This window comes from Photorhabdus cinerea, from assembly GCF_011189575.1.
GTDB classification, from domain to species: Bacteria; Pseudomonadota; Gammaproteobacteria; order Enterobacterales; family Enterobacteriaceae; genus Photorhabdus; species Photorhabdus cinerea.
Window position 1 is genome coordinate 1 of the sequence record NZ_PUJW01000012.1, and the last position, 115343, is coordinate 115343.

At 41.7% G+C, this 115343-nt stretch carries 109 protein-coding genes and 3 pseudogenes; 57 read left to right on the forward strand and 55 right to left on the reverse strand.

Annotated features, from left to right (window positions below; translation table 11 throughout):
• Positions 1-123: 123 nt before the first annotated feature.
• The 4 genes and pseudogenes from C5469_RS12725 to C5469_RS12740 all read left to right on the forward strand — a co-directional run.
• A complete protein-coding gene (locus C5469_RS12725; RefSeq protein ID WP_207629003.1) occupies positions 124-369 on the forward strand; it encodes a hypothetical protein in 246 nt (81 codons plus the stop codon).
• A 191-nt stretch (positions 370-560) separates the two neighbouring features.
• The gene (locus C5469_RS12730) at positions 561-1232 is read left to right on the forward strand and encodes a DedA family protein (protein ID WP_166307082.1); all 672 of its coding nucleotides are present in this window, start codon (positions 561-563) and stop codon (positions 1230-1232) included.
• 271 nt (positions 1233-1503) lie between these two features.
• Positions 1504-2376, forward strand: a complete 873-nt coding sequence (gene dkgA / locus C5469_RS12735) for a 2,5-didehydrogluconate reductase DkgA (protein ID WP_166307085.1) — start codon at positions 1504-1506, stop codon at positions 2374-2376.
• Between the two features lie 243 nt (positions 2377-2619).
• Positions 2620-2922, forward strand: a pseudogene (locus C5469_RS12740) (IS4/Tn5 family transposase DNA-binding protein); the annotation flags it as partial.
• 92 nt (positions 2923-3014) lie between these two features.
• Here C5469_RS12740 and C5469_RS12745 read toward each other — a convergent pair.
• From C5469_RS12745 to mlaF, 10 genes and pseudogenes are all read right to left on the reverse strand, one after another.
• Positions 3015-3308, reverse strand: a complete 294-nt coding sequence (locus C5469_RS12745) for a type II toxin-antitoxin system RelE/ParE family toxin (RefSeq protein ID WP_166307088.1) — start codon at positions 3306-3308, stop codon at positions 3015-3017.
• A gap of 2 nt (positions 3309-3310) precedes the next feature.
• Positions 3311-3580, reverse strand: coding sequence for a type II toxin-antitoxin system Phd/YefM family antitoxin (locus C5469_RS12750; RefSeq protein ID WP_166307091.1), 270 nt, complete (start codon positions 3578-3580; stop codon positions 3311-3313).
• A 238-nt stretch (positions 3581-3818) separates the two neighbouring features.
• A pseudogene (locus C5469_RS12755) lies at positions 3819-4201 on the reverse strand (ISKra4 family transposase); the annotation flags it as partial.
• Between the two features lie 66 nt (positions 4202-4267).
• Entirely contained in the window at positions 4268-5533 is a 1266-nt protein-coding gene (murA, locus tag C5469_RS12760) for a UDP-N-acetylglucosamine 1-carboxyvinyltransferase (RefSeq protein ID WP_166307094.1), read from the reverse strand.
• A gap of 51 nt (positions 5534-5584) precedes the next feature.
• Positions 5585-5839: a BolA family iron metabolism protein IbaG gene (ibaG, locus tag C5469_RS12765; RefSeq protein WP_166307097.1), complete on the reverse strand. Its 255-nt coding sequence runs from the start codon at positions 5837-5839 to the stop codon at positions 5585-5587.
• Positions 5840-5984: 145 nt separating this feature from the next.
• A complete protein-coding gene (gene mlaB / locus C5469_RS12770; protein ID WP_166307100.1) occupies positions 5985-6281 on the reverse strand; it encodes a lipid asymmetry maintenance protein MlaB in 297 nt (98 codons plus the stop codon).
• 1 nt (position 6282) lies between these two features.
• Positions 6283-6915, reverse strand: coding sequence for a phospholipid-binding protein MlaC (mlaC, locus tag C5469_RS12775; RefSeq protein ID WP_166307103.1), 633 nt, complete (start codon positions 6913-6915; stop codon positions 6283-6285).
• Positions 6916-6948: 33 nt separating this feature from the next.
• Entirely contained in the window at positions 6949-7455 is a 507-nt protein-coding gene (gene mlaD, locus C5469_RS12780; protein ID WP_166307106.1) for an outer membrane lipid asymmetry maintenance protein MlaD, read from the reverse strand.
• Between the two features lie 4 nt (positions 7456-7459).
• A complete protein-coding gene (gene mlaE / locus C5469_RS12785) occupies positions 7460-8242 on the reverse strand; it encodes a lipid asymmetry maintenance ABC transporter permease subunit MlaE (protein WP_166307458.1) in 783 nt (260 codons plus the stop codon).
• Between the two features lie 10 nt (positions 8243-8252).
• Positions 8253-9056 (reverse strand): phospholipid ABC transporter ATP-binding protein MlaF, encoded by an 804-nt coding sequence (gene mlaF / locus C5469_RS12790; RefSeq protein WP_166307109.1) that lies wholly within the window; start codon positions 9054-9056, stop codon positions 8253-8255.
• 230 nt (positions 9057-9286) lie between these two features.
• Between mlaF and C5469_RS12795 the strand changes: the two genes are divergently transcribed.
• The 13 genes from C5469_RS12795 (at position 9287) to C5469_RS12855 (ending at position 19734) form a co-directional block, all read left to right on the forward strand.
• Positions 9287-10261: a calcium/sodium antiporter gene (locus C5469_RS12795; RefSeq protein WP_166307112.1), complete on the forward strand. Its 975-nt coding sequence runs from the start codon at positions 9287-9289 to the stop codon at positions 10259-10261.
• 23 nt (positions 10262-10284) lie between these two features.
• On the forward strand, positions 10285-11253 hold the full coding sequence (kdsD, locus tag C5469_RS12800; protein ID WP_166307115.1) for an arabinose-5-phosphate isomerase KdsD: 969 nt from the start codon (positions 10285-10287) through the stop codon (positions 11251-11253).
• 17 nt (positions 11254-11270) lie between these two features.
• Positions 11271-11834: a 3-deoxy-manno-octulosonate-8-phosphatase KdsC gene (gene kdsC / locus C5469_RS12805; RefSeq protein WP_166307118.1), complete on the forward strand. Its 564-nt coding sequence runs from the start codon at positions 11271-11273 to the stop codon at positions 11832-11834.
• A 17-nt stretch (positions 11835-11851) separates the two neighbouring features.
• On the forward strand, positions 11852-12430 hold the full coding sequence (gene lptC, locus C5469_RS12810) for an LPS export ABC transporter periplasmic protein LptC (RefSeq protein WP_166307121.1): 579 nt from the start codon (positions 11852-11854) through the stop codon (positions 12428-12430).
• Positions 12411-12944: a lipopolysaccharide ABC transporter substrate-binding protein LptA gene (gene lptA, locus C5469_RS12815; RefSeq protein ID WP_166307124.1), complete on the forward strand. Its 534-nt coding sequence runs from the start codon at positions 12411-12413 to the stop codon at positions 12942-12944. Before lptC ends, lptA begins: the two co-directional genes overlap by 20 nt.
• A 9-nt stretch (positions 12945-12953) precedes the next feature.
• The gene (lptB, locus tag C5469_RS12820; RefSeq protein WP_166307169.1) at positions 12954-13679 is read left to right on the forward strand and encodes an LPS export ABC transporter ATP-binding protein; all 726 of its coding nucleotides are present in this window, start codon (positions 12954-12956) and stop codon (positions 13677-13679) included.
• 27 nt (positions 13680-13706) lie between these two features.
• The gene (rpoN, locus tag C5469_RS12825; protein WP_166307172.1) at positions 13707-15146 is read left to right on the forward strand and encodes an RNA polymerase factor sigma-54; all 1440 of its coding nucleotides are present in this window, start codon (positions 13707-13709) and stop codon (positions 15144-15146) included.
• 23 nt (positions 15147-15169) lie between these two features.
• The gene (hpf, locus tag C5469_RS12830; protein WP_166307175.1) at positions 15170-15457 is read left to right on the forward strand and encodes a ribosome hibernation promoting factor; all 288 of its coding nucleotides are present in this window, start codon (positions 15170-15172) and stop codon (positions 15455-15457) included.
• Between the two features lie 143 nt (positions 15458-15600).
• The gene (gene ptsN / locus C5469_RS12835; RefSeq protein WP_166307178.1) at positions 15601-16068 is read left to right on the forward strand and encodes a PTS IIA-like nitrogen regulatory protein PtsN; all 468 of its coding nucleotides are present in this window, start codon (positions 15601-15603) and stop codon (positions 16066-16068) included.
• A gap of 75 nt (positions 16069-16143) precedes the next feature.
• Entirely contained in the window at positions 16144-16995 is an 852-nt protein-coding gene (rapZ, locus tag C5469_RS12840) for an RNase adapter RapZ (protein ID WP_166307181.1), read from the forward strand.
• Positions 16995-17267 carry a PTS phosphocarrier protein NPr gene (npr, locus tag C5469_RS12845; protein ID WP_166307184.1) on the forward strand — a complete coding sequence of 91 codons (273 nt, stop codon included), beginning with the start codon at positions 16995-16997 and terminating at the stop codon, positions 17265-17267. The genes rapZ and npr overlap by 1 nt, the downstream gene beginning before the upstream one ends.
• Before the next feature lie 189 nt (positions 17268-17456).
• Positions 17457-17867: a nucleoside diphosphate kinase regulator gene (gene rnk / locus C5469_RS12850; protein ID WP_021323558.1), complete on the forward strand. Its 411-nt coding sequence runs from the start codon at positions 17457-17459 to the stop codon at positions 17865-17867.
• Positions 17868-18192: 325 nt separating this feature from the next.
• Positions 18193-19734 (forward strand): phosphoethanolamine transferase, encoded by a 1542-nt coding sequence (locus C5469_RS12855; RefSeq protein ID WP_166307187.1) that lies wholly within the window; start codon positions 18193-18195, stop codon positions 19732-19734.
• Between the two features lie 56 nt (positions 19735-19790).
• Here C5469_RS12855 and C5469_RS24255 read toward each other — a convergent pair whose 3' ends face one another.
• A complete protein-coding gene (locus C5469_RS24255; protein ID WP_166307076.1) occupies positions 19791-20321 on the reverse strand; it encodes a hypothetical protein in 531 nt (176 codons plus the stop codon).
• Positions 20322-20360: 39 nt separating this feature from the next.
• On the opposite strand from C5469_RS24255, the pseudogene C5469_RS12865 reads away from it, so the two are divergent.
• Positions 20361-21178: pseudogene (locus C5469_RS12865) on the forward strand (ISAs1 family transposase).
• Here C5469_RS12865 and C5469_RS12870 read toward each other — a convergent pair.
• Positions 21112-21312: a hypothetical protein gene (locus C5469_RS12870; RefSeq protein WP_166307079.1), complete on the reverse strand. Its 201-nt coding sequence runs from the start codon at positions 21310-21312 to the stop codon at positions 21112-21114. The pseudogene C5469_RS12865 and the gene C5469_RS12870 sit on opposite strands and share 67 nt — an antisense overlap.
• A 226-nt stretch (positions 21313-21538) precedes the next feature.
• Between C5469_RS12870 and C5469_RS12875 the strand changes: the two genes are divergently transcribed.
• Positions 21539-21745 (forward strand): ParD-like family protein, encoded by a 207-nt coding sequence (locus tag C5469_RS12875; RefSeq protein WP_166307190.1) that lies wholly within the window; start codon positions 21539-21541, stop codon positions 21743-21745.
• Complete coding sequence (gene map, locus C5469_RS12880; RefSeq protein WP_166307461.1) at positions 21738-22514, forward strand: type I methionyl aminopeptidase; 777 nt, start codon at positions 21738-21740, stop codon at positions 22512-22514. The genes C5469_RS12875 and map overlap by 8 nt, the downstream gene beginning before the upstream one ends.
• Before the next feature lie 46 nt (positions 22515-22560).
• Here map and pmbA read toward each other — a convergent pair whose 3' ends face one another.
• On the reverse strand, positions 22561-23901 hold the full coding sequence (gene pmbA, locus C5469_RS12885) for a metalloprotease PmbA (protein WP_166307193.1): 1341 nt from the start codon (positions 23899-23901) through the stop codon (positions 22561-22563).
• Between the two features lie 200 nt (positions 23902-24101).
• Between pmbA and yjgA the strand changes: the two genes are divergently transcribed.
• Positions 24102-24641 (forward strand): ribosome biogenesis factor YjgA, encoded by a 540-nt coding sequence (gene yjgA, locus C5469_RS12890; RefSeq protein ID WP_166307196.1) that lies wholly within the window; start codon positions 24102-24104, stop codon positions 24639-24641.
• Between the two features lie 21 nt (positions 24642-24662).
• Here yjgA and C5469_RS12895 read toward each other — a convergent pair whose 3' ends face one another.
• The 10 genes from C5469_RS12895 to mreB form a co-directional block, all read right to left on the reverse strand.
• Positions 24663-24941 carry a barstar family protein gene (locus tag C5469_RS12895; protein ID WP_166307199.1) on the reverse strand — a complete coding sequence of 93 codons (279 nt, stop codon included), beginning with the start codon at positions 24939-24941 and terminating at the stop codon, positions 24663-24665.
• Between the two features lie 4 nt (positions 24942-24945).
• Positions 24946-25425, reverse strand: a complete 480-nt coding sequence (locus tag C5469_RS12900; RefSeq protein ID WP_166307202.1) for a ribonuclease domain-containing protein — start codon at positions 25423-25425, stop codon at positions 24946-24948.
• A 44-nt stretch (positions 25426-25469) separates the two neighbouring features.
• Complete coding sequence (gene tldD / locus C5469_RS12905) at positions 25470-26915, reverse strand: metalloprotease TldD (protein WP_166307205.1); 1446 nt, start codon at positions 26913-26915, stop codon at positions 25470-25472.
• Between the two features lie 12 nt (positions 26916-26927).
• Positions 26928-27779 carry a deaminated glutathione amidase gene (gene nit1 / locus C5469_RS12910; protein WP_166307208.1) on the reverse strand — a complete coding sequence of 284 codons (852 nt, stop codon included), beginning with the start codon at positions 27777-27779 and terminating at the stop codon, positions 26928-26930.
• Positions 27776-31582: an AsmA2 domain-containing protein YhdP gene (gene yhdP, locus C5469_RS12915; protein WP_166307211.1), complete on the reverse strand. Its 3807-nt coding sequence runs from the start codon at positions 31580-31582 to the stop codon at positions 27776-27778. Before yhdP ends, nit1 begins: the two co-directional genes overlap by 4 nt.
• Positions 31583-31632: 50 nt before the next feature.
• Positions 31633-33102 carry a ribonuclease G gene (rng, locus tag C5469_RS12920; protein WP_166307214.1) on the reverse strand — a complete coding sequence of 490 codons (1470 nt, stop codon included), beginning with the start codon at positions 33100-33102 and terminating at the stop codon, positions 31633-31635.
• Positions 33099-33686: a Maf family protein gene (locus C5469_RS12925; protein WP_166307217.1), complete on the reverse strand. Its 588-nt coding sequence runs from the start codon at positions 33684-33686 to the stop codon at positions 33099-33101. Before C5469_RS12925 ends, rng begins: the two co-directional genes overlap by 4 nt.
• 305 nt (positions 33687-33991) lie before the next feature.
• On the reverse strand, positions 33992-34480 hold the full coding sequence (gene mreD / locus C5469_RS12930) for a rod shape-determining protein MreD (RefSeq protein WP_166307220.1): 489 nt from the start codon (positions 34478-34480) through the stop codon (positions 33992-33994).
• Entirely contained in the window at positions 34480-35514 is a 1035-nt protein-coding gene (gene mreC, locus C5469_RS12935) for a rod shape-determining protein MreC (protein WP_166307464.1), read from the reverse strand. The genes mreD and mreC overlap by 1 nt, the downstream gene beginning before the upstream one ends.
• 109 nt (positions 35515-35623) lie before the next feature.
• Entirely contained in the window at positions 35624-36667 is a 1044-nt protein-coding gene (gene mreB, locus C5469_RS12940; protein WP_036768430.1) for a rod shape-determining protein MreB, read from the reverse strand.
• A 33-nt stretch (positions 36668-36700) separates the two neighbouring features.
• Between mreB and C5469_RS24055 the strand changes: the two genes are divergently transcribed.
• From C5469_RS24055 to accC, 5 genes are all read left to right on the forward strand, one after another.
• Positions 36701-36823, forward strand: a complete 123-nt coding sequence (locus C5469_RS24055) for a hypothetical protein (protein ID WP_278249762.1) — start codon at positions 36701-36703, stop codon at positions 36821-36823.
• Between the two features lie 472 nt (positions 36824-37295).
• Entirely contained in the window at positions 37296-38273 is a 978-nt protein-coding gene (gene acuI, locus C5469_RS12945) for an acrylyl-CoA reductase (NADPH) (RefSeq protein ID WP_166307223.1), read from the forward strand.
• A gap of 210 nt (positions 38274-38483) precedes the next feature.
• The gene (gene aroQ, locus C5469_RS12950) at positions 38484-38936 is read left to right on the forward strand and encodes a type II 3-dehydroquinate dehydratase (protein WP_166307226.1); all 453 of its coding nucleotides are present in this window, start codon (positions 38484-38486) and stop codon (positions 38934-38936) included.
• A 29-nt stretch (positions 38937-38965) separates the two neighbouring features.
• On the forward strand, positions 38966-39436 hold the full coding sequence (accB, locus tag C5469_RS12955) for an acetyl-CoA carboxylase biotin carboxyl carrier protein (RefSeq protein WP_166307229.1): 471 nt from the start codon (positions 38966-38968) through the stop codon (positions 39434-39436).
• 12 nt (positions 39437-39448) lie between these two features.
• Positions 39449-40798 (forward strand): acetyl-CoA carboxylase biotin carboxylase subunit, encoded by a 1350-nt coding sequence (accC, locus tag C5469_RS12960; RefSeq protein ID WP_166307232.1) that lies wholly within the window; start codon positions 39449-39451, stop codon positions 40796-40798.
• A gap of 86 nt (positions 40799-40884) precedes the next feature.
• Here the strand turns inward: accC and lhgO are convergent, their stop codons facing one another.
• A complete protein-coding gene (gene lhgO, locus C5469_RS12965; RefSeq protein WP_166307235.1) occupies positions 40885-42072 on the reverse strand; it encodes an L-2-hydroxyglutarate oxidase in 1188 nt (395 codons plus the stop codon).
• 370 nt (positions 42073-42442) lie between these two features.
• Between lhgO and C5469_RS12970 the strand changes: the two genes are divergently transcribed.
• From C5469_RS12970 to fis, 5 genes are all read left to right on the forward strand, one after another.
• Positions 42443-42685 (forward strand): YhdT family protein, encoded by a 243-nt coding sequence (locus C5469_RS12970; protein ID WP_166307238.1) that lies wholly within the window; start codon positions 42443-42445, stop codon positions 42683-42685.
• Entirely contained in the window at positions 42675-44120 is a 1446-nt protein-coding gene (panF, locus tag C5469_RS12975) for a sodium/pantothenate symporter (RefSeq protein WP_166307241.1), read from the forward strand. The genes C5469_RS12970 and panF overlap by 11 nt, the downstream gene beginning before the upstream one ends.
• 39 nt (positions 44121-44159) lie before the next feature.
• Positions 44160-45050 (forward strand): 50S ribosomal protein L11 methyltransferase, encoded by an 891-nt coding sequence (gene prmA / locus C5469_RS12980; RefSeq protein WP_166307244.1) that lies wholly within the window; start codon positions 44160-44162, stop codon positions 45048-45050.
• Between the two features lie 284 nt (positions 45051-45334).
• A complete protein-coding gene (gene dusB / locus C5469_RS12985) occupies positions 45335-46300 on the forward strand; it encodes a tRNA dihydrouridine synthase DusB (RefSeq protein WP_166307467.1) in 966 nt (321 codons plus the stop codon).
• Between the two features lie 25 nt (positions 46301-46325).
• Positions 46326-46622, forward strand: coding sequence for a DNA-binding transcriptional regulator Fis (fis, locus tag C5469_RS12990; protein ID WP_010847912.1), 297 nt, complete (start codon positions 46326-46328; stop codon positions 46620-46622).
• A 162-nt stretch (positions 46623-46784) separates the two neighbouring features.
• Here fis and C5469_RS12995 read toward each other — a convergent pair whose 3' ends face one another.
• The gene (locus C5469_RS12995; protein ID WP_166307247.1) at positions 46785-47948 is read right to left on the reverse strand and encodes an MFS transporter; all 1164 of its coding nucleotides are present in this window, start codon (positions 47946-47948) and stop codon (positions 46785-46787) included.
• Between the two features lie 103 nt (positions 47949-48051).
• Between C5469_RS12995 and C5469_RS13000 the strand changes: the two genes are divergently transcribed.
• The gene (locus C5469_RS13000; RefSeq protein WP_166307250.1) at positions 48052-48831 is read left to right on the forward strand and encodes an AraC family transcriptional regulator; all 780 of its coding nucleotides are present in this window, start codon (positions 48052-48054) and stop codon (positions 48829-48831) included.
• Between the two features lie 140 nt (positions 48832-48971).
• Here the strand turns inward: C5469_RS13000 and C5469_RS13005 are convergent, their stop codons facing one another.
• The 7 genes from C5469_RS13005 to C5469_RS13035 all read right to left on the reverse strand — a co-directional run bounded on the left by C5469_RS13005 (position 48972) and on the right by C5469_RS13035 (position 56522).
• Positions 48972-50231 carry an insecticidal delta-endotoxin Cry8Ea1 family protein gene (locus C5469_RS13005; RefSeq protein ID WP_166307253.1) on the reverse strand — a complete coding sequence of 420 codons (1260 nt, stop codon included), beginning with the start codon at positions 50229-50231 and terminating at the stop codon, positions 48972-48974.
• Between the two features lie 29 nt (positions 50232-50260).
• Positions 50261-50662 (reverse strand): hypothetical protein, encoded by a 402-nt coding sequence (locus tag C5469_RS13010; protein WP_166307256.1) that lies wholly within the window; start codon positions 50660-50662, stop codon positions 50261-50263.
• A gap of 1001 nt (positions 50663-51663) precedes the next feature.
• Positions 51664-52365: a high-affinity branched-chain amino acid ABC transporter ATP-binding protein LivF gene (gene livF, locus C5469_RS13015; RefSeq protein WP_166307259.1), complete on the reverse strand. Its 702-nt coding sequence runs from the start codon at positions 52363-52365 to the stop codon at positions 51664-51666.
• 2 nt (positions 52366-52367) lie between these two features.
• Positions 52368-53141, reverse strand: coding sequence for a high-affinity branched-chain amino acid ABC transporter ATP-binding protein LivG (livG, locus tag C5469_RS13020; RefSeq protein ID WP_166307262.1), 774 nt, complete (start codon positions 53139-53141; stop codon positions 52368-52370).
• Positions 53138-54424 (reverse strand): high-affinity branched-chain amino acid ABC transporter permease LivM, encoded by a 1287-nt coding sequence (locus tag C5469_RS13025; RefSeq protein WP_166307265.1) that lies wholly within the window; start codon positions 54422-54424, stop codon positions 53138-53140. The genes livG and C5469_RS13025 overlap by 4 nt, the downstream gene beginning before the upstream one ends.
• A complete protein-coding gene (gene livH / locus C5469_RS13030; protein WP_166307268.1) occupies positions 54421-55347 on the reverse strand; it encodes a high-affinity branched-chain amino acid ABC transporter permease LivH in 927 nt (308 codons plus the stop codon). Before livH ends, C5469_RS13025 begins: the two co-directional genes overlap by 4 nt.
• A gap of 62 nt (positions 55348-55409) precedes the next feature.
• Positions 55410-56522 (reverse strand): branched-chain amino acid ABC transporter substrate-binding protein, encoded by a 1113-nt coding sequence (locus C5469_RS13035; RefSeq protein ID WP_166307271.1) that lies wholly within the window; start codon positions 56520-56522, stop codon positions 55410-55412.
• 389 nt (positions 56523-56911) lie between these two features.
• On the opposite strand from C5469_RS13035, the gene panM reads away from it, so the two are divergent.
• A complete protein-coding gene (gene panM, locus C5469_RS13040) occupies positions 56912-57310 on the forward strand; it encodes an aspartate 1-decarboxylase autocleavage activator PanM (protein WP_166307274.1) in 399 nt (132 codons plus the stop codon).
• Here the strand turns inward: panM and C5469_RS13045 are convergent.
• The 5 genes from C5469_RS13045 to ftsY all read right to left on the reverse strand — a co-directional run bounded on the left by C5469_RS13045 (position 57298) and on the right by ftsY (position 62830).
• Positions 57298-58437 (reverse strand): glycerate kinase, encoded by a 1140-nt coding sequence (locus tag C5469_RS13045; RefSeq protein WP_166307277.1) that lies wholly within the window; start codon positions 58435-58437, stop codon positions 57298-57300. The genes panM and C5469_RS13045 overlap by 13 nt on opposite strands.
• 100 nt (positions 58438-58537) lie before the next feature.
• On the reverse strand, positions 58538-59395 hold the full coding sequence (gene rpoH / locus C5469_RS13050; RefSeq protein WP_036768456.1) for an RNA polymerase sigma factor RpoH: 858 nt from the start codon (positions 59393-59395) through the stop codon (positions 58538-58540).
• 260 nt (positions 59396-59655) lie between these two features.
• The gene (gene ftsX, locus C5469_RS13055) at positions 59656-60630 is read right to left on the reverse strand and encodes a permease-like cell division protein FtsX (RefSeq protein ID WP_166307280.1); all 975 of its coding nucleotides are present in this window, start codon (positions 60628-60630) and stop codon (positions 59656-59658) included.
• Entirely contained in the window at positions 60623-61288 is a 666-nt protein-coding gene (gene ftsE / locus C5469_RS13060) for a cell division ATP-binding protein FtsE (RefSeq protein ID WP_054477112.1), read from the reverse strand. The genes ftsX and ftsE overlap by 8 nt, the downstream gene beginning before the upstream one ends.
• 6 nt (positions 61289-61294) lie before the next feature.
• The gene (gene ftsY / locus C5469_RS13065) at positions 61295-62830 is read right to left on the reverse strand and encodes a signal recognition particle-docking protein FtsY (protein ID WP_166307283.1); all 1536 of its coding nucleotides are present in this window, start codon (positions 62828-62830) and stop codon (positions 61295-61297) included.
• A 237-nt stretch (positions 62831-63067) separates the two neighbouring features.
• Between ftsY and rsmD the strand changes: the two genes are divergently transcribed.
• Both rsmD and C5469_RS13075 read left to right on the forward strand, forming a co-directional pair.
• A complete protein-coding gene (rsmD, locus tag C5469_RS13070; RefSeq protein ID WP_166307286.1) occupies positions 63068-63652 on the forward strand; it encodes a 16S rRNA (guanine(966)-N(2))-methyltransferase in 585 nt (194 codons plus the stop codon).
• A gap of 20 nt (positions 63653-63672) precedes the next feature.
• Positions 63673-63936 carry a DUF1145 family protein gene (locus C5469_RS13075; protein ID WP_166307289.1) on the forward strand — a complete coding sequence of 88 codons (264 nt, stop codon included), beginning with the start codon at positions 63673-63675 and terminating at the stop codon, positions 63934-63936.
• A 217-nt stretch (positions 63937-64153) separates the two neighbouring features.
• Here the strand turns inward: C5469_RS13075 and C5469_RS13080 are convergent, their stop codons facing one another.
• From C5469_RS13080 to C5469_RS13090, 3 genes are all read right to left on the reverse strand, one after another.
• Positions 64154-65077, reverse strand: a complete 924-nt coding sequence (locus C5469_RS13080; RefSeq protein ID WP_241582068.1) for an IS5 family transposase — start codon at positions 65075-65077, stop codon at positions 64154-64156.
• Between the two features lie 62 nt (positions 65078-65139).
• Entirely contained in the window at positions 65140-66315 is a 1176-nt protein-coding gene (locus tag C5469_RS13085; RefSeq protein WP_166307292.1) for an MFS transporter, read from the reverse strand.
• The gene (locus tag C5469_RS13090; protein WP_166307295.1) at positions 66294-67349 is read right to left on the reverse strand and encodes a HesA/MoeB/ThiF family protein; all 1056 of its coding nucleotides are present in this window, start codon (positions 67347-67349) and stop codon (positions 66294-66296) included. The genes C5469_RS13085 and C5469_RS13090 overlap by 22 nt, the downstream gene beginning before the upstream one ends.
• 425 nt (positions 67350-67774) lie before the next feature.
• On the opposite strand from C5469_RS13090, the gene C5469_RS13095 reads away from it, so the two are divergent.
• Entirely contained in the window at positions 67775-70045 is a 2271-nt protein-coding gene (locus C5469_RS13095) for a zinc/cadmium/mercury/lead-transporting ATPase (protein WP_166307298.1), read from the forward strand.
• Between the two features lie 165 nt (positions 70046-70210).
• On the opposite strand, the gene tusA is transcribed toward C5469_RS13095, so the two are convergent.
• On the reverse strand, positions 70211-70459 hold the full coding sequence (gene tusA / locus C5469_RS13100; protein WP_065823487.1) for a sulfurtransferase TusA: 249 nt from the start codon (positions 70457-70459) through the stop codon (positions 70211-70213).
• A 186-nt stretch (positions 70460-70645) separates the two neighbouring features.
• Here tusA and C5469_RS13105 point away from each other — a divergent pair, with 186 nt between their 5' ends.
• Both C5469_RS13105 and C5469_RS13110 read left to right on the forward strand, forming a co-directional pair.
• Positions 70646-71314: a 7-cyano-7-deazaguanine/7-aminomethyl-7-deazaguanine transporter gene (locus tag C5469_RS13105; RefSeq protein ID WP_166307301.1), complete on the forward strand. Its 669-nt coding sequence runs from the start codon at positions 70646-70648 to the stop codon at positions 71312-71314.
• Positions 71315-71560: 246 nt separating this feature from the next.
• Positions 71561-72661: a glycerol dehydrogenase gene (locus tag C5469_RS13110; RefSeq protein ID WP_166307304.1), complete on the forward strand. Its 1101-nt coding sequence runs from the start codon at positions 71561-71563 to the stop codon at positions 72659-72661.
• Positions 72662-72758: 97 nt separating this feature from the next.
• Here C5469_RS13110 and C5469_RS13115 read toward each other — a convergent pair whose 3' ends face one another.
• Both C5469_RS13115 and C5469_RS13120 read right to left on the reverse strand, forming a co-directional pair.
• A complete protein-coding gene (locus C5469_RS13115; RefSeq protein WP_166307307.1) occupies positions 72759-73190 on the reverse strand; it encodes a DUF29 domain-containing protein in 432 nt (143 codons plus the stop codon).
• Between the two features lie 138 nt (positions 73191-73328).
• A complete protein-coding gene (locus C5469_RS13120; RefSeq protein WP_166307310.1) occupies positions 73329-73760 on the reverse strand; it encodes a DUF29 domain-containing protein in 432 nt (143 codons plus the stop codon).
• Between the two features lie 504 nt (positions 73761-74264).
• Here C5469_RS13120 and glpT point away from each other — a divergent pair.
• Both glpT and glpQ read left to right on the forward strand, forming a co-directional pair.
• The gene (gene glpT / locus C5469_RS13125; protein WP_166307313.1) at positions 74265-75617 is read left to right on the forward strand and encodes a glycerol-3-phosphate transporter; all 1353 of its coding nucleotides are present in this window, start codon (positions 74265-74267) and stop codon (positions 75615-75617) included.
• Between the two features lie 140 nt (positions 75618-75757).
• Positions 75758-76828: a glycerophosphodiester phosphodiesterase gene (glpQ, locus tag C5469_RS13130; protein ID WP_166307316.1), complete on the forward strand. Its 1071-nt coding sequence runs from the start codon at positions 75758-75760 to the stop codon at positions 76826-76828.
• Between the two features lie 41 nt (positions 76829-76869).
• Here the strand turns inward: glpQ and epmA are convergent, their stop codons facing one another.
• The 4 genes from epmA to C5469_RS13150 form a co-directional block, all read right to left on the reverse strand.
• The gene (gene epmA, locus C5469_RS13135; protein WP_166307319.1) at positions 76870-77847 is read right to left on the reverse strand and encodes an elongation factor P--(R)-beta-lysine ligase; all 978 of its coding nucleotides are present in this window, start codon (positions 77845-77847) and stop codon (positions 76870-76872) included.
• Between the two features lie 123 nt (positions 77848-77970).
• Positions 77971-78384 carry a fascin domain-containing protein gene (locus C5469_RS13140; protein WP_166307322.1) on the reverse strand — a complete coding sequence of 138 codons (414 nt, stop codon included), beginning with the start codon at positions 78382-78384 and terminating at the stop codon, positions 77971-77973.
• Positions 78385-78891: 507 nt separating this feature from the next.
• Positions 78892-79311, reverse strand: a complete 420-nt coding sequence (locus tag C5469_RS13145; RefSeq protein WP_166307325.1) for a fascin domain-containing protein — start codon at positions 79309-79311, stop codon at positions 78892-78894.
• A 436-nt stretch (positions 79312-79747) separates the two neighbouring features.
• Positions 79748-80161: a fascin domain-containing protein gene (locus C5469_RS13150; RefSeq protein ID WP_166307328.1), complete on the reverse strand. Its 414-nt coding sequence runs from the start codon at positions 80159-80161 to the stop codon at positions 79748-79750.
• A 772-nt stretch (positions 80162-80933) separates the two neighbouring features.
• Between C5469_RS13150 and frdA the strand changes: the two genes are divergently transcribed.
• From frdA to frdD, 4 genes are read left to right on the forward strand one after another with little or no spacing between them, the layout of a single operon-like run.
• Positions 80934-82730 (forward strand): fumarate reductase (quinol) flavoprotein subunit, encoded by a 1797-nt coding sequence (gene frdA, locus C5469_RS13155; protein ID WP_166307331.1) that lies wholly within the window; start codon positions 80934-80936, stop codon positions 82728-82730.
• Positions 82723-83457, forward strand: coding sequence for a succinate dehydrogenase/fumarate reductase iron-sulfur subunit (locus C5469_RS13160; RefSeq protein ID WP_166307334.1), 735 nt, complete (start codon positions 82723-82725; stop codon positions 83455-83457). The genes frdA and C5469_RS13160 overlap by 8 nt, the downstream gene beginning before the upstream one ends.
• Positions 83458-83473: 16 nt before the next feature.
• Positions 83474-83866, forward strand: a complete 393-nt coding sequence (frdC, locus tag C5469_RS13165; RefSeq protein WP_166307337.1) for a fumarate reductase subunit FrdC — start codon at positions 83474-83476, stop codon at positions 83864-83866.
• A gap of 16 nt (positions 83867-83882) precedes the next feature.
• The gene (gene frdD / locus C5469_RS13170; RefSeq protein WP_166307340.1) at positions 83883-84236 is read left to right on the forward strand and encodes a fumarate reductase subunit FrdD; all 354 of its coding nucleotides are present in this window, start codon (positions 83883-83885) and stop codon (positions 84234-84236) included.
• A 1357-nt stretch (positions 84237-85593) separates the two neighbouring features.
• On the opposite strand, the gene cas6e is transcribed toward frdD, so the two are convergent.
• From cas6e to C5469_RS13205, 7 genes are all read right to left on the reverse strand, one after another.
• A complete protein-coding gene (gene cas6e, locus C5469_RS13175) occupies positions 85594-86268 on the reverse strand; it encodes a type I-E CRISPR-associated protein Cas6/Cse3/CasE (RefSeq protein WP_166307343.1) in 675 nt (224 codons plus the stop codon).
• Positions 86255-87001: a type I-E CRISPR-associated protein Cas5/CasD gene (gene cas5e, locus C5469_RS13180; protein ID WP_166307346.1), complete on the reverse strand. Its 747-nt coding sequence runs from the start codon at positions 86999-87001 to the stop codon at positions 86255-86257. Before cas5e ends, cas6e begins: the two co-directional genes overlap by 14 nt.
• Positions 87002-87013: 12 nt before the next feature.
• Positions 87014-88048 (reverse strand): type I-E CRISPR-associated protein Cas7/Cse4/CasC, encoded by a 1035-nt coding sequence (gene cas7e, locus C5469_RS13185; protein WP_166307349.1) that lies wholly within the window; start codon positions 88046-88048, stop codon positions 87014-87016.
• Between the two features lie 20 nt (positions 88049-88068).
• Entirely contained in the window at positions 88069-88650 is a 582-nt protein-coding gene (gene casB, locus C5469_RS13190) for a type I-E CRISPR-associated protein Cse2/CasB (protein ID WP_166307352.1), read from the reverse strand.
• Entirely contained in the window at positions 88650-90254 is a 1605-nt protein-coding gene (gene casA / locus C5469_RS13195; protein ID WP_166307355.1) for a type I-E CRISPR-associated protein Cse1/CasA, read from the reverse strand. Before casA ends, casB begins: the two co-directional genes overlap by 1 nt.
• Positions 90255-90268: 14 nt before the next feature.
• Positions 90269-92986 carry a CRISPR-associated helicase Cas3' gene (gene cas3 / locus C5469_RS13200; RefSeq protein ID WP_166307358.1) on the reverse strand — a complete coding sequence of 906 codons (2718 nt, stop codon included), beginning with the start codon at positions 92984-92986 and terminating at the stop codon, positions 90269-90271.
• 528 nt (positions 92987-93514) lie between these two features.
• On the reverse strand, positions 93515-94870 hold the full coding sequence (locus tag C5469_RS13205) for a Fic family protein (RefSeq protein WP_166307360.1): 1356 nt from the start codon (positions 94868-94870) through the stop codon (positions 93515-93517).
• 449 nt (positions 94871-95319) lie between these two features.
• On the opposite strand from C5469_RS13205, the gene C5469_RS13210 reads away from it, so the two are divergent.
• The 3 genes from C5469_RS13210 to C5469_RS13220 all read left to right on the forward strand — a co-directional run bounded on the left by C5469_RS13210 (position 95320) and on the right by C5469_RS13220 (position 99477).
• Entirely contained in the window at positions 95320-95823 is a 504-nt protein-coding gene (locus C5469_RS13210) for a sigma-70 family RNA polymerase sigma factor (protein ID WP_166307363.1), read from the forward strand.
• A 9-nt stretch (positions 95824-95832) separates the two neighbouring features.
• A complete protein-coding gene (locus tag C5469_RS13215; RefSeq protein ID WP_166307366.1) occupies positions 95833-96813 on the forward strand; it encodes a FecR domain-containing protein in 981 nt (326 codons plus the stop codon).
• A gap of 84 nt (positions 96814-96897) precedes the next feature.
• On the forward strand, positions 96898-99477 hold the full coding sequence (locus C5469_RS13220; RefSeq protein WP_166307369.1) for a TonB-dependent receptor: 2580 nt from the start codon (positions 96898-96900) through the stop codon (positions 99475-99477).
• Between the two features lie 179 nt (positions 99478-99656).
• On the opposite strand, the gene fucA is transcribed toward C5469_RS13220, so the two are convergent.
• Positions 99657-100304 carry an L-fuculose-phosphate aldolase gene (gene fucA, locus C5469_RS13225; protein WP_166307372.1) on the reverse strand — a complete coding sequence of 216 codons (648 nt, stop codon included), beginning with the start codon at positions 100302-100304 and terminating at the stop codon, positions 99657-99659.
• 431 nt (positions 100305-100735) lie between these two features.
• Here fucA and fucP point away from each other — a divergent pair, with 431 nt between their 5' ends.
• From fucP to miaE, 10 genes are all read left to right on the forward strand, one after another.
• On the forward strand, positions 100736-102046 hold the full coding sequence (gene fucP, locus C5469_RS13230; protein ID WP_166307375.1) for an L-fucose:H+ symporter permease: 1311 nt from the start codon (positions 100736-100738) through the stop codon (positions 102044-102046).
• 38 nt (positions 102047-102084) lie between these two features.
• A complete protein-coding gene (gene fucI / locus C5469_RS13235) occupies positions 102085-103863 on the forward strand; it encodes an L-fucose isomerase (RefSeq protein WP_166307378.1) in 1779 nt (592 codons plus the stop codon).
• A 50-nt stretch (positions 103864-103913) separates the two neighbouring features.
• Positions 103914-105359: an L-fuculokinase gene (gene fucK, locus C5469_RS13240; protein ID WP_166307381.1), complete on the forward strand. Its 1446-nt coding sequence runs from the start codon at positions 103914-103916 to the stop codon at positions 105357-105359.
• Between the two features lie 212 nt (positions 105360-105571).
• The gene (fucR, locus tag C5469_RS13245; protein WP_166307384.1) at positions 105572-106273 is read left to right on the forward strand and encodes an L-fucose operon activator; all 702 of its coding nucleotides are present in this window, start codon (positions 105572-105574) and stop codon (positions 106271-106273) included.
• 420 nt (positions 106274-106693) lie between these two features.
• Complete coding sequence (locus C5469_RS13250) at positions 106694-106852, forward strand: hypothetical protein (protein WP_166307387.1); 159 nt, start codon at positions 106694-106696, stop codon at positions 106850-106852.
• Between the two features lie 362 nt (positions 106853-107214).
• A complete protein-coding gene (locus tag C5469_RS13255; protein ID WP_166307390.1) occupies positions 107215-108324 on the forward strand; it encodes a PLL family lectin in 1110 nt (369 codons plus the stop codon).
• 531 nt (positions 108325-108855) lie between these two features.
• Positions 108856-109971: a PLL family lectin gene (locus tag C5469_RS13260; RefSeq protein ID WP_166307393.1), complete on the forward strand. Its 1116-nt coding sequence runs from the start codon at positions 108856-108858 to the stop codon at positions 109969-109971.
• A gap of 1117 nt (positions 109972-111088) precedes the next feature.
• The gene (locus C5469_RS13265; protein WP_166307473.1) at positions 111089-111541 is read left to right on the forward strand and encodes a type II toxin-antitoxin system PemK/MazF family toxin; all 453 of its coding nucleotides are present in this window, start codon (positions 111089-111091) and stop codon (positions 111539-111541) included.
• 410 nt (positions 111542-111951) lie between these two features.
• Positions 111952-114507: a DNA mismatch repair protein MutS gene (gene mutS, locus C5469_RS13270; protein ID WP_166307396.1), complete on the forward strand. Its 2556-nt coding sequence runs from the start codon at positions 111952-111954 to the stop codon at positions 114505-114507.
• 4 nt (positions 114508-114511) lie between these two features.
• Positions 114512-115273 (forward strand): tRNA isopentenyl-2-thiomethyl-A-37 hydroxylase MiaE, encoded by a 762-nt coding sequence (miaE, locus tag C5469_RS13275; protein WP_166307399.1) that lies wholly within the window; start codon positions 114512-114514, stop codon positions 115271-115273.
• The last annotated feature ends 70 nt before the right edge of the window (positions 115274-115343 follow it).

Consider the following 115343-nt stretch of genomic DNA (forward strand, 5'->3'; position numbering starts at 1 on the left):
ACCACTGGAAGTGGTGAAACAATACATTCAACATCAGCGTGGCTGATGATTCTACGGGCTTTTCAAGCCCGTCCAAATTCCCCTCCCGCCTGATGTCGGCGGGAGTACCCTTTGGAGGTAAAGATGGACTATCGTATTAATGACTATCCGGCAAAGCTAGCCAATATACTGACACATTTACCTGAAATCATTAAAGGTGATGCTTTTCGTAATGAAATGACGCGTTTTATCCCTCATGATGTGCAGGAACGTACGCTGCACAAAGAAAAGTTTTTTATATTTTTAACGACTGAAATTACTGGCCTGCTACAACAAGTACAAAATGTATTAAACCGCAGCTTAACATCCGAGAACGAATTCAATATGTAGATAAGCTAATTATTTTTATATTTATGTGCAGATAAATTTTCATGTTGTTCTGGGTTCTTGTCAAAGCTGTCGTGGTAAACCAATAAAACCATTAATCAAGGATCAAGCAAGCCATGGTTAAGATTTTACGGTAAACTGACTTTATATATGCAAATGAAATAAATTTACTGATAACAGTCACAGGATCAGCAATGGAAGTACTAAACGAGATCATGCAGGCATTATGGCAGCATGATTTTTCCAAACTTGCCAACCCCGATATTCTCTGGATTATCTATGGCATTCTGTTTGTAACACTGGTTCTGGAAAATGGCTTATTACCCGCAGCTTTTTTACCCGGTGATACATTATTAATCCTTACCGGTGCGTTGATTGCCAAAGGCGTGATGTGCTTTATCCCAACCGTTTTTATACTGACAACCGCAGCAAGTATCGGTTGCTGGCTCGGCTATCTTCAAGGGCGATGGCTTGGTGATACTAAACGGGTTAAAGGTTGGTTAGCACAACTTCCCATTCAGTACCGACAACGGGCTAACGGGCTATTTTTCAAACATGGTTTGGCTGCTCTGCTGCTTGGCCGTTTTTTAGCTTTTGTCCGGACTCTGTTGCCTACACTTGCAGGTATATCTGGCCTCAACAGTAAACGCTTTCAAATTTTCAATTGGCTAAGTGCCTTATTATGGGTTATTACCGTGGTTGGTTTCGGCTATCTTCTCAATCAGATCCCGTTTATTAAAAATCATCAGGATCTAGTAATGACCATTCTGGTGATTTTACCTATCGTGCTGTTGTTAAGTGGCTTGGGTGCATCTCTGCTGATGTATTGGCACCACCGAAGAGCCTCTACGGTAAAACGTAAATAAAAGTCATCATGGTTTACAAACCGCAACAGGGTTTTTATCCTTAAACCCAGAGTCAGAAAGCTTGCGAACCAACAGCATGTGGACTTCAGCTCAGTTATCGAATGATGTTTCTGTGTTGATGCTCCACAATATCAATACATGGTTTAGATCACGCCACTTGTATTACTTTCTTCAACTATTCTGAATATCAACTTAATATCAACCATCATTATTTATAACGATACATTTTAGCTGATATTTTAACTGTCTATCTTTTTTATAGGAGGTAGTAATGGATAATCAACCTATCATCAGACTTGCTGACGGAAACCATATGCCACAATTGGGACTGGGTTCATGGGCTGCAGATAACCAGCAGGTAGTTACAGCAATTCACGCCGCCCTGGATGTAGGTTATCGAGCAATTGACACCGCCGCTATTTACAATAATGAGAAAGGGGTAGGTAAGGCACTGCAAGAAACAGACATTCCCCGCGAAGATATCTTTGTCACAACCAAACTGTGGAATGACAGACATAATGATGTCCGCGCTGCGCTAGCAGAAAGTTTAGAAAAATTGCAACTGGATTATGTCGACCTTTATCTCATTCACTGGCCTGCACCACCGCAAGATCAATATGTCGGTGCCTGGCAGCAATTGATTGAATTACAAAAAGAGGGACTTATCCGCAGCATCGGTGTTTCTAATTTCCAGCCTGAGCACATCCAGCGGCTGATCAATGAAACTGGTGTTCATCCTGTTATTAATCAGATTGAGCTACATCCGATGTTCCAGCAGCGTCAACTTCATGCCTGGAATGCCACACATCATATCGTTACCGAATCCTGGAGTCCTTTGGCACAAGGTGGTGAAAACGTATTTGATAATCAACTGGTTCAGCATCTGGCACAAAAGTATGGTAAAACACCGGCTCAGATCGTTCTCCGCTGGCACATTGATAACGGTATGATTGTGATCCCAAAATCAGCTACGCTCTCAAGAATTAAAGAGAACTTTGAGATATTCAATTTCAAATTGGAAAAAGAAGATCTGACCGCTATGACTACTCTGGATATAGGCAAACGTCTGGGACCAACCCCCGAAACATTCGTTGATTTCAGTGAATTCAGTTACCTCCTTGATGATATTGATCCAAATAGCTAGTACCAAAATTTGCACTCGTAATAAGAGATATTGATCTTTTGCGACACCCTCGCATTGGGCGAGGGTTTACGGCGGATTTTGCTAAGACCACAGTGCTTCCTGTTTCCAATTTTGACACCCTCTTCGTCCTGAAGAACCTGTCTTTCATACACAAATCCCCCGATAAAAAATCGAGGGATTTTTTTTGAATTTTTCCCCACCTTGCTGATCTCAATAATAAATATTTCATTGAGGTACGGTAAAATGTTTCAAACTAACGCAGATCAATGGGCTTATGAGACTTTCTCTCGAGCAAACCTAGGCGAAAAACGTCTAATCAAATTCACAGCATCTTTAGCCAATCATATAGGGCAATCTATTATGCAATCACTCAAAACGCCTGCGGATATTGAAACCGCTTATCGATTTACGCGCAACGCGGCGGCAATTTCAGAGGCCGGATTTGCAACTATTGCTAAGCAAGCCAAATCCTATGACTGTTTGCTTGCATTGGAAGATACGACCTCACTGGATTTTACTCATCGGACGGTCAGGGATGAAGTGGGTTAACACCACATCAAGAAAAATTTGGAAAAGAGGGTTGTGAGCTTGGCTTTTATCGCGAATTAAATAAAGTGTCCCACGTTTTATGCTCTCCATTATAGATGGTTATGTGGATCTTGCGTCTGATGCAACACCGCCAACACTTCAATACCAGTCGGAACTTCCCGGTAGTAAATAATGTGGCTCTCTACTGGGAAACTCAGCACACCAAAATAAAGATCCTCACTGCGATCACGACCGGGGGATGGGTGACGATCAAGAATTTCCGTCATAGTCACACGCAACGAAGTTGCATAAGCTTCCGCGACATTCGCCCCCCATCGGCGCATAGAATAGAGTTTTATTGCACGAATATGCTCTCTGGCTTTCTTAGTAAACCGGACACTCATCCCTAAGCCTTACCCTCAAGTTCATCAACCGTCAACGGTGCAAATACATCATCAATACTATGCAATTCGCCACGATCAGCTTGTGCAATAGATTCAGCCAGAACGGCTTTTAAATTCTGTAACTTGAGCTGTGCGAACTGATCATACTCTTCAGGAGAGATAACCACGGCCACACGCTTACCATGCTTACTAATTTCCACAGGCTCACGCTGAACTTTCATAAGCAGATCACCAAACTGGTTCTTAGCTAGTTGTGCGGGAATAATTTTCATACATCACCTACCGTCCAAAATGGCTTGAATAGCTATTATAGCCAAAAGTGCATAGAGCTACCAGTAATCAAAATAGCCAACCGCCAACCAACTGGTCGAGTAGCCCGAGAGGATCTCACTCACAGGCTTTCACGCAACCGGACGTGAAGTAGAGGTAGAGCAGCAGCGAGTTCTACAGTGCGCCGGTCAAAGTTGTACTGATATGGAGAATTAGGAGAGCATAAAATCTGTGGGGCACTTATGCTGCAATAGCTTCGGTCAAATAGCGATCCGTTTCTTCACATAATTTTATTCCCGGATACCAATGTTCAAATCGGGTTTTCAAATCATCATTGATTACCGCTGTTCGTGTCTGGAGTAAGTAATGCGCACCTTGTTGGCTCCATTGCATTTGCTGCTTTTTCACCAACGTTTAACGATGACTTCATTGATCGTCGATTCAACAAATGAAGAAGAAATCGGCTCGCCATATCAATACATTTCACCATAATTTGGGATCATCATGCTGTTATTTTCAATATAGGTATACATATCATCTATATGTTTTAACAGAGATTTGTTGTTTTCATAATGCGATATGTCGTCATCACATATCAAGGCACAATTATCCAGGTATTCTAACTGAATAAAGTGCCCCACGGTTTTTTTATGCTCTCGTTTTACGACGAACCGGATAAGAAAACAAAATTACTTTTCCGTTGATTTCACTCGTTCAATGTTTGCACCAAGTCCGCGCAGCTTATCTTCGATATGTTCATAACCCCGGTCAATATGATAGATACGGTCAACAACAGTCACCCCCTCAGCAATACAACCCGCCAGAACCAGGCTTGCCGATGCGCGTAAATCAGTCGCCATTACCTGGGCACCGGAAAGCTTTTTAACACCGTGACAAAGCACCGTATTGCTTTCAATTTCAGCATGAGCTCCCATACGAATTAATTCAGGAATATGCATGAAACGGTTTTCGAAAATAGTTTCGGTGATCATGCCAGCACCTTCAGCAACCAAATTTAGCAAGCTAAACTGTGCCTGCATATCGGTCGGAAAACCGGGATGTGGTGCAGTACGCAATGTCACCGCTTTAGGTCGTTTACCGTGCATATCAAGACTTATCCAATCCTTGCCAATCTCAATATCAGCACCCGCTTCTCGCAGTTTTGCCAATACTGCATCCAACGTATCAGGCTTAGCATGACGGCAAACAACCTTACCTCCAGATATCGCAGCTGCAATAAGGAATGTACCTGTCTCAATACGGTCCGGTAATACACGATATACACCACCGCCAAGACGCTCTACACCTTCAATGATGATATGGTCAGTGCCTGCGCCAGTAATTTTCGCACCCAAGGTATTGAGAAAATTAGCTGTATCCTCAATTTCAGGTTCACGTGCTGCATTTTCAATAACGGTTGTCCCTTCCGCCAACGTTGCCGCAGTCATAATAGTCACTGTCGCCCCAACGCTGACTTTATCCATCACAATGCAGGCACCTTTCAAACGCCCATTAACGGAAGCCTTAACATAACCCTCCTCCAAAACGATCTCAGCACCTAACTGTTCCAGGCCACTGATATGCAGATCAACCGGACGTGCGCCAATAGCACAACCTCCTGGCAAAGAGACTTGCCCTTGACCAAAACGCGCCACCAAAGGACCCAATGCCCAAATAGATGCACGCATAGTTTTCACCAAATCGTAAGGCGCACAATATTGATTCATACTACGAGCATCCACAAATACAGAACCATTACGTTCAACTTTGGTTCCAAGGCGATTCAACAACTTAATAGTGGTGTCAATATCTTTCAGTTCTGGAACATTTTGCAATTCAACGGGCTCTTCAGCCAACAACGCGGCGAACAGGATTGGCAGTGCAGCATTTTTTGCCCCGGAAATAGAAACCTCACCCGACAAGCGAGTTGGTCCTTTCACACGAAATTTATCCATCTGTGACTACTCTCTTTATATAATTTGCCGTTCGCAGCGAGGCAAACAGCGTTAAAAACCGTTGAGCTTGCGATCTCTTTTCCAGTCATCCGGTGTATAAGCTTTGATTGACAGGGCATGAATACGATTATCAGCTATGTATTCCATCAAAGGCGCATAAACAGCTTGTTGCTGTTTTACCCGGCTCATACCAGCAAACATTTCACTAACAACAATAACTTGGAAATGGCTGCCATCTCCGCTAACAATGACTTCATCTAGTGCTAATTTGTCCATCAGCACTTGTTTAATCTCATTAGTATCCATAATTACTCAATTCTGTAGTTAGAAATAATAGATAGACAGTCATCTATCCTAATAGAATCCGACTTACTCTTAAACATGAAAACGCCCTTGTAACATTTCTGCTTACAAGGGCGCTGATTATACAGATAATTACTGAGAATATCGGCTAGCCATCAATGATAATTTCCTGCAAATCGTAAAGCATAATCAGGGTACTAAGCCGTTCACTAATGCCAGAAAAGAGCAATTCAGTCCCTTCCTCTTTTTGCATATGATGTTTAAAACGGACTAAAAGAGCTAACCCAGTAGAATCCACATGCTCAAGCTGTGACACATTGATACCGTTGATATCGGTCAATAACTTTTCCTTTTGCTGCCAAAGAGGAAGCAAGCTGTCACGATCCAAAATACCTTTGAGAATCAATGTCTGTCCTGCTTTTTCCCAGCTCAGACTTTCATTCATCTCACTTTTTCTCTTCCAGAGTGATTGGCTGACGAGCGCTAATTTCAAGCTGCTTAGTTAAACCATCTATACCTTGTTGACGCAAGATAGAAGCCCATTCACTCTGCTTGGTTGTAATCATACTGATACCTTCAGCAATCATATCATATGCCTGCCAGTGACCCGTTTTGCTGTTTTTACGCCACTGAAAATCAAGGCGGATAGGAGGACGGCCATTCGGATCAAGGATAGTGACACGAATAGCAATAATATTGTTATCTCCCAACGGCTTCTCAGGGTCAATCTGATAAATTTGATCATGATACATTGCCAGAGCCTGCCCATAAGCCTGCTCAAGATAAGATTCAAATGCGGTAAAATAAGCCTCGCGTTGTGCTGGCGTCGTATCTTTATAATAGCTCCCCAGAACCAATGCCCCTGCGTATTTGATGTGGACATAAGGCAGTAATTCTTCTTTCACCACTTGGCGCAAGTAATCTGGATTTTGACGAATTTGTGACTGACTGTTTTTCAAACGAGTAAAAGTCTTTTCTGCCGCATCCTGCATCAACTTATAAGGATTCGTCTGATCAACGGCTGCACTCGCTAATGGCGCAATAATCAACAACGCCACCATTAATAATCTCTTCAACATAATTAGTTCCTCTTAATGATATTCAGTTGCTGGCTATGGTGTCGGAGTGTGCTCTGCCCCACTCTGGGCATTATCGCCGCTCTTATATAAGAATTGACCGATAAGATCTTCAAGTACCACTGCTGATTTGGTATCTTGTACGCGATCACCCTCTTTCAGAATCCCAGTATCCATATCTGGATCTTCAAACCCTACATTCAAAGCAATATATTGTTCACCTAACAAACCAGAAGTACGGATAGAAAGAGAACTCGTATCAGGGATACGGTTATATTGCTTCATAATATCCAGTGCCACTTGCGGCGTATAAGTTTTTTCATCAAGAGAAATACTTGCAACACGGCCAACCACCACACCACCAATTTTTATCGGTGAGCGCACTTTCAGACCACCAATATTGTCAAAAGTTGCGTATAAGCGGTAAGTTGGCTGGTTACCTACCGATTTAATGTCTGCTACTTTAAGACATAAAAAGACAATTGCAGCCAGTGCAATCAAGATAAAAAATCCAACCCAAATTTCACTTTTCTTGCTTTGCATTGAATTAGTTCCCAAACATGAGTGCTGTCAGCACAAAATCTAAACCTAAAACTGCTAACGACGCATGAACCACCGTTCTGGTCGTTGCGCGGCTTATCCCTTCTGAGGTAGGGATCGCATCATAACCATTAAATAAAGCAATCCAAGTCACAGTAATGGCGAAAACAACACTTTTAATAAAACAGTTAAGTAAATCTTTTTGCCACTCTATAGCAGACTGCATTGAAGACCAGAAGAAACCACTGTCGATCCCCTTCCAGTCAACACCAACCATCGCACCTCCCCAGATGCCTACAGCCACAAAAATCAAGGACAATAGCGGCATACTGATAAACCCAGCCCAAAAACGTGGGGCTATCACACGCCGCAATGGATCTATCGCCATCATCTCCAAACTGGAAATTTGTTCCGTGGCTTTCATCAAACCTATTTCAGCGGTCAGGGCTGACCCTGCACGACCTGCAAACAACAGGGCCGTCACAACCGGCCCCAATTCACGCAACAGAGATATCGCCACCATCATACCAAGACTGGCTTCTGCACTGTATGTTGTCAGTACCAGATATCCCTGTAGGCCGAGCACCATGCCAATAAACAACCCTGAAACCACGATAATTAATAATGACTGAACGCCCACACTGAAAAGTTGTTGTCGCAGCAATGACCATTGTCTGGCAGGTTCTGGTCTGCCAATTATCGCGCTAAAAAGCATAAAACCTGCGCGACCAAAAGAGGCAAATACCTCAATAGCCCGCCTGCCAAGTGCCGCCAGCGCCTGTGTTAACATTAACATCCCATTATCCTAATAACTCAGTTTTATAATCCCCTGCCGGAAACCGGAAAGGTACCGGCCCATCAGCAATACCATCAAGAAATTGCCGTACCCGCTGATCAGAATTAATCTGTAACTGTTGAGCCGTACCCTCAGCAATAATCTGCTGTTCAGCAATAATATAAGCATAATCTGCAATGCTCAGAACTTCCGGCACATCATGGGAAACAACTACACAGGTGACGCCAAGCGCTTTATTCAGTTCATCAATTAGTTTCACCAAAACCCCCATGGTAATCGGGTCCTGACCAACAAAAGGCTCATCAAACATAATCAAATCAGGATCAAGGGCAATAGCACGAGCTAAAGCAGCACGTCTTGCCATACCACCGGAAAGTTCAGAAGGCATCAGATTTACAGCGCCGCGTAACCCAACAGCTTCCAGTTTCATCATCACGGTAGTATGGATGATCTCTTCAGGCAGAGTCGTATGTTCACGTAGAGGAAAAGCGACGTTATCAAAAACATTTAGATCTGTGAATAATGCCCCTGACTGAAACAACATACTCATCTTCTTACGGGCAGCATATAAACGAGGACGGGACAAAGCAGGAATATTATCCCCATCAAACCAGATTTCTCCCCGATCAGGGCGCAATTGACCACCAATCAACCGTAATAGTGTTGTTTTCCCTATTCCAGAGGGCCCCATAATTGCAGTGATTTTTCCTCTGGGCACAGCCAGATTAATATCAGCAAAAATCGAACGGTTACCACGGGTAAAATACATACCTCGGATCTCGATGAGATTTGCTGTTTGTTGACTCATTATGAATAGCCCTTAACGGTTAATAAACTGGCTCTATAATTTGATTTACATATTAATCACATATACTACAAAAAAATTGGAGAGTTTTCGCCACTAAAGTTGTGACAAATTTTACTTTTCTACCCGCCACCGTCAGAATGTACCCCATCTAACTGAACAAACAATTCTTTGTTTAAAAAATCAACCAACGTTAACATTAAATCCGGAATATACCTTACAAGGGCGGCTTCATGTTTCTAACCTTTTTACTCTTAATTGCAGGGTTGATTTTACTGGTATATGGTTCCGATAGATTAGTATATGGTGCTGCAATTTTTGCTCGTACACTGGGCCTGCCCCCATTTATTATTGGTATGACGATAGTCGGCATTGGAACTTCTCTGCCAGAATTAATGGTTTCAGTTACTGCCATGCTGGATGGTCAACCTGATATAGCGATTGGTAATGTCATTGGTTCCAACATTACCAACCTGTTACTGATAACCGGTGCCGCTGCACTTATTCGTCCAATGGAAGTAAAATCAGATATTCTGCGGCAGGAGCTGCCTCTGATGCTGTTGATCACCGCTTTCTGTGGTTATTTGATAAGTGATAATTACCTTAGCCGGATGGATGGACTGGTATTATTGATTTCTGCTATAGCGTGTATTTTACTGATGATAAAAATGGCTACACTGCCACACCGTGCTGAAACTGATATTTACACTCAAGAGCAAACTTCCGAATTACCAATAGAAGGCAATAAGCATATTGCCTTGCTATGGATACTATTAGGACTCATTATTTTGCCTATGGCGACCCGAATGGTGATTGACAATGCAACTGTTATTGCTCGTATTTACAGCATTAGTGAATTAGTTATCGGACTTACGGTACTTGCCGTCGGTACCAGCCTACCAGAATTAGCAACCTCTATTGCAGCAGCATTCAAAGGGGAAGATGATATTGCATTCGGGAATATTATCAGCTCGAATATATTCAATATATCAATTGTTCTGGGTCTTCCCGCATTACTCTCACCAGCAACTATTTCCCCTGAATCTTTCCATCGTGATTTTTGGGTAATGATGATAGCCAGCATAATATTTACTGCATTTTGTCTGGGTCGTAAACACCGGTTAAACCGGGTGAAAGGTGTCCTGTTATTAAGCTGTTTTATTGCTTATTTTGTCGTACTGTTTATTTCCAATTACAGCATTGAATAAACACAAGTGAGTAGGAAAAAGAAATGCCTAGATTTGATTTTCAACAAGCGGGTAAGAAAGTATTACACATAGAACGTGATGGGTTAGCAGAACTCGAACAATACATAAATGAAGATTTCACGCGTACCTGTGAACTGATGTTCAACTGCGAAGGTAAGATTATTATCATGGGGATGGGTAAATCCGGCCATATCGGATGTAAAATCGCCGCAACTTTCGCTAGTACCGGCACACCATCCTTTTTTGTTCATCCTGGAGAAGCCAGCCACGGTGATCTCGGTATGGTTACCCCTAAAGATATTGTTCTGGCAATTTCAAACTCTGGTGAATCCAATGAAATTCTGTCACTTATCCCTGCACTAAAACGCCAAAAAATTCCTCTTATCTGTATGACTAACAATCCCAACAGCAATATGGGAAAAGCCGCAGACATCCATCTATGTATCAAAGTCCCACAAGAAGCCTGTCCGCTAGGCTTGGCTCCAACGACTAGCACCACTGCAACATTGGTGATGGGAGATGCTTTAGCTGTCGCATTGCTTCAGGCTCGTGGCTTTACCGCTGAAGATTTCGCACTATCACATCCTGGTGGCACACTTGGACGCAAACTTCTACTATTGGTAAGTGATTTAATGAATACCGGCGATGATATCCCAAGAATTAACCGTGATTCTTCCTTACGTGAAGCACTAGTTGAAATTACCCGCAAAAAATTGGGTATGACAGTCATTTGTGATGAAAATATGTATATTGATGGTATTTTTACCGATGGTGACTTGCGCCGCGTTTTTGATATGGGAATTGATTTGTACAACGTCAAAATTTCAGATGTTATGACAGCAGGTGGTGTCCGTATAAAACCTAATGCCCTTGCAGTTGATGCATTAAACTTAATGCAATCACGCCATATCACTTCTCTACTGGTTACAGAGGGAAATAAATTGCTGGGTGTATTACATATGCATGACCTTTTACAAGCCGGTGTGGTTTAACCTGTGAGAACGCTTTAATGAGCCAATTAGTTTATCTGGACACTTGTTATGGTCCAGTAAATAAAGACATTGTTGAAAAAGCCAGTAAAATCCGCCTGCTGATTTGTGACGTTGATGGTGTCATGTCAGATGGCCTGGTATATATGGGAAACAATGGTGAAGAATTAAAAGCGTTTAATGTTCGTGACGGTTACGGGATTCGCTGCTTAATTACTTCAGGAATTGAAGTCGCTATTATCACCGGTCGTAAGGCTAAATTGCTGGAAGATCGAGCAAACACGCTAGGCATTACACATCTTTACCAGGGACAGAGTGATAAGGCTTTGGCGTATAGAGAACTGTTAGATAAACTGGGATTAAAACCAGAACAGGTTGCTTACATCGGTGATGATTTGATTGACTGGTCGGTCATGAAACAAGTGGGTTTATCTGTCGCTGTAGCAGATGCACATCCATTGCTATTACCAAAAGCACATTATGTCACCCAAATTGCAGGTGGTCGCGGTGCAGTAAGAGAACTTTGTGATTTGGTGCTTTTCGCTCAGAATAAGCTGGAAGATGCCAAAGGATTATCAATATAGGTTGAAGTGAAACAAGAATGGGTAAAATCAAATCCTGGTTGGCTATAATACTAGCACTAATCACCGTGGCTCTAATCGGCTGGAACTTATCTGATTCAGACGAGACTGAACCGTCTTCTGCCGCAGATAACAACCAGCCGACATATCAAAGTCAGGAAACCATAACCTTTGTTTATGATCCTACTGGTAAGCTGACATATAAACTGGTCTCTGATGATGTCCAGAATTATGCTGAGCCAAAAATCACCTGGTTTACCAAACCAGTATTAATTACATATGATTCAAATGCCATTGCTACATGGACAGTACGTTCTAACAAAGCAAAACTGACTGATGACAAAATGCTCTATCTTTACGGAGATGTGCAGGTTGACAGCCTGACTGATACGTCACAATTACAACGTATTACGACAGAGAATGCTGTCGTCAACCTGGTAACCCAGGATGTCTCATCCGATGATCAGGTCACACTCGTCGGTATAGGGCTGAAATCCGTAGGAATGAAAATGCGTGGCAATCTGCGGAACAAAACCACTGAACTGATTGAAAAGGTTAACACCTACTATGAAATCCAACATGAACAACAGAATCCGTAATGCTTTTATTGCCAGTGCTATTTTTATGGTCAGCCTTCCCGCATTAGCACTAAAAGATGACACCCAGAAACCAATTTATATTGATTCTGACAAGCAATCCCTTGACATGACAGGAAACACTGCCACATTTACAGAAAATGTGATCGTTAAACAGGGCTCTATTGATATCCACGCCGACAAAGTCGTTGTGACCCGCCCAAATGGTGATTCTAAAAAAATGATTGTTGAGGCATTCGGTAATCCTGTAACTTTCTATCAGTTACAGGACAACGGCAAACCAATCAAAGGCCGCGGTGCCAAAATGCGCTACGAAATGGATAAAGAGCTGGTTACACTGACTGGCAACGCCTATCTGGAACAGTTGGACAGCAATATAAAAGGCGACCGGATCACCTATTTGGTGCCAACCCAGCAAATGGAAGCATTCAGTGACAAAGGTAAACGAGTGACAACCGTCCTGTTACCTTCTCAGTTACAGGAAGAAAGCCCTGGGGCTAATAACAAGAGTAAGTAACGATAATATATGGCAACACTAAACGCAGAAAACCTGGCAAAAGCTTATAAAGGCCGTAAGGTCGTTGAAAATGTCAGCCTGAACGTGAACTCCGGTGAAATTGTTGGCCTGCTTGGACCCAACGGTGCGGGGAAAACCACAACTTTCTATATGGTCGTGGGGATTGTTTCACGGGATACCGGAACCATTACCATTGATAATGAAGATATCAGCTTATTGCCACTTCACGAACGGGCACGCCGTGGTATTGGTTATTTACCTCAGGAAGCTTCAATTTTCCGCCGTCTGAGCGTCTTCGACAATCTGATGGCCGTATTGGAAATCCGCAAGGATCTAACTCAGGAACAGCGGAAAGAACGTGCCGAAGAGCTAATGGAAGAGTTCCATATCAGCCATCTGCGTGACAACCTTGGTCAATCACTATCCGGCGGTGAACGTCGCCGTGTAGAAATTGCCCGTGCGCTAGCAGCTAATCCTAAATTTATTTTACTGGATGAGCCCTTTGCAGGCGTAGATCCCATCTCAGTCATCGATATCAAAAAGATCATTCAGCATTTGAGAGATTATGGACTAGGCGTTCTTATCACAGACCATAACGTCCGTGAAACGTTAGATGTATGTGAGCGTGCTTATATTGTTAGCCAGGGGCATCTAATTGCTCATTGTACACCTAATGACATCCTTAGTAATGAACAGGTGAAGCGCGTTTACTTAGGCGAAGGTTTCCGGCTCTAATTCAGCCAGGAGAATTGAAATAATTCTATGAAGCAAAGTTTGCAACTCAGGCTTAGTCAGCAACTGGCTATGACACCACAGCTTCAACAAGCCATTCGTTTGTTGCAACTTTCTACGCTTGAGCTGCAACAGGAAATACAACAAGCGTTAGAAATGAACCCTTTGCTTGAACAGGATGAAGAGTACCAGGAAATCGGCAGTCAGGAATCTCCTGATAACGAAACTGAAGCTATGGATACGCTTGATGCCCTGCAACAAAAGGATATGCCAGACGAGCTACCACTAGATGCAAGCTGGGATGAGATTTACACAGCCGGAACGCCTTCTGGTACACGTAATGACTATAGTGCTGATGAATTACCACTTTACCAAGGCGAGACAACTCAAACCCTACAAGACTATTTGATGTGGCAAGCAGAGCTGACCCCATTCACGGAAACAGATGCAGCCATTGCCACATCAATTATTGACGCCATAGATGATACAGGTTATCTCACTGTGCCACTGGAAGATATTCTTGCCAGTATTGGTGACGATCAACTCACTCTGGCAGAAGTAGAAGCCGTGCTAAAACGGGTACAGCATTTTGATCCTATAGGTATCGCAGCCCGTGATCTAAAAGATTGTCTTCTGATCCAGCTATCAATGTTCCCACCAGAAACACCTTATCTGCAAGAAACAAAATTGATCGTCTGCGAACATCTGGAGTTGCTGGGTCATCGGGATTTCCGTAATTTAATCCGCCTTAGTCGCCTGAAAGAAGATACACTGAAAGAAGTAATAAATTTAATTCAGTCACTTGAACCAAGACCTGGCCTGGCGGTAAATACGGGTGAATCGCAGTATGTCATTCCTGATGTGTTGGTTCGAAAAGAAAGTGGACACTGGCAAGTAGAACTGAACGCAGATAGCACTCCTCGTTTACGCATCAATCAGCATTATGCAGAACTTGGACAACATACACGCAATGAAAGTGATTGCCAGTTTATCCGCAATAACTTGCAGGAAGCGAAGTGGCTTATCAAAAGTCTGGAAAGCCGAAATGACACCCTACTAAAAGTTACGCGTTGCATTGTAGAGCAGCAACAGGAATTTTTCGAACATGGCGAAGAACATATGAAACCTATGGTTCTGGCAGACATTGCCTTCCAGGTTGATATGCATGAATCTACCATTTCCAGGGTGACTACCCAGAAATTCCTGCATAGCCCGCGTGGTATTTTTGAATTGAAGTATTTTTTCTCCAGCCATGTTAATACAGAAAGTGGGGGCGAAGCCTCTTCAACTGCAATACGGGCTTTGGTGAAAAAACTGGTAGCAGCGGAGAACCCCGCCAAACCATTAAGTGACAGCAAACTGACGAGCATGCTGACCAACCAAGGCATCGTAGTTGCCCGACGGACTGTCGCAAAATATCGAGAGTCGTTATCCATTCCGCCATCAAACCAACGTAAGCGTCTGGTTTGAAATGAACAGAGAAGGAAGACAATATGCAACTCAAAATAACTGGCCACAATATTGAAATTACTGATGCATTACGCGACATTATCACTGCAAAATGCAGCAAGCTGGATCAATATTTCGACAGGATCAACCTGACTCAGGTAATCCTCCGGGTGGAAAAGGTGCAACAAATCGCTGAGGCTACTATACATATTAACGGAGGTGAGTTGCACGCATCCTCAGAACATGAGGATATGTATGCAGCAATTGATGGACTAGTCGACAAACTAGCTCGTCAGCTAACCAAACATAAAGACAAACTCAGACAACATTAACAACCCTTTTAACGAAAGCTGTAGTTTTTAACAAAGGCTACAGTAACAACAGCGGAGTTTTGCTGTAAAACAGTGCAAAAATACCGGATGCCACAGATAACCTCTGGTATTCGGTATCAATAGGCACCTAAGCGAATAAAAAAATGAATAACCAAGCAGATTTACTATTAAGCTCAGTCCTTTCCCTCGAATGTACACGCAATAATGTACATTGTTCGAGCAAAAAACGAGCTTTAGAGATTATCAGTGAGCTGGCATCTAAGCAGCTCAAATTACCAGAGAATATCGTATTCGAAGCAATATTGACCAGAGAAAAAGTGGGCACTACTGGAATTGGTAGTGGTATTGCTATCCCTCACGGTAAGCTGGATGAAAATAGCTCAGATAAAGCTGTTGGGGTTTTCCTTAATCTGGAACAACCTATTGCTTTTGATGCTATTGATAATCAACCAGTTGATTTGCTGTTTGCTTTACTGGTTCCAAACGATCAATGCCAGACACACTTACATACATTGTCATTGATTGCCAAACGTCTTGCAGATAAAAATTTCTGCCGTCGTTTAAGATCAGCACAAAGTGATGAAGAACTTTACGCAATTATCACTGAATAGCTGTTGCAATGAATGGAAAGCAACAGATAACAGTGGCTCATAACAACCACTGAGAAATTTAAGGGGAGTCGCCTCATGGTGCTGATGATAGTCAGTGGCCGTTCCGGTTCAGGTAAATCCGTTGCCTTGCGCGCGCTGGAAGATATGGGTTTTTATTGTGTGGATAACTTGCCGGTAGTATTGCTGCCGGAATTAGCAGATACGCTGGCTAACCGCGATATTTCTGCTGCTGTCAGTATTGACGTAAGAAACATGCCGGAATCACCAGAAATTTTCGAAGAAGCACTGACTAAACTACCAACCAGTTTCTCACCACAATTACTGTTTCTTGACGCTGACCGTAATACGTTAATCCGCCGTTACAGCGATACCCGCCGCCTGCATCCATTATCAAGCAAAAATCTCTCTCTGGAAAGTGCGATTGATCAAGAAAGCGATCTGCTGGAACCTCTTCGTTCAAGAGCTGATCTCATTATCGATACTTCGGAAATGTCAGTCCATGAACTGGCTGAGATGTTAAGGACTCGCCTGCTAGGCAAACGAGAACGCGAGCTGACAATGGTTTTTGAATCTTTCGGCTTTAAGCATGGTATCCCAATTGATGCTGACTATGTTTTTGACGTACGTTTCCTGCCAAATCCACACTGGGACCCGAAACTACGGCCAATGACAGGTCTTGATCGTCCCGTAGCCGCTTTCCTTGACCGCCATACTGAAGTGCATAATTTCATCTATCAAACCCGCAGTTATCTTGAACTGTGGCTACCCATGCTTGAAACGAATAACCGCAGCTATCTGACTGTTGCTATTGGTTGCACTGGTGGTAAACACCGTTCTGTTTATGTAGCAGAACAGTTGGCTGATTATTTCCGTTCTCGTGGCAAAAACGTACAGTCACGCCACCGTACTCTCGAAAAGCGAAAATAATGACCGTCAAGCAGAAGCTTGAAATCAAAAATCGGTTGGGAATGCATGCCCGGCCAGCAATGAAACTGTATGACCTGGTACAGCTTTTTAAATCTCACGTTATCTTACGCAATGATAGCCATGTTGAAGCTGAAGCCAGCAGTGTGATTGCCATGCTGATGCTGGATTCAGAAAAAGGCAGCTATATTGAAGTTGAAGCCAACGGTCCAGATGAAGAGCAAGCTCTTGCAGCTATCATTGATCTATTTAATTCGGGATTTGACGAAGAATAACATCACCTACTCACCAGGGCCTTATCATGCTTTTCACCGTTTTTCATTAGCAACACAAAACAGTTCGTGATCATGATCTCTTTCTTTTCGAGTAAGAACAGCCTACTATCAGGTTAATTATTTTAAATAACACCCCCCTCCTTACGGTGCGGGGTGTTATTTTGTGTTGGAATCCATTTGGAGTGTGGTATGACTAAACCAGCAATTATTATCAACGAATTAGACGCGGAACGTTTAGACTCCCTGTTGGAACAACCGGCGTTTGCAGATACTAGTATCGCTGATGCTTTGAATGAGGAGCTGGATCGTGCAGAGATTGTACCGCCAGCAGAAATTCCATCAGACGTTGTGACTATGAACAGCCGGGTTCGTTTCCTTGATCTAACAAGCAGTGAAGAGCGGGTACGAACTTTAGTTTATCCAGCATCACTGCAAGACAGTTCAGACCAGCTTTCTGTCATGGCTCCTCTGGGTGCTGCATTATTGGGTCTTCGTATTGGCGATGAAATCAGTTGGAAATTGCCAAATGGCGAAGAAACCCGGGTCAAAGTATTAGAATTACTTTACCAACCAGAAGCTGCCGGTGAGCTACACCGTTAATTCAGTCTGCCCATTTAAATCATGGCTGATCACAATGATTGAATCTGAGTATCTCTTATTAACCAGCGATACTCATTTCTGGCAACAGAGCAGGATTCTGCTTTGTATAAAAATCAATCGCTATACAGATATTGATAATTTCGCATATCCAATATGATTTTATTGATAGGTTTTGATATCTTTTTTGTATTTTTATTGAGCATACAAAGAGTTATTTTCACCCAAAATAACCATATTAAAAATGTGAGATCTAGCCCTATTGTGGAGATAGAGTGCAAAAGAAGGTACAATAATGCACACTTTATTTTTCATAAAACGAAATAACATGAAATTAATTGATCGTAGATATTATAAATATATTTTAGCTATAGTTATTGGATTAGGTTTAACTTATCTATTGAACCCTTTCATCTTTCAAAAAGATTCTAGCATACCTCACTTATCAACTTTTTCACTGTTATTATCGATTTTCCTTTTAATTAAGGAGAAAAACAAGATCCTAAACAGTATTGGAGGTATACTCCTTTTCTTTCTTCTCATCCAAATAAATTATTCTCTTGTTTTTGGCGAAAGAATATCAGTATCAGTTCTTGATTCATTTGTTGAGACGAATAAAAAAGAATCATTATCTATGGTCAGTCATTTATTTTTCATAATGTTATTTCCAGCAATAATGGTAACAATAGCTTTATTTTACTTAATAACTAAGAAGACAGGAAACATTCATTATCACGTATCATTTAAAGCATTACCTATATTTATTTTTTCTACTACATTTTTCCTTAGTGCTTCTACTATAGATAAGCAATTATTATCAGACATTAAAGAGGATGACAAAACAGTTGGACGATTTATAAGAGACAGATATCCCGCTGTAATTGGGGACCTTGCTTATTTGTATATTTCCAGAAATTCAAATGATAAGTATGCAGATATAAATGAAATAAATAAATTCAACGATTCAATAATAGGCAAGAAAAATAATGATATTGACACTATTATTTTTATAATTGGTGAATCATCATTATCAACTCATTATAGTGCATATGGATATGAGTTAAATACGACACCAAACATGAATAATATATTTTCTTCTAACGGAGGCTGTATAATTGATAACGCACATTCTAGCGCTCCAATAACAAGAAACTCTATCTCTATGTCTCTTGCATTTCATACACCTGAAAGCGAAGAAAACTTATTTAAAAATAAATCAATAATAGAAATGGCTAAATCAAACGGCTATAAGACTTATTGGTTGGGTTCGCAAGAGCTGGATGGGCTTCACTCATCCAAATACGGATTTATCGCAAAAAAATCCGATATAATAAAATTAACAAACTATAAAGATGACAACCTAAGCTCTCTATTACATAACGTTCTTTCAGATAAAGAAGAAAAAAGATTCATCGTAATTCATTTACATGGTAGCCATATGCCTTATAAGAATTACGATAACGATGATAAGTTAGCATTACCTAATGCTGATAAATATGACTTAACTATCCACTATACAGATAGAATCATAAAGAATATATATGATGTCATTAACAAAAAGAACATCAATTATTCACTGATATATACTTCCGATCATGGGGAAATAATTAATAAAGGACATGGTTATCAAAAAGGTAGAGAGCAATATCTCGTGCCTTTCATGTACAAATCAAATAATCACCAATATAACTGTCAATTTATAGAGTCATTCAAAAATAAAGATGGCTATTTAAGTGGGTTAATGAATAAGTATATATTATCAGAACTCATAGGCTACAATATTGAACTATCAATCCTTAACAAGGAAAAAAACAATGACTGGGTGTTAACAGCAGATGAATCTATTTTACCGTTTTCACAGATAGAATGAGATAAGATTACGACCACTTATTTAGTGTGGTCGTAAGCTATATTTTTTTGTATTTCCTATTTTGACAATATCACTTGGTTCATTATTTGTGCCCCATCCTGCCATCTCAATGTCGAAGGTGGTATAAATTCAATTCTACCCCACCAATTCCCAGGCCATTGAGTGGAAAAGACTCTTTGATTAACAGGTACTTCTAATGGCAACCATTGACCAGAGGTGGTTCTGATATAGACTAAACAACCCGCTATACTTTCTGTGCACACCATATCGCCCCGGTCTTGTACTCTGCCATTCCAAACGACTATTTCTTGAGTTCTGCGAGTACCAGCATCTTTTTGTAGATACCTACCATCAGACTCGCCTCTGGTATAACACTCTCCCCTCACTGCATAGTTCCCAGCAGGTTGATAGTTGCCGTGCGGTTGGTATCGTCCATCCGATTCCCCTTTTAAATATGCCCCTACATCCCCCGCACTCAGATTGACATCCCCACTCAACACCTTACCATTCACTTTCCGACTATTCGGCACTGCACTCTTCGCCAGATTCACCGTTTCCACTAAGCCGATTATGGAACTTTTCATCATTAAAATGATCTGATCATCCTCTTTCATAAAAAGGTGATTTTGATTATTTTTAATTATATCAATGATATCCCTGACCCACGCGATGATATCAATAGAAAAACATGAATTAATAGATGTGATTTTTCTGGTCTGTGCGGCTGTTCTGAGTGGCGCATCTGGCTGGAAATCCATTCAGGAATTTGGCGAGTTATAATTTAAATGGCTTAAACAGCATGCCGCTTTTACTCACGGCATTCTCCACCGATACTGTATTGAGAATATTATCAAAGCCATCGATAGTTATGCTTTCATTGAAGATCTTTATTCTTGGATCAATCATCGTCGGAACGATTTTATTATGGGGATAAACAAACAATCAAAAACAGCGCTATGAGTTTGTTAAATCTTGCTTTGCCCGCCATTATGATAGTGATGAACTCATTGAGTTTACCGAGAAAAATCAGGAATACAGTCGTACAGAACAACGTACAGTGATGCAAATCAGCACCGGACTCCCCGAAACACTTCAACACCGCTGGCCGTCTATTACACTGTTTGATAGAAGTGGCCTACGAAAGAGGAGTAAAAGGAGAAACCTATTGTGATTCACGCGGGTATGTGAGTTCATTACCGTTGGATGCTAAAGCGGCGGCAAAAACAATTAGGCGGAACTGGGGGATCGAAAATGAACTGCTCTGGATACTGGATGTCACCTTTCAGGAAGATGAATTATCCCTGAAAGACCCAGATGGGGCGGCCCATATGGCATTATTTAACACGTGATCAAACAACATACGAGACTGAAAGACAGTCAAGCATCGAAACGCCGGAGAGCGGCATGGTCAGGAGAATTTTGCAGTGAACTTATCTTTGGTTGAATTATGAGCAAAGTGGAATCCCGCCCTGTTTCTGGCAGTGATGTAATATGTAATACTGCACCCCACTGGATATTATTAAGGATTTTAAGATCATCCCTAATAATAACGCTGAATGCTTTCTTCATTGCCAACATAATCACATCTACCTGTTTAGGTATAACATAATCCCAGCAAGATAATATTCCGACCTTAATTGAAAATAGCTCAATACTCCAGCATAAGCCAACCAAAAATCTGCGGGAAAAAGACTTGGATACCATGCCATCTAACAGATTATTGAATTAAATATTAAACAATAACGTTGATATAAAGATACACATAGCATATGCTTCACATACGTTTCATATATGGATTATATTTATGGGCATTGTGAAGATCTCTGATGAACTACACGAAGAAATCAGAAAAGCGAGTAACGTAATGTCACGTTCAATCAATTCTCAGGCTGAGTTCTGGATAAAAATGGGGATGCTTGCAGAATTAAATCCTAATTTGACGTTTAGTGAAATAATTCAGCAGCAATTCAAAAAAGAAAACATATTATTATCTGGAGTGTATGGTGAATAATATTTATATAAAAACTCCCACCGAAATAGAGCTAATGAGGCAATCAGGCAAACTACTTGCACAAGTTTTTAGGATGCTTGATCAATTTATTAAACCCGGGATTACCACGATGGACATTAACGATAAAGCAGAAGACTTTATCGTTAATGTTTTAGGTGCTCGTCCTGCAAGTAAAGGGCAATATGGCTATCAATATGTATTAAATACTTCAATAAATGAAGTTGTTTGTCATGGCATTCCTAATAGAAATTATAAAATTAAAAATAGCGATATCATTAACGTAGACATCACTTTGGAAAAAAACGGTTTTATTGCTGACTCAAGTAAAATGTATCTGTTCCCAGCAGCGTCATTGCCAGCAAAAAATTTAGTAAAAACAACCTATGCTGCAATGTGGGAAGGCATCAAAGTGGTGAAACCAGGCGCACATTTAGGCGATGTAGGCTATGCAATTCAGAATCACGCTGAACGAGCAGGTTATAGTGTTGTGCGCGAATATTGTGGTCACGGCATTGGACGAGAAATGCACGAAAGTCCACAAGTTTTGCATTATGGTCATCGTGATACTGGTTTAATTCTAAAAGAAGGTATGACTTTTACTATTGAACCTATGATTAATCAAGGTTCCGCAAAAATCAAAACGAAGAAAGATGGTTGGACAGTCGTGACACGAGATAAAAAACTATCTGCTCAATGGGAACATACCATTTTGGTTACAAACGACGGATATGAAGTGCTCACGATTAGAGATGAAGAGTTAGCCGTTTAACACGACTAACTACATTCAGCTCGTAATTTAACTTGTGGGTGAGCCTCTATTGGCCAGCGATACTCATTTCCGGCAGTAACACTGAACCACACTGGATATTACTACGAGTTTCAATATCATCCCCAATAGTAACCATATTAGCCCACATATCTTTCAAATTACCGGCAATAGTAATCTCACTGACAGGATACTGAATCTCACCATTTTCTACCCAAAAACCGGCGGCACCACGAGAATAATCGCCGGTTACTGCACTTACTCCCTGCCCCATCAGTTCAGTAACCACTAATCCTCTTCCCATTTGACGCAGTAAACCAGCAAAATCCTGCCCTTGCCCTGCAATACACCAGTTATGGATACCCCCAGCATGGCCAGTACTTGCCATTCCCAGTTTACGGGCAGAATAACTTGTCAGAAGCCAGGTTTGTAATACACCATCCTTGATAATATCTCGATTACTGGTACACACACCTTCACTATCAAATGGAGAGGATGCTAGCCCCGCCAACAAGTGTGGCCGTTCTTCAATCGTCAACCATGATGGCAGGATTTGTTTACCCAGATGATCAAGCAGGAAAGAAGATTTACGGTAAATACTACTGCCACTGATAGCACCAACTAAATGACCGAAAAGACCCGTTGCAACTTCGGCAGCAAATAATACAGGCGCTTTCATGGTCGGTAATTTACGTGGCGACAAACGAGATAACACACGACGAGCGCATTCCTGCCCAACCCATTCTGGCGATTTTAAGTCTTCAAAACGGCGGCTGATGGTATATGCATAATCCCGTTCCATATCACCATCAACTTCAGCAATCACACAACTCGACATCGAATGACGGCTAGAGCAATAGCTTTGCAGCATGCCGTGGCTATTGCCAAACACCCGAATACCATAATGGCTGTTAAAACTACCACCCTCAGTATTGTTAATACGCTTATCTGCCTGTAATGCAGCTTGTTCTGCACGAGCAGCTAATTCAATTGCTTTATCAGCATCCAATTCTGTTGGGTGGAACAAATCAAGATTTGGCGCATCAAACGCCAGTAATGCTTTATCCGCAGGACCAGCACATGGGTCTGGAGAGGTATAGCGAGCAATATCAATCGCAGCCTGGACAGTACGGTTAATGGCATCCGGGCTTAAATCTGTTGACGATGCGCTACCTTTACGTCGCTGATGATATACAGTGATCCCTAGCGCCCCATCACTGTTGAATTCTACATTTTCTATTTCACCAAAGCGGGTACTGACACCAATACCCGTTGTTTTATTAACAGCTACTTCCGCAGCATCACAACCCGCTTTTGCCAGCTCTAATGCCTGTGAAACTGCATTTTCCAGTTGTTTGCGTTGTTCCGCAATTTGATCAATGATTTTCATTAATTACCCATAATTTGATAAATAAAGGGAAAATCTGTCGAGAAAACAGAACCATCTTATCCACAAAGATAATGCCGAGTGGTAATCAGGGGTTTTTCCCAGTTACAATACACAATATTAGGATGTTAACACCCACCGGGCTACAGGTCATTCTCCAAAATCAACCTGCCTAATCCGGCCTTTTTAAAAGGAAAACCACCATGGCAAAGCAGCCTGAAGATTGGCTCAATGATTATCCTGCTGAAGAGGAAGAAGAAGAGATAATTTGGGTCAGTAAAAGCGAAATTAAACGTGATGCAGAAGCATTGAAAAAGCTGGGAGCAGAATTAGTTGATCTCGGCAAAAGTGCTCTTGAACGCATCCCGTTAGATGAAGATCTGCTGGCGGCCATTGAACTTGCGCAGAAGATAAAAAGAGAGGGACGCCGTCGCCAGTTACAATTAATCGGTAAAATGCTACGTGCCCGAGATGTCGAGCCAATTACTACCGCACTTGATAAACTGAAAAATCGCCACAATCAGCAAACTGCTCTGTTCCATAAATTAGAAGAGCTGCGTGATAAACTAGTTAATGGCAACGATGAAGTTATTGATGAGGTTGTGGAACTCTTTCCACAAACCGATCGCCAACAGATGCGTACACTGATCCGAAATGCCAAAAAAGAAAAGGTGGCTAATAAGCCACCTAAATCTTATCGTCAGATTTTCCAGTATCTTAAAGATATGGCCGAATCGACCTAACTGTCATAAATATATAAGGCTCTAATTCTGTAAGGGGACAATATTAAAACTAAGTTCCCCTTCCAGCTCTCCTTCCGCTTCTTCAAACAAGAGTACTAACGAGGCAAAATGGCGTCTTTTCTGCTGCGTAAAATGGATAAAATTGACCTCCACAGGTAAACCAATTCCTCCTGTCACAACATCCCACAAAGCATCCAGATTGTTACCAAACTCGTCTCCTAACTCAAATTGCTCAGAAAACTGCTGATAGAACATATTCAGATCAGGGATTCGGTCAAAATCAAACTCCACTTTATGCATAACGTTACTCCATCAGGGTAAAACTTTTATAATGATCTAACGTCAGATAAATCAGACCGTCAGATGAATAAACCAGTCTATCACTCCCTCGGTGCCCACAACGATAGTTAACATCTGCCTCAAACCACTGACGCTTCGGTTTCATTGGTAACTTTTTCTCACGATTGGCAAATTTATCACCACCAATTGCCCGCCCCGGCAAAACCTGACATAAGTTTCCCTGTTTTGCATTCCAGCCAAAGTCACGGGCCTGCCTTTTGGTAATATATAGATCAGGCAATTTATTATTCTGCCGTAAGTAAGCTACCACATTATTCTGTTCAGTAAGCCTATCAATCCTTTGTATTGCCGAAGTACTGCTATCTGTTTCCGCAGTCTGTGCCAGTGTTTTCTCAACACCTTGCGTACCAACACCTTTAGCAAAGGTGCCATAAGCCACAACTAGAACAGTCAGTAACACGCCTGCTAACCAAGTCTTCTTCATGACTATCCTTAATGATGATCTATGTCAGATAAACAGCAAAAAAATCAGGCTGTTCCTCCAACGGTCAAGTTGTCCAGTTTCAAAGTAGGCTGACCAACACCAACGGGTACGCTCTGGCCCTCTTTGCCACAAACCCCAACACCTTTATCCAGATCAAGATCATTTCCTACCATAGAGATCTGCTGCATAGCCTCAATACCGGAACCGATTAGCGTTGCACCTTTCACTGGTTTGGTAATCTTGCCGTTCTCGATCAGATAAGCTTCAGATGTCGAGAACACGAATTTACCGGAAGTGATATCCACTTGACCACCACCAAAATTTGGTGCATACAAACCATTTTCTACACTACCTATAATTTCTTCCGGTGTAGAATTGCCCGCCAGCAAATAAGTGTTAGTCATACGAGGCATTGGCAGATGAGCATAAGATTCACGGCGACCATTACCCGTCGGCGCTACCCCCATCAGGCGGGCATTCATTTTGTCCTGCATGTAACCTTTGAGAATGCCATTTTCAATTAATACATTGTATTGCCCAGGAACACCTTCATCATCAATCGCCAATGATCCGCGACGACCTTTTATCGTGCCATCATCAACCACAGTACAAAGTTCAGAAGCGACTTTCTCACCAATCCGACCAGAGAATACGGAAGTACCACGGCGGTTAAAATCACCTTCCAGACCGTGGCCAACAGCTTCATGCAGCAACACTCCCGGCCAACCAGCCCCCAGAACGACAGGCATAGTACCAGCAGGCGCAGCAACAGCCGAAAGGTTCACCAGCGCCATACGAACAGCCTCACGCGCAAATTGTTCTGCACGATTCTGACCATCCATCATTTCCAGAAAATATTCATAACCATAACGGCCACCACCGCCACCAGTACCGTGTTCACGTTTACCGTTATCTTCCACCAATACAGAGACAGATAAGCGCACCAGAGGACGAATATCAGCAGCCAGAGTACCATCAGTTGCCGCAACTAATACCCGTTCGTAGACCCCTGTCAGACTGGCATTCACTTCTTGTACTCTCGGATCTTCAGCACGAGCAACCTGATCTACACGCTGCAATAACGCGATCTTTTCTTCACGGGAAAAACTTTGCAATGGATCAATTGCTGCATAAAGTGGAGAGTAAGCCACTTCTCCAAGGGTATGGACTTTACCATTCCCTTTTTCATGGACGATACTACGGGCAGCCTGCACGCTTTGTTGCAACGCATTGAGTGTGATCTGATCTGCATAAGCAAAACCTGTTTTTTCACCACTGATTGCTCGAACACCAACCCCCTGATCAATATTATAGGAACCATCCTTAATAATACGATCTTCCAATACCCAAGACTCATGATAGCTGGACTGAAAATAGAGATCGGCATAATCCAGCCGGCGCTCAGCCAATTGACCCAATACTGAAAACAGATCTTGATGACTTAATTTATTTGCAGTCAGTAAATATTCACTGACAGAAGTTAAACTCATAATTGCTACTCTTTAATTTGCGATATTCTTTTTAATCAGGGAAGTCAGCTGCGGTCGGAAGCGGTTATGTTTAACCACTTTCATCTGCTCACGCATAATCTTCAGGCTGTCAGCCCTGACATTCAGTTGTAGTGCACTGACTGCATCTGGGTTTTTCTTCATCACTTTCCCCCAGCCGTCTACTGCCATTGAGTGGCCCCATGTCTGGCGAGTCCCATGTACACCAACCTGAGCAGGTGCTAACAGAATACACTGGTTTTCAATAGCACGGGCCCGTAACAATGGCTCCCAATGTGCTTTTCCTGTTAAACGGGTAAATGCCGCCGGAACAGATATCAATTCAGCGCCTTGTTCACGTAGCGCCTGAAACAACCCAGGGAAACGCAGATCATAACATATGGTCATCCCAAGACGACCGACAGGCGTATCCACAACAGTAATATGTTCCCCGCGCTGGAAACTAGCAGACTCGTTATATGCTCCATGTTCATCATTAATATTGACATCAAACATATGGATTTTGTCGTAACGTGCGCGGATCTCACCCTGATCATCAAATAACAAGCTGCTGCTAGTTATCTGTTCAGGATTTTCACGACTGATAAGCGGCATAGAACCGATTAATAGCCAGATACCATAACGGCGCGCAATATCACTGACGGCCTGCTGCAAAGGCCCTTCTCCCTGCTGTTCTGCATGCTTACGATAGCGAGCAGCATCAGCAAACAACAATGCATTTTCCGGGGTCATGACAAGTTTGATAGTATCCGGCAACTGCTTTATTTGTTGTTCAATTTGCGCCAAATTATGTTTGATATTCTCACCGCTACATAACTGTAAGAGTGCAACATTGACGTTTCTCATGTTCCTCTGTTCTCCTTAAGTTGACGCAAAACTTCATCAATTTTCGGCTGATCAAAATTACCAGTAATCCGGTAACGAATAACCGATATCTTATTCCATAACGGCCCCAAAACCTTAGTCGCTGCAAATAGGGCGGCACCTGCTACTGGATTAATAACAAAAGCTGTTGCTACACCGACAGTAGCCGAAATTTCTGGTGTGACAATCGCTTCTATATTGATCTGTTGGCGAACAAAATCAATCTCCCCTTGCGTTGTCACATCAGCAATCAACCCATCAATCCGTAAATTTTTGGTATTGAGCACCCCATTTTTTATTGAAGCATCACCACGGATTGAGTCAAATTCAAAGTCCTGACTAAAGGTATCACTAAAATCGAGTTGTAATTTACGCAGCAAAGCATCAAAACTAACTAGTCTGAGTAGTTGACCTGCACGCCCTCCTCCCAGCTTTTCAATTGCGCCTTTGCCTAAATCACTTTTAAGATCACCATTCAGCGTTTGCAAATCAGGTTTCCAGGGTACATCTTGCCAGTTAAAATCAAAATGGAAGGTGAACGGTGAATTAACAATTGGCACAACCATACCAAGATAAGATGCTATTTCATCAAACCTCTCACCAGAGAATTGTCCCACAAGATGAGTATTATTCCCTACAGTACTTTCCTGCCAACGACCGGCCAAATTGAGTTTACTAACGCTGTTTTCCACCCTGCCATCTTTTAATACCAACGCATTACCTTCTGGTATCAAGGACCCTGACACTTTCCCTAGTTTCAATCCCATAATCCAGCACTCAGAACAGATGATATCTAATAACGGCCATCGGTTCAGCGAATAACGCTGAGTTGTATTTGTCTGAGATTGCTTAGGTAAATCTAATTCAGGTTGCTCAACGCTGTTCCACTGAGGATTATAGTAAAGGTGGCTCAGATTCACCTGCCACGGGCCATTATTATGAATATTAAGCTTACCGTTAATTTCCTGACCATTAGCACTGATCTGCATCCCCCAAGGCTGTTTTTCCACATCCAACGATAATTGATCCCAACGCTGTCCTCCCGCATCCAATGATGGGAATGATACCCGCAGGTACTGTGGCAACATTGACTCTCCTGAAAATGAAGAACCAGAAACCAGAGAAGTCATCAACCCCAACCACTCTTCACCATTAATTGAAGGAAAATTCAACTCCAATAGTGACTTCTCAGGTAAGTTAGGAACTTTGTCACTATTACTTTGTAAAATTCCTCGTAACAGTTGACTATTTTTCCCTGCCAAACGCCATTGAGTATTAAATACATACTGTTTACCCAAAATGCCTTTCACGTGCAGTCGATCCATATCACCATCAGCCAAAATATGCAGGGCTTTAAGTTTTCTCAGTTCATCTACTTTCAAGGCGGGTAACTGGCTGCCCATTTGTGACAAATCAGCGTCGATTTTCACATCATATTGAACCTTACCTTGATACGGTAAACTAATACCTACTTTACCTTTCCAGTCAACGGAGCCAAACAGTTCTTTAGCAATCGCTGGTGGCAGGTTCGGTAACTTTTCAGTAGCCCAATCAGCATTCAAGCCAACATTCACCCGATAGTTTTTCAGTAAATTCTGGGTAGAAAAATCAACAGTAACAGGCTGCCCAAACCACTGCACTGATAATTTATCACTTTGTAAATTACCATTATTAAAACGGAACCGGCCACTGACATTTTTCATCTCGCTGTCCAACGGCTTAATCAACAGATGATTATTCTTTAAAGTGACCTCACCACTGGCATCCACATTGCCGCCATCAAGCGGAATATCCAGATGTAAATTACCAGTAACCTGACCACCAACCTGCAATGTATCAAGCGTTTTACCAACGGAATCTGCTAACGGGCTACGGGTAAAATATTCATGGATATCTTTACCCTCTCCCAGAAGATCAGCATCGATTAACAATTTCTTTTTACCGTAATCAGAAATTACCGCTGAAACGTTGCCCGCTTTTACTTTGCCAAGTGCCGTTTGCGGAGCAAGCATCCATAAGCCGTTATTATGGAAATTAAGGTCAATATCCAAATCCTGCAATGCCGGCCAGTTTGGTTGATATTGGAAAGTAGCATGGCGCAGTGGCGCAAAAATCTGAAACTGGCCATCATTCTTTGTAAATGGAAAATCTTTTGGATTGCCCTGAAAAACGAAAGTTGCGTTTTCTATCTGCCCTTTAATAATTGAAGCCGTCAGATAGTCAGTCAGAGATGTTCCCATCAAAGACTCAGGAAAATATCGCCAAGCATCACCTGCATCAGAAACCCGTATTCCCGCCAGAATACTTAGCGCCGGAGGCTGTTCTTTTGGTTGTTGATAACGAAAATCGCCATTAAGCCACAACGATTTTGCCTGTAAATCCAACCCCTGGCTCCAAAGTTGTAAACCTCGTTTACCCTGCTGCCAAAACACTTCACCATGACTTTGGAATATCTCAAACGGTGCCCGGAACATACCTTGATAATCAACTACGCTATCCTTCAACGTAAAACTCAGTTCTCCCTGCTGCAAACTACCATTGAGAAAACCAGAGAAATGATCAATGGAAGGCAATCCCTGCCAGCGTTGCCAACCGACATCTTGCCACTGAACACTGATGTGTGAGTTATCTGCAAGTTCCTGTGTAATATCAAGAGCAAAATGATTTACCAACCCCTGTGGCTGGCGATGTTCCCAATCCCTGACAAGGTCAGGGGTCAAAAAAGAAAAAGTGGGTAAAATGCTACTCAACCGTTCAAGTTGAATATTTTCTGCCCGGATACGCCAGTGATCTTTGCTATCATACTTCTTAGCTTCCGGTAGATAGAACACTGATGCCTTTCCTGACGGCCATTGCTGGCCGTCAGTGACCAAGCTTGCCAACTCAGGTACATCAAACAACCAACCATTACCCTGACGACGCATCCGTAATACCAAATCACTGACAGAAAGATTATGGAGTTTGTCAGCAACTTTCCAGTTAGCTTCTCCCTGGCGTAATTGCAGTTGGCCGCCATCAATTCGCCCATCTTTAAGCATAATCCAGCTAGACAAGCTAAATTCAGCATCTTTAAGCCCGGTATTATCCTGCAACCAATGACTCAGCCATGGGTGAATATCAACATTATCTGCCTGTAAATAAATAGTACCGTTATCCAATACGCCATTAGTGTCACGCAAATCAAATTTAACTTGTACATTCCCATGCTGATTATTGATAGAAGAGAGACTTATTTCCCCCTGCGCACGATGACGGTTATTTTTATTCAGCCAGGTTAATCGTGGTAACAGCAGATCTGCCTGCTCACCGGAGGGGGTCAAAAAAGTAAAGCGACTATCTTGCAAATTAAAATGGTCAAACTGTTCGAGAAACAAATCAGAAAACGTATCTGATTGGGAAAGCATATTACCACTTTGAGCATTAAACAGCGGTTGATGGTAATTCACTTGCAACTGATAAAAAGTAAGATCGCGGAAATTCCACTGCATTCTTAACAGAGATAACCAGATATCCAATGCAACCGTGATTTTTTTAGCTTTCACATCTGCACTTGCAGTTTTCACACTAATATCGCGTAGTTCAAGAACAGGCCCGAAAGATTCCCATTCTCCCGCAATATATCCAACATCAACAGGTACACCGATAATTGACTCAACTTTAGCGAGCAATTGCGGACGATAGCTATTAATATGTGGCAATAGAAAACGCAATCCACTGACAAGCAAAGCCACAATGATAATGACTATTGCGGCTGTCGCTAATAATACTCCCGGCAGTCGCCTCACACGTATCTCCTTGGTTGCCAGTGCTGTTATGTCAGCAAACCAGATGGTTATTACATCATAACTACGTCAAACTGTTCCTGACTGTAGAGCTGTTCTGTCTGAACTTTTACCTGTTTACCGACAAAAATTTCCACTTCTGCTAGTGCATGAGATTCTTCCCCTTTCAGCGCTTCGACTACGGCTGGCGATGCATAAATAAGAAAGCGATCTGCATCAACTGCCCGGTGAACACGCACAATTTCACGCATAATCTCATAACAGACCGTTTCAACAGATTTCACCGTTCCCCTTCCATTACAAGTAGGGCAATCGTCACAGAGTATATGCTCTATGCTCTCACGGGTTCGCTTACGCGTCATTTCTACTAATCCTAGCTGTGAAAAACCATTAATCGTTGTTTTAACGCGATCTTTACTCAGCGCCTGTTCAAGAAAAGCTAATACTCGCCGACGGTGGTCTTCGCTGTTCATATCAATAAAATCAATAATGATAATACCACCCAGATTACGCAATCTTAACTGTCTGGCAATCGCCTGCGTCGCTTCGATATTAGTATTAAAGATAGTTTCTTCCAGATTACGGTGTCCGACAAATGCTCCGGTATTAATATCAATTGTGGTCATCGCTTCTGTTTGGTCAATAATCAGATAACCACCTGACTTCAATTCAACTTTACGGTCAAGTGCCCGCTGGATCTCATTTTCTACATCAAACAGATCGAAAATAGGTTGATTACCGTTATAAAGTTCCAGCTTGGCGGTCATTTTAGGAATATATTCACTAATAAATTCTTGTAACTGATTAAACGTTAAACGAGAATCTACACGAATACGATCAAGAGCCGCTCCGGCGAAATCACGTAGAATACGATGAGCCAGAGCCAGTTCACCGTAAAGTTTATTTTTGGTGACATTGCGCTTTTTACGCTCTATTACCTTACTCCACAGTCGTTTCAGGAAAGCCGCATCCTGAGTTAACTCATCGTCACCAACCCCTTCAGCAGCCGTTCTAATAATGAAACCACCATGCTCATCACAATAGTCAGCCACAATATTTTTCAGGCGATTACGCTCTGCTTCACTTTCAATACGTTGTGAAACCCCGACATGAGAAGCACCGGGCATAAATACAAGATAGCGGGAAGGCAATGTAATATCCGTAGTTAGCCTGGCTCCTTTGGTGCCAAGCGGATCTTTCACGACCTGAACCATTAAGTCCTGCCCCTGACGAACCAGCTCAGCAATATCTCGGACATGAAAGTTCTTTTGTTCCTCACCAGCAATGCATTCCGTATGAGGCATAATATCTGAGGCATGCAGAAAGGCGGCTTTTTCCAATCCAATATCCACAAAAGCCGCTTGCATTCCAGGTAATACCCGGCTTACACGACCTTTGTAAATATTGCCAACAATTCCTCTTTTGGCTTCTCTTTCAACATGGATTTCCTGCAAGATCCCACCATCAATGTAGGCAACGCGCGTTTCAGACGGTGTTATGTTGACTAATAACTCTGCTGTCATGTGTTCCTCTTTCCATCAACTAACGCAAAAAACTTTGTGATTAATTCATGCGTTTCCACCAATGGCAAACCAACTACTGCGTGATAACTACCGTTTAACGTTTTGACAAAGCAACCCGCTTTTCCTTGAATACCATAAGCACCCGCTTTGTCCATTGGCTCACCAGATGCTACATAATCCAAAATTTCCTGCGTAGATAACTGGCGAAAAGTCACATCCGTAACAACTATATCACTTAAAGTACGCTGACTATCTGATAAAGCAATAGCTGTAATTACCTGATGGCACTGACCGCAAAGTGTGCTGAGCATTTCAATGGCGTGTTGTTCATTACGCGGTTTTTCCAGAATTTTATCATTTAATACAACAATCGTATCAGCTCCCAACACCGGAAAATCCTCTGGCGCAATAGCAACCCCCGCCAGAGATTTATCTCTTGCTAATCGACTGACATATTGACGTGAAGTTTCACCCTCTTGCCATTGCTCCTCTATTTGAGGAGAAAGAATTTCAAATTTAAAGTCCAATAATTCAACCAGCTCACGTCGTCTTGGCGAGCCAGAAGCCAAATAGAAGGTTTTCATGATGATATTATCCTTTACTACCTATACCATTAAGCTATTTCATTTGCTCTTCTTTGTAATAAACAGAGTGAGCTTAAACAGAATTCAGACAAAAGTATTAACTTTTGAACGCACTTAATATAGCCCAAAGGCGAGCAAAGTAAGTCATCCTCACGTACTATATCTATATGTATCCTATAAGTTATATGTGCTTGTCCGTATCCACGATTTATTAGAAAGAACAACCGGTATCAATAATGTTTACTGGAATAAACCCTTCGTCAGAGCATTAAAAACCACAGCTCAATCATTAATGCACATTAACATTAACGCACATTAAATTGACGCCGGATTTTTCGCATTAACAGGAATAACCACGGCCAAAGAATACCATTGACCAAACTGTTCCAGAATACTTCTGAATGAAAAGCAACATTTGATAACAAAAATTCTGCCCAAAAAACACTAAGGTCCATCAGCACTGATAAAGCAACGACGACTAAAGACTGCTGCCAAAGTGCCATATTGCGAAACAATTGAAACTTAAATGACACCAAATAACTAACAAGACTGTAAGCCAAAGCGTTAACACCCAACGTTGCTCCCTGAATCAAATCTATGATGATCCCCAGAACAAAACCGGTACCAACACTGACTCTGTGGGGTAATGCCATCACCCAATAAATGAGCAATAGTGCTGACCAGGTAGGCCGATACATATAAATTTGCTCCGGCCAAGGCATAATTTGCAGCACCATTGCAATCAAGAAAGATAACCAAATGATCCAACGCCCATGACTTCGGTATTGATTCATTAATGATTTCCCACGCTTATAAATTTAGCAGACGTCACTGTCAGCTCAGAATTTTTCACTGTTTCTGCTGTTTTGGTTATTTCATCAGAAACAGAAGAGGGTGCTGGTGGTCCCATTTCATTTGCATGTGGCAATACTTGAGGCATCATTTGCATTAAACGCTCATTGGCCACCCGATAAACATCTGATGGAGGTAATGGCTTGGATGGGTTATTGTCCGCTCCCCACAATAACAGTAAATAACGCAAACGCTGTAACTCTGCCGTTGGCCGAGCTTTAATCACAGTATAGGCCCGTTGATTATCGACTTTAACTGACGAAACCACAGCTACCGGATACCCTTCAGGAAAGCGGCCACCTAATCCAGAAGTGACTAATACATCCCCAACCCGAATATCTGTATTGCTTGGCAATAACTCAAATTGCAAATCATCAGCACAACCCGCACCAGCAACAATAGCCCGAATATCATTACGCAAGACCTGTATTGGCAGAGCATGAGTCGTATCACAAATCAGCAATACCCGGCTGGTAAACTGGCTGACAGCAACAACCTGACCAACAATGCCTTTATCACTGATAACCGGTTGCCCTTCATAAACGCCTTCTCTTGAGCCCTTATCGATTACCACCTGATCACTATAAGGATTAGCCTTACCGGAGATCACCTGTGTCACCATCATATGCTCATCCTGACGCAAAGGTGATCCCAATAACTCACGCAAGCGGGAATTTTCCTGTTTAAGTTGCCCTAATAACAACATATCGCTGTTTTTCATCAATAATTCTTGGCGTAAGGCGCGATTTTCCAATTGAAGTTGTTCACGGGAGGCAAGCGTTTCTGACACACCATCAAGTACTTGACGTGGACCATTAGCAAGAAAATAAAATGGGCTGACTACTGTATCCATATAACTACGTACTTTACTGAGAGCATCAAGGCGGCTATCCGCCACGACCAGAGTAATGGCAACAATAACAGCAAAAAAAAGTCGTAATTGCAGAGAAGGCCCTCTGCTAAAAATTGGCTTCATAAGCTGTGCTATTCCAAACTGTACTGTTTCATAAGCAATGGAATCCAGACAACAATAGCGAAGAGGTCTGAATCTACCTGTCATCCCTCCCCCACTTGCAAGTTAACACTCACTCCTCGCTGAAGAGTTCACCACCATGCATATCAATCATTTCAAGTGCTTTTCCACCGCCACGGGCAACACATGTCAATGGATCTTCCGCAACAATGACAGGAATACCGGTTTCCTCTATCAATAAACGATCAAGATTACGCAGTAGCGCACCACCACCGGTCAGAATCATGCCTCGTTCTGAAATATCGGAAGCCAATTCTGGTGGGCACTGTTCAAGGGCAACCATGACAGCACTGACGATACCTGTTAATGGCTCTTGCAGAGCTTCAAGAATTTCGTTGGAATTAAGGGTAAAACCACGAGGTACGCCTTCAGCCAAATTACGACCACGAACTTCGATCTCCAACATTTCATCGCCGGGATAGGCTGAACCAATAGTGTGTTTAATACGCTCAGCAGTCGCTTCACCAATCAACGCACCATAATTACGGCGGACATAATTGATAATGGCTTCATCGAAACGATCACCACCGATGCGTACAGATGATGAATAAACAACCCCATTCAGAGAAATAACCGCCACTTCCGTGGTACCGCCTCCAATATCCACAACCATTGAACCTGTCGCTTCAGAAACAGGTAAACCAGCGCCGATAGCCGCAGACATGGGTTCTTCAATCAAAAATACTTCACGGGCTCCAGCACTGAGTGCAGATTCACGAATTGCCCGACGTTCAACCTGCGTTGCACCGACTGGCACACAAACCAGCACCCGTGGGCTTGGGCGCATAAAACTGTTGCTATGAACTTGTTTAATAAAGTGTTGCAGCATTTTCTCTGTAACATAAAAATCAGCAATCACACCATCTTTCATCGGACGAATTGCAGCGATATTGCCCGGGGTGCGGCCCAGCATTTGTTTTGCTTCTTGCCCAACGGCTGCAACACTTTTCGATGAACCTGCACGATCCTGACGGATTGCAACTACAGAAGGTTCATTCAATACAATACCCTGACCTTTGACATAAATAAGGGTATTGGCGGTACCCAAGTCAATAGACAAGTCGTTGGAAAACATGCCACGAAATTTTTTAAACATAGCGAAAGGATAATCCTGCAAGCTGGGGACGGAATGAAACCCGTCTACTCTACCAACCACATGAAGCAGCGACAAGGCGCATCAGCACCTGCTTCAATAAAAAAGTGGCTACGTTATTCATATCAACAACGCAATATTCTACGTTACTTTTCTTAAACAGAGCAGAAAAAAACTGCATAAAAATGGGTTAATTTTGCCAATTGTTCCATAACGAAATGTAGAAACCACCCGATTTTGCATAATTCAACATTATAGATAGTGCCACCGTTACTGCGATAGCCGATCCACATATCTCTATTCTAACCCGTCGGTGTGCCTGTAAACTCACTAAAGTCCACGTTTTTACTCATTATTTCCGATAATCACTGCAACTATCAGTCTGTGTAACGAACCAGCTAATCATGTAATAAATTCCACGTCAAATACAATACTTCCTGCTGCAATATAATAAAAAACAGAATTTTCTGAAATAGCTCGCAACATGCTGAAACAACATAGAAAAAACGCGAACAAATTCCGTTTTACAATCCATCAAAACTTTATTTTTTCTTATATTTCTTATGTAAACTGCCAATTTTTATCTATTATTATTTGATAAGAAAATCACTTACCAGAGAGCAGCACAATAATGAAATCCCTGCTACTTGAGCAACAACAGAATCAATTATCAGCTTCTATACAGGAAGTTAGCTCCTCCCTTCTGCCTGTAGGAGAAGTTACCGTTGATATTCACTGGTCAACCTTGAATTATAAAGATGCATTAGCAATCACAGGTAAAGGAAAAATTATCCGCCAGTTCCCGATGATACCAGGTATTGATTTTTCAGGAATTGTGCATAGTACTGAAGATCCCCGTTTTCACATCGGTCAGCACGTGCTGCTAACTGGCTGGGGTGTAGGAGAAAATCATTGGGGTGGCCTGGCAGAGCAAGCCCGAGTTTCAGGAGAGTGGCTGACACCTTTACCAATAGGTTTGGATAGCAGACAGGCAATGATCATTGGTACTGCCGGCTTTACTGCAATGCTATGTGTTATAGCCCTGGAAGAAGGCGGAGTCACACCAGAAAATGGTGATGTCATTGTGACTGGCGCCAGCGGCGGTGTAGGGAGTACTGCGGTAGCACTACTTTCACAACTCGGCTATTCCGTTGTTGCTGTCAGCGGCAGGCAGGAAAATCACGAATACCTGTTCTCCCTTGGAGCAAAAAAAGTTCTACCACGCGATGAATTTAACCGTCCCCCTCGCCCGCTAGAAAAACAGCTTTGGGCTGGAGCAATTGATACGGTGGGCAATAATGTACTGGCAACAATACTGGCTCAAACTCACTACAGCGGCACTGTTGCAGCTTGTGGGCTCGCTGGTGGAGTCAATTTGCCAACAACAGTTATGCCATTTATTTTACGGAATATACGTCTGCAAGGAGTAGATTCTGTCACTGTTCCATCAATAAAGCGGCCTGCTGTATGGCAGCGCCTGCAAAAACTGTTGCCCGCCTCTTTTTATCAACAGATAACCACTGAGATAACACTGGATCAAACCATAGAATACGCGAATAAATTAATAGCTAACCAAGTAACAGGACGGACGTTAGTCAAGGTTCGTTGAGAATTGTGACTAGCCTCGAAAGTACGGCTGTTTTATTCTTGACATTTTCTCTGATAAGACCAGTATTTAGCTGCTAAATGCCACGATATGGTTATAATGTCGCGCTTTACCGCAGAAACAAGCTTAGTGACGGTTATAAAAAGATGACAAATCGTTAACAGCGGATTATGTTGAGGCGATTGTTGACAAATTGCCGGAGATACCAGCACAATGGCAGACAAGTTTCACATTTTACTCCTTAATGGCCCTAACCTAAATATGTTGGGAACCCGGGAGCCCGATATCTACGGCAGCTTAACGCTCGATGATATCGTCAGCAAATTGTCTGAAAAAGCCCATAAATTGGGGATTAAATTCAGTCATCTGCAATCCAACGCAGAATTTGAGCTGATAAACAGAATTCATTCTGCACAGGGTAATACTGATTTTATCTTAATTAACCCAGCTGCATTCACGCATACCAGCGTGGCACTGCGTGATGCATTGTTGACGGTAAAGATCCCATTTATTGAGATCCACCTCTCCAATGTTCACGCTCGCGAGCCATTTCGTCATCACTCATACCTTTCAGATCTTGCCGTTGGTGTAATCTGCGGTTTAGGGGGAGATGGCTATAGCTTTGCATTACAGGCAGCGGTAAACCGCTTGTCAAAACTCAACTAAATGAAACAGAAGAGTACGGAATCACACTCATGGATATTCGTAAGATAAAAAAACTGATCGAGCTGGTTGAAGAATCTGGCATTTCTGAACTGGAAATCTCTGAAGGGGAAGAGTCAGTGCGCATCAGCCGCGCATTAGCCCCCCAGAGTTTTCCGGCAGCTCAACAATATATTCCTGTCCAGGCGCAACAACCTGCGCTGGCTAACGCTGTTGCACCTTCTCAAGCTCTGCCAGAAACTATCAGCGAAAGATCAGCTGAAATCAGTGGTCACATTGTTCGTTCTCCAATGGTGGGTACTTTCTACCGTACACCTAGCCCAGATGCGAAACCATTTATTGAAATCGGCCAACGTATCAATGTGGGTGATACCCTGTGTATCGTTGAAGCTATGAAAATGATGAACCAGATCGAAGCCGACAAAGCCGGTGTGGTTAAAGCGATTCTTGTAGAAAATGGTCAACCCGTTGAATTTGACGAGCCGTTGGTCGTCATCGAATAACGAGGCGTTCCCATGCTTGATAAAATTGTAATTGCTAACCGTGGTGAAATCGCACTGCGTATCCTGCGAGCTTGTAAAGAGTTGGGGATCAAAACCGTTGCGGTACATTCATCTGCGGATCGTGACTTAAAACACGTACTGCTGGCAGACGAAACTATCTGTATTGGCCCGGCAGCTTCTGCAAAAAGCTATCTGAATATCCCGGCGATTATTTCGGCGGCAGAAATCACGGGTGCAGTAGCCATTCACCCTGGTTACGGTTTCCTGTCTGAAAACGCAGACTTTGCTGAACAAGTTGAACGTTCTGGCTTTATTTTTATTGGCCCGAAAGCAGAAACGATCCGCCTGATGGGTGATAAGGTTTCCGCTATCAATGCGATGAAAAAAGCCGGCGTTCCTTGTGTACCTGGCTCTGATGGCCCACTGTCTGATGACACAGAGAAAAATAAAACCATTGCTAAACGCATCGGTTATCCCGTGATCATCAAAGCATCCGGTGGCGGTGGCGGTCGCGGTATGCGCGTCGTCCGCAATGATAAAGATCTGGAACAATCAATCAATATGACCCGTGCGGAAGCAAAAGCTGCTTTCAATAACGATATGGTTTACATGGAAAAATTCCTTGAAAATCCACGTCATATTGAGATCCAAGTACTGGCTGACGGTCAGGGTCAAGCAATTTATTTGGCTGAACGTGATTGCTCTATGCAACGCCGTCACCAGAAAGTTGTTGAAGAAGCCCCTGCACCGGGTATCACGCCAGAAATGCGTCGCAACATTGGTGAGCGCTGTTCCAACGCATGTATCGAAATTGGCTATCGTGGTGCAGGTACTTTCGAATTCCTGTATGAAAACGGCGAGTTTTATTTCATTGAGATGAATACTCGTATTCAGGTTGAACACCCAGTGACAGAAATGATTACCGGTGTTGACCTGATTAAAGAGCAATTACGGATTGCCGCAGGGATGCCGCTTTCAATTAAACAGAAAGACGTTATTGTTCGTGGTCACGCTATTGAATGCCGTATTAACGCCGAAGATGCAAACACTTTCCTGCCAAGCCCAGGTAAAATTACCCGTTTCCACTCACCGGGTGGATTTGGTGTGCGTTGGGAATCGCATATTTATGCCGGCTATACCGTGCCTCCTTACTATGATTCAATGATTGGTAAGTTGATTACTTACGGTGAAAATCGAGATAACGCCATTGCCCGGATGAAAAATGCATTGGCAGAACTGATTATCGATGGCATCAAGACAAATATCGAACTTCAGCAAGCGATTATGAATGATGAAAACTTCCAGAATGGTGGCACGAATATTCACTATCTGGAGAAAAAACTGGGATTACAGGAAACTTAAACCCGGTTTAATAACATCCACATATTTTAAGGAGCGTTCAAACGCTCCTTTTTTATAGAGTCATAGTTATTTTATTTATCACCCATTTAAGCAGACAAATACTGGTGAACAATTTCACGGCCTATTTCAATTGAAGCCGTTGCTGCCGGTGAAGGCGCATTGCAAACGTGTAGTGAGCGCTTACCAGCAACGATATGAAAATCATCAACCAACTTGCCATCGGCAGTCAGTGCTTGGGCACGCACACCAGAGGAGCCAGGAACAATATCCTCGACATTGAGTTCAGGTATCAAGCAACGGGCATTGGCAACAAACCGTTTTTTACATAATGAACGGTACATCTCCGCCATTCCTTCACCAAAATAAGCTCGAGCGATTTTCCAAAAACCACGGTAACTCAATATTTCACTAAGATCTTTCAGATTAATATCGGTTTTCTTATAGCCTTCTCGCTTAAATGCCAGTACCGCATTCGGGCCAATATCACGTTTACCGTTATACATGCGGGTAAAATGTACACCAAGGAAAGGGAAATCCGGATTCGGTACTGGGTAGATTAAATGGTTAACCAAATCGTTTTTTTCACTATTTAACACATAATATTCACCGCGAAAGGGAATGATTTTCATACCGATATCATAACCGGCCAAACAGGCGATACAATCGCTATGCAACCCGGCGCAATTAATCAACCATTTTGCCTGATAACTATTTTGTGGCGTGATAACGTCTACTTTGTCACTGCGTTCTTTAATATCTGTAACCATTTGACCATAAATCAAAGTCGCACCGCGCCGCTGGATGATCTCTGCCATTTTATTTGCAACTTCTTTATAGTTCACAATACCAGCATCGGGAACAAGTAACGCTTCTAACCCATTAACATGCGGCTCACGCTCATTAAGTTGCAAACGGTTTAGTCGGCTAATTTCCAAACCATTTTGTAATCCACGCTGATAGAGATTTTCTAGCAATGGTAATTCTTTCGGCTGTGTGGCAACAATCACCTTACCACAGCGATCATGGTACAAATCATGCTCGCGACAAAAGGAGAACATGGTTTTATTACCACGCGTCGCCAAACGAGCCTTCAGGCTGCCGGGTTTATAATAAATACCTGAATGCACCACATTGCTATTATGACCGCTCTGATGCCTGGCTGGCGTGTTTTCTTTATCTAACATCAATATCTTGATGTTCGGCTGAGCTTCCTGCAACGCGTTAGCAACGCCAAGCCCGACAATACCAATACCAACAATAATATAATCATACATACTCTATTCCTTATTATTGATTCAGCTACTGTTCAACCTATTCTTCTAAATTTTTTCAATGAGTAAAGTTTGATATTCCTGATATTAGTCAGGCCAATTTCCGTAGAATAGTAGATTCTTCCAATAGGAATAGTCACTATCGATAAAAATATTTTACCAATATTTTTAATTTTCCCTACTATAGCAAACATGGTGACAAATATTAGACAAATTACTGCCAACAATAATTTAATTTCATATTGCGTTTCACGGTATTAATTTTTCAGCAAAACTAAAATTATTTACTTCGTCATCATATTTTGCCTGAATAAATCCATATCTTGCCGTACAATCCTTCCCTTCCCATCTTATTTAATTACCGGAAGAACGAATGGACAGACGATTTGTTCAATCCCATAAAGAAGCACGCTGGGCAATGTTCCTGACATTTGCCTATCTTATTGGCTGGCTGCTGACAGCTTATTTGCCCGATGATACTCCTAGTGTCACTGGCTTACCGCGCTGGTTTGAAATGGCATGTTTGTTACTGCCTGTAACATTTATCATCCTCTGCTGGTTGATGGTTAAATTTATTTTCAAAGAAGTCCCATTGGAGGATGAGAATGCAAAGTGAAGTTATCTTACCTCTGCTAGGCTACCTTGCTTTGGTATTTCTTTTATCAATTTACGCTTATAGACGCCGCCAGCAAGGTTCTTTCTTGACTGAATATTTCCTTGGTAACCGCTCAATGGGTGGCTTTGTGCTGGCAATGACCATCACCGCGACCTATATCAGTGCCAGCTCATTTATTGGCGGGCCAGGAGCAGCTTATAAATATGGCCTTGGATGGGTATTACTGTCTCTGATTCAGTTACCAGCAATATGGCTGTCCCTTGGCGTACTGGGTAAAAAATTTGCCATTCTCGCCCGTCGCTATAATGCCGTCACTCTCAATGACATGCTGTATGCCCGCTATGGCAGTCGTTTTCTGGTTTGGTTTGCCAGCTTAAGCCTTTTAGTAGCTTTTATCGGAGCGATGACAGTTCAGTTTATTGGCGGCGCACGCCTGCTAGAGACCGCCGCAGGTATCCCTTATGGCACTGGATTGATGATTTTTGGTATCTCTATCGCTCTCTATACCGCATTTGGTGGTTTTAGAGCAGGAGTCCTCAATGATGCCCTGCAAGGGCTGGTCATGCTGCTAGGCACAGTTCTACTGCTAGTAGCGGTTATCTATAAGGCCGGTGGTTTGCCGGAAGCTGTTGCCACATTACGAGCTATTAATCCTGAATTAGTTTCCCCACAGGGAGCAGACCATATCCTCAACGGGCCTTTCATGGCATCTTTTTGGATACTCGTCTGTTTTGGCGTTATCGGGCTACCTCATACCGCAGTTCGTTGCATCTCCTACCGCGATAGCAAAGCCGTCCATCATGGGATTATCATCGGTACCATCGTCATGACCATCCTCATGTTTGGTATGCACTTGGCAGGTGCTCTTGGCCGGGCAATTATTCCGGATCTGACCATTCCCGATCAAGTGATCCCAACACTGATGATCACCGTGTTGCCACCATTCGCAGCCGGAATTTTTCTGGCCGCGCCGATGGCGGCAATTATGTCAACGATCAATGCACAATTGCTGCAATCTTCTGCCACGATCGTAAAAGATCTCTATCTAAACCTGTTTCCACAACAAATCGCTCAAGAAAAAAAATTGGCCCGGATTTCCAATTGTTCTACCTTGGTTCTTGGCTTGTTGCTACTTTTAGCTGCCTGGCGTCCACCAGAAATGATCATCTGGCTGAATCTACTGGCTTTCGGGGGCTTACAAGCCGTATTCCTCTGGCCATTAGTGCTGGGACTGTACTGGGAAAAAGCTAATGCATATGGCGCAGTCAACTCAATGATGACAGGGGCAGCAAGTTACACCCTGCTCGCCAGTTTCAATATTCAGCTATTAAACTTTCATCCGATCGTACCATCACTGCTATTCAGCCTGCTGGCTTTTGGGATTAGTAATACCGTCGGCCACCGGTTGTCACAACGAGTGATCAAGCTTCATTAAGCTGGTCGTTTTAACTCATTTTTAATAAAGAGAATTTTTATGCCTTGGATACAACTTCGATTAAATACCACAGGACAGCTAGCTGAATCCCTAGGAGATAATCTGATGGAAAGTGGAGCAGTATCAGTCACTTTTCAGGACAGCCACGATAACCCTGTATTCGAGCCCCTGCCAGGTGAAACCCGTTTGTGGGGAGATACAGACGTCATCGGGCTTTATGATGCTGAAACTGATATGAAAGCAGTTATCCGCCAACTTGAACAAGTTCCCCTACTGGGTAAAGGATTTGTTCATAAAATTGAGCAACTGGAAGATAAAGACTGGGAACGCGAATGGATGGATAACTTCCACCCAATGCGTTTTGGTGACCGTCTTTGGATCTGTCCAAGCTGGCGTGACATTCCTGATCCTAATGCTGTCAATGTCATGCTAGACCCTGGGCTGGCTTTTGGTACAGGTACCCATCCAACTACATCATTATGTCTTCAATGGCTGGATGGCCTTAATCTAGAGGGTAAAACCATCATTGATTTTGGTTGCGGCTCCGGCATATTGGCAATTGCTGCATTAAAACTCGGTGCAGCGCACGCTATTGGCATAGATATCGATCCACAAGCCATTCAAGCTAGCCGAGATAACGCAGAGCGTAACGGCGTTCTGGAGCGTTTAACACTATATCTGGCGAAAGATCAACCAAACAATCTTGAATCTGACGTAGTAATTGCTAATATTCTGGCAGGCCCCTTACGTGAGCTTGCCCCTGTAATTGGTGCATTACCAAAATCGGGGGGGCTGTTAGGATTATCTGGTGTGTTAGCAAGTCAGGCAGAAAGTGTTATTCAAGCCTATACTGATAAATTCACGATAGATCCTGTTGCGGAACAAGAAGAGTGGTGTCGGATATCTGGGGTAAAAATAGTAACAAATTAAAATTATTTTATTTTGTTATGATAAATAAGAGTAACTTTTGATCACTTACTGGTGGTAATCCGTGCTATCAGAAAACTTACTGATAGAAAAATCTTAAGTGGTAAACTTTACCAATAACATATAACACCATGTTATTTATGAATAATTATATTTACTCCAGAATAAAAGCTGGAAAAAAGTTGTAACAAATGTCGATTTGCTCAAAGTTTGGCCTTTCATATTTTGCGAAAAATGCGTAATATACGCGCCCTTGCAGTCACAGTATGGCCACTCTTTTTTCGTCTATGCGTATCGGACAATACCAGCTGAAAAACTGTCTTATTGCGGCCCCAATGGCTGGCATAACCGACCGTCCATTTCGGTCACTATGCTATGCAATGGGTGCGGGAATGGCAGTATCGGAAATGCTTTCTTCCAATCCACAAGTTTGGAAGACAGACAAATCTCGGCTGCGTATGGTTCACAGTGACGAACCGGGAATTCGTTCCGTGCAAATTGCCGGTAATGATCCAGATGAGATGGCAGCAGCAGCGAAAATTAACGTCGCTAATGGTGCTCAAATCATTGATATCAACATGGGGTGCCCAGCCAAGAAAGTGAATCGTAAGTTGGCAGGTTCAGCTTTACTGCGTTACCCGGAATTGGTCGAAAAGATCCTTTCCACTGTTGTAAACGCAGTAGATGTTCCTGTTACGCTGAAAATTCGCACTGGATGGTCGCCAGAAGAACGAAACTGTGTAAAAATTGCCCAATTGGCCGAGCATTGTGGTATTCAGGCTCTAACGATTCACGGCAGGACTCGTGCCTGTCTGTTTAACGGAGAAGCGGAGTATGACAATATTCGGACAGTTAAGCAGACTGTTGCCATCCCGGTTATTGCCAATGGTGACATTACTGACCCGCTTAAGGCCAGAGCAGTGCTTGAATACACTGGGGCTGATGCCCTAATGATAGGCCGCGCTGCTCAGGGAAGACCCTGGATCTTCCGGGAAATCCAGCACTATCTGGAAACAGGGGAACTGCTGCCACCGATGCCAATTGGCGAAGTGCAGCGTTTAATGAACGAGCATATACGGGAATTGCACGACTTTTATGGTCCAGGCAAGGGAGCCCGTATCGCACGTAAGCATGTATCTTGGTATCTCCGGGAACATGCTCCTGATGACCAGTTCCGGCGCACATTCAACACCATAGAGGATGCCAGCGAACAGCTGGAGGTGTTGAAGGCATATTTCGAAAATTTTGCGTAATATAAAGAAAAGAGCTGACAGAACTATGTTCGAACAACGCGTAAATTCTGACGTACTAACCGTTGCTACTGTAAATTCACAAGATCAGGTAACTCAAAAGCCTTTGCGTGACTCAGTTAAACAAGCACTGAAGAACTATTTTGCTCAACTGAATGGTCAAGATGTTAATGACCTGTATGAGTTGGTACTGGCTGAAGTGGAACAACCATTGTTGGACATGGTGATGCAATACACCCGTGGCAACCAAACACGAGCTGCTCTGATGATGGGCATCAACCGTGGTACACTGCGTAAGAAATTGAAAAAATATGGTATGAACTGATAGAAATCAGTTAACTTACTAAAAAAAGACACTTTTACTTTGTTGAAGTGTCTTTTTTTGCTGCCTGTTATATACAGCAGAAGGAGCCACAGGATATAAAATCTTTATCTATTCTACTAACTGTTCTGTTCACTCATGATTCGAAGTTCTCCTGACATCAGGTCATTCCGTCATTGACCGGTTATTTCCGGATTTCACCAGCATCAAATAATTACTTACCGCTAGCAATAAAATAAAACAACCACAACATACCAAGACAACACCGAGACGTTGGCTCCATCCCGTCAGCATCAAACCACCACCCAACAGCAAATAATATAGTAAGCCCAATAATGCTCCTGCCGTTCCCAATCTATCCGTATAATTAATCAATGCAGAAGCTAGGATGTTAGGAATTGCAATTCCGTAGGCCACAACAATCAAAATCATAGGCAAGATAAACAACCAGCTAGCTTCCATAGCCATTATCAGTCCTCCCCCAATAAGAACAATGACAGAAGAAAGCAACACTAAATTTGATGAATTCCATTCTTTTTTCAGCAAGAATTTATTCGACCAAGCACCAATGCCTACTCCCAATGCTAAAAATAATCCCGTGTAACCAAACATCTCAGGAGAGAATCCTAACCGCTCAAAATTAAATGGAGCTAATTGATAATAGCTAAACAAACACAAGTTAAAGAGCGCTATCAGTAAAGCACTGCGCCAAATTGTTACATCCTTAAACATGATAATTAAAGTATTTGTTAGCGGTACTTTCGTCACTACCGCAGGGCGAGTTTCAGGTAAATGAATGACAGACCAGCCTGATAATAATACCGCGAGTAAAGACAAACCAAAAAAGACGCCTTTATATCCCCAGAAGTGTACCAAAATAGAACCACTTATCATGCCAATTGCCGGGCTGACTGCCAAGGCTATTCCCATGACAGAAAACACCCGAGCTAATTCACTTCCCTGGTAAGAATCTCTCAGCATTGTTTGAGTCCCTACCGAGCCTACGGCAGCACCAAACGCAGATAACATTCTGGCGGCCAGTAATAACTCAAACTGGCTGCTGAGTAATGCCATTAGCGAAGCACCGCTATAGAGTAACAACCCACCCAACAGCGTTGGCCGTCTGCCTATGAGATCGCACATACACCCCCAAACGACCATGCCGATAGCAAATGCGAAAAAATACAAAGATAGAGTTTGAGCGGCCTGCTCGGCACTCACTTTAAATTCCTTTGCGATATTGGTTAATGCCGGGCTATAGATAGTTTCTACAATTTGTGGAAACATCATCAGCGCTGTTGCCAGCGCAAGTCCAGGTTTACGTTGCATTGTGTTTTTATTAATCGGTTAGACAATAAAACGTAAATTAGCATGCTCTCAATTGTCGTATTACAATAATAAAGACAATTTATTTATTAAATAGGACATAAAGATGGCATGGCTTTCCCGTGATGATAGTTTTGATCCTGATAGCCTTGGCGTACCGGTAGTGGGGATTGCAGCTGAACTAGGTCAGCATGACTCAAGATTTCATCAACATGAGATGGGGCAATTATTATTTACCCAGCAAGGATGTATTAATATTACCCTGGCAGATCGCTTATGCATACTTCCACCAACTCGGGTTGCCTGGATTCCACCACGTATTATTCATAGAGCAGAGATAAAAGAATCCGTCGGGTATCGCTCGATTTACCTAGATGTAAATCAGATCGGATGTTTAGCAGAAAACGTTGAGGTATTGGAAGTTACACCTGTGTTACGTGCAGTATTAGAGCGAATAGCACTGTCTCCTTTCAATACAGATTGGTTAGATGGACCTGCGGCTAACCTGTTGGCCGTTTGTCTTGACGAAATCCATCTGGCAAAGAGAGAGCCTACATTATTACCACTCCCTTTCGATCGTCGTTTATCCTGCATTCCTATGACCACACTGCCACCACCGCTCAAAATACTGGCAATGAATATCGGTGCAAGTGAGAAAACCATCAGTCGGATATTTCGCCGGGAAACAGGACTCAATTATCAGCAGTGGCGACAACAATGGCGTTTGATCAAATCTATCGAATTACTGGCAAAACAAGGTAATTTGTCATCTGTTGCTAATGAATTAGAATTTGCCAGTGATAGTGCTTTTGCAATATTTTTCAAGAAAATGACCGGTCGATCACCAAGGGAATATATGTCTGCTTATAAGGAACGTAATTATTGAAATAATATACAAAAATTGCCGACATCAAAATAATTATTCACCATATGAATATAGATGCCGGCAAATGTATCAGATAAAGAAGATAATTAAATAAAAGCTAATAACATTCTACGCACATAAAATATACTTGTTAAAAGCTATTATTTTTCATCGTCATTTATCAGCTGATAAGATACAGCAATATTTGCTGCCTGACGAGCTAATGGACTGTAATCACTGGACAAATATATCCCCGCAATATAGTGGCTTTCACCAACATAAAACTTCCTATATCGAGATGTTCCAGGCGAGCCCAATGACAATGAACGACCATCATTCAAAGTAAAGACCGCTTGATCAACAGCACCATTGCCCCATACTTCCAAACTGGTAATTCGACTACCATTCAGAGAAATAGATGACGTCTCATCAGATATTGTACCTAATTGATGGCGACTACTATCATCAAATACAACTGTCAGCCCTCCTACCCTCGCAGCCCCTCCAATACGCACAATATGTCCCGTTAACGAATCTATTTTTCTTCTTTTTCCTCCATTAAGAGCTGGTTTGAGAGGTGGAGTCATATCTTTCTCTGGCGTCAATGCCTGAATTCTGGCTTTTGCTGTTTGACGGTCAAAGAAAGTAGAATAACTTAAAACATCAACATAGATTCTATTATTTACAGACTCAGCTTCACTTAATTTATCCCAAATACTGATATATTCAATTCCATGTAAACGACAGTGACCATGAACAGACATCACATTATTTGCAACAGTGTCAGCAGTCGAGTTATTAAGAGCATCATTAAGCTCTCTATCATATATATTATTAATATAACTATTAGCCTGTTCTACCGTCTTCTTAATTAACCCTCGGACTTTTTCAATGTCAATATTACTAAGCCCAATTTCATCTTTTCTCTCTAAACCAGTAACCCAATATGTTATCTGCATCATAACCGTAGTAGAAAACATGGGTAATATCTGATAGTTAACATCATCCGAAAAATTATTAAATTTTTTGTGATAACCATCTATATTTTCTGCCAGGTTATTAAAAGCACTCCTCGCTTCTTCTGATCCAGGATGCTTATCAAGCAGATCAGCAACGGTTGCCATCCGCTCTTGTATATAGGCAATGTCACCAGCAAGGATACCTTTAATCGTCTTTAACGCAGACTCCTCTATCATCCTTTCAATTTGTTTGACAATCCCTTCCCATATATTTTCTTTCGATTGAGGCCAGAATAAACCGACTAAAAAAGATATAGCAGGGCCAACTGAAGGTATAAAAGATATTCCCCCTATGATTGCATTTTTTACAATGTCAGTAACATCCCACTCTAATGCACTCGTTTTTACAGCATATTCATTAGCCACAATAGTTCTTATATCTAAAACATTTTCTGTCTGCATAATGAAACCCTTCAATCAAGATAAGATGTTTAAACCAAATTTGCCGTAACATAAGCAACTTTATCCGTGTTATTATAGATAACGAATTTACTATAATAAAAAGAGTTACTAGGCACGTTTAATACCTTATCTTCTCCTAATCCTACATCTATAGAACCAGACTCAAACCATTCAGAGGTAAAACTATGAGACCAGTAAAATTTAGCCGTAACACTATTCGCTAGCCCTGTATTTACAACTCTCAGAGATTGTCTAGACTCTGGAATTACTGGTGTATCTATTCTAAATACTTCCACACTAGCATGAGGTGATATAGTCAGATCATTCAAAGGACCAACTGCATTAAAACCTTTATATACTGGAACAGGAGAATTAGAATAAACTTCTGCTTTCTGTTCATCTGAATCAACAACAATGGTTATTCTAGACATATTTACTTTCCTCATTAAAATTTAAATAAAACTCACTCAACTTACATATAAATATTTTCAAAACACAGTATTACCACTTAATTAAAGGCACTCTTTAACCAGCATAGAACCACTATTAATTTTGAAACTTAATTCCCTGATTATTATGTGGACTTCACATATCACAATAACTCACCAGAACATTAAAATATCCATATTATAGGTCAATCATTAATGATGGTATATCTGAAACAAATCGCAATGATATAAAACTATAGCAGAGATATAGTTTGTGTCAACACCATGCTTTAATGAAATCACTATTATTTAGGAAATATTAAAATCATACGAGACACAAACAATATATAAAAAAACATTAAAATTATTACCATTATGTTATTCACCTGAATTTACAATATTAACATTGGTTACTAAAGTGTTATATAATTCTATTTCTCACTTTATAAATTTAACTTTATTTAGAGAACGATAATAATCCACTTGCAATATTTAAATGATAATAAATAAAACAGCCCAGTATCATAGAAATATATTTACATTATATCCACATTAACAGTGTTATTATTTAAAATTAATTATATCTTCTACACAATAATATTTTTAAAACCATTCTATTTCTGATAATAGAAAATTAACTTAATGGCAAAATAATTTTAACCATTCAAATATGCTGATACAATTAATTGGCTTCTAATTACTCCACCAATAAACTATATCGCTCAAAATATGACGAAAAAACATAGAAGGGCATCACATTTGTACTTATATTTTAGATATTGCCGGTCGGGAAGCTTAAAACATTCTGCCAGCTCAACGCCTTTTGCATTTAAATGAGAGCAGCTTTCAAAGCATTTGGGGCCACACTAGTTGCCCTAGCCCCAGATAATGCCAAACTTAAAACATTATTTATGGCGTCTTCACCTTGGGAGAAAGCATCTTTCCAGCACTACAAGGATAATCAACCATCTGATATTCCTTTCATTGCGAAAAAGAATATGTCTCTATCCCCCCAAATACGCATTTCTCACAGCTTCATTAGTTAGTAATGCAGAACCACTGTCTTCCAGTACAATCTTACCGTTTTCTAGTACATATCCCCGGTCAGCCAGTTTTAGCGCCTGATTTGCATTCTGCTCAACCAGAAAGATTGTCATTCCCTCTTCCCGCAACTGCTGAATAGTATCGAAAATCTGTATGATAATTATCGGTGCCAGCCCCAATGAAGGTTCATCCAGTAACAATAACTGTGGCTGGCTCATCAAAGCGCGACCAATTGCCAACATTTGCTGTTCACCGCCAGACATCGTTCCAGCCCGTTGGCTGCGTCTTTCCTGTAAGCGAGGAAATAAGCCATAAACCCGTTCAATACGCTGCTGATATTGCGTTTTGTCAGCAAAAAAACCGCCCATTACCAAATTTTCCTCCACCATCATACGGGCAAATATTCTGCGTCCTTCTGGAACAATAGCAATGTCTTCACGCATAATACGCGCTGTCGGCCATTGAGTGACATCCTTGCCTCGAAAAATAATGGCACCTTCCGTCGCTCTGGGTGCACCACATAATGTACTGAGCAAGGTTGTTTTTCCCGCACCATTTGCACCTATCAGAGTGACGATTTCTCCCTGCTGAATATTCAAGCTAACCTGATGCAGCGCCTGAATTTTTCCATAATGGGCAGATACCTGCTTAAATTCCAACATGATTAATACACCTCACCCAGATATGCCCGGATAACATCCGGATTATTACGAATCTCTTCTGGCCGTCCTTGTGCCAAAGGTATTCCCTGATTAACAACATAAATGCGATCTGAAATTCCCATTACCAACTTCATATCGTGCTCAATCAGTAAAACAGAAACCTGATGATATTTTCTTAGTCCATCAATCAAGGCATTAAGTTCCTCTGTCTCTTTTGGGTTCAAACCCGCCGCTGGCTCATCCATCATTAGAACTTCGGGACGTGTCACCATACAGCGTGCAATTTCCAAACGCCGTTGCTGACCATATGCCAGATTACCTGCCAGTCTATTTGCCAGTGATAATAAACCAATCCGCTTCAACCAAATTACTGCCCGATCTACAGCCTCAGATTCTGCACGGCAGAATGCTGGCGTTTTAAAAAGCCCGGCCAGGAGACTACTTTTCAAATGCTGATGCTGCGCTACCAATAGATTTTCAATCACGGTCATTTCACGGAACAATCGTACATGCTGGAATGTTCTAACCACTCCCATACGGGCAATTTCCTGCCCAGATAACCCTTCCAGATGTTTTTCCCGCAATTTTATGGTTCCGCTAGTCGGACGGTAAAACCCGGTCAAACAATTAAAGATCGTGGTTTTTCCTGCACCATTAGGCCCAATGAGAGAGACAATTTCACCCTGATTAAGTAGCAGAGCAACATTGTTGACAGCCAGCAAACCACCGAAGCGCATGGTCAGATCAGAAACCCGCAACAATGATGTTGCACTCATCCCCGTTCTCCTTCCTGTACATAGCTTTCCTGCTGTTTCAGCCTAACATCACAGCGTTTCATTGGTAGCAACCCTTGCGGGCGCCAAACCATCATCAGTACCATCATTGCCCCTAGCAACAGCATGCTGTAAGCATTTAGATCACGCATCATCTCACGAGAAACCACCAACAGAATTGCCGCCAGTATCACCGCAGTTTGCGAACCCATTCCTCCGAGTACCACAATAGCCAGCACGAAAGCAGATTCAGCAAAAGTAAAAGATTCTGGGCTAACGAAACCTTGCCGGGCCGCAAATAACGTGCCAGCAAAACCAGCAAATGTGGCACTGATGGTAAATGCAGCCAGTTTGATACGAGTTGGGCTAATCCCCAAAGAACGGCAAGCAATTTCATCTTCACGTAGTGCTTCCCACGCGCGCCCCAATGGCATACGCAACAATCGATTGATAATAAATATCGTTACTATCACCAATAGTAACACTACCAGATACAGGAAGATGATTCGGTCACTTGGATCGTATTTCCAACCAAAGAAGTTATGGAAAGTATCCCAGCCTCCCTCTTTCACACTGCGGTTAAATTCCAACCCGAAGAAAGTAGGTTTGGGGATCTGGCTGATGCCATTTGGGCCACCTGTTATTTCAGTATTATTCAACAGTAAAATACGAACAATCTCACCAAAACCGAGTGTAACAATAGCCAGATAGTCACCCCTCAATCTCAATACGGGCAAACCTAATAACAGCCCGGATAAAGCAGCGGTTAGCCCTGCCAATGGCAAGCTTTGCCAAAATCCCAACCCGTAATAGTGACTGAGTAAAGCATAGGTATAAGCACCGATAGCATAAAAACCAGCATATCCAAGCACCAGCAACCCTGACAAGCCAACCACTACATTCAAACCCAATCCCAACATGACATAAATTAATGTCAGCGTAGCAATATCGACGCTACCACGAGAAACCACAAACGGCCAAACAATGGCAGCAATAATGATCAATGCCGCCAATCGTTTTTGTCCTTTAGTTGAACCATCGAAATCAGGTAGCACCCGACTTTTAAGTGGTACTTTTTTCATCGTCTGCTGAATAACCGGACGCAATAACTGGAACAGAAAAACAACCGCACAGCCAATACCAATCCATATCCAGCGCACTTCATCAGCACGGTGAACGACTAACTGCGTACCATCCAGTGACAACTGCATCCCCATCATAAAAATAGACAGCACAAATAAAGCGACTGAGGCGATAATGGCATTAATCCAATTGGCATGTTTCATACTTTTTCTACCTCCGGACGGCCTAAGATCCCGGTAGGCATAAACAACAACACAATAATAAGCAGAGCAAAGGAAACAACATCTTTATATTCTGTGCTCAAATAAGCAGAAGTCAGAGCTTCAGAAATTCCCAAGATCAAGCCGCCAATCATTGCCCCCGGAATACTGCCAATCCCCCCCAACACAGCTGCGGTGAAGGCTTTCATTCCTGCCATAAAACCGATATACGGATTTATCACACCGTAGAACTGTCCCAGCAAAACACCAGCTACCGCGGCCATTGCGGCGCCAATAACAAAGGTTAAGGAAATGACTTTATCAGTATTGATTCCTAACAAACTGGTCATTTTCAAATCTTCCGCGCAAGCACGACAAGCGCGTCCCATACGGGAATAGCGGATAAACATCGTCAGTACCAGCATGGCAAGAAATGTAACTATCCAGATAGTCAGTTGCATTGCAGTAATACTGGCAGAAAATCCATCACTTTCACCCAATACCCACTGTCCGGTAATCAGACTTGGCAGTGCAAGATCGCGGGAACCTTGTGACAAACTGACATAGTTTTGCAGGAAAATAGACATTCCAATTGCAGAAATCAGAGCAATCAGGCGCTTAGAGTGACGAACGGGTCTATAAGCCACCCGTTCAATACTCCAACCATAAGCGCTGGCAATAACAATTGATGTCAAAAAAGCAGCGGTAACCAGTAACCAACCTAGATCGATGCCCATCATCATCAGGGCTGCAATCACAATAAAGGAGACATAACTGCCAATCATATAAACTTCGCCATGAGCAAAGTTAATCATCCCGATTATGCCGTAAACCATCGTATAACCAATGGCAATCAATGCATAAGTGCTACCCAGAGTAACTCCATTTAGCATCTGTTGTAAGAAATAGAGAAATTGCTCTGACATACCTTAATACCTCTGGAATAGCAGCCCCTGCCAAACAGGGGCTGACGGCCATTAAAATGACTTTACTTCACAGAGGTAGAAGAACCATCTGCATGCCATTCAAAAATACCGAACTCGAATCCTTTCAAGTCACCAGCCTCATTCCAGCTCAGTGTGCCCATTACGGTATCTATTGGATTAGTTTTTAGATCTTTTACTAAATCAGTAGGTTCCATGCTACCGGTACGGCTCATTGCTGTTGTCAGAGATTGAATGGCAGCATAAGTTGTCCAGACGAATGGCCCGGTTGGATCTTCTTTCTTGCCTTTGATCGCATCAACAACCGCCTTGTTCACTGGAACCTGATCATAACGCTTAGGTAGTGTTACTAACATTCCTTCAGAAGCCTCACTGGCGATATTGGACAACGAAGAATTACCTACACCTTCTGGTCCCATAAAGCGAATATTCAGACCGGCCTGCTTAGCCTGACGCAGAATTTGCCCCATTTCAGGGTAATAGCCACCGAAATAGACAAAATCCACGTTCTCTTTTTTCAGACGGGCGACTAATGCTGAGAAATCTTTATCACCCGCAGTCACGCCTTCAAACAGTACAATATTGACTCCTGCTTTTTTCAATTTGTCGAGAACAGAACGCGCTAACCCTTCGCCATATTGCTGTTTATCATGAACAATCGCCAAACGCTGAGGTTTGATCTTTTCAGCGATATATTTCGCCGCTGTTGGTCCCTGATCAGAATCCAACCCTGTAGTACGCAGAATCATTTGGTAGCCACGAGTCGTCAGATCGGCATTAGTCGCTGCTGGCGTAATCATAATGACACCTTCATCTTCATAGATATCAGATGCTGGCTGAGTAGACGAAGAACACAGATGACCGATAACATAACGAATGTTGTCATTAATCACCTTGTTAGCGACTGCAACTGCCTGTTTCGGATCACAGGCATCATCATATTCAACACCCACCAGCTTATTGCCATTAATGCCACCTTTGGCATTAATATCTGCAATCGCCTGACGTGCACCAGTAAATTCCATATCACCATACTGAGCAACGGGTCCAGACATCGCCCCGACAATCGCTACCTTGATCTCTTTTGCCCATAGTGAATGGCTCATCACCATGGCAATACAACCTGCTAATAATGCTTTACCTGTTATGATATTCATTTATTTATCCCCGTATTGTTATTGGTCTTATTTATTGTGTTTGCCTTTAAAATCTTTCATTATCTGGCTGGAAATTATGACCTTTTGTGATTGATGATTAGATAAAGTGATTTTTGTTAATAAGACTTTATTTTTCATGTCATTAAAATAGCATTTCATGCTTAAAATCAAATTAACAAGGTAGCCAAAAGCATTATATACAGAATAAAATACCACCGAAGATGGTTGTAATTTAGACAAAACATAGTGTGATATTCTGGTTAAATATTAGTAAAGCAATCTTTAACTCGAAAGATCGAGGTCATTAAAAACATTTTTTCCAGTAACGTATAAAAACAGTTGCACAACACACTGCCTATCTATTCATTTACAATTGATATGGAAAAACCATGAAATTAACTATCGAGCAACTTACTGTTTTATCAGTACAAGATATGATTGATCTGGGGAAGATCTGGCCTCAACAAACACCTGAACAATGGCAAATCTATCTAAAAAACGGGAATAAACTGTTTGCTGCCCGTTTTAATGGCAGATTACTAGCCGCAGTAAAAATTACTCTCAGTCATCAATTTGGTCTGCTTGAAGATTTGTGTGTCCGTGAAATAACACGTCGCCGGGGAGTCGGTTTATATCTGATAAATGAAATAAAGGTCCACCATCCTACCGTTAAGCAATGGAAGCTCAGCCTCGAAGGTTTCCCAGATGCCAACGAGCCAGCATTAAAAGGTTTTATGAGCGCCTGTGGTTTTCATTATGACGCGACGTCAAATTATTATTCTAATTGACCCATTTTCCAGACAGCAGCCACATTGCGGGCAGTCACTCGTAAATTTTCATGCCCGCAAGCAAGAGCATCAGAAAGAGAACAAACACCGGGAATAATGGAAAAAACAGCATCCAATCCATGATCATGAACAATGCTGTAGTCCTTACTCATACTGCCAACCAGTGCAATGGTTGCAATGGCATATTTTTTGGCGATACGGGCAACACCAATTGGCGTTTTACCATAAATAGTCTGGCTGTCTATCCGACCTTCGCCAGTAATAACCAGATTAGCACCCTGTAGCGCTTCTTCCAGCTTTAGAGTGGAGATAACAATATCAATTCCCGGTTGCAATTTAGCGTTCAGCCAACCAAGTAAAGAAGCCCCCATACCACCTGCTGCTCCTGCACCGGGTACATCAATGACCCTGGTTTCTGTCAAGAATTCAATTTTTTCACCATAATGACGTAAAGCAGCATCCAATTCTTTCACCATCTCTGGTGTCGCCCCTTTCTGTGGACCAAAAATAGCCGATGCACCCAACTCACCACATAGCGGGTTAGTCACATCACAGGCGACGATAATTTCAGTGTGACTCAAACGAGAATCCAAACCAGAGAGATCAATTTCAGCAAGCTGGCTTAATGCTGCACCTCCAGCTTTGAGTTCTTTACCACTAATATCAAGCAGATGAGCCCCCAGTGCCTGCATCATACCGGCACCACCATCATTAGTCGCACTGCCCCCAATCCCCAGAATTATCTTTCTGACACCTTTATCTAAAGCAGCCAGTATCAGCTCACCTGTACCATAAGTCGTGGTTATCAGTGGATTACGCTGCTCTATTGGAACCAAATGCAGACCAGAAGTCGCAGCCATTTCAATAATAGCCGTTTTTTCATCACCCAGAATACCGAAAAAGCTATCCACTGGCTGATTTAACGGCCCAGTAACAGACAAATGGATAACCTGACCATTCATGGCTGCTACCATTGATTCAACTGTACCTTCACCACCATCAGCCATTGGTAATTTGATATATTCGGCTTGTGGATAAATTTCACGAAATCCCTGTTCTATTGCTTCAGCGACCTGCGAAGCACTGAGACTTTCTTTAAATGAATCAGGTGCAATCACAATTTTCATACAATTCACTCAGGGTTGAAAACTCTGAAAAATAGGAACAAAAAAGGCGATAAATCATTATCGCCCTTTAACTTATTCATGATGACTACATTAAATTTATTTACGCCTCAATCGCTACCCGCAGTTTTTTCATGGCATTTTTTTCAAGCTGACGTACGCGCTCAGCAGAAACACCGTACTTATCAGCCAGTTCTTGCAAGGTAGATTTATTATCATCATCCAACCAGCGACAACGGATAATATCCTGACTGCGCTCATCTAAACCTTCTATTGCCACTGATAATTTATCAGCAGCATGGTTTTCCCAGTTGTCCTCTTCGATACCGTCTGCAAAATCAGACGCTTTATCCTGAAGATACAGAACAGGAGCAACCGGCTGGCCTTCCTGATTATCATCATCGGCAGACATATCAAATGCCATATCCTGCGCTGACATACGAGATTCCATCTCACGTACATCTTTACTGGTTACACCAAGTTCTTTAGCAACCATCTCCACTTCGTCTTGATTGAACCAACCCAGACGCTGCTTAGTTTTGCGCAGATTAAAAAACAGCTTACGCTGCGCTTTAGTTGTTGCAACTTTTACAATACGCCAGTTACGCAGCACATACTCATGGATTTCAGCTTTAATCCAGTGAACGGCAAAAGAAACCAGACGTACCCCCACCTCCGGGTTAAAACGACGTACTGCTTTCATCAAGCCAATGTTCCCTTCCTGAATTAAATCTGCCTGAGGCAAACCATAACCAGCATAACTGCGAGCGACATGAACAACGAAGCGCAGATGAGACAGAATCAGCTTCTTAGCTGCATCCAGATCTCCCTGGTAATGCAGCCTTTCAGCCAGTTCCTTCTCTTCCTCTGCTGTCAGCATCGGATAGGCATTAGAGGCGCGGATATAGCCCTCTAGACTTCCTTGAGGAACTAACGCTAAGGTTTGCATTTCTTTGGCCATTCAAATCCTCTCAAATAAGGCTCAAATCATTAGTATAGATTACATCAGTGTATATGAACCAATGCTCACATACAGCGGTACAGTCTATCACCAGAATGTGCATATTCAAGTTACAGATGCGTGAAGTAGTCATAATTTCAATGCAGACAACATCCACTATGAAGTAACGGAACAAAAAATAACAGATTGTCTTATATTTATGCAAGTAACTTTATTTGTATGTTAAACCTGTAGTCGATCAGCCTGTAAGAATACAGCCGTTACTCTGGCGTAAAGTGGCGCAAATGCTGAGTTGTCGCTAGCCAGGCGGCTACCCAACCAATCATGGCAGAGATAAGAACTAGCAATAAGGATTCATCCCATGAAAGTCCATATAAATTAAACGTCGTACCAAACACGCTGGCAACCTGTGTTACAACATCAGAGAGCTTCCACACCAACAAGGCAGAGAGTATTAATGACAAAATTGCTCCAAGTCCCCCTAACAAAGCACCACCATTAAGGAATGGACGCAAAATAAAACCATCAGTTGCACCAATCAACTTCATCACATTAATAGTATCACGGTGACTGAAAATACTGAGGCGTACGCTATTACCGATGACCAAAAACAACGCCACTATCATCAAAATACCGATCACTGTCGCAATCTGACCGACAAGGCCCGTCAACGCAGCCAGACGAGCAAACCAGCTATCATCCATACGAACTTCTTCAATGCCTTTGACCTGAGAAACTCTGTCACGCAATGTAGTCAGAGTCTGTGAACTCTGGAAATCAATTTTCGGTGTAATGATAGCAACCGCGGGTAATGGATTCTCTTCCAACATATCCAGAGCGCTGCCAAAACCAGACCAGGTACGGAACTCGGTCATGGCTTCCTGGCGTGAAAGATAATTAACATTATCCACCCCATTGAGCGCTTTCAGTTCACTTATCAATTTCTGGACGCTGTTATCATCCAGTGATTTATCGAGATAAACCGTCAATTGCGGAGTGGGGTACCATTTTTCCGCGGCCTGGCTAACGTTCTTCCATACGATGTAACAAACGCTGGGTAATGTCAGAGAAATCGCAATAACCATAATCGTCAGCAAAGTTGCCAGCGGCTGACGCAGCATATCTGTTAGTGCATTCATCCAAGCATAACGCCATTGTTCACGCCATCCCCCTTGCAGGGTTTTGCTTTTCGATCTTGTTACTTTTCCTGCGACCTTACGCACATTTTTAACCATGATGCTCCCCCGTCATACGGCCCTGGCTCAGCGTCAGAATACGATATTTTCTCCTATCAATCAGTGCCATATCATGGGTCGCCATCAGCACTGTTACCCCTACCCGATTAAATTCTTCAAACAGCCGCAAAATGCCTTCTGACAACTCACCATCAAGGTTACCTGTTGGTTCATCGGCCAATAAAACAGTCGGCTTATTCACAACTGCACGGGCAATGCCAACACGTTGCTGCTCACCACCTGAGAGTTGAATCGGGAAATTCTTCGCTTTGTCCAGTAAACCAACCTTATCTAATGCAGCAGAAGTTCGGCGACGGATATCTTCAGAACTCGCACCAGAAATGATAAGTGGCATTGCTACATTATCGTATACCGTTCGATCCAACAGCAGGTGATGATCCTGGAAGATCATACCAATCTGACGGCGGAGGAAAGGGACTTCACGGCTTTTTAACCGGCTGATATCATGACCTGCAAACCAGATATGTCCAGCACTGGGTCGCTCAATGCCACAGATGAGTTTCAGCAAGGTACTTTTACCTGCTCCTGAGTGACCAATCAAAAATGCCATTTCCGCAGGACGCAAATGAAAATTTACCCCTTGCAGGGCTTGTCGTCCCCCCAGATAAGCTTTACTGACCTGTTCAAAGCGAATCATCGGTAATTAATCCTCTCGGGCAAAAAGAGCCTCTATAAAGTCGTCTGCCTTAAATGGCCGTAGATCTTCAATGCCTTCACCAACACCAATATAACGGATAGGAATTTCAAACTGATCAGCAATGGCGAAAATCACTCCACCTTTGGCAGTACCATCCAATTTTGTCAATGAGATACCTGTCAGCCCAACCGCTTCATGGAACAGTTTAGCCTGACTTATCGCATTCTGACCGGTACTGGCATCCAATGTCAGCATAATTTCATGTGGAGCATTTTCGTCCAGTTTTTTCATCACCCGAACAATTTTCTTCAACTCTTCCATCAGGTGAGATTTATTTTGCAAACGGCCTGCGGTATCTGCAATCAATATATCTACACCTTTAGCTTTAGCTGATTGCATAGCATCGAAAATCACAGAAGCCGGATCAGCGCCGGTATGTTGCGCCACCACAGGAATATGATTGCGTTCCCCCCACACCTGTAATTGCTCAACTGCGGCAGCACGGAAAGTATCCCCAGCCGCCAACATGACAGATTTACCTTGTGCCTGGAACTGACGTGCCAATTTACCGATCGTTGTGGTTTTACCAACACCATTAACACCAACCATCAGAATGACATACGGTATTTTTCCTTCAATATCCAGCGGCTTATCAACTTTAGCTAGAATGCCAGACATCTCTTCTTTCAATTTGGCATACAATGCTTCCGCATCTTTCAGCTCTTTACGGCTGGCATGCTCCGTCAGACTGCCAATGATTTTGCGGGTAGTATCAACACCAACATCAGCAATCAATAACTGCTCTTCCAATTCATCAAACAGATCATCGTCGATCTTTTTACCACTGAACAGGCTGAGAAAGCCGGAACCTAAATTTTGACGAGTTTTAACCAAACTACGTTTCAAACGCGTGAAAAATCCTTCCTTAGTCGGGCGTTCCTGTTCCTTTGATACAACTGGCTTTGGCTGTTCGGTTAGTACCTGTTCCGCCTGCTCTGCGGCTAACCTTGCTGCTTCCTCAGTAAGACGCTGTTGTTCTGCCTGTTCTGCGGCCAACCTTGCCACTTCCTCTGCAAGGCGCTGTTGCTCTGCCTGTTCCACGGCTAATCTTGCAGCCTCTTCAGCAAGACGCTGTTGTTCTGCCTGCTCTGCTGCCAATCTTGCTGCTTCTTCAACAAGGCGTTTTTGTTCCGCTTGCTCTGCTGCCAATCTTGCAGACTCTTCAGCAAGACGCTGTTGTTCCGCCTGCTCTGCTGCCAATCTTGCAGACTCTTTAGCAAGACGCTGTTGTTCCGCCTGCTCTGCGGCTAATCTTGCCACTTCCTCTGCAAGGCGTTGTTGCTCTGCCTGCTCTACGGCTAACCTTGCTGCTTCCTCAGTAAGACGCTGTTGTTCTGCCTGTTCTGCGACCAACCTTGCCGCTTCCTCTGCAAGACGCTGTTGCTCCGCTTGCTCTACGGCCAATTGTTCTTCTTTTTGCTGTTCTTCCTGACGACCACGCCCGAACCAGGAGAAAAAGCCTCTTTTTTTCTCTTTTGCCATCAGCCACTACACTCCTCAAGGTTAAATCATGGCGTTATAACAGTGAATAATAACGAAATTAGACGCAGTCTAACATTTTCGTAGTAGCGCAACACATATCAATCATGAATTCCATGGTAAATTAATGCCAGCAAGATTTAACAAGTCTTTTTATCTGACATTTTCAAGGCACCTTTAAAAGTACGTTATCGGTTATGCAACACCTATCTGATGACAAATTATTAAGTTACGTAAATTATGGCAAAAAAATCACAACCACAATCTATGGGACAAATCCGCATTATTGGTGGAAAATGGCGAGGACGAAAATTGCCTGTGCCAAATAGCCCTGGATTACGTCCAACCACAGATCGCGTTAGAGAAACTCTGTTTAACTGGCTGGCTCTGGTTATTCAGGAAGCACACTGCCTGGATTGTTATGCAGGAAGCGGAGCTCTTGGGTTAGAAGCACTTTCCCGTTATGCAACACAAGCGACACTTATTGAATATGAACGTAATGTAGCAAAACAACTTTCTGCTAATCTGGCTCTTCTCGGCGCCAAAAATGCCGAAATTATTAACGACAGCGCATTAAATTATTTATCTCAACCGGGGACACCCCACGATGTGATTTTCCTTGATCCCCCTTTCCGTCAAGGAATGCTTGCCGAAACCATAAAATTATTGGAACAGCAGGGTTGGCTAGCCGATGAAAGTTGGATCTATGTTGAGGCTGAATCCGAATCAGCAGCAGCAGATGTTCCTGCTAACTGGCAACTTCATCGTGAAAAAGTTGCCGGACAAGTCGCATATCGACTTTATATTCGTTACTTACCTGCATAATTATCTTTGGGGGCACACTGATGTTTATTCAACTAGGAAAACTATTAATGGTCTGCATTTGGGGATTTTTGATATTTAACCTAATCCACCCATTTCCAAAACCATTGAAGTATTTTATGGATATCGCCATGATTTTCACGGTAGTAATGCATGCATTTCAGATGCTACTTCTAAAATCCAGTCAGCCCAAAGACCAAAAACTTTCTGGCCTGATGCAAACAAAGATTTTCTTTTTTGGTGTCTTTGAGCTATTGGCAATGCAGAAAAAGCAGCTAAAAAAATAAACCAATTAGCGGGAAATGCTCACTTGTAGTCACAAGCAAACTGGAGAAAACGAAATAAGCATAATAGATGCCACCATTCGTTTATAGCCACCCGCTTATTTTAATTCTGCGTTGGAAGAGATCCTTAGTGTGTTTACCTGAGCGATAATTTCAGGCTAAACACGGCTTTGTTGAATAATTCGGATTTAGATAAAAGCGCCTCTCGTCACTGACTTCCTCAGGCAATCCGCACACTTTCTGGCATCCCTGCACGCGTCATTTTGTTTAAGGCACGGATCATGGCCATAGTTTCTCCAACCTGCGCATCGTAATCCCTCAACGTAAGATGCCCACCAAACAGCTGTTTTACGCGGTACATCGCCGTTTCGGCCACTGAACGCCGGTTATAAGCCGTGTGCCATTTCCAGTACGCATTGCTCCCAGTAAGCCGTTGCCTCGCCACCGCCTGATTTCTGTCAGCATACTCCTCCGGCCAGTAGCCGGCGCGCGTTCGCGGTGGGATAAGCGCCTTAATTTTCTTGCGCCGCAACTCGTCGTGGCACCGCTTTGTGTCATAAGCCCCGTCGGCACAGGCGGCCCTGATTTTCCTGTGCGTCTGACGGATAAGCCCCGGGAATGCCTCTGCATCAGTCACGTTGTTTAGGGACAGGTCAGCGCAGATAATCTCATGCGTATCAGCATCCACCGCCAGGTGCAGTTTCCGCCAGACGCGGCGCTTTTCCTGGCCATGTTTTTTCACCTTCCACTCACCCTCACCGAAGACTTTTAAGCCGGTGGAATCGATAACCAGATGGGCAATTTCACCGCGCGTTGGGTTTTTGAAAGGGATGCTGACGGATTTAGCCCGCCTGCTGACGCAGGAATAATCCGGGCAACGGAGCGGGAGCTTCATTAGGGTAAAGATGGAGTCAATGAATCCCTGCGCAGCGCGAAGTGTGAGGCGAAAAATGCGTTTGAGCATCAGAACGGTTGAAATGGCCAGCTCAGAATAACGTTGCGGACGACCGCGTAAAGACGTGTTGGGTTCGTCATACCAGGCCTGAATGGCCGACTCATCAAGCCAGAATGTCAGTGAGCCCCGATTGACAAGCGCCTTGTTGTAGGTGGCCCAGTTGGTGATTTTGAACTTTTGTTTTGCCACGTGATATCGCTGCAGGATCAGGAGTGTGGTGATCTGATCCTAACTACGGCCAAAAGTTCGATTTATTCAACAACGCCGCTAAACACATAAAGATAAATAACCATTGAAGACAAAATAATGAGTGAATATGACATTATTTGCCATCCAAAAATTTCCGTAAGATATGCAACCACCGGAAAAAGTATCAAAACGATTAAGCGTGCAAATGTCGATAATAAAGAGTCAAATGTTGACCTCAAACTGGCATCAAAATAGCCATGATAAACGGCTCTCAGCCCCATTGTTAGATATTGATTACTACCAAACATAAAAATTAAGGCTACAGGTATTAAGTATGGATAACTCTCCCCGCCTAACAGGCATATTCCTGTGGAAACAAACATCAAAAGTAAGCCAAACCAAATCAGTTTTCTATTGTCACTGATTTTACTGATGATCCATCCTGCGACAGATTGAGACATAAGAATAAAAACAAATAATATTCCATATGACAAAGAACCTTTAACTCCACCAGAAAATCCATAAAAAGCATAAGGTTGCCAATATTGGAGTAATATTTGAAAATACACTATATTTGAAACGACAGCGAAAAATACGAATAAGAAGTCTTTACTCCCTTTAATTAAAAGAGAATATATCTCCTTTATATCATTCATTAACCCTGATTTTTTCCCATTGACTAATTTAACCTTTGATTCAGGAAGAAAAAAGGAAAAAAACATCAATATAAAACTACCTATTCCAGCAAGAATCCATATCCATCGTGAACCTATATCACCTATTGCAGCGCCAATCATAGCAGCAATAGCCATAGACATATAATGATATTTACCGTTAATTCCCAGTATCCGATGAGTGTCTTTACCACCCTCTGATTTATAGACATCAATCAAGTATGAATTATATGTTCCACCTATTATCGTCAAAGAAATTGCGTTAAAAAATTCGGCCAGATAAAAACCATATAAATGGGATGAAACCCCCGTTAAAACAAGCCAAGCTCCACCAAAGAAGACAGAAAGAGATATCGCATATTTCCGGCTGATCCTATCAGCAAGATAAGACGTTGGTATATCCAATATAAAAAAAACGCAGGCCTGCATGGTCTTCATTAAACCAAGATCAACAAGAGATACGCCTTTGCTTAAAAGATAAATCGATGAAGTAGCGCCAATGAGCATCCTCAAAGAATTAAAAATAACAGAATATGTTATTATTATTTTGGTTGAAGACCACATATATTACACCTTTCATTTTTAGGTATTTCTTGTGTTTCTATTTTTATTTTACGAGAGTGAATTCCAATTCTTCTATTCTTGCTAAGTATTTCACCATACCCACCTAAGAATTTCATAACATCCCCAAAAGCATATGAAGCAGCTACCCCATTGACACTGGGGAAAGTAGCAGCTTTGAAATCAGAATTTATTGTTGCCAAATTATCTTGTAGTTCATCATCACAGGCGTAATCAGGCACTACCTTAGAACAACTGAAACAAGCTGTTTCTCCTGGAATGACAAAAGGACCTATAACAGATATGTCATTTATATACCCAACGTTTAAATAAGGTTGTTTTTTTTCAAAACAATAATCATTAACCCAATTAATAAGTTCAAATGGAGTATCAGCGGATACAATAAAAAGGTCAGATTTTTCTATTTTAGACAAATCATCCTTATATTTTATCTCTAAATTCACCTTCTTTACATTTAGCTCTGAATTTCTTTTTAATAACTCTCTTTCTAATATGTCAATTTTAAGAAAATTAACATCTTTTTCCGAAAATAAGACTTGCCGAGTTAAATTACTTATCTCAATTATATCACTATCAACTATAGATATAGTACCAACTCCAGAGGTCGCCAAAAGATATGAAATATGATTCCCTATCCCCCCACATCCTATAATGGTAACTTTTGATTTACTTATTTTTTCCTGAACTTCTTTAGAGTTAGCACCTAAGTAATGATAATAGAGTACGTTTCTACTATACCTATCATCAGAGTTAAAATATGAAGAACTCATCAGTGAATTTTTCTCCCTAAAAAGAGAAAGGGAGAAATTTATATCATCCTCACTTACACCACTAACGTTATTCTTTATGTATTCATAGAGGTTATCACTATCCGTTTCTCTTTTTAAAAAAGAAGCGATTTTAACTAAAGATTCAAATCGCTTCTTCTGTGGTATGAGTACTTGATTAGAACCTACGCCAAAAATCCCACCAGATTCAAACCTTCCAGCTTGAATATATCTAGCAATCTTAACCATAACCCCCCCTCTATTTATATGTTCGGTACTATGCCGTAGAAATAATCTTCTACGGCATAAGACATAATCATTATTGACGCAATTAGTTAGAAGCTATACTGATCATTTTTCCCCTCCCGAAACAAGAATGTTGATAAATATCATTAACAAATTCACAACAATTCACTTATTTCACATAATAAAAAATAAGTCAACAAAAATATTATCAAGGATAATAACTATAACTGTATTTACCTTTTCAACGTAAAAATACACTCACAAAAGAGCTTTGCATCATGAAGCCGATATTGCAGATGAAAATCAGTGTCAACACTTAGTTGCACAATTTACCAATTTATTTTCTCTTTTTTGTTTGACTCTGGAGTGGGCTCCAAAGTGTAGAGTTTAGTCATTATCGTTGAATTGACTCTTCCAAAGGGGAGCCCATGCACTCAAATAAAAATAACACTCACCAACATAGCCACCAGCATGGAAGCTGTTGTGGTTCTACTGCCTGCACAACTCAGGCAAAAACTGTTAGTGAGCATTTACATAATGAACATGATGAGTCTTATTCACATGAGCACAACCATTCCCATGATGTACAAGAGACACAAGCTCCTGAGCTTTTGGCAAACCAGCGTTTTAGTTGGGTTGTTAATGGTATGGATTGCGCAAGCTGTGCACGTAAAATTGAAACGGCAGTTAGAAAAATTCCAGAAGTGAAACAAGTCAAAGTCCTGTTCGCAACTGAAAAACTGGTTGTAGATGCCGATACAGATATAAGTTCAACAGTTATCCAAGCCGTCAACCAAGCTGGATTTAAACTTCACACCCCAAATGCAAATCAGAAAGCACCAAAAGGCAGCCGCTGGAAAGAATTTGCGCCAATCACTATTCTCTCACTGATGATGCTAATAAGCTGGGGAATCTCCAATATCAATGCCCCATTTGGCCGCATTGCCTTTATTATCACCACCTTGATTGGATTGGTACCTATTGTTAGCAAAGCCTGGAAACTCATACGATCAGGCACACCATTTGCCATTGAAACACTAATGAGCGTTGCTGCAATCGGCGCACTGTTTATTGACGCCACCGCTGAAGCCGCAATGGTACTCCTGCTGTTTATGCTTGGTGAAATGTTAGAATCCTATGCTGCTGGCCGTGCGCGTCAAGGAGTCAGTGCCTTGATAGCGTTGGTTCCGGAAGAAGCGCTACTGGTAAAAAATGGTGAGAAAAAAACAGTTCCGGTCGCCGATCTTCGCCCCGGAGATATTATTGAAATTGCACCGGGCGGACGTTTACCAACTGATGCAGAGCTACTCAACTCATTCGCCAGCTTTGATGAAAGTGCCCTGACAGGAGAATCTATCCCGGTTGAACGCATGCAAGGAGAAAAAGTTCCGGCAGGTTGTTTGTCCGTAGATCGTTCAGTGCAGATGAAAGTATTGTCTGAACAAGGCAACAACGCCATTGACCGCATCCTGCAACTGATTGAAGAAGCAGAAGAACGCCGTGCCCCGATTGAGCGCTTTGTTGACCGTTTCAGCAGGATTTATACTCCACTGATTATGCTGTTCTCTGCGTTGGTTATCATTATTCCACCTACTGTATTCAGCCAACCGTGGGAAACCTGGATCTACCGTGGTCTTACACTGTTACTGATTGGTTGTCCTTGCGCATTGGTAATTTCTACACCTGCTGCAATCACCTCTGCCTTGGCTGCTGCAACCCGCCGTGGTGCACTGATTAAAGGCGGTGCTGCACTGGAACAACTTGGTCGAATCACAACTATCGCTTTCGATAAAACAGGTACGCTGACAGCCGGCAAGCCACAAGTCACGGATGTACAGTCGGCGGAGAATATCCGTGAATCTCAGCTATTAGCTCTGGCCTCTGCCGTGGAAAGTGGCTCCCATCACCCACTGGCCAAAGCTATTTTGCAACATGCAGCAAGTAAAAACGTTAATGTAATTGAAGCGGAACATCGTAAAGCACTGGCAGGTATCGGTGTTGAAGGTCAATTAGAGGGTAAACGCATCTTAGTCAGTACACCGGGCAAACTGCCGGAAAATACTTTATCTGATGATTGGAAACAAAAAATTATTCAGTTGGAAGATGGAGGGAAAACGGTTGTTGCCGTGATGCATGACGAGCAATTCATTGGCCTTATCGCTATGCAAGACGCATTACGTCAAGATGCGATAGATGCCATCCATTTACTGAAAAGTCAGGGCATCAAATCAGTGATGCTGACAGGAGATAACCCACGTGCTGCAACTGCAATTGCCAGTCAGTTAGGAATGGATTTCCGTGCTGGATTAATGCCAGAAGACAAAGTCAAAGTTATCATGGAATTGAATAAAGACCACAGCACAATGATGGTTGGTGACGGCATTAATGATGCACCAGCAATGAAAGCTTCCAGTATCGGTGTTGCAATGGGAAGTGGGACTGATGTTGCGCTGGAAACCGCAGATGCAGCACTAACCCACAACCGTCTGACAGGTTTATCAGAAATAATCGCTCTATCTCGCGCAACTCATAATAATATCCGCCAAAATATAGCTATTGCACTAGGGCTAAAAGGGATTTTCCTTATCACTAGTCTGTTAGGCATCACTGGCTTGTGGATGGCAGTATTAGCTGATTCTGGTGCTACCGCTCTGGTAACGGCAAACGCAGTAAGGTTACTGAGAATTAAAGTGAAATAACAAAACCATTTAACGATTAATGCCAGTCCTCAACTTCTTAAAGGATATGGGGTTTATCCCAAAAGCCACCCCGTATTCTTGGCTTGTTGCTACAGACCAAATTAATAAAACCGATTGCCAAGAGCATTTATACCAACAAATAATAAATCCCTTTTATGCTCAGAGTTAACTCTCTGCTTTTCGAACCAGATAGCGATAAGGCATTTGTTCCGTTTCTTGCGCAACAAGCTGATGCTCCATAAAACGGCAGAAACTGGGAATATCGCGTGTAGTCGCCGGATCATCTGCAAGAATGAGTAACATCTGCCCTGCTTCCATATGACGCACGGTTTTCCGTACCATCATCACAGGCTCAGGACAGCGAAGCCCTTGTGTATCAAGGGTTTTGTCTGGATTGGCAAAAACATCTGGCATAACTATCTCTGTAATTCCAAGCAACTGATGAAAATTGATTATATTATAAAAAGGCTATCCAAAAATGAACTTTACAGGCAAGCATCTTGATTTTATGCACAACCGACGTATCATGCGCGACGCCGTTAGTTAAAGCGGCAGGTATTTCATTGGGTTCCCTCACCCCATTATCCAAAAAGGTACAATATGCTTTTACTTACTGCATCACAGCGAACAGCTGCTTTGATTTGGCTTTCGCTATTTCATATCCTGATTATTATTTCCAGTAATTATCTGGTGCAATTACCTATTTCTATCTTTGGTTTACATACCACCTGGGGAGCATTTACTTTCCCATTTATTTTCCTTGCAACAGATTTAACTGTTCGTATCTATCATGCGTCACTTGCAAGACGAATCATTATCACCGTTATGATCCCAGCTTTACTGATCTCTTATGTTATTTCTGCCCTGTTTTTTCAGGGAATATGGCAAGGGTTCACCACGTTGTCTGAATTCAATCTATTTGTTGCCCGTATCGCTTGCGCCAGTTTTATGGCTTATTCACTTGGGCAGATACTGGATGTATATGTCTTTAACCGTCTGCGGCGAAAACGTACTTGGTGGATTGCCCCCGCAGCTGCAATGTTTTTTGGCAACTTACTTGATACTCTAGCTTTCTTCTTTATCGCTTTTTACCGCAGTACCGATGCTTTTATGGCCGCAAACTGGGTCGAGATTGGATTGGTTGATTACTGCTTCAAGCTATTAATCTGCTTATTATTTTTCCTACCCGCTTATGGTATTTTTCTGAATTTGATCCTGAAGTACTTTTTCGCTTACCAGACTGACCACCCTCATATCCAGGTTCGCTGATTCCCATATGCCCGGTAGATATCGGGCGTAGATCAAAAAAATGCACATTTCCTTCTATAAAATAGGTATAAACATTTTTTTATCCATAACCGATCATTACTTTTTATCATATAGTGTTAACCCGTTAAGTAGATAAGTACTTTTTCACCCGAAACTCGTTTCCCTGTCTGTCACGTTTTGCTCCCTGTTCGTCAGGAAAATGTATGTGGTAAACAGGCATTGAATTTCCACAAAAGGAGTATTTTTATGCTGAAAGTTATCCAAGCCCCACCTAAATATATTCAAGGTCCTGACGCCTTGCTCTCTATTGGTAAATACACAAAAACCATTGCCGACCATGTTTTTGTTATTATCGGCAACTCAGCAATGAAATTGGTGGGAGATACCGTACACAACAGCCTGGAAGAATATGATATTACTAGCCATTTTGAAGTGTTTGGTGGTGAATGTAGCCGGAATGAGATTCAACGCCTGTCTGGTATTCTAAAAGAAAACGAGTGCCAGGCAGTTATTGCTATCGGTGGCGGTAAAGTACAGGATACGGCAAAAGTGGTTGCCTACGAATCCAAATTACCCATTCTAATCGCACCTACTATCTCCTCCACTAATGCCCCGACCAGTGCCTTATCTGTTATTTATACTGATGATGGCGAATATGAAGATTATCTATTTTTCCCAACAAACCCAGATATTGTACTGGTAGATACTGCTCTTATCGCCAAAGCACCAACCCGTTTTCTGGTTGCCGGAATTGGCGACTCACTGGCTACCTATTTTGAAGCCCGCAGCTGTAACACTACCCATAAACCAAGAATGACAGGTGGTGGGATATCTCGCACAGCAATGGCTCTTGCCCATCTATGTTACGAAACCTTGTTAGAAGAGGGTTATAAAGCAAAATTGGCCGTTGACGCTGGGGTCAGTACGCCGGCAGTAGAAAATGTTATCGAAGCCAGCATTTACCTGAGTGGTCTGGGATTTGAAAATACGGGTATAGCCGCCGCACATTCCGTACACAATGGCTTTACCGTATTGGAAGAGTGCCACCATATGTACCACGGCGAAAAAGTTGCTTTCGGAGTCATAGTCCAACTCGTGTTGGAAAACAGTCCAAATGAAGAATTAGATACTGTGCTCGATTTCTGTGTACAAGTAGGGTTACCTGTCACTCTGGATCAGCTTGGCGTGAAAGACGGCGAAAAACTGAAAGAAAAAGTGATGGCAGTAGCGAAAGCCAGTTGCGCTGAAGGCGAAACTATTCACAACATGCCTTTTGAAGTTACACCGGAAAAAGTGTACGCCGCTATTCTGGCTGCTGACCGAATGGGACGCGACTGGCTGTATTAAGACTGGAAGAAGCGGGCAAATTGTCCGCTTTTTTTGACAACCACAGTAACGCACTGATCAAAGTCAGTGCATCAGATAAGAAACAAGTTCATCAGGGTTATTCAGGCCAGAAATCATTATCCATTATTTGTTCAAACGTCCAAGGACAGATTTCAGGAAAAGCATCTTCCATCATGCCTGTCTCTTTTGAAGCAAGTAATACTGCGTCATCATAAGCATCATTGAACGATTCAACGAGTCGGTGCTTCAAACTGGGACTTTCCTTCAAACAACGACTCACTTTTTTACGTTGAACATTAATCGTTAATATCCAACTACGACTTCGCCTTACAGGTTGGTATTTCCATTTCAGCAAATGAGCGATTAAAACTTCGAGACGCGATTCGAATTCCCGTCGCTCACTTCGTCCCATAGCCTCAATCTCCTCCAAAAGATTTTCAGTATCCAACATATCAATGTGGCCGGAACGGATGAGGTTTGCCTGCTCCTGAGTCCAACCATAAAAGTCGCTATCATAACGTGTTGTCATGGTTCCTCCTCTTGGCATATTCGGCTATGCAATTGTATAACTGATGAGTCTGTCAGATTATTAGCATACCGTCAAAAACGAGAGGCAAAAAACGCACTGCTCAAAACCAGTGCGCCAGATAAACATATTTTATCGAAATTATTCAGGCCAGAAATTCTCATCCATTATTTGTTCAAACGTCCAGGGGCAAGTTTCAGGGAATACACTACGCCTAATATTAGTTTCCCGTTCAGCGGCAATAATGGCATCACCATAGGCATCAGAGAGAATTTCGCTAAGTTCTGATTTTAAGCTAGGACTTCTTTTAAGGCGACGAGCTATTTTCCTCCTCTGCTCCTCAATTGTAAGTTTCCAGCTTCGCCCTTGCCATTCAGATTGGAACTGCCATTTTAGAAGGTGAAGGAACAGCAACTCAAGACGAGATTCCAGCTCGTTTCTTTGGCTATTCCCCATGCTTTCAATCTCCTCCAAAAGGTTTTCCGTGTCCAACTGACTCAAATCACCGGAACGAAGCAAGCCGGCCTGCTCCTGAGTCCAACCATAAAAGTCGCTATCATAACGTGTTGTCATGGTTCCTCCACTTGTATATCAGCTATACAACTGTATAAATTATGAGTCTGGCAGATTATTAACATACCGTCAAAGCAGTCTGTTTATCGTCAAAATCGATTAGCAATCCACTTATCGTAAATTGAGAATATCCCTATATCTGAAAAGATTCCTATTACAGCTACGAATAAAAGAAGTATAGAAACTGTGGTTTTTGTTTGAAAAAGAACAAAAACGAACCAAAAACGCTCACCAACAATTAAGTAAAGCTCGTTATTGTGACGGTCGTCACAATTTCATTAGTAAAGTACGTTTTAAAAAGTTAACAAATCACTCAGAATTGTTGCCTGGGCAAAACACCTTTAACAACTGAGTCTTGTCTGACAGATTAGATTGGGTTATTTCGATTATCATAATTTTCATTATAGAAAATAACCACTTATAAAACTTTTCGTTTTCCTATCCGGTGGCATTAGTCAACCGGTAAGTTGTTCATATAACTAGATAAGCCATCGGAGGCAAAATATGTTAAGTATTTTCAAGCCGGCGCCTCATAAGCCCCGACTGCCAACAAAACAGATAGATCCAGTCTATCGCCATCTACGCTGGCAAATTTTTATGGGGATTTTCTTTGGTTACGCCGCTTATTATCTGGTAAGGAAGAACTTTGCTCTGGCAATGCCTTATCTGGTTGAGCAAGGTTTTTCCAAAGGTGATCTCGGTTTCGCGCTATCAGGGATCTCTATCGCATACGGCTTCTCCAAATTCATCATGGGTTCTATATCCGATCGTTCCAACCCTCGGGTCTTCTTACCTGCCGGTCTGATTCTCGCGGCGGTTGTTATGCTGTTCATGGGTTTCGTACCCTGGGCAACTTCCAGTATTGCTGTCATGTTCGTGCTGCTGTTCCTATGTGGTTGGTTCCAGGGTATGGGTTGGCCTCCTTGTGGCCGTACCATGGTTCACTGGTGGTCACAGAAAGAACGTGGCGGTATCGTTTCTATCTGGAACTGCGCACATAATGTCGGTGGTGGTTTGCCGCCGTTACTGTTCCTCCTAGGTATGGCGTGGTTCAATGACTGGAAAGCGGCACTTTATATGCCCGCTTTCGCTGCAATCTTGGTCGCTCTGATTGCATTTGCTCTGATGCGTGACACACCACAATCTTGTGGCTTGCCACCAGTCGAAGAGTATAAAAACGATTATCCACCTGATTACACAGAAAAAGATGAAAAAGAATTAACCGCCAAACAGATTTTTATGCAGTATGTATTACCGAACAAACTACTGTGGATGATTGCCATTGCCAACGTGTTCGTTTACTTGCTGCGTTACGGTATTCTTGACTGGTCACCAACCTATCTGCGTGAAGTCAAACACTTTGCACTAGACAAGTCTTCATGGGCTTACTTCCTGTACGAATATGCAGGTATCCCAGGCACTCTACTGTGCGGCTGGATGTCAGACAAAGTATTTAGAGGCAACCGTGGTGCAACCGGCGTCTTCTTCATGACCCTGGTCACTATCGCAACGATTGTCTTCTGGCTAAACCCAGCTGGTAACCCAAATGTAGACATGGCTTGTATGCTGGTTATTGGCTTCCTGATCTACGGCCCAGTTATGCTGATCGGCTTGCACGCCCTTGAGCTAGCACCTAAGAAAGCTGCGGGAACAGCTGCTGGCTTCACTGGCTTGTTCGGTTACTTAGGTGGCTCAGTTGCGGCTAGTGCCATTGTCGGTTACACCGTCGACTTCTTCGGTTGGGACGGTGGCTTTATGGTTATGATAGGCGGTAGTGCCTTGTCTGTTATTCTATTGTTGATTGTTATGATTAACGAAAACAAGTACAAACAAGAATTAGCCCGTCAGCACAGCTAATTACTGCCACCAAATCATGGTACATCACTTATAATTAAACTGTAGCATTGTTTATGCTACGGTTTTTTAATCTTTCATTTCAACTAAGAAACATGGTTAACACAGCACAACAATCTCATTACTAAAACGGAGAAACACATATGCAAACTCCAATAAAAACCATGGTAACGGGCATTATTTTAGCATCCTCTATGTCAGGCATAGTTCAAGCGGCAGATAAAATTGTGATCGCCCATCGCGGCGCAAGCGGATATTTACCTGAACACACCTTACCTGCTAAGGCTATGGCTTATGCTGAAGGTGCCGATTATTTGGAACAAGACTTGGTTATGACTAAAGATAATGAGTTGGTGGTACTACATGATCACTATCTTGATCGCGTAACTGACGTTGCAGATAAATTCCCTGACCATGCTCGTCAAGACGGACGTTACTATGCCATCGATTTCACCTTGTCTGAAATCAAGTCATTGAAATTCACGGAAGGCTTCGAGATTAAAAATAACAAGCGCGTACAGACCTATTCCAATCGTTTTCCGATGTGGAAATCTGATTTCCGAATTCACACTTTTCAAGAAGAGATCGAGTTTATTCAGGGGCTGAACAAATCTACTGGCAAAAACATCGGTATCTACCCTGAAATCAAAGCACCGTGGTTCCACCAGCAGGAAGGTAAAGATATTTCCACTAAGGTACTGACAGTGTTGAAAGAATATGGCTACACCAAGAAAAGTGATAAAGTCTATTTGCAATGTTTCGATGCCAACGAACTTAAACGCATCAAAAACGTGTTGGAACCCAAACTGGGAATGGATTTAAAGCTGGTTCAACTTATTGCCTATACCAACTGGAATGAAACCTATGAACAAAAACCAAACGGTAACTGGGTAAATTACAGCTATGACTGGATGTTTAAACCAGATGCAATGAAAAAAATAGCAGAATATGCTGATGGCATTGGTCCTGATTACCATATGATTGTGGATGAGAGTTCTACACCAACCAATATTAAATTAACCGATATGGTGAAAAACGCTCACGCTAACAATGTGGAAGTCCACCCATACTCCATTCGGGTTGATAAACTGCCTAAATACGCCACCAACGGCGATCAGCTTTTCGATATCATTTATAATCAGGCGGATGTAGACGGCGCATTCACCGATTTCCCTGATTTAGGTGTGAAATTCCTGCAAAAACAGCATAGGTAGATGCAAACGGGCGCCTCAATCAGCGCCCTATCGTTTAATAATTATGCCTTGCTTACCGAAAAGGCAACAACATCACTGAGCTTTTCTGCCCCTAAAGCCAGCATTACCAAACGATCAACGCCAAGCGCCACACCTGCACACTCAGGCATTCCCTGTTTCAGAGCGCCAAGCAAATTTTCATCAACTGGACGCACAGGTAAACCCAGCTCTACGCGTTTACGATTATCCTGTTCAAAACGCTGACGTTGTTCATCACCATCAGTCAGTTCCCGGAAGCCATTTGCCAGTTCAACACCTTTGAAATAGACTTCGAAACGCTCTGCAACCCGGTGATCTTCTTTGCTAATTTCAGCCAGAGAAGCTTGAGAAGCTGGAAAATGGTAGATGAAGGTTGGCTTTTCAGTACCTATATGCGGCTCAACACCGACGGTAAACAAAAGTTGCAATAAAGTATCCCGATCTTCCTCTGTATCAGCAATATTGCTCAGATCCAGTTTGGCGGCAACTTCACGCAATTTTTCTTTCTCTGCAGACAATGGGTCAATATCCAGATAACGCAAGAAAGCTTGCTGATAAGAGAGTAATTCTGCACTCTCGCAGTCAAGTATCTGCTGAAGTAAGTCATCCACCTCATTTATCAAGCGGTACATATCATAGTGAGGCCGGTACCATTCCAACATGGTAAATTCAGGATTATGATAACGGCCCGCTTCCTCATTACGGAAACTGCGACTGAGCTGGTAAATAGAACCACTTCCTGCCGCCAGTAGACGTTTCATGTGGTATTCCGGGCTTGTCATCAGATAAAGAGTCATACCATCTGAAGCACCAGGACCAACAAACTCTGTCTGAAAAGGAAACAAGTGGATATCAGTCACTGTAGACTGCCCCATAGCCGGTGTTTCGACTTCCAATATCCCGCGATCTGCGAAAAAGCGTCGTATTTCAGCTAAAATAGTCGCTCGTTTCAACAAGTTGGCGATAGGAGCACTTGGTTGCCAGTTTGCTGTGTCGCTCATGTAAATGACTCCAAAATAAAACAAAACGTGCAGTCTACCTGCATCACACATATCAGACAAATCATTACCGTTGGGGCGCGCTCGATTTTACCTGACCATGACAAAACCTGAGCCAATCAAGATTTACTCTAACAGCGTTATCAATTTAAAGTGACAATACGCGTCTATATAAGTCTTATCCGGTTTAATATAATTAATACCTTTTATATTGATCCGGCTTAGATATTTTCCATTATCTGCACGCAAAGCTATCACATTATCTTCGACATCTTCTACAGTAAACTTAGAATAAACATCAATACTCGATTTTGCAGCTTCAATATAGCTACCGCTAGGTCGAAGAATCCGACTCAAATAGAGCCCATTATCTGCCCGAAGCGCCATCGTATGAGCATCAAATAGTTCCACGATATACCGGGAAGAAGCACCAATAGTATATCTACCAGCCTGAATGTAATGAATTTTCCCCTGACTGAATCTACTCAAATAGAGTCCATTATCTGCTTGCAATGCGATAGTATGATCGGGCAATGCCATGACAGCCTCCTGTTTAAATATACCCTTCATCTTTCAAGCTGCTGCTTTGTTGGCTGCGTTCACTTGCCGCCGCGCTGCAATTTGAAATCTATTGGGTATATATTTAATTTATTAAGTTAATTAATTATAAAATATCATTTAAACACCATATCAACTTTCTATTCCTGTGAAAATAAAATGCCTTTATTGAATATATACCATTATTGTTAAACAACAAGATATATTTCACCTTTATTCTGAATATTAGAACAAATTATAATTTAATTCATACTGTTATTTATAAAACAACAAGAGATAATTACCATATTTAAATTAAAAATATAAGATATTATAAGAAAAGTGAAAAATAATTTAATTTGATTAATTATAATGTTATCAATAACACTAAAAACACATTATTAATTATTCATAAGAAATAATTACTCTTTTTATCTGATGTATTAAAATAGTGGTCAGATTTATCTGACCAATAATAAATTATGCAATCAAGAATCACTATTTAACCATTCATAGTTTTATTACCTTAAAATTGCAATGTATATCTACATCATCTCTATCCGGTTTAATATAGCTGAAAATACCGCCTGTATTAATCCGACTAAGATATTTACCATTATCTGCACGCAAAGTTATCACATTATTATCGATACATTCTACTGTAAAAACGGAATAAACATCAATATTCGATTTCACAGCAGCAATATAATCACCACCAACCAGAGAAAACCGACTTAAATAGAGGCCATTATTTGCACGAAGCACTATTTTATTAGCGTCAATCTGTGTTACAAAATATTTTGAGTAAATATCAATAGTAGATTTATTCGCTTCAATAAAATCAATGCTACCTCCCCCTCCCCGATCAATTCGACTTAAAAAAAGCCCATTATCTGCTTGTAATGCAATAGTACCAATTAATAATCCCATAATATTATCCTGTTAATATACATTTAATTAGATTAGTTATATAACACCGTATTAATACTCTGTTTTTACTATTTCCGTGAATATAAAACCTCTTCATTGAATATATACAATCAGTATTATCTTTAAATAACAAAATATATTTTATCTTTGTTTGAAGTAACATGGTTATTTAAAGTTAAATTATGAGATTTATTTATTGAATACCTAAGTTTAATTCTCATGCATAAATAGAAATAACAACACACCATGAATGTATCTAAAAATATTGTTTATGGCATTATAAAAAACACCAAAAACCCAATCATAATAATTTATTTTAGAATAAAAATTGTCATTATTATTGATGTATTAAATTGTCAATAAAATTATTTTAAAAACAAAAAAGTGGCCAGTTTCATCTGACCACTACAAAAATAATGCCCGTAAAGATCAATCTTTATTCAATTAGCGTTGTCACTTTAAAATGACAATATATGTCTAAATTAACCTTATCCGGTTTAATGTAATCAACACCGTTTAGAGTGATCCGACTCAGGTATTTTCCGTTATCTGCACGCAGAGCTATCACATTACATCCGACATCCACTACTGTAAACGTAGAATAAACGTCAATACTTGATTTCGCAGCCTCAATATAATCACCACCAGATCGAGTGATCCGACTCAAATATAGCCCACTATCCGCAAGAAGCGCTATCGTATTTGGGCTAAGCTGTATTAATTTATATCTTGAGTAAATATCAATACCAGATTTAGCAGCTTCAATGTAATTAATCCCACTCCGAGTTATTCTACTCAAATAGAGATTATTATCCGCCCGCAATGCAATAGTAATATTGGGTAACCCCATAATATCCTCCTGTTAAAATACATATTAAATTATTAATTTAATCACATGATGTTAATTATAAAAAATCATTCAAATATCAACTTTCACATATCCGTAAAAATACCCCCCTTGCTAAACATAGACAATTAGTATTAATGGAAAATATATCTTTATATTTATCTTACAGCTTCAATAACAATAAGTACAGATATTCTCTCTCTGCTAATAACTTTTCAATCTTAAATTTAGAATAATGATCAACAGTTAATAAGAATAACCATTAAAATATAATTAATAATTTTAATAACTATCCTGAATTAACTAGTTCAAATAACTGATTATTTATTTTATATATTAAACTGATAATAACATTATTTTAAAAATACCACTTTAGAATATCATTAAACTTTCATAGTATTATATCATCAAATCAATTAATACTCCTTCTCTAAGTTATCACTCCACAACCCAATTCTGGATAACAGAATCAATTAAAATATCTAACCAATTAATCCTTAAGATAAATGAAAGAAAAAGCAGCCAATTCTTGTCTTAGATCAATATACTAATAACCAAATCCAACAAAATACCCCTTCATATCAAATTTCCCTCACTGACAATTTGCTATACTTAATCCCATACAAAGAAGTAACAAATAGCTATCCTTAATCGTTAAGGCACGGATTTTATTCACAGAATCACGCCATATAAGAAACAATAACCACAACATTCAGGAATAGTGATAACCCTTTTAATGACTAACTAAATTTCACTTAAACAATGGAGAAGCACAGTGCAAATCTTTAATGCCGATCTCGCTATTATCGGAGCCGGAGGCGCGGGTCTACGTGCCGCAATTGCCGCTGCTGAAGCTAATCCTCAAATGAAGATTGCTCTGATCTCAAAAGTTTACCCAATGCGTAGCCACACTGTAGCAGCAGAAGGTGGATCAGCGGCAGTCACTCAACCCCACGACTCCTACAACTTCCATTTCAATGACACCGTATCCGGTGGTGACTGGCTGTGTGAACAAGATGTTGTTGAATACTTCGTCGAGCATTGCCCGACAGAAATGATCCAGCTGGAACAATGGGGATGTCCGTGGAGCCGTAAAGAAGATGGTTCTGTCAACGTGCGTCGCTTCGGTGGCATGAAGATAGAACGCACCTGGTTTGCGGCGGATAAAACTGGCTTCCATATGCTGCATACCCTATTCCAGACCTCGCTTAAATACCCACAAATCCAGCGTTTTGATGAACATTTTGTCCTCGACATCCTGATAGATGAAGGACAAGTTCGTGGCTTAGTTGCACTAAATATGATGGAAGGCACCAAAATTCAAATCCGGGCCAATGCCGTTATTATGGCAACCGGTGGGGCTGGTCGCGTATACCGTTACAATACTAACGGCGGTATCGTGACTGGTGATGGTATAGGCATGGCATTCCGTCATGGCGTACCACTACGTGATATGGAATTTGTTCAGTACCATCCAACTGGCCTGCCAGGTTCCGGTATCCTGATGACAGAAGGTTGCCGTGGTGAAGGCGGGATTCTGGTCAATAGGGATGGTTACCGCTACCTACAAGATTATGGCCTCGGCCCTGAAACTCCACTGGGCAAACCTGAAAACAAATATATGGAACTAGGCCCTCGCGACAAAGTTTCCCAGGCTTTTTGGCATGAATGGCGTGCCGGTCGTACAATTTCGACTCAACGTGGCGATGTGGTTTATTTGGATCTACGCCATCTAGGTGAGAAGAAATTACTTGAACGCCTGCCCTTTATTTGTGAACTGGCAAAAGCATATGTTGGCGTTGATCCGGTTAAAGAACCCATTCCGGTTCGCCCTACCGCACACTACACCATGGGCGGCATCGAAACTGACCAGAAGTGTGAAACCCGCATTAAAGGATTGTTTGCTGTTGGTGAATGTTCTTCTGTTGGTCTGCATGGTGCAAACCGCCTTGGCTCCAACTCTCTAGCTGAACTGGTGGTCTTTGGCCGTTTGGCTGGTGAAGAAGCGGTTAAACACGCTCAACAGGCAACACCTGCTAACGATCGTGCACTAGATACCCAAGCACATGATGTAATAGCACGTCTTAACAATCTGCTGAAACAAAAAGGTACTGAAAGTTGGTCTAAGATCCGCGATGAAATGGGTCTTTCTATGGAAGAAGGCTGCGGTATCTACCGTACCCCTGAATTAATGCAGAAAACTGTTGATAAAATTGCCGAACTAAAAGATCGCTTTAAACGCGTTCGGATCACGGATAACACCAATGTGTTCAACACTGATCTACTGTACACCATTGAGCTTGGTTTTGGTCTGGATGTAGCTGAATGTATGATTCATTCTGCGATCAACCGAAAAGAATCCCGTGGTGCACATCAACGTCTGGATGAAGGTTGTACCGAACGTGATGATGAAAACTTCCTAAAACATACGCTGGCTTTCTATAAGCCTGAAAGCACACCTAACCTAAAATATAGTGACATAAAAATTACCAAATCTACTCCGGCAAAACGTGTGTACGGCGGTGAAGCCGCAGCACAAGAGAAAGAGCATAAGGAGCAGGCGAATGGCTGATATGAAAACCCTGAGAATGGAGGTCATGCGCTATAACCCGGAAAGTGACCATGAACCCCATTTTATAACCTATGAAGTTCCTTACGATGAGCAAACCTCCCTGCTTGATGCATTAGGCTACATTAAAGACAATCTGGCTCCCGACCTCTCTTACCGCTGGTCCTGCCGTATGGCTATCTGTGGCTCTTGCGGCATGATGGTTGAGCGTGTGCCAAAATTGGCCTGTAAAACCTTCCTGCGTGATTATCCACAGGGCATGAAAATTGAAGCATTGGCTAACTTCCCTATTGAGCGTGATTTGGTCGTTGATATGACTCACTTCATTGAAAGCCTGGAAGCTATCAAGCCATACATCATCGGAAACGACCGTAAACCGTCTGAAGGTCCGAATATTCAAACTCCAGCACAGATGGAGAAATACCATCAGTTTTCCGGCTGTATCAACTGCGGCTTGTGCTATGCCGCTTGCCCTCAATTTGGTTTGAATCCTGAATTTATCGGCCCAGCCGCGATCACTCTGGCTCATCGTTACAATCTTGACAATCGTGACCACGGTAAGAAAGAACGTATGCCACAACTTAACGGCCAAAATGGCGTATGGAGCTGTACTTTCGTTGGCTATTGTTCTGAAGTCTGCCCGAAACATGTCGATCCTGCTGCCGCAATTCAACAAGGCAAGATCGAAAGTGCTAAAGACTTCATGATCGCCATGCTGAAACCACAGTAAGGGGAGAAATATTACAATGACAACCAAACGTAAACCCTATGTTCGCAGCATGACCCCCAACTGGTGGCAAAAGCTGGGATTTTACCGCTTCTATATTCTACGTGAGAGTACCGCTGTTACTACAGTATGGTTCAGTATCTTGCTGATATACGGTGTATTTGCCCTGAAAGGTGGCACACAGAGCTGGGATGGATTTGTCGCGTTCCTGCAAAATCCCGTGATCCTACTGATTAACATCATTACCCTGCTAGGCGCTCTGCTACATACCAAAACCTGGTTTGAGCTGGCACCAAAAGCAGCTAACGTAGTGATAAAAGGTGAAAAGATGGGACCTGAACCAGTGATCAAGCTACTGTGGACTGTCACCATTATCATCACCGCTATCATCTTAGGCATAGCCTTACTTTAATCTCAGGGAGGATCTGATGAATCAAATACCTAAACGTTCCGATGAACCGATTTTCTGGGGATTATTTGGTGCTGGCGGTATGTGGGGCGCAATGGTAGCCCCAGCCATTATTTTACTGATAGCAATCATTTTACCATTAGGAGTGGCACCAGAAGCATTAAGCTATGAGCGAATCCTGATCTTCTGCCAGAGCTTCATTGGCCGTGCTTTCTTATTGCTGATGATCATTCTGCCGCTATGGTGTGGTTCACATCGTATCCACCACGGTATGCATGACTTGAAAATTCATGTGCCTGCAAGTAAATGGGTTTTCTACGGCATGGCCGCGATTCTGAGTGTCGTTGCTATCATTGGCGTTTTCACGCTGTAATCGAACTGTAACGAGCTTAAGTTGTGATGGCTCTCGCCATGATCGATGTTGTCGAAAACTAGCCCTCACACCTTTTTCACGCTGGAAAATACCTTTAAAGGCCGACCAATCCGGCCTTTAACTTATCAGAGCTATATCTTTACTTTAACCAACTTTCATATATGAACAACACATAACCACAGTATCCCCATAGGCACGGGGAACACTTTACTCTCATTACTTAACTCTTTTCTATTATCGGTTTATCCCCGCAAACACGGGGAACTTTTTTCTCTACCATCATCATAAAACCTGAATCAGGTTGATCCTCGTAGGCCCCAGGAATGTTAGCACCATATAAGGTTACCCTTCCAGATAACGATCCCCCCAAAGGCCGCAAGGAACGCATTACTATAAACAAGAATAGCTCTGTTTTTAGCGGTTTATCCCCGTAAGTACGGGGAACACGGTATATCTCGGCTGAATCAAACGCTAACTGTTCGGTTTATCCCCGCAAGTACAGGGAACTTTTTTCTAAACCGAGAATACATCAGTATCAGTTCGGTTCATCCCCGCATACGAGAAACGTTTACGAGTTACCTTTAGCCTAAACATCCAAAGTAGCTTGTCTTCGTAGGTTCAAGGAACGCAGATTGCCACTCGTTATATCCCTGTTGCTGTCCGGTTTATCCCAATAGAGACTGGGAACATAGGGAAAACAAATCAGAGGTGTCATTTTCGTACGGTTTATCCCCGTAGGTATACAGTTACAGGGAACATTTCCTTAGCTTGATGCTATTCAGAGCACTACTGGGTTCATCCCCGTAGAGACGGGGAACATTTAGTGAGCTTAATAAAGCATCACTCTTGACGCGGTTCATCCCCGTAATGACGGGAAACACCTCAAAAAAATGATTTATCCATTTTAAATACTCTGGTTTATCCCCGCAAACACAAGGAACACTCAAATTCTCTCATTGATGAGATTTATCGAGTTTGGTTCATCCCCGTAGGTACAAGGAACACTCATTAACGTTATCTCTCATCATTAATTATAGCGGTTTATCCCATTGAACACAGGGAACATATTCCTTCTGATCCAGACGTACACAGAGGTTTCTGTTCATCCCCACAGGCGTGAGGAACAGGGTAATTATTTTACCTATATTTTTTAGAATAGCGACTAATTCCCACTCTATCAAGGAAATCGCAATATTAATGCTTTAGTTAACAATATCGCTTTTTACCACGCGTTTGAATCATAAATGTGCCCTTTGTTAAGCAACAACCTAATAATTTTTACGGACACGAACACTTTAACATCAATACACTTATCCCAACGAAGATTATTGAATTACGATTTTCAACAAAAATGCCATCATACAGCCCTGATTAACATTAATCCGCATCCCATAGCCTTAGCCCGACCAAAACCTTTTACATACTGGGCCAAATACAAATCACTATTAGTAATGGTCAGAAGACCTTGAAAATCGACACTGGAAAATTGTATTTTCTGCCCTTTCTTTTTTACGCTTCGATGCTGGGTATAACCCTCAATATCCAGTAAATCATCAAACCTGATACCCCATTGCTGCATACGACGATTATTCAAGAGCCAATTACGGGCAGCATCTTCCATCATAACCTTTATTTTTTTCTGTTCAGTTTCCCCCCGCTGTTTTGCCTGAAACTTAGCATGCATCAGGACGTCATGACGCCGACGTTTTCCAAAAGGATCGATAGTACAGACCGTCGGATTGACACGTAATTTGAAAGCTAAACGTTGTCCCTCTTTTAAGAGTGGATAAAATGCTTTTGTTTGAACATCGAATAATGGTGATTCAATTTGCGGTGAAGTTTTAGACAAAACATAAAACACAGGTAATCCTATCATTCCAATTTCTTCCCGAAATAAGAAATGACGTTTTTCGTCTGCTGAAAATAATTTCCATAACAATTGATGAGAAGTATAAACGCCATTTCCACCAAGTTTTTCCAATATATTTGCTGTCTGGCTTGATTGTCGGAGCATAATTTTAGATAGATACATCAACACCCTCCTCAACAGAAAATTGATACATAATACGTTGCCTGAATTGCCAACGTCCTCGGTTAATCGGTTCATCCCAAGGATAGTTTATTAAGGTATTTGTAGAGATCATTTCATCTTTATTTCCTTCCCAAAAATAAGTAACAAAACCATCTGCTCGTAACCATGATTTATCTTCTTTATCAGAATGAGTCAGCGATGGAAAAGGCGTATCCAATGCACCTTTTAATGTCGATGATTCAATCAATTTAGGGCAAAGAGGTAAAGCTGGCGGGCAAGATTTACGTCCAAGATACAAAACAAATACAGGTTTAAGTAAAGCATCCCGCAGTTGTTCAAGAGTAAAAGAAGCATGCCCAGTTAGTGTAATAGCAACTATCCAAATACCATCACAACGATAATCACGATTCGATAATATGGTATTAAGTTTATCAGCACTTAATTCACTTTTACGGCTCTGATGAACGACGTTATTATCGTGCGTCGGGACTTGCGTCGTATGGTAATCACGTATTAAAGAACCAGGAATAGTTTGTTTAATTGCTATCAATACACTTTTTTGTAATTTTAATAATTCAGATTCATTATCTCGTCGAATACCTAACGCTGCCCCCAATAACCCTAAAATTGCAGAACGACCAGGATATAATCCCGTTGGTCTTTCCCCCCCAACCGCTGGCTGGCCCCAACTTGCCATAGGACCATATAAGCGAAAGACTAAATACGCTTTCATTCTGCCCTCCCACTACCGAGCCACAAATTCAAGCAGTTCAGTCAAACGCCCTTCTCCGGTGAATGTGTTGAATTTATATCGCTTATCAGCACAATCACCATAAACCTTATCAATATTTTGCATTTGATTTTCTAATGCATTAATTGCAGATGGGCCTTGGTTACTGTCATTTATCGGTTTTAAAAATGCGACAGATAAAGAACGAGGTTGTTGTTCACCTTTTTCAGCGAGAGCAAAACTAGCATAAGCACGAGAAGCAAAACTATTTTGTTTACCCGTTGGCGATATTTTTACAGCGGCTTCTGTCAATGCTTTAATCGCTTTATTAGCAAGCACTTCATCACCGCCCAAACTCTCTATCAATTGCGTTTTATTAATACAAATGTAGCTGTAAAACAGCGCAGCCGCAAAACCCGACTCCCCAATATGGGCTGAACCCGTATCTACCTTACCATCATTTAAATCATCCACCGCCGTAAAATAATCATCTTCAACGACAACACTATGTACACTAATAGCATGAGCAACCTGGCAGGCGGCTTCAACGTTAAATGCAGGACTTGAAGCTAACATTCGACCAAACAAAGCAATATCTACAGCAGTTTGCTCAGCTTTTAACAAATTAAGCTCCTCGGATGTCGGCGCTCGGTCTTCTTCTGCCAACACTGCAATCAGCGACATGACAGACCGCTGCTCTGCCGGGCTGATATGTGCCAACTGTTCAATTTCTAAAGCATCTTTTTTAGTTTTTCCAAAAACACCAGCAATACTTGAAGCCAATGCCTTAGCTGATTTTTCTTTCACTCCAGCACTGAGCAAAGCTTCAAATACCTTAATACCAAAACGTTTTGTGCGAATGCCAATATTCTCTGATAACGCTTGCTCAAATAATTCAGAAGTACGCCAGTGGCGTTTCAAACTTTGAGAACTCACACGTAAACGTTCAAAACCACCCATTTTGGCTGTTTTAGGACGACCTAAATCATCGCGGTTAAGGTTAGATGGCGCATAGGAAGTCAACAGGTGTAATTGAATAAACTGACTCATAATAATTATCCTAAAATTAACTAATGAAGATCTGATAAATCAATCAATTTGCCACTTGCAGCACGGTAATAATCCACAACCCACTTCACATTAATACGCTTATCGTCCTCACAGGGTTGTAATTGTCCATATTCAGCAAACCATTCCTCAATATCCTGAGCCAGGGCCAGAACAGAAATATTGCCTTTTACTTGTTGTAAAATTCGACGTAATCGGTGCAATAATTCGTTCGGTGTTTTGGCACTTTGTAGTTGTGAAAATCTCAATTCACTGACGACCGATCTATTCCCGCCTCCTTTCCTACCCGCTGCCACCGCGAATTTAATGTTACTGTTACTTTTAACATAAACTAATGCCACCGCTATCGTCGCCCAATATTCTATTTTTACCGGATTGTTAGATAAGCTAATTTCATCAGGTAAGCTGAGCCATAAATCCCGAAAACTTTCGGTTAACATGGCCATTTCAACATTTTCACAACGTTTTAGTTGCGCTTTATAAGTAGAAGGCGCAGGAGAAATACCTTTCTCTTTTAATTGTTCTGGCGACAAAAACATACTTTGCCACCAACGCAATAATATGGTTTCAATTTTACTGTCCATTACACTTCCTGTTTACCAGATTGAATATGGTTATTGGAAATAAATATTTTGATCTCTTGTAAAGCATATTGCCCATACAATCCCATTATTAACTGCTGACGCGCTTTGATGCGTTTCGCCATTGAACGCTCATTGCCAAACTCAGATAATGCAATATGTTCATCAAATAAATCTCTACAAAGATGGCTCAATGTATTGAGCCAATGTTTGGCTTGCTCCGGAGTAAGAATAGGCTCATTCTGTTTTGCATTATCGATAAGTTGATGAATAACTGAAAAGAATAAAGACTCACTGCGTTGCCAGAAAATAAGGTCAATAAAAGAAATGTCACCTTTTACATCAACAGGTTTTTCAAACCAAGCCGCTTTTATCTGGTTTCGGCATAGCCAAATCACATTGGTTGCCAGCTTCTGTAGATCTTTGACTTGATTGAGAATCTGTTCCTGATGTTCAGGTAAGACAAAAAACACTGGCACAGTGACAGAATACCAACAACGTGCTTTCATATTATCCATGTCGTAGCCAAATACCCACAAACGAGGCATTACACTTTGCAATTCAGCAAAATCACGACATAAAGCATAAAAATGACTGACTACAGGCGCACAACGTTGCCCTTTGTCACTATTACTAAAAACCAAAACATCCCAGATTTTGTATGTCACTCCTCCTGGCTGGCCTTTAATAGATAAATGTTCTGAGGTTTTTTTGGGGTCCCATTTATAAGGCGTTAACGGATGTTCCCAATTACCGGAATAATTACCACCATAGTTTTGTGTACGATATTCAGAAACAGTGAATGTAGAGCACTTACCTGAAATTTTACAAACCTGCTTATTTTTCTCCACCACAAGACGTATACGCCTCGGCATCGCCCAATACATATGTAAGGGATGAACATCCGCAGAATAAATTTCCGTCCCTTGCTCAACACTCGCTTTTGTTGGTGCTAACCAAGGAAAAACCTGGGCACTGGTTAAATCAGGTTCTGAATAATGCCATTCGCTGCGATTAATGACGTTTAGCCACAATTTTTGCCATAATGTTGCATCAGTTTGTTGTGGTAATACTAACGTGGTTAATGGCCCTCCTCCCCGTAGCCCGACCCGATGTCCCACACCACCTGACGGCGCATTAATTTGTAAGGTAAAAAGTGCTAAAGCGGCCATTTCAAGAGACATAACATCACCGATGCCTCGTTTAACAAAATGATCAGTATTAAGCTTTAATCCATTGGCTCCCGGTGCTTCAATTAACAGCCCAGCTACAGTGGTCGATTTTATTTTTTGCAGCGGATCAAAATCCTGCATAAAAAGAGGCCCTGTACCAGTAATATTGAAAGCATGTACGACTTTATTAAAAGCTTGTTGTAATGTTTTCTTATCAGGTGATGTTTGATACAGGGCATACCATTGATATTTATCTTCAGGCGCAAAAACAGTTTGCAATAAACCAATAGCAAATTGGTAAGCTGCTCCTTGAAAATCAGCTCGCGGTAAAGCAAAGTCCACAACATCATGATCACATATCGCATTCATGGGCAGTACTTTTTCACTACCATCACGTAAGCGGAAAGGCAACCACAGGTCCTGAACCAAGTTCATAACACCTCCTGCTGTTATTTTTCACAAAAGCCTATTGTTGAAGAATAAGTAAAATTCGGATCTTTTTCTGGCAACCAAGGTTGCAAATATTTAATTTGATGGTACCGCTGTTGCAATCTATTGAGAGCCGGAATTAATTTAGTCGGAATTGGGGCTAATTTATCCGCATATTTATTTTTAGATAATTTAACCGTACTTAATGGCACTGAAAACTCAGCAGAATTTACCCATGGCACGAGTTGTCCTGAATCGGTCTCTTTAAGTAATAACACCTCAACAGTTTCAATATCACAGTAGCGCGTATTAATACCTGAATCATCTTCATACCAACTATCAGCACTTCGATCACAGTAACCATATAACTGCCATTGCAACCAATAAGATTTAGCTTTAGCTGCCTGACTTCGTTCTTTGCCAATTATTGCATCTTCTCGATGTCTTAACGCTTCAGGTACTTGCTCATCATCATAACCATAAACTGCTTCAATTAATTGACGAGCATCCATAGGCATACGTATTGCACCTAATTTTCTCAACACTCGCATGCCTAACCACAAACGTGCAGGAGATCGATAAACATATTGTGTGTTACGGAAATTATGGCTTAACCAATCTGATTCAGGATTCTCCTTCCAATCAGGAGCATGAACAAATAGTACTGGAGCAGGGCGTGAGTCTTTAATGCTATGTTGATAAATACCATCACTATCACGAGTATGGCGATGTAAACGTCCAACTCGCTGAATCAGATCATCTATAGGACAAATATCTGAAATCATTACATCAGCATCGGTATCTAAACTTTCCTGAAATACTCGCGTAGCAATTAACGCCTTACCCCGGCGCATCTCACCATCACTATTTTTACCAAAAATCGTCAGCACACGACTTTCAATTTCTTTTCGATGTTGCAGTACAAATCGGCTATGAAATAATAAGCAACGCTCAGGTTCAGTAAGCAAATTTCGCAACGCCTGATAAGCTTCAATCGCATCGTCTACTGTATTTCGAATCCAAACTACGCATTGCCCTTGTACAATAGCGGCCAATACTTTTTCAACACAACTTCCAAAGCTATTTAAGAATTCGACCTTAACTTCCCGATTAACATCTTTTCGACTCGATAACGGTTGTTCAATAATGGGTGATACAGGATTTAAATCTATTTTTGTTGCTAGCGGGAAATCAATTTTTTGCAGTAATTGAGAATTCAGTCCGCCGGTATTCAGCCAAATATCCGCTAAACGTTGACGCTGTTTAAGGGTCAGTGTTGCTGTTAATAAAATAGCCGAGCCACCTTGATAAATATGCAACGCTAATAAATTTTCCAGTAAATTAAACATAAATTCATCCGCTGCATGGACCTCATCAACGATTAATACCTTGTGATTAAGCCCGAGCAATCTCAATGATTGATGACGCCTTGGTAATACAGCCAATAACGCTTGATCAATGGTCCCGATCCCAACAGGCGCTAACAATGCTTTTTTACGTGAATCTGCTAACCATTGACTGCACAGCACTGAAGCCGTGATATCTGTTTTACCCTCGTTTCTATCTATATATTCTGAGACCAAGGCAGCTGCACAAAATTGCTCATTCATCTTCCATGTACCATGAGCCAAAACAATATCTGGCTTGCTACCCTCTTCTGTTGATAGCATTTGTTGATAATGTTCAGCCATCCGGCTAAACATCGCATCGGATGTCGCCATACTAGGCAGACCGAAATAAAAACCATCGGCGGCTTTTGCTTGCATCAAACGATGTGTGAGCGCTAATGCCGCTTCTGTCTTTCCTGCCCCAGATACATCTTCCAAAATAAATAATTGAGGAGAATTATCTATTGGTATTGATTCAGCCCATTGTTGCAATGGCGTTGCGGCAAATCCGTAATATTCCTGAATGGAAATAAATGGTTTTACTATTGGCGCTTTACCTAATTCTGTCGCCATGACAGCTTTTTTTGCCACTGTTTGAGCATATTGCCAGTAATTCGTTAATGACATAGGTTCAGATTGATATTTAAAATAGTGATTATCAGAGCCAATCCAATCCGCCAATACTGTAATACCGGCAAACTGCCAACTCACTTGTTCTAATCGCCGCCGCCATTCTTTGGATCGTAGTTTTTCAATAGGAAACTTAGGTTGTAATAATTCAATTAAATGGTGGGCAAAAAGTGTGACAGCATCGAAATTATGAGGTTCAGTAAAACGTTTAATCGTTTTATAGTCTGTTTTATCAATTGGCCGACCATGATGTCCTAACACACAATCCATGAACACCATTAAGGTATCAAGCATTTCTTGCTGCTCTCCTTGCTCAATACCTTCAATATTAACCAGTCTCTCAAGTAACTTCGTTTTGATATTTTCCCAAAAATACAATCCCAGACGAGCATGGCTAAAATAACGGCCATTATATTTCTTCAAGCAATAGGGTTGGAACAGACCTACTGCTTGATGGGAAAACAATCTTTGAAAAGCAGACGCAAATTTACCAATATCGTGCAAAGCCAATACAAAAGAGATGATGCTTTGTAATTGCTTCGTAGATAATGCCAAAAAATTAGCAAGATCTTTGGTCAACGATCTTTCTAAAGAAAGTAGCTGTATTCCTACAGCCGCCACATCTAAACAATGATAAGGAAGTAGATGATAATCTGCATTATTAGCCTCTGGCTCACTCTTCGACTTACCCCAGTATTGAAAATAAATTGGTATTTCCATCTAAAACCCTTCATTTAAACACTTTTTCCACATACTTTTAGAACATAATGCGAAAATTTAGATCAAAAAAATACTACTTTCTGTTTTTTTAGGATAATTCTGTATAAAAACACCTTACCTAAACAGATTAAATTTCCGCCTGACTCCTTCAAGCATCAGTCAGAATTAGAATGACATCGTATTGCAGTGAAACCACTTGACAGGACAACCTACCCATAATTACGCATTTGATAAATAAAGAAAATCTTATGAAAGTTCTGTACCATTTCATCAAGAGTTCACTTGGGTTGATTACCCTATCCATACGATGTCAGGTCAATATCAGATGAAAGTACTGATGGGTGTTTAGCTCTGTCAATATACAAATAGATTTATGAATCACATTTCCAGTCATTGATCGTATAAATTTAAATCCTGGGGCAAAAACATAGTGAAGGAGTTAATTAATCAATTTACCTGAATCAGCTGCATGATTAACATCAACACGCCTGGCAACCACACAACCATTTAATCGAGTGAATACAAAGACTATCGGTGTTTTTCCTTCCATTGTTTAAATTGAGCCGGTCGAAGCCCATACCTCGCCAAAACACCTTCATGCAATCGCCGTAATTCCTCAATAACCAATGCCTTTAACGTATCACGTTCAGATGGACTTAATTCATTGGAAATTAAATTATCTATAACCTCAAGCGAATCCATTTCCGGTGTGACAACAACCTGATAAACAACCTGCTTAATCGTATTTCTATATTGTAACCTTAACGGGTCTGGTTCAGTAATTTCCTGCCTAAGAGCCAGATATTCTTGAGTAGAACGCTCGTAAGCCCATAAATAGAGATCTCGTAACAATTCAACTCTGGTCATTTCATAAATACCAAGCATTGCGCGGCTATATGCTTCTTCCGGTACATCCAGAAAAGTCAACGGACATAGATTTGAACGCAGCAACGGCAAGTTAGCCGCCAGGCGGGAAGTTCGTTTATTGATATCTGCAAAAGGTTGTAAATACGGCAAGTGGACCATGATAAAAAACGATTGCTCAAACGGATCTGAGATAACTTGTGCTTTCGCAAGCAACGAATCTAAAACTTCACTAATATAGACCTCTCCCGATAACGGCCTGAAAACACTTTTTCCTATTTCAACCTGATGCTGACGGATACGTCCTTCATCTATAGGATTAAGCAATAAATTTTCAGATAATGCACTATGCAAATTGAGAATGGTATATCGGTTAAAATCAGCTTCCACTATCCCATCAACGAGTAATTCAATAGCGGATTTATGATTTAGGATCATTTGAGTTTCAATCGCGTCTTTTCCTACCGCAATTTTGCCATACTCAATTAATTCGATCGTATCCAATCGACTATAGGTATTCCCTTCCAAACGACTTGAAGCCCATGATAAATCAATGAGTAAACGATCCAGAATAGCTCTACCATAAGTTCCCGCTGGTTGTGAAGTTTGTTTTGTCCCTCCTATTCTCCAAAGCTGATTACGAATTGGAACTGACAAGTAATGAGTCACATTGGGTTCATACGATTCCAGAAACTCTCGTTGATAACCAACGGGTACCCTGGCCTTCATAGGTTGATCTACATAACCGAGAACATCCTTACTATCTTCAGACAATGGGATATAACTTGGGAAATTGCCGGATCTTTCGATTACCTGCTTTGATGTTTCTTTTGCAGAAACAACATAGCGACGATTTCGTCCTTCGCCCAAAGCGTGTATTTTTCCATCTTCAACAAGCTGTCCCAGCCAACGTTGGACAGTTCGTCTGGGAACAGAGGGATGCTCTGCTAATAGATCCGAAACAGACATAGGTTGTGATGCAACACGCAACGTCTCGTAAATATTGGTCATTGAGTTCATAGAAAAGAGATTCCTGTGAGAATATGGCGCGCTATTATGGCACAAAAGTGGCGCAATTCAGATAATCGCGCCACTTTTGTGCCATCAGTATGGCGCGATTTAAAATCATCTCGCTATTCCAAATAGATAGAGTCCTTTTTTATCCCCATATTGTTAATACTCTCGTAGGCTGGTACATATTCATTGAATACATTTAAGGATATTTATCTAAACTCACAGTAAAGAAAAACAAAGAAACTTTTAATGAAATAAAAAAATTTTTTATCATTATTTGATCTATTTGTTGAGCCAAATAATATGATATCGAATATACAATAGCTTTAAATGATAAATAAAAACCAATCTAATCAACGTATCCCCACCCATTATTTATTGGTAACGGAACGTAATTACCTGTAACATACAAAAATGATAATGATTTGCATTTACATTGATGGGGCGGCATAAAAATGACCGTTAATGTTTTGGACACTCAACAGATCCAGTGGATGTACATCCACAATCATGATTGGCTATTTCGCTGGCTTAAGCATCGTCTTAACTGCGATGAAACCGCTGCCGACCTGGCTCAAGATACTTTTGTTAAATTACTTCGCTCGCCTTTACCACAGCAACTAAACGAACCCCGTGCCTATATCGTCACTATCGCTAAGGGGCTGATGATTAATTGGTATCGCCGCCGCTCACTTGAACAGTCGTATCTGGATTTACTCGTCAGCCTGCCTGAGCAGCTTATTCCTGCACCAGAGCAAAAATTGATTATCCTCGAAACACTTCAGGAAATTGACATCATGCTTAGCCAGCTCTCCATACCCGTTCAAACTGTCTTTTTGCTTTCCCAGATAGAGGGAATGAAGTATGAAGATATCGCAAATCACATGAATATTTCGTTATCTACGGTAAAGCGTTATATGAAACAAGGTTTCTATCAGTGTCTGATAGCAATGTCATAAGGGATTAATATGACTTCCACGGATACATCTCATTCATCAAGCACATCTTCTAAAACAATTTTGGCGGAAGCCGCAGAATGGTTGACCATTCTAAATGATAGTCATGTCAGCGAAGCTGACCGGAACGCTTGCGCTGCCTGGTGTACACAAAGTCCGGAACATGCTCAAGCCTGGGAGCGAGCACAATGTCTGTTAACGCGGTTACATCATCTGCCACCTCATATCGCCTCACCTCTGTTAAACAGTAAACAGACCCTTTCCCGCCGAGAAGCTATCAGCAAGCTCGCTCTGATGTTGTTAATACCGGCTGGGGTATCACTCTTCTGGCAATCTGATCAATTTAAGCTCCTCACTGGCGATTATCACACCATGACAGGACAAATACAGCGCTGGTCATTACCCGAAGGCGGTCAACTGACGTTAAATACACAAAGCGCAACAGATGTTGATTATGACAATACTCAGCGGCTTGTTCGTTTAAAGCTGGGAGAAATTTATATTGAAACTCATAAAGATAGCCACCAGCCAGTACGCCCATTTAAAGTACAAACTAAACAAGGTTCTATTGTGGCACTGGGTACGAAATTCAGCGTCCGCCAACAAGCCTCTCATACTCAGGTGGAAATTGTGGAAGGGGCAGTCCGCATCACGCCAGATAATGGATCATCACAAATACTATATGCCGGAGAAGCAACACATTTCACTCAATTTTCGGTTGCTCCACAATATCCACGTTCACCCACATCTCTAAGCTGGTTACAGGGCATGATAATGGCAGATAACTTGCCGCTGGCAACGGTAGTTACTGAATTGAATCGCTATCGTTCCGGTGTGATCCGCTGTGATGATGCAGTAGCTAATCTGCATGTCTCCGGTGCTTTTCCTATACAGGATACAGATTTAGCAATACAGATGCTCTTACAGACCTATCCTCTCTCAATGCGCAGCCTGACTCGCTATTGGGTTACTCTCTCTTTACCCAATCGATAAAAATAATTATTTTTGCTGACACTTTTTTCAATCTCATACGGCATAGAGATAAAAGAAGCTTAAAAAGCTGTGGAGAAATTATCTATGCCATATCATGTTAACTGTCCGGGTTCACAACCACGTTGGCAGAAAAAGTCTTTAGCCCTCTTGTTGCTTCCGTTGATGCTACTATCAGCACCCCTGTACGCAACCACACCAACAGATCCCCTTTATCCTGTCAACATTCCGGCTGGTTCATTAGGCAATTCTTTATCTCGTTTTGCTGCTCAAACCGGTACAGCGCTCTCCTTCGATCCGAATTTAACCAACGGGCTAACCGCACCTTCATTGAATGGCAGTTTTACCGCTCATCAAGGTTTAGTACAACTGCTCACCGGCTGTCATTTACGCCTGTCCCAGCGTGCCGATGGCAGTTACACGCTGGTAAAAATGGCAGAGAATATAACCAACAATGGTGTCATAGTACTAAACCCTCTTACGGTAGCAGGCAATCGCGGGTACACGGGAAATGAACCATTGCGTTTCGACAGCACCACCATCAAAGGTAAAGATATCGAAAAATTTGGCGTGATCCATCCCGTTGATATTTTTAAGACAACACCTGGAGTATTATCCGGCGAAGCACGCAGTTCAGGCAGCCTGGATGTGAATATTCGGGGCCTGCAAGGACAAGGGCGAGTCTTAACGACTGTTGATGGTGCATCTAACCAGACCGCGTTATACCGTGGTTATCAAGGTGTCTCCAACCGTTCCTTTATTGATCCCGATTTCATTGGCCGGGTTGATATCAGCAAAGGCCCGACAGGAAAAGGCGGTATGGGAGCTATTGGGGGTGTCGTGGAGATAAAAACCATCGAAGCCAGTGATATCCTGCTTGATGGACAAAAAGTCGGGCTTCGTCTGAAAGGCAGTCTGCTGAGCAACCATTCTAATCCTGACGATTATCAGCGCAATGACTGGCCTTCCCCAGCAAAAACTTCTTTTTTTGATGCCAAGAATAGAACCGGGAGTATCGTTTTCGCCGTGGCCGAACCTTCCTATGAATTGCTATTTGGTGCCGCTCAGCGCAAACGTGGCAATTACCATTCTGGCAAACACGGACCGGGCGCCAAGGAACGTGGGATGCCAGGCTATCTGTGTGAAAGCGATCCACAAGATTGCCACATTCCACAATTCAGTGAACAGATGGCAGGTTATTCACTGTATGCAATGGGAGATGCCGTACCCAATACTTCTGAAGATAGCCAATCGTTACTGGGTAAAGGAAAAATCCGTTTTGGTGATGGTCATGAAATCTCCGCTATCGTGAGTCATTACCAAAATCTCTATGGAGAATCTTATGTTGCAGATATGGCAAACCTCAGCCAAACATTCATGATTTTGGAACAGGGGCCACTGACACGCCTCAACATGAACAGACACAGTCTCAATTACAAATGGGAACCGGCATCAAATCCCTGGATTAATTTGGATATAGGTGTGTGGCAAACACGGGTTAACGACCGTCCCCGGACCTCAAATAATACTCTCGGTGATAAAAAATTCATGCGTACAATAGGGATGAATCTGAATAACACCTCATTATTTGAACTTTCAAATCAAGATATTGAGTTGAATTACGGCGCCAGTTTTATTCGTGAACGTACTGGCCCAAGCGAAGGAAAGTGGCAATACACAGTTAACCGTGAAGGGCAGCGTAGGGAAGATCATCTTTTCCTGAATGGAAACTATTCTCCTATTGCACGATTAACTTTAATGGGTGGATGGGAGTACAAATCCTATCGAGTCGAAGATTACAGCCCGGCTCATTCTGGTAACTCTTGGTTACCGCAACTCACCTCAGGCAAGGTAAATAATAAGCGAGATCATGCCCACGGTTATTGGATCGGCGCTAAATTTGAGCTTAATCATGCAACAGCACTGCACGCCAAATATGCCTATGCACCACGTTTTCCATCGATGGTTGAAGGTATTCGTGGTTACATGATGAATGTTGATGACCATATAAAACCTGAAATCTCAAAAAATATAGAAATCGGGCTGACATCACGCTTCCCGAATGTCATTGCTCAAAATGATAGCTTCGATATCAAAATGTCCTACTTTGATAACCGGGTGAAGGACTATATCAACCGGTCATGGATGGATGATTACTGGAGTATGTACATCAGTAATATTAAGGCAGCGAAATTTGCAGGATTAGAATTAGCAAGTGTTTATCACAGCGATCACTTTGACGCGCGTTTATCCATGAATTACTACACGAACGTCAGATTCTGTACAGAAAATGAAGGCTGTGTGGCACGTAGCCTCCCGTCAGATTATGCCACCAACCATATTCCCCCTAAATACGCCGTATCACTCGATCTGACACAGCGATTTTTAAACGACCAAATCTCTCTCAATGCAAGAGTCTCCCATTATGGTCAAAGATCGGTGCCAGCAGGAAAACCGGGCCGTGGTTCAGCTACCCTGCTAGCACCTATTATTTGGCGACCAGCAACCGTGGCTGATATTTCTCTGACTGCCCGTGTGAATAAGCATGTAGAGTTTGAGTTTGGTGTGGATAACGTCTTTGATAAATATTATATCCAGCCTCTCAGCCTGGGCTATATACCATCACCGGGAAGAACATTTCGTGCAGGTATCACAACTTACTTTTAAATCGATTAGTTAAGTAAAAGGCATATCACTGAGTTGATATGCCACTTTCCGACAGCACTTCATTCATCCTCGCAAATAAGAAAACATGCTAAAAGTGGGTAATTGTTTTTAATAAATAGTTAGCCCAATTTCCGTTTTCTATTTTAAGCTTTTATAATTTAATTCCTGAAAAAGTGATCTCATTCTTCAATCTTTAAGCCATATGTCTTAAATTTTTCAAGCACAATCGCTATTTCCTCTTGACTCAGAACAGGGACTGGATTTTGGATCGCCAGGGTTTGTAAATACAGATGAGCGAGTACTTCAACTTCATGCGCGAGCCACAATGCTTTTTGTAGATTAGCCTCACAAGCAATCATCCCATGGTGCTGTAATAAAATGGCTTTTCTATTTTTAAATCCATCAAACACATAGTCGGAGAGTTGTTTGGTGCCAAATGTTGCATAAGGTACACAGGGAATAGAGTCTCCTCCCGCCGCTGCAATCATATAATGAATAGCCGGGATCGATTTATTTAATATAGAAACCGCGACGCAATGAATTGCATGATTATGGATAACTGCATTTGCATCGGGTCTGGCATAATAGACCGCCTGATGAAAACGCCATTCACTAGAGGGGATCTTATGATCCTCATGCTGACCATTTTCATCTACATAGACAATATGTGCTTCAGTCAATTGTTCATAAGGTATCCCTGTTGGGGTAATTAACATTCCATTTTTATAACGGACACTGACGTTACCGGCAGTGCCTTGATTCAACCCGAGTCGGGTCATTTCTAAGCATGTATCAATAACTTCACGAGATAATGTATTTCTTTCCATTATTATTTACCTTATCTAAATTCTAAAGATGAAATCCACTCTTTATTTTTTGTAGCGCTTTGTTGTTTTCAAATAAACATTTGAGTTAATTTTTGTGATTAAGCTCAAATGTTTTTACCACTTTTTTTGTTTTGAAAATATCTGTATTTATTTTTTTATTCCGTATTTTTCATTTCTCACTCAAACAGTCATTTATTAGCTTTATTGACCGTTTTTTTATAAAAAAAATCATACGGTCATGTTTATGATCAGATTAAATAAAAAGAAAAGATAAACGAGCATATGTAATAGGTTTATTTCAGTGATTAAGTTCACAGTTTAGCAGCATTAATAAATAAATGTGACTTAGATCATTTTCTCATCTCATAGATGACTAAAAATACTACTACTTCTGGAAGACTTACAATATCAGCTGTAATATAGAGGGTAATATGGATAACATATCGATACAATCAAATATAGCTAGAGATAAGAAAAAAAACAGAGGTTATTTAATTCCTTTTGCTATTTTGTGTTCTCTCTTTTTTTTATGGGCGGTGGCAAATAATTTAAACGATATATTACTACCTCAGTTTCAAAAAGCTTTTACCTTAACAAATTTCCAGGCGGGATTAATCCAATCGGCATTTTATTTTGGTTATTTTATTATTCCTGTTCCTGCGGGCATATTAATGAAGAAGTTAAGTTACAAAGCGGGGATAATGACTGGATTATTGTTTTATATTGCGGGTGCTGCTCTTTTTTGGCCTGCGGCAGAAGCGATGAATTATACACTATTCCTATTTGGGCTTTTTATTATTGCCGCTGGGTTAGGCTGCTTAGAAACAGCGGCTAACCCTTTCGTCACCGTCTTAGGACCTGAAGAAACGGGGCATTTTCGAATTAATCTGGCACAAACGTTTAATTCATTTGGGGCAATTATCGCCGTTATTTTTGGCCAAGGCTTGATTTTATCTCACGTTCCCCATTTACCCCAAGAAACACTTGATAAAATGACCGTCAAGCAGCTTGATGCCTATAACCACAGCCTCGTTTTGGCGGTACAGTCCCCTTACATGATTATCGTTGCCGTCGTTTTAGTCATTGCTTTCTTAGTTTTATTTACCAAATTTCCGGTAATACAAAGTGATGCACATGACAATAACAGCTCATTCTTTGAGTCTTTGGGACGTATCATCAAAATCAAGCACTGGCGCTGGGCTGTATTGGCCCAATTTTGCTATATCGGGGCACAAACAGCTTGCTGGAGTTACCTTATACGTTATGCCATTGATGAAATTCCGGGTATGACTCCAGGGTACGCCGCCAATTACCTGACAGCAACAATGGTATTTTTCTTTATTGGTCGATCAAGTGGTACTTGGTTAATTAAGCGGTTCGCTCCAGAAAAAGTACTGGCTTGTTATGCCTCGATATCCATGATCCTTTGCATTATTTCTGCGTTCGCAGGGGGATACGTCGGCTTAATTGCATTGACCATTTGTAGCCTGTTTATGTCTATTCAATATCCAACTATCTTCTCATTAGGCATTAAAGGATTAGGTCAAGATACCAAATATGGCTCTTCATTGATTGTAATGACAATTGTTGGCGGTGGCATCGTGACGCCTATTATGGGATTTGTCAGTGATGCTGTAGGCCACGTTCCAACTGCTGAGCTCGTCCCCGTCCTCTGTTTTGCTGTGATCTTGATTTTCGCAAAATTCCGCGCAAATACGGTGACCAGTAATTCGTTTAATTAAAGAGGCAAATAACAACTTTATTTAGATGAGGAAATAACATGAAAAAGCATATAAATTTACCCAAGATTGGTATTCGCCCAGTTATTGATGGCCGTCGTATGGGGGTGCGTGAATCACTCGAAGAGCAAACCATGAATATGGCAAAAGCGACAGCTAATTTATTGACTAAACATATTTGCCATGTTTGTGGTACCCCTGTTGAATGCGTTATTGCAGATTCGTGTATTTCCGGTCTTGCTGAATCTGCAATTTGTGATGAAAAATTCAGCACATTAAATGTTGGTCTGACAATCACTGTCACACCGTGTTGGTGTTATGGCAGTGAAACATTAGATATGGACCCAGCAAGACCTAAAGCTATTTGGGGTTTTAATGGGACTGAACGTCCAGGTGCAGTCTACCTCGCAGCAGCTTTAGCCGCTTACGCGCAAAAAGGTATCCCCGCTTTTTCTATATACGGACATGAAGTTCAAGATGCGGATGACACTCGTATTCCTGATGATGTCAAAGAAAAATTGCTACGATTTGCACGTGCTGGATTGGCAGTTGCCAGTATGAAAGGCAAAACTTACCTTGCTGTTGGTGGCGTATCAATGGGGATTGCTGGCTCAATTGTTGATCATAACTTTTTTGAATCTTGGCTTGGTATGAAAGTCCAATCAGTTGATATGACTGAATTACGCCGTCGTATTGATAAGCAAATATACGATGAAGAGGAACTTAAGCTCGCTTTATCTTGGGCAGATAAATATTTTCAATATGGTGAAGATACGAATGCCGAACAATATCGCCGTTCACCAGAAAGTCGTCGTCAAATTCTGCGCGAAAGTTTACTCATGGCTATCTGTATTCGTGACATGATGCAGGGAAATCCAAAACTGAAAGTAAAAGGGTATAGAGAAGAAGCACTCGGCTACAACGCCATTGTCGCAGGTTTCCAGGGACAACGTCATTGGACAGACCAATATCCTAATGGTGATACAGCAGAAGCGATTTTAAATAGTTCATTCGATTGGAACGGTATCCGCCAGCCATTTACGATTGCAACAGAAAACGACAGTCTAAATGGCGTTGCGATGCTATTTGGTCATATGTTAACAGGTACAGCACAGATTTTTGCTGATGTCCGAACTTTCTGGTCTCCAGAATCTGTTGAACGTGTCACGGGCCAAAAACTTACGGGACAGGCGGAAAATGGGGTGATCCATCTCATTAATTCAGGCTCTGCAACGTTAGATGGGACCTGTTGTCAAAAAGACGATCAAGGTCACCCTACGATGAAACCTCACTGGGAAATTACCGACGAGGAAGTAAATGCCTGTCTGGCTGCAACACGATGGTATCCGGCAATCCATGAATATTTCAGAGGTGGTGGATTCTCCTCTAAATTCTTAACGAAAGGAGGTATTCCTTTCACCATGAGTCGTATCAATATTATTAAAACCCTTGGCCCCGTCCTACAAATAGCTGAAGGTTGGAGTGCAGAACTGCCGAAAGATATTCATGATGTTCTGGACAAACGGACAAATGAAACCTGGCCAACAACCTGGTTTGTTCCGCGTTTAACCGGCAAAGGTGCCTTTAAGGACGTGTACTCCGTTATGGCAAATTGGGGGGCTAATCACGGTGTACTTTCTATTGGTCATGTTGGCGCAGACTTCATTACATTAGCTGCAATGCTAAGAATCCCAGTTTGTATGCATAACGTGGATGAGAAAGCAATTTATCGTCCTTCTTCATGGCGGGCGCATGGTATGGACCCTGAAGGTTCAGATTACCGAGCCTGCCAAAACTATGGGCCTCTCTATAAGCAATAATCGCTGCCGGCGGTACAAATTGTGCCGCCGCTATCATGACAGGAGATCATATGACTCAAGATGTCATTTTAGTCTTGGATTGTGGGGCCACGAATGTGCGGGCTATTGCAATTGATTCACAGGGTAATGTGATTGCAAAAGAATCAACACTAAATACCAGTGAGCCTGATAAGACCAATCCTCACTGGCATATATGGTCACTGGATGCCATTTTAGAGCGGTTAGTAGGCTGTTGTCGTGTAATTATCCCTAAATTATCAGGTCACAAGATACACGCAATAACAGTGACGACTTTTGGTGTTGACGGAACACTGGTCGATGCAAAGGGTAACCTACTTTATCCAATTATTAGTTGGAAATGTCCACGAACAACTCCTATTGTTGAAAATATTGATCGTTACTTCTCTGCTGAGCAATTACAAACGATATCCGGTGTCGGGCAATTTAATTTTAATACGCTTTATAAGTTAATCTGGTTAAAGGAAAATTATCCCACCCTTTTTGATAAAGCCCATGCTTGGTTGTTTATTTCCTCTTTAATCAATTATCGATTAACAGGAGTGATGTCAACTGACAGAACCATGGCTGGAACCAGCCAGTTGCTCAATATTCACCATGAGCAGTTTAGTGAAGCAATATTAGATGCTATTTCTATTTCAGAAAATTTATTTCCTAAGCTCGTTTCTGCCAGCGAACAAATTGGCATTTTGGCACCAGAAGCAGCCAAAAAATTAAACTTACCTCTAGGAATTCCGGTTATTTCCTCTGGACATGATACACAATTTGCTTTATTTGGTTCAGGCACAGGTTTGAATCAACCCATCTTATCTTCGGGCACCTGGGAAATCCTGATGGTACGCACCCCTTATGTGAATACTCGTATTTTACCTCATTACTCTGGCTCTACCTGTGAATTGGACGCGAAGGAAGGACTCTTTAACCCAGGATTGCAATGGCTGGCTTCCGGGGTACTTGAATGGATACGACTGCTTTTCTGGAAAGACATTCCTCCTTCGGAAGCCTATCGCCAAATGATCCATGAAGCTTCATCTGTTCCTCCTGGTTCTAATAACTTAAGAATGAATTGCCGTTTATTAACCTCCAGAGCGGGATGGTGTGGAACAACGTTGAATACTGAGCGCCGTCATTTTTATCGTGCTGCATTAGAAGCTTTGGGGTATCAGTTAAAACAAAATCTGTCTCTTTTAGAGAAAATAAGCGGGTTTCATGCTAAAGAATTAGTGCTAGTAGGTGGAGGTAGCCGCAATCATCTCTGGAATCAAATAAAAGCAGATATTCTAAACCTGCCAATAAAAGTACTTAATGAAGCAGAAACGACTGTGCTCGGCGCTTCTTTCTTTGCCTGGGCTGGTGCAGGTTGCTATAAATCGCCTGAAAAAGCCCGTGAACAGTTTTCTTATCACTATGAACTTTATACACCCGGTGAACACCAGAAAACTTATGATTCATTAGCCCAGGATTCTATACAGGAGTAAATAATTCTACGTTAAAAACAATCTTCCTATTTATTTAACTTCTCCGTCTCTTGGAAAAATAGTGTCTGAGATGGGAAATGGTCACTTTTTTGCTATCATTGTCATAGGGAAAACGGCTAATTATGGAAATATATTGCTAAAAAGGCATGGTTTCTTAATTCTGAATTGGGAGAAATAATCCTATTTCGTCATGATATAAAAGAGATTCCCCTATGAAAAACAAGCGCCATCAAAAAATTATGGATCTTCTTCATCAACATGAATCATTGACAACGACTGAACTTTCCGAAGTTTTACAAGTCAGTAGAGAAACAATACGTCGAGATCTGCGATTTCTTCAGGAGCATGGAAGTCTCCTTCGTTTACATGGAAGAGCAAAAAGCTTAAACAGAGAAACGCAAGATAATGGAGATTCCTTTAACACTCGGGTTAAAAGCCATTTTTCAAGTAAATCGCTTATTGCTCAGCAAGCCGTGACGTGGATAAGCGAAGGAATGATCATTGCACTTGATGCAAGTTCAACATGTTGGTATTTAGCAAAACAACTTCCTGATATTAATATCACTGTTTTTACGAATAGCATTCGTATTTGTCATGAATTATCAAAGAGAAAAAATATTCAATTAATCAGTTCAGGGGGAGTTCTCCATCGTAAATATGCTTGTTACATTAGTTCATCGATTATTGCACAATTAAAAAATTTAGACATCGATCTCTTCATTTTTTCCTGTGACGGCATTGATGCAAATGGCGATTTATGGGATTCGAATATTGATAACGCAGCATTCAAAGAGATTCTTATAAAACGAGCATTACAATCAATTTTATTAATTGATAAAAGCAAAATTAACCGAAAAAGTGAAATTAAAATAGAAAATCATGGAAATATCACTGATATAATATCGAATGACTAGATGGTAGTTGTTAACTATTATAATCCTTCCTGATACTGGCCTCTATAGGCTTTCATAGCTAATAAATTTCAAAATCAAAGCCAAACTTACAAATTAACGCCAGATTCCATCTCTATAAGTTTATAGAACACACAAGTCATTAGTTTATTTAAGTTGTTATGAGCAAACCATTAGTGAATATGATTGAAAATAAACTCACTAAATCATTCCATTTTTCCATTAACAGTTTTCATCTTCATTGACCACTTCCTATACCTGACAACGCTTAGTTCACATTGAAACAGAATAATTATATTTATTTGACGCTCTACTGATTAGAAATTAGCATCAAATAATATATTAGTTTAACAAATAAATTATCTTGCGTATTAAATGGTTATTTAGTGAATCTGAAAGATTATTTCTAAAGAGGATATATATATGCAAGAACAATCTATTAATACATCAAATCCAGGTAGTACTGAGCTATCTGTTGTAGATCAGGCAGCAACCGAAAACGCAGCCATCGCGGTGTCTGGAACTGTCTCAGTGACTAAATATGTCTGGAAAATAATTTCAAACAAAGCCTCCATTTTATAGAACATTCATGAATTAAAGTCTGTGTTTTTTAATCGCCAATCTTCAAGCTATGTACTTTCGTAAAACTTATAAAATGCTTTTAATAAAATTTAAATAATCATAATAAGAGTAATTTATTAATAAAATAAAAAGGAAACTTTAAAACAGGAAAATAATTCATTTATAACTTTTTATTTTTAAATGACAGCATGTGAAAAATATATATAAACACATAGGATTTTATACTGTAGCATCACGGTCACCTGACACCTTTACAGATCATAAACGAACATCAAACAGAATATTAATTCAAAGAATTAAATATCTTGCTTATTAAATGACTATTTAGTGAACCCCAAAAATTATTTCTAAAGAGAATATATATGCAACCCATTAATACATCAAATCCAGATAATACCGAGTCCTATGTTAAAGACGAGGTAGAAATCGAGAACGCTGCAATCGCGTTGTCTGAAATTGTCTCAGTAGTAAACACCTCTGACGGTCGGCTTGAGGTTTTCGGTGTAGGCACTGACAATGCTGTGTGGCACAACAGGCAAATGGCACCACATACAGGCTCCCCTTGGTCCGGCTGGAGCTTACTTAACGGACAGGTGACCAGCAAACCCGTCGTTTACATCAATACAGATGGTCGATTGGAAGTATTCGCACGTGGCACAGATAATGCGTTATGGCATAACTGGCAGCTCACTCCCAATGCCGGTTGGTCAGGCTGGCAATCTTTAGGTGGAGTGATTACCAGTAACCCTGCGGTATATGCTAACACTGATGGCCGACTTGAAGTTTTTGCACGCGGCACCGATAACGCACTCTGGCACATCTCACAAACTACCGCTCATTCCGGTCCATGGTCGAGCTGGCAATCTTTGAACGGCGTGATCACCAGCAACCCCGCAGTCCATATTAACTCCGACGGTCGGCTTGAAGTCTTTGCTCGTGGTACCGATAACGCACTCTGGCACATCTGGCAAACCGCTCCCGATTCCAACCTGTGGTCAAGTTGGGAGTCACTCAATGGCGTAATTACTAGCGACCCAGTGGTCATTGGTACCGCTGATGGTCGGCTTGAAGTCTTTGCACGCGGCACTGATAACGCACTCTGGCACATTTGGCAGACCATTTCTCATTCCGGTCCGTGGTCGGGTTGGCAATCTTTAAAAGGCGTAATCACCAGCGCCCCTGCTGTAGTGAAGAACTGCGACAACCGGCTTGAAGTCTTTGCGCGCGGTACTGATAACGCACTCTGGCACATCTGGCAAACAGTTTCCCATTCCGGTCCATGGTCTAACTGGGCCTCGTTGAATGGCGTGCTCACCAGCGCGCCAACGGCGGTGAGGGATTCCGATGGCCGACTTGAGGTCTTTGTGCGTGGTACCGATAATGCACTCTGGCTCACCTGGCAAACCGTATCATCATGGTCCCCTTGGACATCCCTGGGTGGCTCTTTAATCGACGCTTCCGCGATTAAATAATCTGAAAGGGATCAGTTTCGCCCAAGGCGAATGTAACCTTCAGGCCCGATATGCTAAGGAAAACATTCACTACGCTATATCGGGCCAGTAATATAACCTAATTTGCTGGAATTAGCCCAATGTTCAACTTATGAAATATAAGTAAATCAGGGTCTATGCTCCCCAATAGCCAGATTACGAATTATGTTCCTTAATAACAATTATAAGATATTTTTGATAAAAATAAAATCACCACGAAATAATATATCCGAAATAGAAAACAAAAGAAATTTTAAAATAAAAAACAGTTTACATATGATTAATTTTTTACACTGTCATATTTAAAAAAACATATCAACACATATAAAGTTATAATATAAAGTCAAATTCCCATGATAATCTAATAATCAGTAGTTAACTGAAAATAAAACATTAACCACTCATTTTTCAAATAAAAGGATGTGAACAAGAACATAATATCAAATTAAATATTCTGCTCATTAAATTGCTACTTAGTGAATATAAAAAATCTTTTTTAAAAAGGGTATATATATGCAAAAAGAACCTATTAAAACATCAAATCCAGATAATGCCGAGTCATATGTGAAAGACGAAGTAGAAATCGAGAATGCTGCAATCGCATTGTCCGCAATTGTCTCGGTGGCAAACAACTCTGATCGTCGGCTCGAGGTTTTCGGTGTGAGCACCGATAATGCGGTATGGCACAATTGGCAAGCCGCACCACACGCAAATTCTTCCTGGTCCGGCTGGAAAACACTTGGCGGAGGAGTGACCAGTAAGCCTGCTGTTTACACCAATTCAGACGGTCGATTAGAAGTGTTTGTGCGTGGCGGGGATAATGCGTTATGGCATAACTGGCAGACAGCCCCCAATTCCGGTTGGTCAGGTTGGCAATCGTTGAATGGCACAATCACTAGTGATCCAGCAGTATTTGTCAACTCCGATGGCCGGCTAGAAGTTTTTGCACGTGGCACCGACAATGCACTCTGGCACATCTGGCAAACCAAACCTTACGCCGGTCCATGGTCTAACTGGGACTCATTGGGCGGTGGAATTACCAGCAATCCAGCGGTACATATCAACGCCGACGGTCGGCTTGAGGTCTTTGCACGCGGCGGTGATAATGCACTCTGGCATATCTGGCAGACCAAACCTCACGCCGGCCCATGGTCTAGCTGGGACTCATTAGGTGGCGGGATCACCAGCGACCCTGCGGTATATCTCAACTCCGATGGTCGCCTTGAGGTCTTTGCACGCGGCGGTGATAACGCGCTCTGGCACATCTGGCAGACCAAACCCTATGCTGGTCCATGGTCTAGCTGGGACTCATTGGGTGGCGGAATTACCAGCAATCCAGCGGTACATATCAACGCCGACGGTCGGCTTGAAGTCTTTGCACGCGGCGGTGATAACGCACTCTGGCATATCTGGCAGACCAAACCTCACGCCGGCCCATGGTCTAGCTGGTCCTCATTAGGTGGCGGGATCACCAGCGCCCCGGTAGTAGGGAAAAATGCCAACGGCCAACTCGAAGTCTTTGCGCGTGGCGGTGATAACGCACTCTGGCACATCTGGCAAGCCACATCATCGTGGTCCGCTTGGGTCTCACTTGGTGGAACCTTAATCGACGCTTCAGTGATCAAATAATCTAGAAGGATTTAGAGTTAGCTTCGCACAAGACAAACGTAATCTTCTGGCCCGATGCATTAAAGAAAACATTCACTACACTGCACCGGGCCAGTGGTACTTAATTTACTGGAGTGAGCCTAATATTCGGCACGCAAGCCCAATACGAATTCGAACTCATGCATTATTGTGCATGACAAAGATATACTTTTGTCTATCCAAAAATAGACTTTTGGTTAAATATACTTGGAAAAAAATCTCAAACAGAACCATCGTCTTATAAAATATTTGTAAATTGGAATCTATATTTTTCAATAGCTAGCCTGTAAGCTGTGCACTTTCATACAGGTTATCAGACACTTTGAATAAGATTAAAACAACCACCGCAAAAATATATTTTTAAATATAATTAAAACGAAATTATAAAACAGGTAAATAATTCATTTATAATTTCTTATTTTTCAACTCCTGTATATAAAAACATATAAACGTATAGAATTTTACAAAATTAGCAAAAACTATAATTTAACCTACATCTTTATAATTGAGTAATTCATCTATTATTTACTGCCCCACTCAGTCTTCATTATTCAATAACAATGGTTTAAAAATAAATATATAGTGATACTTAAAGTGAATGTATATTACGAATTATACCCGTTATCTTTCAAGTTGCCTCTTTGTTGGCTGCACTCACCCCGGTCACAGAGTTATCTATGCTCCCGGGGATTCGCTCCCTCGCCGTCGCGATGCATCTTGAAATCCATTGGGTATATAAACTAATCCAGCCATTCGATCAGAACTTTCTTTAATACTACAGCCGTATTTCCTCTTTTCAATAGAAAAAACGCTCACAGGAAAGCTTCAAACCATGCGATTTTTCTGCTTCATGAACATCAGAAAAAACACGGATTTTGAGTTTTTACAGCTATATTACTAGTTCTGACAAATACAGCAAATCTCATCCATATTTAAAACATGATATACATCACAATTTGTAGTAATTAACCGTTTTTATTTTACATCAATGAGAATGCCAGATTTCCATTATATAATCCTATTGAAATAAGCCCTTAGTAAAAATCATTAAAGTCATAGTAGAATTTATCGATTTATCTCCTGCATAGAGGAATACCAAATTATAAATTTCAGCCCCAAAGTGGGCGAAATATTGGAATGTGACTATGAGAATTACCTAAAAGATAAAGAAGGCAAAATAATAACTGATTTCTATGATGGTCATATACCACCTGAAATGGTAAAAAATCGGCTTGTTGTTATTATAAACGGTAAAATAGATGGCAATGCCTGTATAGTTGTTCCTTTATCAAGTAAATGTGATCAAAATAAATTCCAACGTGGAATGCACGTTGGAATTGACCAAAATGTTATTGAAAATATGAAATATTTTGAACAAATAACACGCTGGGCAAAAGCGGATCTTGTACAACAAGTCAGCCAACAACGGCTACAAAGGCCAAGAACTGATAGAGGTTATTTAAATCAAATTCTACCTAAAGAAATTGTCACTAAAATTCAATTGGCAATAATTAAATCCATAAATGCAAGTCAATTGTTATCAAAATCATGACACTTGATTTTTCCAGTAAGATCGCTGACAACATAGTCGTTGCCCATAGAGGCCCAAAATATTTCTTTCCCTTGAGGAACCTGCGAAGCCTAGCTAACTGCTAGGCTTCTGCCATTTTAGCATTTCACGACATCACTCCACTCAGGCTCACGTCCTGTTCGTACATAAGTCACCAAAACCAAAACAAATCTTTTTTCCACCGTTCTTCCGTTACTTTTTACTTTTAATTTTATCGAGTTGTAGCAGATACCTGACCTTAATTTCTGATCTATTCAGATCCTTACAATTTAACCAGATCAAAATTACAACTACATTTGCGAATTGCTTCCAAATTTTACTTGTGTAAGTTTAAAGCTTGGTACGATACCATAACAAAAGAATTGATTCACAAACTTAACTAAGACCACTGCATGATTAACTCAGAAACTTTTGACACTCATACGCCCATGATGCAGCAATATCTCCGTCTTAAAGCACAGCATCCTGACATTCTGCTGTTTTATAGAATGGGAGATTTCTATGAGCTGTTTTATGACGATGCCAAAAAAGCGGCAAAATTACTGGATATTTCCCTAACCAAACGAGGTCAATCAGCCGGTAATCCTATCCCTATGGCAGGTGTGCCCCATCATGCAGTAGAAAACTATTTAGCTAAGCTGGTTCAATTAGGTGAATCAGTCGCTATCTGTGAACAAATTGGCGATCCTGCCACCAGCAAAGGCCCAGTTGAACGTAAAGTCGTTCGCATCGTTACCCCCGGTACCGTGACAGATGAAGCTTTATTGCAGGAACGACAGGATAACCTGCTCGCGGCTATTTGGCACGATAATCAAGGATTTGGTTACGCCACGCTGGATGTAACTTCCGGTCGCTTCCTGATATCTGAAATGGCAGAACAGGAAACGATGGTCGCCGAATTGCAACGTACCCGTCCCGTTGAATTACTCTATCCTGAAAGCTTTGAACATATGGCTCTGATTGAACATTGCCATGGTTTGCGCCGCCGCCCTTTATGGGAATTTGAACTGGATACCGCAAAACAGCAACTGAATCTGCAATTTGGTACCCGTGATCTGATCGGTTTTGGTGTGGAAAAAGCCGCGCTTGCTCTGCGTGCCGCAGGCTGCTTATTGCAATACGTCAAAGATACTCAGCGCACCGCTCTACCACATATCCGTGGTATCACCATAGAACGCCAGCAAGATACGGTTATTATGGATGCGGCAACCCGCCGTAATCTGGAACTGACACAAAACTTGTCTGGTAGTACAGATAATACTCTTGCTTCCGTTCTTGATCTGTGTGTTACCCCAATGGGTAGCCGAATGTTAAAACGTTGGTTGCATGCTCCTGTCAGGGACCGCCAGATATTAGAAAATCGTCAACAAGCGATTGCTACTTTGCAGGAAATTGGGTTGGAGTTGCAGCCATTTTTGCTACAGGTAGGTGATCTCGAACGTGTATTGGCGCGCCTGGCTCTACGTTCAGCCCGACCACGGGATCTGGCAAAAATGCGCCATGCATTCCAGCAACTACCGGATATCCATCAAATTATGGACTCCTCAGATTCCCCCTATATCAAGCAATTGCAGAAAAATATCGGCAGATTTGATGAATTACAGGAATTGCTTGAAAAAGCGATTGTAGAAACACCTCCGGTATTGGTTCGGGATGGTGGTGTAATCGCACCGGGTTATAACAGCGAACTGGATGAATGGCGCACACTGGCTGATGGTGCCAGTAACTATCTGGAACAACTGGAAATCCGCGAACGAGAAAAACTAGGTATTGACACTCTGAAAGTCGGCTTCAATGGTGTTCATGGCTACTATATTCAAGTTAGCCGAGGACAGAGCCATTTGGTGCCAATTCATTATGTCCGCCGCCAGACACTGAAAAACGCCGAGCGTTATATCATCCCTGAGCTAAAAGAATATGAAGATAAGGTTCTGACCTCTAAAGGGAAATCTCTGGCAATAGAGAAAGCGCTTTACGAAGAATTATTCGATCTGCTACTGCCTCATTTGGCCGAATTACAAGCCAGCGCCGAAGCACTTGCTGAACTTGACGTATTAGCAAATCTGGCAGAACGCGCTGAAACCCTGAATTATGTTTGCCCAACATTGAGTGATAAACCGGGAATTCAAATTGCCGGTGGCCGCCATCCAGTTGTTGAGCAAGTTCTGAGTGAACCTTTTATCTCCAACCCACTATCTTTATCCTCACAACGACGTCTGTTGATTATTACCGGTCCAAATATGGGTGGTAAAAGTACTTATATGCGTCAGGCAGCATTGATTACACTTCTGGCCTATATCGGTAGCTTTGTACCTGCTGAGAAAGCCGTCATCGGCCCGGTTGATCGCATATTTACCCGAGTGGGTGCTTCCGATGATCTAGCATCTGGCCGTTCAACCTTTATGGTGGAAATGACAGAAACCGCTAATATTCTGCACAATGCAACAGAGCAAAGCTTGGTCTTGATGGATGAAATTGGCAGAGGCACATCGACCTACGACGGTCTTTCTCTGGCATGGGCATGTGCAGAAAATCTGGCAAACCGCATTAAAGCAATGACCCTATTTGCCACTCACTATTTTGAACTAACTACGTTGCCGGAAAAACTCGAAGGTGTGGTCAACATTCATCTGGATGCAGTAGAGCATGGAGATACTATTGCATTTATGCACAGTGTACAGGATGGTGCGGCAAGTAAAAGTTATGGGCTGGCGGTCGCTTCCCTCGCAGGGGTTCCCCGTGAAGTAATCAAACGGGCACGTCAGAAACTTAAAGAGCTAGAATCTCTATCCAACCATGCAACCGCCAGTCATGTCGATACACCGCAACTTGCGCTATTAACAGAAGAAACATCACCGGCAGTCGAAGCATTGGAAAATCTCAATCCAGACTCACTAACTCCGCGTCAAGCTTTGGAATGGATTTATCGGCTAAAAGATATGGTGTAAAAAAGTGTTCGATAAAAGCCTCTTACAACCGATATACCGTTTTTTGCAGTGTGAAACCCCAGATTTATGGGTAGATAAAGCAAAACAGCCTGAAAATTTACCTGTACTTCTACGGGATCATCTGTTATGCGAACTAAAAGCAGCACAGAGCGCTATGTATTTGATCCGCAAGTACGCTGTAGATCAGCAAAGTGCGGATACACTTCTAGCATGGTTTAAGCCTTATGAAGATTTTACCTATAAGAAAACTGGCGATCTCAATTCATTAAGAGGTCAAAATCAAGCTACCAAGCAGATCACCGCCAAAGCTAATTCACCCTATAGTCAAGATCTGATTGATAAAATGGTATTGCTGATTAAAGAAGAGTTACATCACTTCTATCAGGTGCTAGAAATCATGGATGCACGTGATATCAGCTATGAAAATATCAGTGCCAGCCGTTATGCCAAAAGCATGCTTAGCCATATCATCAACCACGAACCTTATACATTGGTAGATAAGCTGATTATCGGCGCTTATATTGAGGCGCGTTCCTGTGAACGTTTTGCCAAGCTGGCCCCCCATCTGGATGAAGAATTGAGTAAATTTTATATCTCACTACTCCGCTCTGAAGCACGCCATTACCAGGATTATCTGTCACTGGCGCAATCTATTGCTAATGAAGATATTACCGAACGAGTTAACTATTTTGGCCGTGTTGAAGCTGAGTTGATTCAAAATCCAGATAGCGATTTTAAATTCCACAGTGGCATCCCTGTAATTTGAATATAGCAATGTCACATTGATTAAAAAAAGGTGAGCTTATACTCACCTTTCAGACCGCTGACAAAACAAT

Excerpts from the sequence above, each read along its gene's own strand:
- C5469_RS12725 (WP_207629003.1), top strand. The coding sequence starts at position 124 with ATGGACTATCGTATTAATGACTATCCGGCAAAGCTAGCCAATATACTG.
- C5469_RS12730 (WP_166307082.1), top strand. The coding sequence starts at position 561 with ATGGAAGTACTAAACGAGATCATGCAGGCATTATGGCAGCATGATTTT.
- dkgA (WP_166307085.1), top strand. The coding sequence starts at position 1,504 with ATGGATAATCAACCTATCATCAGACTTGCTGACGGAAACCATATGCCA.
- C5469_RS12745 (WP_166307088.1), bottom strand. The coding sequence starts at position 3,308 with ATGAGTGTCCGGTTTACTAAGAAAGCCAGAGAGCATATTCGTGCAATA.
- C5469_RS12750 (WP_166307091.1), bottom strand. The coding sequence starts at position 3,580 with ATGAAAATTATTCCCGCACAACTAGCTAAGAACCAGTTTGGTGATCTG.
- murA (WP_166307094.1), bottom strand. The coding sequence starts at position 5,533 with ATGGATAAATTTCGTGTGAAAGGACCAACTCGCTTGTCGGGTGAGGTT.
- ibaG (WP_166307097.1), bottom strand. The coding sequence starts at position 5,839 with ATGGATACTAATGAGATTAAACAAGTGCTGATGGACAAATTAGCACTA.
- mlaB (WP_166307100.1), bottom strand. The coding sequence starts at position 6,281 with ATGAATGAAAGTCTGAGCTGGGAAAAAGCAGGACAGACATTGATTCTC.
- mlaC (WP_166307103.1), bottom strand. The coding sequence starts at position 6,915 with ATGTTGAAGAGATTATTAATGGTGGCGTTGTTGATTATTGCGCCATTA.
- mlaD (WP_166307106.1), bottom strand. The coding sequence starts at position 7,455 with ATGCAAAGCAAGAAAAGTGAAATTTGGGTTGGATTTTTTATCTTGATT.
- mlaE (WP_166307458.1), bottom strand. The coding sequence starts at position 8,242 with ATGTTAACACAGGCGCTGGCGGCACTTGGCAGGCGGGCTATTGAGGTA.
- mlaF (WP_166307109.1), bottom strand. The coding sequence starts at position 9,056 with ATGAGTCAACAAACAGCAAATCTCATCGAGATCCGAGGTATGTATTTT.
- C5469_RS12795 (WP_166307112.1), top strand. The coding sequence starts at position 9,287 with ATGTTTCTAACCTTTTTACTCTTAATTGCAGGGTTGATTTTACTGGTA.
- kdsD (WP_166307115.1), top strand. The coding sequence starts at position 10,285 with ATGCCTAGATTTGATTTTCAACAAGCGGGTAAGAAAGTATTACACATA.
- kdsC (WP_166307118.1), top strand. The coding sequence starts at position 11,271 with ATGAGCCAATTAGTTTATCTGGACACTTGTTATGGTCCAGTAAATAAA.
- lptC (WP_166307121.1), top strand. The coding sequence starts at position 11,852 with ATGGGTAAAATCAAATCCTGGTTGGCTATAATACTAGCACTAATCACC.
- lptA (WP_166307124.1), top strand. The coding sequence starts at position 12,411 with ATGAACAACAGAATCCGTAATGCTTTTATTGCCAGTGCTATTTTTATG.
- lptB (WP_166307169.1), top strand. The coding sequence starts at position 12,954 with ATGGCAACACTAAACGCAGAAAACCTGGCAAAAGCTTATAAAGGCCGT.
- rpoN (WP_166307172.1), top strand. The coding sequence starts at position 13,707 with ATGAAGCAAAGTTTGCAACTCAGGCTTAGTCAGCAACTGGCTATGACA.
- hpf (WP_166307175.1), top strand. The coding sequence starts at position 15,170 with ATGCAACTCAAAATAACTGGCCACAATATTGAAATTACTGATGCATTA.
- ptsN (WP_166307178.1), top strand. The coding sequence starts at position 15,601 with ATGAATAACCAAGCAGATTTACTATTAAGCTCAGTCCTTTCCCTCGAA.
- rapZ (WP_166307181.1), top strand. The coding sequence starts at position 16,144 with ATGGTGCTGATGATAGTCAGTGGCCGTTCCGGTTCAGGTAAATCCGTT.
- npr (WP_166307184.1), top strand. The coding sequence starts at position 16,995 with ATGACCGTCAAGCAGAAGCTTGAAATCAAAAATCGGTTGGGAATGCAT.
- rnk (WP_021323558.1), top strand. The coding sequence starts at position 17,457 with ATGACTAAACCAGCAATTATTATCAACGAATTAGACGCGGAACGTTTA.
- C5469_RS12855 (WP_166307187.1), top strand. The coding sequence starts at position 18,193 with ATGAAATTAATTGATCGTAGATATTATAAATATATTTTAGCTATAGTT.
- C5469_RS24255 (WP_166307076.1), bottom strand. The coding sequence starts at position 20,321 with ATGATGAAAAGTTCCATAATCGGCTTAGTGGAAACGGTGAATCTGGCG.
- C5469_RS12870 (WP_166307079.1), bottom strand. The coding sequence starts at position 21,312 with ATGTTGGCAATGAAGAAAGCATTCAGCGTTATTATTAGGGATGATCTT.
- C5469_RS12875 (WP_166307190.1), top strand. The coding sequence starts at position 21,539 with ATGGGCATTGTGAAGATCTCTGATGAACTACACGAAGAAATCAGAAAA.
- pmbA (WP_166307193.1), bottom strand. The coding sequence starts at position 23,901 with ATGAAAATCATTGATCAAATTGCGGAACAACGCAAACAACTGGAAAAT.
- yjgA (WP_166307196.1), top strand. The coding sequence starts at position 24,102 with ATGGCAAAGCAGCCTGAAGATTGGCTCAATGATTATCCTGCTGAAGAG.
- C5469_RS12895 (WP_166307199.1), bottom strand. The coding sequence starts at position 24,941 with ATGCATAAAGTGGAGTTTGATTTTGACCGAATCCCTGATCTGAATATG.
- C5469_RS12900 (WP_166307202.1), bottom strand. The coding sequence starts at position 25,425 with ATGAAGAAGACTTGGTTAGCAGGCGTGTTACTGACTGTTCTAGTTGTG.
- tldD (WP_166307205.1), bottom strand. The coding sequence starts at position 26,915 with ATGAGTTTAACTTCTGTCAGTGAATATTTACTGACTGCAAATAAATTA.
- nit1 (WP_166307208.1), bottom strand. The coding sequence starts at position 27,779 with ATGAGAAACGTCAATGTTGCACTCTTACAGTTATGTAGCGGTGAGAAT.
- rng (WP_166307214.1), bottom strand. The coding sequence starts at position 33,102 with ATGACAGCAGAGTTATTAGTCAACATAACACCGTCTGAAACGCGCGTT.
- C5469_RS12925 (WP_166307217.1), bottom strand. The coding sequence starts at position 33,686 with ATGAAAACCTTCTATTTGGCTTCTGGCTCGCCAAGACGACGTGAGCTG.
- mreD (WP_166307220.1), bottom strand. The coding sequence starts at position 34,480 with ATGAATCAATACCGAAGTCATGGGCGTTGGATCATTTGGTTATCTTTC.
- mreC (WP_166307464.1), bottom strand. The coding sequence starts at position 35,514 with ATGAAGCCAATTTTTAGCAGAGGGCCTTCTCTGCAATTACGACTTTTT.
- mreB (WP_036768430.1), bottom strand. The coding sequence starts at position 36,667 with ATGTTTAAAAAATTTCGTGGCATGTTTTCCAACGACTTGTCTATTGAC.
- C5469_RS24055 (WP_278249762.1), top strand. The coding sequence starts at position 36,701 with ATGAAACCCGTCTACTCTACCAACCACATGAAGCAGCGACAAGGCGCA.
- acuI (WP_166307223.1), top strand. The coding sequence starts at position 37,296 with ATGAAATCCCTGCTACTTGAGCAACAACAGAATCAATTATCAGCTTCT.
- aroQ (WP_166307226.1), top strand. The coding sequence starts at position 38,484 with ATGGCAGACAAGTTTCACATTTTACTCCTTAATGGCCCTAACCTAAAT.
- accB (WP_166307229.1), top strand. The coding sequence starts at position 38,966 with ATGGATATTCGTAAGATAAAAAAACTGATCGAGCTGGTTGAAGAATCT.
- accC (WP_166307232.1), top strand. The coding sequence starts at position 39,449 with ATGCTTGATAAAATTGTAATTGCTAACCGTGGTGAAATCGCACTGCGT.
- lhgO (WP_166307235.1), bottom strand. The coding sequence starts at position 42,072 with ATGTATGATTATATTATTGTTGGTATTGGTATTGTCGGGCTTGGCGTT.
- C5469_RS12970 (WP_166307238.1), top strand. The coding sequence starts at position 42,443 with ATGGACAGACGATTTGTTCAATCCCATAAAGAAGCACGCTGGGCAATG.
- panF (WP_166307241.1), top strand. The coding sequence starts at position 42,675 with ATGCAAAGTGAAGTTATCTTACCTCTGCTAGGCTACCTTGCTTTGGTA.
- prmA (WP_166307244.1), top strand. The coding sequence starts at position 44,160 with ATGCCTTGGATACAACTTCGATTAAATACCACAGGACAGCTAGCTGAA.
- dusB (WP_166307467.1), top strand. The coding sequence starts at position 45,335 with ATGCGTATCGGACAATACCAGCTGAAAAACTGTCTTATTGCGGCCCCA.
- fis (WP_010847912.1), top strand. The coding sequence starts at position 46,326 with ATGTTCGAACAACGCGTAAATTCTGACGTACTAACCGTTGCTACTGTA.
- C5469_RS12995 (WP_166307247.1), bottom strand. The coding sequence starts at position 47,948 with ATGCAACGTAAACCTGGACTTGCGCTGGCAACAGCGCTGATGATGTTT.
- C5469_RS13000 (WP_166307250.1), top strand. The coding sequence starts at position 48,052 with ATGGCATGGCTTTCCCGTGATGATAGTTTTGATCCTGATAGCCTTGGC.
- C5469_RS13005 (WP_166307253.1), bottom strand. The coding sequence starts at position 50,231 with ATGCAGACAGAAAATGTTTTAGATATAAGAACTATTGTGGCTAATGAA.
- C5469_RS13010 (WP_166307256.1), bottom strand. The coding sequence starts at position 50,662 with ATGTCTAGAATAACCATTGTTGTTGATTCAGATGAACAGAAAGCAGAA.
- livF (WP_166307259.1), bottom strand. The coding sequence starts at position 52,365 with ATGTTGGAATTTAAGCAGGTATCTGCCCATTATGGAAAAATTCAGGCG.
- livG (WP_166307262.1), bottom strand. The coding sequence starts at position 53,141 with ATGAGTGCAACATCATTGTTGCGGGTTTCTGATCTGACCATGCGCTTC.
- C5469_RS13025 (WP_166307265.1), bottom strand. The coding sequence starts at position 54,424 with ATGAAACATGCCAATTGGATTAATGCCATTATCGCCTCAGTCGCTTTA.
- livH (WP_166307268.1), bottom strand. The coding sequence starts at position 55,347 with ATGTCAGAGCAATTTCTCTATTTCTTACAACAGATGCTAAATGGAGTT.
- C5469_RS13035 (WP_166307271.1), bottom strand. The coding sequence starts at position 56,522 with ATGAATATCATAACAGGTAAAGCATTATTAGCAGGTTGTATTGCCATG.
- panM (WP_166307274.1), top strand. The coding sequence starts at position 56,912 with ATGAAATTAACTATCGAGCAACTTACTGTTTTATCAGTACAAGATATG.
- C5469_RS13045 (WP_166307277.1), bottom strand. The coding sequence starts at position 58,437 with ATGAAAATTGTGATTGCACCTGATTCATTTAAAGAAAGTCTCAGTGCT.
- rpoH (WP_036768456.1), bottom strand. The coding sequence starts at position 59,395 with ATGGCCAAAGAAATGCAAACCTTAGCGTTAGTTCCTCAAGGAAGTCTA.
- ftsX (WP_166307280.1), bottom strand. The coding sequence starts at position 60,630 with ATGGTTAAAAATGTGCGTAAGGTCGCAGGAAAAGTAACAAGATCGAAA.
- ftsE (WP_054477112.1), bottom strand. The coding sequence starts at position 61,288 with ATGATTCGCTTTGAACAGGTCAGTAAAGCTTATCTGGGGGGACGACAA.
- ftsY (WP_166307283.1), bottom strand. The coding sequence starts at position 62,830 with ATGGCAAAAGAGAAAAAAAGAGGCTTTTTCTCCTGGTTCGGGCGTGGT.
- rsmD (WP_166307286.1), top strand. The coding sequence starts at position 63,068 with ATGGCAAAAAAATCACAACCACAATCTATGGGACAAATCCGCATTATT.
- C5469_RS13075 (WP_166307289.1), top strand. The coding sequence starts at position 63,673 with ATGTTTATTCAACTAGGAAAACTATTAATGGTCTGCATTTGGGGATTT.
- C5469_RS13085 (WP_166307292.1), bottom strand. The coding sequence starts at position 66,315 with ATGTGGTCTTCAACCAAAATAATAATAACATATTCTGTTATTTTTAAT.
- C5469_RS13090 (WP_166307295.1), bottom strand. The coding sequence starts at position 67,349 with ATGGTTAAGATTGCTAGATATATTCAAGCTGGAAGGTTTGAATCTGGT.
- C5469_RS13095 (WP_166307298.1), top strand. The coding sequence starts at position 67,775 with ATGCACTCAAATAAAAATAACACTCACCAACATAGCCACCAGCATGGA.
- tusA (WP_065823487.1), bottom strand. The coding sequence starts at position 70,459 with ATGCCAGATGTTTTTGCCAATCCAGACAAAACCCTTGATACACAAGGG.
- C5469_RS13105 (WP_166307301.1), top strand. The coding sequence starts at position 70,646 with ATGCTTTTACTTACTGCATCACAGCGAACAGCTGCTTTGATTTGGCTT.
- C5469_RS13110 (WP_166307304.1), top strand. The coding sequence starts at position 71,561 with ATGCTGAAAGTTATCCAAGCCCCACCTAAATATATTCAAGGTCCTGAC.
- C5469_RS13115 (WP_166307307.1), bottom strand. The coding sequence starts at position 73,190 with ATGACAACACGTTATGATAGCGACTTTTATGGTTGGACTCAGGAGCAG.
- C5469_RS13120 (WP_166307310.1), bottom strand. The coding sequence starts at position 73,760 with ATGACAACACGTTATGATAGCGACTTTTATGGTTGGACTCAGGAGCAG.
- glpT (WP_166307313.1), top strand. The coding sequence starts at position 74,265 with ATGTTAAGTATTTTCAAGCCGGCGCCTCATAAGCCCCGACTGCCAACA.
- glpQ (WP_166307316.1), top strand. The coding sequence starts at position 75,758 with ATGCAAACTCCAATAAAAACCATGGTAACGGGCATTATTTTAGCATCC.
- epmA (WP_166307319.1), bottom strand. The coding sequence starts at position 77,847 with ATGAGCGACACAGCAAACTGGCAACCAAGTGCTCCTATCGCCAACTTG.
- C5469_RS13140 (WP_166307322.1), bottom strand. The coding sequence starts at position 78,384 with ATGGCATTGCCCGATCATACTATCGCATTGCAAGCAGATAATGGACTC.
- C5469_RS13145 (WP_166307325.1), bottom strand. The coding sequence starts at position 79,311 with ATGGGATTATTAATTGGTACTATTGCATTACAAGCAGATAATGGGCTT.
- C5469_RS13150 (WP_166307328.1), bottom strand. The coding sequence starts at position 80,161 with ATGGGGTTACCCAATATTACTATTGCATTGCGGGCGGATAATAATCTC.
- C5469_RS13160 (WP_166307334.1), top strand. The coding sequence starts at position 82,723 with ATGGCTGATATGAAAACCCTGAGAATGGAGGTCATGCGCTATAACCCG.
- frdC (WP_166307337.1), top strand. The coding sequence starts at position 83,474 with ATGACAACCAAACGTAAACCCTATGTTCGCAGCATGACCCCCAACTGG.
- frdD (WP_166307340.1), top strand. The coding sequence starts at position 83,883 with ATGAATCAAATACCTAAACGTTCCGATGAACCGATTTTCTGGGGATTA.
- cas6e (WP_166307343.1), bottom strand. The coding sequence starts at position 86,268 with ATGTATCTATCTAAAATTATGCTCCGACAATCAAGCCAGACAGCAAAT.
- cas5e (WP_166307346.1), bottom strand. The coding sequence starts at position 87,001 with ATGAAAGCGTATTTAGTCTTTCGCTTATATGGTCCTATGGCAAGTTGG.
- cas7e (WP_166307349.1), bottom strand. The coding sequence starts at position 88,048 with ATGAGTCAGTTTATTCAATTACACCTGTTGACTTCCTATGCGCCATCT.
- casB (WP_166307352.1), bottom strand. The coding sequence starts at position 88,650 with ATGGACAGTAAAATTGAAACCATATTATTGCGTTGGTGGCAAAGTATG.
- casA (WP_166307355.1), bottom strand. The coding sequence starts at position 90,254 with ATGAACTTGGTTCAGGACCTGTGGTTGCCTTTCCGCTTACGTGATGGT.
- cas3 (WP_166307358.1), bottom strand. The coding sequence starts at position 92,986 with ATGGAAATACCAATTTATTTTCAATACTGGGGTAAGTCGAAGAGTGAG.
- C5469_RS13205 (WP_166307360.1), bottom strand. The coding sequence starts at position 94,870 with ATGAACTCAATGACCAATATTTACGAGACGTTGCGTGTTGCATCACAA.
- C5469_RS13210 (WP_166307363.1), top strand. The coding sequence starts at position 95,320 with ATGACCGTTAATGTTTTGGACACTCAACAGATCCAGTGGATGTACATC.
- C5469_RS13215 (WP_166307366.1), top strand. The coding sequence starts at position 95,833 with ATGACTTCCACGGATACATCTCATTCATCAAGCACATCTTCTAAAACA.
- C5469_RS13220 (WP_166307369.1), top strand. The coding sequence starts at position 96,898 with ATGCCATATCATGTTAACTGTCCGGGTTCACAACCACGTTGGCAGAAA.
- fucA (WP_166307372.1), bottom strand. The coding sequence starts at position 100,304 with ATGGAAAGAAATACATTATCTCGTGAAGTTATTGATACATGCTTAGAA.
- fucP (WP_166307375.1), top strand. The coding sequence starts at position 100,736 with ATGGATAACATATCGATACAATCAAATATAGCTAGAGATAAGAAAAAA.
- fucI (WP_166307378.1), top strand. The coding sequence starts at position 102,085 with ATGAAAAAGCATATAAATTTACCCAAGATTGGTATTCGCCCAGTTATT.
- fucK (WP_166307381.1), top strand. The coding sequence starts at position 103,914 with ATGACTCAAGATGTCATTTTAGTCTTGGATTGTGGGGCCACGAATGTG.
- fucR (WP_166307384.1), top strand. The coding sequence starts at position 105,572 with ATGAAAAACAAGCGCCATCAAAAAATTATGGATCTTCTTCATCAACAT.
- C5469_RS13250 (WP_166307387.1), top strand. The coding sequence starts at position 106,694 with ATGCAAGAACAATCTATTAATACATCAAATCCAGGTAGTACTGAGCTA.
- C5469_RS13255 (WP_166307390.1), top strand. The coding sequence starts at position 107,215 with ATGCAACCCATTAATACATCAAATCCAGATAATACCGAGTCCTATGTT.
- C5469_RS13260 (WP_166307393.1), top strand. The coding sequence starts at position 108,856 with ATGCAAAAAGAACCTATTAAAACATCAAATCCAGATAATGCCGAGTCA.
- mutS (WP_166307396.1), top strand. The coding sequence starts at position 111,952 with ATGATTAACTCAGAAACTTTTGACACTCATACGCCCATGATGCAGCAA.